88 protein-coding genes and 2 pseudogenes (1 of these 90 only partly in view) are annotated in these 97,762 nt (G+C 58.8%); 48 read left to right on the top strand and 42 right to left on the bottom strand.

The window, feature by feature from the left end; translation table 11 throughout:
* Window positions 1–296: 296 nt before the first annotated feature.
* A complete protein-coding gene (locus tag KVG95_RS20600; RefSeq protein ID WP_217857717.1) occupies window positions 297–2,234 on the top strand; it encodes an alkaline phosphatase D family protein in 1,938 nt (645 codons plus the stop codon).
* Between the two features lie 16 nt (window positions 2,235–2,250).
* Window positions 2,251–2,775, top strand: a complete 525-nt coding sequence (locus KVG95_RS20595; protein WP_217857716.1) for a P-loop NTPase family protein — start codon at window positions 2,251–2,253, stop codon at window positions 2,773–2,775.
* An 88-nt stretch (window positions 2,776–2,863) separates the two neighbouring features.
* Here the strand turns inward: KVG95_RS20595 and KVG95_RS20590 are convergent, their stop codons facing one another.
* Window positions 2,864–4,039 (bottom strand): aspartate aminotransferase family protein, encoded by a 1,176-nt coding sequence (locus KVG95_RS20590; protein ID WP_217857715.1) that lies wholly within the window; start codon window positions 4,037–4,039, stop codon window positions 2,864–2,866.
* Window positions 4,040–4,141: 102 nt separating this feature from the next.
* Here KVG95_RS20590 and KVG95_RS20585 point away from each other — a divergent pair, with 102 nt between their 5' ends.
* From KVG95_RS20585 to KVG95_RS20575, 3 genes are all read left to right on the top strand, one after another.
* Window positions 4,142–5,047: a LysR family transcriptional regulator gene (locus KVG95_RS20585; RefSeq protein ID WP_052966631.1), complete on the top strand. Its 906-nt coding sequence runs from the start codon at window positions 4,142–4,144 to the stop codon at window positions 5,045–5,047.
* A gap of 342 nt (window positions 5,048–5,389) precedes the next feature.
* Window positions 5,390–6,403: a sensor domain-containing diguanylate cyclase gene (locus KVG95_RS20580; protein WP_217857714.1), complete on the top strand. Its 1,014-nt coding sequence runs from the start codon at window positions 5,390–5,392 to the stop codon at window positions 6,401–6,403.
* Window positions 6,400–6,804 carry a GNAT family N-acetyltransferase gene (locus tag KVG95_RS20575; RefSeq protein WP_217857713.1) on the top strand — a complete coding sequence of 135 codons (405 nt, stop codon included), beginning with the start codon at window positions 6,400–6,402 and terminating at the stop codon, window positions 6,802–6,804. Before KVG95_RS20580 ends, KVG95_RS20575 begins: the two co-directional genes overlap by 4 nt.
* An 8-nt stretch (window positions 6,805–6,812) precedes the next feature.
* Here KVG95_RS20575 and msrA read toward each other — a convergent pair whose 3' ends face one another.
* The 3 genes from msrA to msrB are packed head-to-tail and all read right to left on the bottom strand — an operon-like array spanning window position 6,813 to window position 9,894.
* Entirely contained in the window at window positions 6,813–7,520 is a 708-nt protein-coding gene (gene msrA, locus KVG95_RS20570; RefSeq protein WP_217857712.1) for a peptide-methionine (S)-S-oxide reductase MsrA, read from the bottom strand.
* Window positions 7,521–7,547: 27 nt separating this feature from the next.
* Entirely contained in the window at window positions 7,548–9,335 is a 1,788-nt protein-coding gene (locus KVG95_RS20565) for a cytochrome c biogenesis protein DipZ (protein WP_217857711.1), read from the bottom strand.
* Window positions 9,336–9,378: 43 nt separating this feature from the next.
* Window positions 9,379–9,894: a peptide-methionine (R)-S-oxide reductase MsrB gene (gene msrB / locus KVG95_RS20560; RefSeq protein ID WP_217857710.1), complete on the bottom strand. Its 516-nt coding sequence runs from the start codon at window positions 9,892–9,894 to the stop codon at window positions 9,379–9,381.
* A 153-nt stretch (window positions 9,895–10,047) separates the two neighbouring features.
* On the opposite strand from msrB, the gene KVG95_RS20555 reads away from it, so the two are divergent.
* From KVG95_RS20555 to KVG95_RS20545, 3 genes are all read left to right on the top strand, one after another.
* Entirely contained in the window at window positions 10,048–10,764 is a 717-nt protein-coding gene (locus tag KVG95_RS20555) for a response regulator transcription factor (protein WP_217857709.1), read from the top strand.
* The gene (locus KVG95_RS20550; protein WP_217857708.1) at window positions 10,761–12,293 is read left to right on the top strand and encodes a sensor histidine kinase; all 1,533 of its coding nucleotides are present in this window, start codon (window positions 10,761–10,763) and stop codon (window positions 12,291–12,293) included. The genes KVG95_RS20555 and KVG95_RS20550 overlap by 4 nt, the downstream gene beginning before the upstream one ends.
* 137 nt (window positions 12,294–12,430) lie before the next feature.
* The gene (locus tag KVG95_RS20545; RefSeq protein WP_217857707.1) at window positions 12,431–13,135 is read left to right on the top strand and encodes a hypothetical protein; all 705 of its coding nucleotides are present in this window, start codon (window positions 12,431–12,433) and stop codon (window positions 13,133–13,135) included.
* Window positions 13,136–13,409: 274 nt separating this feature from the next.
* Here KVG95_RS20545 and cyoE read toward each other — a convergent pair whose 3' ends face one another.
* The 12 genes and pseudogenes from cyoE to KVG95_RS20490 form a co-directional block, all read right to left on the bottom strand.
* Window positions 13,410–14,297 carry a heme o synthase gene (cyoE, locus tag KVG95_RS20540; protein ID WP_095055612.1) on the bottom strand — a complete coding sequence of 296 codons (888 nt, stop codon included), beginning with the start codon at window positions 14,295–14,297 and terminating at the stop codon, window positions 13,410–13,412.
* 11 nt (window positions 14,298–14,308) lie between these two features.
* Window positions 14,309–14,644, bottom strand: a complete 336-nt coding sequence (gene cyoD / locus KVG95_RS20535) for a cytochrome o ubiquinol oxidase subunit IV (protein WP_008025399.1) — start codon at window positions 14,642–14,644, stop codon at window positions 14,309–14,311.
* Window positions 14,645–15,271, bottom strand: coding sequence for a cytochrome o ubiquinol oxidase subunit III (locus tag KVG95_RS20530; RefSeq protein WP_217857706.1), 627 nt, complete (start codon window positions 15,269–15,271; stop codon window positions 14,645–14,647). It abuts the gene before it with no gap.
* A 3-nt stretch (window positions 15,272–15,274) separates the two neighbouring features.
* Window positions 15,275–17,305 carry a cytochrome o ubiquinol oxidase subunit I gene (gene cyoB, locus KVG95_RS20525; RefSeq protein ID WP_008010575.1) on the bottom strand — a complete coding sequence of 677 codons (2,031 nt, stop codon included), beginning with the start codon at window positions 17,303–17,305 and terminating at the stop codon, window positions 15,275–15,277.
* Window positions 17,306–17,308: 3 nt separating this feature from the next.
* Complete coding sequence (gene cyoA, locus KVG95_RS20520) at window positions 17,309–18,253, bottom strand: ubiquinol oxidase subunit II (protein ID WP_052966644.1); 945 nt, start codon at window positions 18,251–18,253, stop codon at window positions 17,309–17,311.
* 828 nt (window positions 18,254–19,081) lie between these two features.
* On the bottom strand, window positions 19,082–19,591 hold the full coding sequence (locus tag KVG95_RS20515; protein ID WP_052966645.1) for a disulfide bond formation protein B: 510 nt from the start codon (window positions 19,589–19,591) through the stop codon (window positions 19,082–19,084).
* 25 nt (window positions 19,592–19,616) lie between these two features.
* Window positions 19,617–19,781: pseudogene (locus KVG95_RS30185) on the bottom strand (ester cyclase); the annotation flags it as partial.
* 136 nt (window positions 19,782–19,917) lie between these two features.
* Window positions 19,918–20,370, bottom strand: a complete 453-nt coding sequence (gene moaE / locus KVG95_RS20510) for a molybdopterin synthase catalytic subunit MoaE (RefSeq protein WP_217857705.1) — start codon at window positions 20,368–20,370, stop codon at window positions 19,918–19,920.
* Between the two features lie 3 nt (window positions 20,371–20,373).
* Window positions 20,374–20,616, bottom strand: a complete 243-nt coding sequence (gene moaD / locus KVG95_RS20505; RefSeq protein ID WP_123719936.1) for a molybdopterin converting factor subunit 1 — start codon at window positions 20,614–20,616, stop codon at window positions 20,374–20,376.
* A complete protein-coding gene (gene moaC, locus KVG95_RS20500) occupies window positions 20,613–21,086 on the bottom strand; it encodes a cyclic pyranopterin monophosphate synthase MoaC (RefSeq protein WP_217857704.1) in 474 nt (157 codons plus the stop codon). The genes moaD and moaC overlap by 4 nt, the downstream gene beginning before the upstream one ends.
* Before the next feature lie 174 nt (window positions 21,087–21,260).
* The gene (locus KVG95_RS20495) at window positions 21,261–22,655 is read right to left on the bottom strand and encodes a PhoH family protein (RefSeq protein WP_217857703.1); all 1,395 of its coding nucleotides are present in this window, start codon (window positions 22,653–22,655) and stop codon (window positions 21,261–21,263) included.
* 337 nt (window positions 22,656–22,992) lie between these two features.
* Window positions 22,993–24,117, bottom strand: a complete 1,125-nt coding sequence (locus KVG95_RS20490; RefSeq protein ID WP_217857702.1) for a polysaccharide deacetylase family protein — start codon at window positions 24,115–24,117, stop codon at window positions 22,993–22,995.
* A 237-nt stretch (window positions 24,118–24,354) separates the two neighbouring features.
* Here KVG95_RS20490 and yaaA point away from each other — a divergent pair, with 237 nt between their 5' ends.
* The 16 genes from yaaA (at window position 24,355) to KVG95_RS20410 (ending at window position 44,839) form a co-directional block, all read left to right on the top strand.
* Complete coding sequence (yaaA, locus tag KVG95_RS20485; RefSeq protein ID WP_217857701.1) at window positions 24,355–25,134, top strand: peroxide stress protein YaaA; 780 nt, start codon at window positions 24,355–24,357, stop codon at window positions 25,132–25,134.
* Window positions 25,135–25,953: 819 nt separating this feature from the next.
* Entirely contained in the window at window positions 25,954–27,270 is a 1,317-nt protein-coding gene (locus KVG95_RS20480) for a nucleotide sugar dehydrogenase (protein WP_052966650.1), read from the top strand.
* A 203-nt stretch (window positions 27,271–27,473) separates the two neighbouring features.
* Window positions 27,474–28,955, top strand: coding sequence for a mannuronan synthase (gene alg8 / locus KVG95_RS20475; RefSeq protein ID WP_437180799.1), 1,482 nt, complete (start codon window positions 27,474–27,476; stop codon window positions 28,953–28,955).
* A gap of 35 nt (window positions 28,956–28,990) precedes the next feature.
* Window positions 28,991–30,160, top strand: coding sequence for an alginate biosynthesis protein Alg44 (locus tag KVG95_RS20470; RefSeq protein WP_217857700.1), 1,170 nt, complete (start codon window positions 28,991–28,993; stop codon window positions 30,158–30,160).
* Window positions 30,161–30,175: 15 nt separating this feature from the next.
* Window positions 30,176–31,678: an alginate biosynthesis TPR repeat lipoprotein AlgK gene (gene algK, locus KVG95_RS20465; RefSeq protein WP_367616780.1), complete on the top strand. Its 1,503-nt coding sequence runs from the start codon at window positions 30,176–30,178 to the stop codon at window positions 31,676–31,678.
* Complete coding sequence (locus KVG95_RS20460) at window positions 31,675–33,162, top strand: alginate export family protein (protein ID WP_217857698.1); 1,488 nt, start codon at window positions 31,675–31,677, stop codon at window positions 33,160–33,162. The genes algK and KVG95_RS20460 overlap by 4 nt, the downstream gene beginning before the upstream one ends.
* A gap of 26 nt (window positions 33,163–33,188) precedes the next feature.
* Complete coding sequence (algG, locus tag KVG95_RS20455; protein ID WP_201061881.1) at window positions 33,189–34,778, top strand: mannuronan 5-epimerase AlgG; 1,590 nt, start codon at window positions 33,189–33,191, stop codon at window positions 34,776–34,778.
* A gap of 10 nt (window positions 34,779–34,788) precedes the next feature.
* Window positions 34,789–36,240 (top strand): alginate O-acetyltransferase, encoded by a 1,452-nt coding sequence (locus tag KVG95_RS20450; RefSeq protein WP_217857697.1) that lies wholly within the window; start codon window positions 34,789–34,791, stop codon window positions 36,238–36,240.
* A gap of 11 nt (window positions 36,241–36,251) precedes the next feature.
* Window positions 36,252–37,382: a mannuronate-specific alginate lyase gene (locus tag KVG95_RS20445; protein WP_123719945.1), complete on the top strand. Its 1,131-nt coding sequence runs from the start codon at window positions 36,252–36,254 to the stop codon at window positions 37,380–37,382.
* Between the two features lie 212 nt (window positions 37,383–37,594).
* Window positions 37,595–39,160, top strand: a complete 1,566-nt coding sequence (locus KVG95_RS20440) for an MBOAT family O-acyltransferase (protein WP_217857696.1) — start codon at window positions 37,595–37,597, stop codon at window positions 39,158–39,160.
* Window positions 39,161–39,171: 11 nt separating this feature from the next.
* Window positions 39,172–40,347, top strand: a complete 1,176-nt coding sequence (locus KVG95_RS20435; protein ID WP_217857695.1) for an alginate O-acetyltransferase — start codon at window positions 39,172–39,174, stop codon at window positions 40,345–40,347.
* Between the two features lie 14 nt (window positions 40,348–40,361).
* Entirely contained in the window at window positions 40,362–41,015 is a 654-nt protein-coding gene (locus KVG95_RS20430) for an alginate O-acetyltransferase AlgF (RefSeq protein WP_123719948.1), read from the top strand.
* Between the two features lie 213 nt (window positions 41,016–41,228).
* Complete coding sequence (locus tag KVG95_RS20425) at window positions 41,229–42,680, top strand: mannose-1-phosphate guanylyltransferase/mannose-6-phosphate isomerase (RefSeq protein WP_123719949.1); 1,452 nt, start codon at window positions 41,229–41,231, stop codon at window positions 42,678–42,680.
* A gap of 280 nt (window positions 42,681–42,960) precedes the next feature.
* Entirely contained in the window at window positions 42,961–43,425 is a 465-nt protein-coding gene (locus tag KVG95_RS20420; RefSeq protein ID WP_008070465.1) for a hypothetical protein, read from the top strand.
* A gap of 30 nt (window positions 43,426–43,455) precedes the next feature.
* Window positions 43,456–44,280: an SDR family oxidoreductase gene (locus tag KVG95_RS20415; RefSeq protein ID WP_217857694.1), complete on the top strand. Its 825-nt coding sequence runs from the start codon at window positions 43,456–43,458 to the stop codon at window positions 44,278–44,280.
* A 160-nt stretch (window positions 44,281–44,440) separates the two neighbouring features.
* Window positions 44,441–44,839 carry a DUF4440 domain-containing protein gene (locus tag KVG95_RS20410; RefSeq protein WP_217857693.1) on the top strand — a complete coding sequence of 133 codons (399 nt, stop codon included), beginning with the start codon at window positions 44,441–44,443 and terminating at the stop codon, window positions 44,837–44,839.
* Between the two features lie 150 nt (window positions 44,840–44,989).
* Here the strand turns inward: KVG95_RS20410 and KVG95_RS20405 are convergent, their stop codons facing one another.
* The 4 genes from KVG95_RS20405 to KVG95_RS20390 all read right to left on the bottom strand — a co-directional run bounded on the left by KVG95_RS20405 (window position 44,990) and on the right by KVG95_RS20390 (window position 49,905).
* Window positions 44,990–45,853, bottom strand: a complete 864-nt coding sequence (locus KVG95_RS20405) for an efflux RND transporter periplasmic adaptor subunit (protein ID WP_217857692.1) — start codon at window positions 45,851–45,853, stop codon at window positions 44,990–44,992.
* A 10-nt stretch (window positions 45,854–45,863) separates the two neighbouring features.
* Window positions 45,864–46,064, bottom strand: a complete 201-nt coding sequence (locus KVG95_RS20400; RefSeq protein ID WP_007896379.1) for a DUF1656 domain-containing protein — start codon at window positions 46,062–46,064, stop codon at window positions 45,864–45,866.
* Entirely contained in the window at window positions 46,054–48,258 is a 2,205-nt protein-coding gene (locus KVG95_RS20395; RefSeq protein ID WP_217857691.1) for an FUSC family protein, read from the bottom strand. Before KVG95_RS20395 ends, KVG95_RS20400 begins: the two co-directional genes overlap by 11 nt.
* A 147-nt stretch (window positions 48,259–48,405) precedes the next feature.
* Complete coding sequence (locus tag KVG95_RS20390) at window positions 48,406–49,905, bottom strand: efflux transporter outer membrane subunit (protein ID WP_217857690.1); 1,500 nt, start codon at window positions 49,903–49,905, stop codon at window positions 48,406–48,408.
* Between the two features lie 285 nt (window positions 49,906–50,190).
* Here KVG95_RS20390 and KVG95_RS20385 point away from each other — a divergent pair, with 285 nt between their 5' ends.
* The gene (locus KVG95_RS20385) at window positions 50,191–51,159 is read left to right on the top strand and encodes a LysR family transcriptional regulator (RefSeq protein WP_123719955.1); all 969 of its coding nucleotides are present in this window, start codon (window positions 50,191–50,193) and stop codon (window positions 51,157–51,159) included.
* Window positions 51,160–51,176: 17 nt separating this feature from the next.
* Here KVG95_RS20385 and KVG95_RS20380 read toward each other — a convergent pair whose 3' ends face one another.
* Both KVG95_RS20380 and KVG95_RS20375 read right to left on the bottom strand, forming a co-directional pair.
* Window positions 51,177–51,965 (bottom strand): hypothetical protein, encoded by a 789-nt coding sequence (locus tag KVG95_RS20380; RefSeq protein ID WP_217857689.1) that lies wholly within the window; start codon window positions 51,963–51,965, stop codon window positions 51,177–51,179.
* Window positions 51,962–53,305, bottom strand: a complete 1,344-nt coding sequence (locus KVG95_RS20375; RefSeq protein WP_217857688.1) for a hypothetical protein — start codon at window positions 53,303–53,305, stop codon at window positions 51,962–51,964. The genes KVG95_RS20380 and KVG95_RS20375 overlap by 4 nt, the downstream gene beginning before the upstream one ends.
* Before the next feature lie 463 nt (window positions 53,306–53,768).
* On the opposite strand from KVG95_RS20375, the gene KVG95_RS20370 reads away from it, so the two are divergent.
* The 3 genes from KVG95_RS20370 to KVG95_RS20360 all read left to right on the top strand — a co-directional run bounded on the left by KVG95_RS20370 (window position 53,769) and on the right by KVG95_RS20360 (window position 56,013).
* Window positions 53,769–54,146, top strand: a complete 378-nt coding sequence (locus KVG95_RS20370; RefSeq protein WP_217857721.1) for a DUF6124 family protein — start codon at window positions 53,769–53,771, stop codon at window positions 54,144–54,146.
* A gap of 240 nt (window positions 54,147–54,386) precedes the next feature.
* Window positions 54,387–55,361, top strand: coding sequence for a 2-hydroxyacid dehydrogenase (locus KVG95_RS20365; protein ID WP_217857687.1), 975 nt, complete (start codon window positions 54,387–54,389; stop codon window positions 55,359–55,361).
* 142 nt (window positions 55,362–55,503) lie between these two features.
* Window positions 55,504–56,013 (top strand): DUF2165 family protein, encoded by a 510-nt coding sequence (locus KVG95_RS20360; protein ID WP_217857686.1) that lies wholly within the window; start codon window positions 55,504–55,506, stop codon window positions 56,011–56,013.
* 29 nt (window positions 56,014–56,042) lie between these two features.
* On the opposite strand, the gene KVG95_RS20355 is transcribed toward KVG95_RS20360, so the two are convergent.
* Window positions 56,043–56,945, bottom strand: coding sequence for a DMT family transporter (locus KVG95_RS20355; protein ID WP_217857685.1), 903 nt, complete (start codon window positions 56,943–56,945; stop codon window positions 56,043–56,045).
* 138 nt (window positions 56,946–57,083) lie between these two features.
* Here KVG95_RS20355 and KVG95_RS20350 point away from each other — a divergent pair, with 138 nt between their 5' ends.
* From KVG95_RS20350 to fecA, 4 genes are all read left to right on the top strand, one after another.
* The gene (locus tag KVG95_RS20350) at window positions 57,084–57,959 is read left to right on the top strand and encodes a helix-turn-helix domain-containing protein (RefSeq protein ID WP_217857684.1); all 876 of its coding nucleotides are present in this window, start codon (window positions 57,084–57,086) and stop codon (window positions 57,957–57,959) included.
* Between the two features lie 254 nt (window positions 57,960–58,213).
* Complete coding sequence (locus KVG95_RS20345) at window positions 58,214–58,702, top strand: sigma-70 family RNA polymerase sigma factor (protein WP_217857683.1); 489 nt, start codon at window positions 58,214–58,216, stop codon at window positions 58,700–58,702.
* Window positions 58,699–59,637: a FecR domain-containing protein gene (locus KVG95_RS20340; protein WP_217857682.1), complete on the top strand. Its 939-nt coding sequence runs from the start codon at window positions 58,699–58,701 to the stop codon at window positions 59,635–59,637. The genes KVG95_RS20345 and KVG95_RS20340 overlap by 4 nt, the downstream gene beginning before the upstream one ends.
* Window positions 59,638–59,752: 115 nt before the next feature.
* Window positions 59,753–62,086 (top strand): TonB-dependent Fe(3+) dicitrate receptor FecA, encoded by a 2,334-nt coding sequence (gene fecA / locus KVG95_RS20335; protein WP_217857681.1) that lies wholly within the window; start codon window positions 59,753–59,755, stop codon window positions 62,084–62,086.
* A 166-nt stretch (window positions 62,087–62,252) separates the two neighbouring features.
* Here fecA and KVG95_RS20330 read toward each other — a convergent pair whose 3' ends face one another.
* Window positions 62,253–62,660, bottom strand: coding sequence for an HPF/RaiA family ribosome-associated protein (locus KVG95_RS20330; RefSeq protein WP_008070486.1), 408 nt, complete (start codon window positions 62,658–62,660; stop codon window positions 62,253–62,255).
* Window positions 62,661–62,875: 215 nt separating this feature from the next.
* Entirely contained in the window at window positions 62,876–63,823 is a 948-nt protein-coding gene (locus tag KVG95_RS20325) for a LysR substrate-binding domain-containing protein (protein ID WP_052966675.1), read from the bottom strand.
* Between the two features lie 135 nt (window positions 63,824–63,958).
* On the opposite strand from KVG95_RS20325, the gene KVG95_RS20320 reads away from it, so the two are divergent.
* The 3 genes from KVG95_RS20320 (at window position 63,959) to KVG95_RS20310 (ending at window position 67,226) form a co-directional block, all read left to right on the top strand.
* Window positions 63,959–65,335 carry an L-serine ammonia-lyase gene (locus KVG95_RS20320; RefSeq protein WP_063341512.1) on the top strand — a complete coding sequence of 459 codons (1,377 nt, stop codon included), beginning with the start codon at window positions 63,959–63,961 and terminating at the stop codon, window positions 65,333–65,335.
* Between the two features lie 63 nt (window positions 65,336–65,398).
* Complete coding sequence (locus KVG95_RS20315; protein WP_217857680.1) at window positions 65,399–66,700, top strand: serine/threonine transporter; 1,302 nt, start codon at window positions 65,399–65,401, stop codon at window positions 66,698–66,700.
* Window positions 66,701–66,908: 208 nt separating this feature from the next.
* On the top strand, window positions 66,909–67,226 hold the full coding sequence (locus tag KVG95_RS20310) for a DUF3509 domain-containing protein (RefSeq protein WP_052966678.1): 318 nt from the start codon (window positions 66,909–66,911) through the stop codon (window positions 67,224–67,226).
* Here the strand turns inward: KVG95_RS20310 and KVG95_RS20305 are convergent.
* Window positions 67,223–67,723 carry a phosphate-starvation-inducible protein PsiE gene (locus KVG95_RS20305; protein ID WP_007903272.1) on the bottom strand — a complete coding sequence of 167 codons (501 nt, stop codon included), beginning with the start codon at window positions 67,721–67,723 and terminating at the stop codon, window positions 67,223–67,225. The genes KVG95_RS20310 and KVG95_RS20305 overlap by 4 nt on opposite strands.
* Before the next feature lie 348 nt (window positions 67,724–68,071).
* Here KVG95_RS20305 and KVG95_RS20300 point away from each other — a divergent pair.
* Window positions 68,072–68,326: pseudogene (locus KVG95_RS20300) on the top strand (YebG family protein); the annotation flags it as partial.
* Between the two features lie 177 nt (window positions 68,327–68,503).
* Here the strand turns inward: KVG95_RS20300 and KVG95_RS20295 are convergent.
* The 4 genes from KVG95_RS20295 to KVG95_RS20280 form a co-directional block, all read right to left on the bottom strand.
* On the bottom strand, window positions 68,504–69,613 hold the full coding sequence (locus tag KVG95_RS20295) for a dihydrolipoamide acetyltransferase family protein (protein WP_217857679.1): 1,110 nt from the start codon (window positions 69,611–69,613) through the stop codon (window positions 68,504–68,506).
* Window positions 69,614–69,641: 28 nt separating this feature from the next.
* The gene (locus KVG95_RS20290; RefSeq protein WP_217857678.1) at window positions 69,642–70,631 is read right to left on the bottom strand and encodes an alpha-ketoacid dehydrogenase subunit beta; all 990 of its coding nucleotides are present in this window, start codon (window positions 70,629–70,631) and stop codon (window positions 69,642–69,644) included.
* Window positions 70,624–71,718 (bottom strand): pyruvate dehydrogenase (acetyl-transferring) E1 component subunit alpha, encoded by a 1,095-nt coding sequence (pdhA, locus tag KVG95_RS20285; protein WP_217857677.1) that lies wholly within the window; start codon window positions 71,716–71,718, stop codon window positions 70,624–70,626. The genes KVG95_RS20290 and pdhA overlap by 8 nt, the downstream gene beginning before the upstream one ends.
* A gap of 123 nt (window positions 71,719–71,841) precedes the next feature.
* Window positions 71,842–72,861 carry a Glu/Leu/Phe/Val dehydrogenase family protein gene (locus KVG95_RS20280; RefSeq protein ID WP_217857676.1) on the bottom strand — a complete coding sequence of 340 codons (1,020 nt, stop codon included), beginning with the start codon at window positions 72,859–72,861 and terminating at the stop codon, window positions 71,842–71,844.
* 183 nt (window positions 72,862–73,044) lie between these two features.
* On the opposite strand from KVG95_RS20280, the gene KVG95_RS20275 reads away from it, so the two are divergent.
* The gene (locus KVG95_RS20275) at window positions 73,045–73,848 is read left to right on the top strand and encodes a SirB1 family protein (RefSeq protein ID WP_052966684.1); all 804 of its coding nucleotides are present in this window, start codon (window positions 73,045–73,047) and stop codon (window positions 73,846–73,848) included.
* Window positions 73,849–73,960: 112 nt separating this feature from the next.
* Here the strand turns inward: KVG95_RS20275 and maiA are convergent, their stop codons facing one another.
* Genes maiA through hmgA form a run of 3 tightly spaced genes read right to left on the bottom strand, consistent with a single transcriptional unit; the run spans window position 73,961 to window position 77,221 of the window.
* Window positions 73,961–74,596 carry a maleylacetoacetate isomerase gene (maiA, locus tag KVG95_RS20270; RefSeq protein ID WP_217857675.1) on the bottom strand — a complete coding sequence of 212 codons (636 nt, stop codon included), beginning with the start codon at window positions 74,594–74,596 and terminating at the stop codon, window positions 73,961–73,963.
* A gap of 12 nt (window positions 74,597–74,608) precedes the next feature.
* On the bottom strand, window positions 74,609–75,913 hold the full coding sequence (gene fahA / locus KVG95_RS20265; RefSeq protein ID WP_217857674.1) for a fumarylacetoacetase: 1,305 nt from the start codon (window positions 75,911–75,913) through the stop codon (window positions 74,609–74,611).
* Window positions 75,914–75,916: 3 nt separating this feature from the next.
* Window positions 75,917–77,221: a homogentisate 1,2-dioxygenase gene (gene hmgA / locus KVG95_RS20260; protein ID WP_217857673.1), complete on the bottom strand. Its 1,305-nt coding sequence runs from the start codon at window positions 77,219–77,221 to the stop codon at window positions 75,917–75,919.
* A 162-nt stretch (window positions 77,222–77,383) separates the two neighbouring features.
* Between hmgA and KVG95_RS20255 the strand changes: the two genes are divergently transcribed.
* Window positions 77,384–78,175 (top strand): IclR family transcriptional regulator, encoded by a 792-nt coding sequence (locus KVG95_RS20255; RefSeq protein WP_217857672.1) that lies wholly within the window; start codon window positions 77,384–77,386, stop codon window positions 78,173–78,175.
* Between the two features lie 33 nt (window positions 78,176–78,208).
* On the opposite strand, the gene KVG95_RS20250 is transcribed toward KVG95_RS20255, so the two are convergent.
* The 8 genes from KVG95_RS20250 to KVG95_RS20215 form a co-directional block, all read right to left on the bottom strand.
* Entirely contained in the window at window positions 78,209–80,602 is a 2,394-nt protein-coding gene (locus KVG95_RS20250) for a dermonecrotic toxin domain-containing protein (RefSeq protein WP_217857671.1), read from the bottom strand.
* 194 nt (window positions 80,603–80,796) lie between these two features.
* Window positions 80,797–83,352, bottom strand: coding sequence for a LuxR C-terminal-related transcriptional regulator (locus tag KVG95_RS20245; RefSeq protein WP_217857670.1), 2,556 nt, complete (start codon window positions 83,350–83,352; stop codon window positions 80,797–80,799).
* 140 nt (window positions 83,353–83,492) lie between these two features.
* On the bottom strand, window positions 83,493–84,860 hold the full coding sequence (locus tag KVG95_RS20240; protein ID WP_052965537.1) for a DUF1329 domain-containing protein: 1,368 nt from the start codon (window positions 84,858–84,860) through the stop codon (window positions 83,493–83,495).
* A 23-nt stretch (window positions 84,861–84,883) separates the two neighbouring features.
* Complete coding sequence (locus KVG95_RS20235) at window positions 84,884–86,677, bottom strand: DUF1302 domain-containing protein (RefSeq protein WP_217857669.1); 1,794 nt, start codon at window positions 86,675–86,677, stop codon at window positions 84,884–84,886.
* 573 nt (window positions 86,678–87,250) lie between these two features.
* The gene (locus tag KVG95_RS20230) at window positions 87,251–88,162 is read right to left on the bottom strand and encodes an SDR family oxidoreductase (RefSeq protein WP_217857668.1); all 912 of its coding nucleotides are present in this window, start codon (window positions 88,160–88,162) and stop codon (window positions 87,251–87,253) included.
* Between the two features lie 110 nt (window positions 88,163–88,272).
* Window positions 88,273–89,175 (bottom strand): alpha/beta fold hydrolase, encoded by a 903-nt coding sequence (locus KVG95_RS20225; protein ID WP_217857667.1) that lies wholly within the window; start codon window positions 89,173–89,175, stop codon window positions 88,273–88,275.
* Complete coding sequence (locus KVG95_RS20220) at window positions 89,176–89,958, bottom strand: class II aldolase/adducin family protein (protein WP_217857666.1); 783 nt, start codon at window positions 89,956–89,958, stop codon at window positions 89,176–89,178.
* A gap of 185 nt (window positions 89,959–90,143) precedes the next feature.
* Window positions 90,144–90,599: a flavodoxin gene (locus KVG95_RS20215; RefSeq protein WP_217857665.1), complete on the bottom strand. Its 456-nt coding sequence runs from the start codon at window positions 90,597–90,599 to the stop codon at window positions 90,144–90,146.
* Between the two features lie 103 nt (window positions 90,600–90,702).
* On the opposite strand from KVG95_RS20215, the gene KVG95_RS20210 reads away from it, so the two are divergent.
* Both KVG95_RS20210 and KVG95_RS20205 read left to right on the top strand, forming a co-directional pair.
* A complete protein-coding gene (locus KVG95_RS20210; RefSeq protein WP_217857720.1) occupies window positions 90,703–91,179 on the top strand; it encodes a PAS domain-containing protein in 477 nt (158 codons plus the stop codon).
* Window positions 91,180–91,233: 54 nt separating this feature from the next.
* Window positions 91,234–91,839 (top strand): hypothetical protein, encoded by a 606-nt coding sequence (locus KVG95_RS20205; RefSeq protein WP_052965544.1) that lies wholly within the window; start codon window positions 91,234–91,236, stop codon window positions 91,837–91,839.
* Window positions 91,840–91,842: 3 nt separating this feature from the next.
* Here the strand turns inward: KVG95_RS20205 and KVG95_RS20200 are convergent, their stop codons facing one another.
* Window positions 91,843–92,802, bottom strand: coding sequence for a MerR family transcriptional regulator (locus KVG95_RS20200; RefSeq protein ID WP_496197650.1), 960 nt, complete (start codon window positions 92,800–92,802; stop codon window positions 91,843–91,845).
* 210 nt (window positions 92,803–93,012) lie between these two features.
* Here KVG95_RS20200 and KVG95_RS20195 point away from each other — a divergent pair, with 210 nt between their 5' ends.
* The 8 genes from KVG95_RS20195 to KVG95_RS20160 all read left to right on the top strand — a co-directional run.
* Window positions 93,013–93,582, top strand: a complete 570-nt coding sequence (locus KVG95_RS20195; protein WP_052965545.1) for an antibiotic biosynthesis monooxygenase — start codon at window positions 93,013–93,015, stop codon at window positions 93,580–93,582.
* Between the two features lie 71 nt (window positions 93,583–93,653).
* Window positions 93,654–94,364 carry a dihydromonapterin reductase gene (gene folM, locus KVG95_RS20190; protein WP_217857663.1) on the top strand — a complete coding sequence of 237 codons (711 nt, stop codon included), beginning with the start codon at window positions 93,654–93,656 and terminating at the stop codon, window positions 94,362–94,364.
* Between the two features lie 22 nt (window positions 94,365–94,386).
* Window positions 94,387–94,962 (top strand): GTP cyclohydrolase I FolE, encoded by a 576-nt coding sequence (gene folE, locus KVG95_RS20185; RefSeq protein WP_095055672.1) that lies wholly within the window; start codon window positions 94,387–94,389, stop codon window positions 94,960–94,962.
* A gap of 2 nt (window positions 94,963–94,964) precedes the next feature.
* Window positions 94,965–95,336 carry a dihydroneopterin triphosphate 2'-epimerase gene (gene folX, locus KVG95_RS20180; protein ID WP_007901645.1) on the top strand — a complete coding sequence of 124 codons (372 nt, stop codon included), beginning with the start codon at window positions 94,965–94,967 and terminating at the stop codon, window positions 95,334–95,336.
* A gap of 68 nt (window positions 95,337–95,404) precedes the next feature.
* Complete coding sequence (locus KVG95_RS20175; RefSeq protein ID WP_018927179.1) at window positions 95,405–95,701, top strand: DUF1244 domain-containing protein; 297 nt, start codon at window positions 95,405–95,407, stop codon at window positions 95,699–95,701.
* Entirely contained in the window at window positions 95,694–96,032 is a 339-nt protein-coding gene (locus KVG95_RS20170) for a HopJ type III effector protein (protein WP_217857662.1), read from the top strand. Before KVG95_RS20175 ends, KVG95_RS20170 begins: the two co-directional genes overlap by 8 nt.
* A 226-nt stretch (window positions 96,033–96,258) precedes the next feature.
* Window positions 96,259–97,509, top strand: a complete 1,251-nt coding sequence (locus KVG95_RS20165; RefSeq protein WP_217857661.1) for a 2-aminoadipate transaminase — start codon at window positions 96,259–96,261, stop codon at window positions 97,507–97,509.
* 132 nt (window positions 97,510–97,641) lie between these two features.
* Window positions 97,642–97,762, top strand: partial view of an amino acid ABC transporter permease gene (locus KVG95_RS20160; RefSeq protein ID WP_038978993.1) — the start only. The gene runs 854 nt beyond the window's last position; the window shows 121 of its 975 coding nt (coding positions 1–121); the start codon lies at window positions 97,642–97,644; the stop codon falls past the right edge of the window.

The following is a 97,762-nucleotide window of genomic DNA, read 5'->3' as shown; positions in this document are numbered from 1 at the left end:
AGTACAGCATTTTATTTCTTGGTCAACCACCTGTTGCGATTAATTTTTCACTTAGCAATGCGCCTCAAGACGGGTACTGATTTCTGCTTCTATATGCAGCCCTTGCGTTACTCATCGACACCCCCAGATCTGCACAGGCTGAAACCAGCATGCGTCACCGTTCCCCTGGCAAATGTACTGTGCGAGCGATCATCGCTTGTTACAGATTCAGGCATAAGCCATTGGCCATCAGACAATCCTCGCCATTAGCTGCGCTATCATCGCCCGCCTCTCTGCACCAAGAGTCTTGAACCCGGATGTCCGTATCTTTGCCATTGCCCGCCGATCACTCCCCTTTGCCACCGATCCTCGTCGGCCCGCTATTACGGCGACTGGAACCCAAACGGCTGGTGCTGTGGCTGGTGGGGTCACGTGCGCTGACGCTGACGCTACGCTTGCAAGGAGTCGACATCCGTCTCGATGCGGATCAATGCACGATCATCCCGGTCGGAACTCATGCCTTTATTCATTTGATAGATGTGCCACTGGATGCCGCCCTGCCCTGCGATACGCTGATCGAGTACGACCTGCTGATTACCGAAGCGGATGGCACGCCGTCGGGCATCGCCGAGTGGGCGCCGCATCTGCTATATGGCGAAGCGCATTGCCCGAATTTCGTGCTGCGCTCGCGCATCGATCAGTTGCTGCATGGCTCCTGCCGTAAACCTCACCATCCGGCTACCGATGGTTTGCTGTGCGTCGATCGGTTGCTGGAGTCCGAACCGGACGCTTGCAAGCGTCCTGCACTATTAATGATGAGCGGCGATCAGGTGTATGCCGATGATGTCGCGGGGCCGATGTTGCGGGCTATTCATGCCTTGATCGAGCGTCTGGGACTGTTCGACGAACACCTCGACGGTGCGGTGGTCAGCGATAGCGCCAAGCTCTATGAACACCCGGCCAGTTACTACCATCGTGCGGATTTGTTACCGGCGCTTGAGAGCAACGAAACCCTGCGCGAACGATTTTTCGGTGGAGCGCGTAAGCCGATTTTTACCAGTAGCAGCGCCGACAATCATTTGGTGACCTTCGCCGAGGTCATAGCCATGTACCTATTAGTATGGTCGCCAACGTCCTGGACACTGATCGCGCCGCAACCACCGGCACTGACGCCCGAACGACGCAAGCGCTATGCCCTGGAGCAGACGTGCATCGATGCGTTCAAGACGGGGCTGGGTGGTGTGGGGCGAGCGATGGCGCATCTGCCGTGCCTGATGATCTTCGACGACCACGATATAACCGATGACTGGAATCTTTCCGCGCAATGGGAGGAAACGGCCTACGGCCATCCGTTCTCCAAGCGCATCATCGGTAACGCGCTGCTCGCTTATATGTTGTGTCAGGGCTGGGGCAACAACCCGGATGCATTTGGCAGCATGCTGGAAAAAACCCGTCTATTGAGTGCCACGGGGCAAGACCATTACCTCGACAGCGACGTCCAGGATAGCTTGATCGATGAGCTGCTGAGCTTTCAGAAGTGGCATTACGTGCTGCCCACCCACCCGGCGCTGGTGGTGCTCGACACCCGCACCCGGCGCTGGCGCAGCGAGATGAACCTCAAGCAACCGTCGGGTCTGCTGGACTGGGAAGCACTCAGTGAGCTGCAACAGGAATTGCTCGATCATCCCTCGGCGATCATCGTTTCGCCGGCGCCGATTTTCGGCGTCAAACTGATCGAAACCGTGCAACGGGTGTTTAGCTGGTGCGGTTATCCACTGTTGGTGGACGCCGAAAACTGGATGGCCCATCGCGGCGCGGCCCAGGTGATCCTGAACATTTTCCGACACTCCCGCACACCCGGTAACTACGTGGTGCTGTCCGGTGATGTGCATTATTCCTTCGTCTACGAAGTATTGATCCGACACCGGAAGGCCGGCCCACGAATCTGGCAGATCACCAGCAGCGGGATCAAAAACGAGTTTCCGCCCGCCCTGCTCGAATGGTTCGACCGCCTCAACCGCTGGCTCTACTCGCCCCGCTCGCCGCTGAACTGGCTGACCAAGCGTCGGCGCATGCACATTGTTCCGCACATTCCCGAACACGCCGAAGCCGGGGAACGCCTGTGGAACTCGGCAGGGATCGGCCAAGTGTTCTTCAATGAAAAGGGCCAGCCGCAGGATATTTATCAATTCAATGCGGATGGATCGCCGAAGACGCGGATGATTGCGCCTGAAATTTCCGAAGCGATTGAATGACTTTGCCCGAGTTGCCATGAGCAATTATTACCTTCACAGCATGAACCTCACCCGAACCCTGATCATCGGCAACTCCGGCTCGGGCAAGAGTTGGCTGGCCAAACGACTGGCCGAGCACCTACAAGCGCCCTGGATCGATCTCGACCTGATTCACTGGATATCCGATGAACACAGCATCGCTCGTCCCCGCGCCGAGGCATTGGGAATGGCGCGTGTGGCGGCGAGCAAAAATCGTTGGGTTATCGAGGGTGTGTATGGGTGGATGGTCAGTGAACTTGTGGAACAGGCGACGGCGCTGATCTGGCTGTGTCTGGAGGACGAAGACTGCGTCAGTTATATTCGCCAGCGAGAGGCAAAGCGCGAGCATGACGAGTTACTGATAGCGTTACTGGAATGGGCCAGCAGCTATCGTACTCGTGAAGAGTCCAGTGGATTTGCCGCGCATCAGCGTTTGTTCCAAGGGTTTAGCGGTTCGAAACTTCAACTGATGAATCGGGATGAAGTCACGGCTTTCGTCAGTACGATGCAACAAATCGACTGATCGTTCCTGACTCCACTGATGCAGACACCGATTCTGTAGGAGCTGCCGAAGGCTGCTCCTACAGGGCAATGCGTTCATCCAAGAAAGGTCAGGCTGCGCTCACCGCCCGACCAACGCCTCTGACAATCATCTCCACTTCCCGCTCATCAATCGTCAACGGTGGCAGCAGGCGAATGGTTTTGCCCCGTGTCACGTTGATCAGCAGTCCATGATCCCGAGCAGCTATCAGCGTCAGGTCGCGAATCGGTTGTTTGAGTTCGATGCCGATCATCAAGCCTTGGCCACGAATCGCCAGGACGTTGGGGTCATCGGCCAATTCGATGCGCAATCTCGCGAGTAGGCGTTCACCCTGCAGTTTGGCGTTCTCCAGCAGGCCTTGTTCCTCAATGATCTCCAGCACGGTGCACCCCACTCTGCACGCCAATGGATTTCCGCCGAACGTGCTGCCGTGGCTGCCGGGGGTGAACAGGTCGGCTGCTTTGCCCCGGGCCAGGCAGGCGCCGATGGGGATGCCGTTGCCCAGGCCTTTGGCCAGGGTCATGACGTCCGGGATGATGCCTTCGTGCTGGAACGCAAACCACTGGCCGGTGCGGCCGATGCCAGTCTGGATTTCGTCGAGCATCAGCAGCCAGGCGCGCCGGTTGCAAAGTTCGCGCACAGCTTTGAGATAACCGGGCGGCGCCATTTGCACACCGCTTTCGCCCTGAATCGGCTCCATCAGAATCGCCACGATGCGCGGGCCGTGGGCTTGTTGCAGCGCCTCCAGCGCCGCGAGGTCGCCGAATGGCACTTTAATGAAATTCCCTGGCAATTCATTAAACCCCAGGCGAACCGCCGGGCCATCACTGGCGGACAAGGTGCCAAGAGTACGACCGTGAAAGGCGTTTTCCATGACCACCACCAGCGGCTGCTCGATGCCTTTATGCCAGCCGTAAAGCCGCGCGAGTTTCAGCGCGGTTTCATTGGCTTCGGCGCCAGAGTTGTTGAAGAACGCCCGGTCCATGCCAGACAACCGAACCAGTTTCTGTGCCAGCTGCTGCTGCCAGTCGATGCTGTACAGGTTAGAGGTGTGCAACAACAGCCCGGCCTGTTCGCTGATGGCCGACACAATTCGCGGATGGGAATGGCCGACGTTGGTCACCGCCACGCCCGCCACCGCGTCCAGATATTCGCGACCGGCCTGATCCCATAAGCGCGTGCCCAGGCCTTTACTGAAACTCAGGGCCAAGGGTTGGTAGGTGCTCATCAGGCAGGCGGCGGTCATGACATCAAACTCCATTAATAGTCGGTGTTTTTGCAGTATGGTTAGCCACCTGAGTTGGATAAACACTGCAACACTTCAATCATTTTAAAGCTGGGCTTGATAATGGATTTGTTCCAGGCAATGACCGTTTACGTAAGAGTGGTGGAAGCCGGCAGCATGACCGCCGCCGCTTTGCAGTGCGAAATGTCGACGACCATGGTCGGTAATCATCTTCGAGCCCTGGAGCAACGTCTGGGTGTGCGCCTGCTCAACCGTACGACACGACGCCAGCGGCTGACGGAATTCGGCACGGCGTACTATCAACGTTGTCTCGAGGTATTGGGGCTGGTGGCCGATTCAGAACGCCTGGCCGAACAGACCCTCGACGAGCCGAGCGGCACCCTGCGAATCACCGCACCGCTGACCTTCGGCACCGAACGGCTGGCGCCGGCCTTGAGTGAATTCGCCCTGCGTTGTCCGCAAGTCAAACTCGACGTCGTTTTGACCAACCAGCGCCTGGATCTGCTCGACAACGGTTTCGATGTGGCGATTCGCTTGGGCACTACCGAGATGTCCAACATGATCGCCCGCCCACTCATCGACTACACGATGACCCTGTGCGCTTCGAAGGACTACCTGGCGCGCCGAGGCACTCCGGAAAAACCTACCGACCTGCAACACCATGACTGCCTGGCCTTCGCCTACCCGGCCGGAGATGACTGGCACTCGGTAGCCAAACAATGGCGCCTGAGAGGACCCGAAGGCGAAGTCATGGTGGAGGTCAGCGGACCGATGCTGATCAACAGCTCGGCGGGGCTGCATCAAGCGGCGCGAACCGGGATGGGCATCGTGATGGTGCCCGATGCCTTGGTGGAGCAGGACCTTCAGGACGGAAAATTGGTGGCTTTGATGCAGGACTACCAATTGCCGAGTCGGCCGATGAATCTGGTGTACGCCCAGGACCGCTACCGTTTGCCGAAATTGCGCAGCTTCGTCGACTTTGCGCTGCAGAGGTGGGGCAAGCATTAGGGGGCGTTCTCAATTAGTTTCCCCACCGCGCCGGGTCTGCTGTTGTGCAGGGCAAGGCGCGAGAAGCGTGGTTTGGCATTCCAAATAAGCTTCGAGCAACGCAGCCCCGCACAACAGCAGGCCCGGCCCTTCGGGTTGTGCCTTAAAACGGGCCAGGCTGCGTTGCAGGCCTTGGAAAGGGAACAACCATTCCCAGCGGCCTGCGCCTTGCCTGTCCCGCTTTAAGGCGACAACGCGGCGGGGAAACTAATTGAGAACGCCCCCTAGCAGGGGCAATACCCCATGAACTAATCTCCTCGACTGGCGAGTCACGTTGATATCAGTTCGGCAGGGAGACCGATGATGGGTGAGGCATCGAATATCGAGCCGTTGAAGTTCAATCTGTCAGATTTTAACGAAGACATGCTGCACACCATTCTGGAACTGGTCAGCGATGGCATCTGGGACTGGAACGCCAACACCGGGTTCGTCTATCGCAACCCTGGGTGGTACGAGATGCTCGGCTATCCGCCTCATTCCCTGGATAACAACGTGCTGACCTGGGAAAACGTTATCCATCCCGACGATTATTCACGAGTCATGGCGCTGTTTGATGACTACCTGAATCAGCGCGCACCCGGCTATCAAGCCGAGTATCGCTGCCGCATGCGAGATGGCACTTACACCTGGATCGAAGATCGCGGCTATGTGCTGGCACGTAATGCCGACGGCTCGGTGGCACGAATGGTCGGCGCGCACCGCAGTATCGAAGACAAGAAACGCCTGTTCGAAGAAATGGAGCGGCGCAATCAATCCCTGGAAGCCATCGTCGAAGAACGCACCCGGGAGTTGTCTCGGGTCAATCAGCAGTTACAGATTCAACTCGAAGAGAATCGAAAACTGGCGGAAACCGATGTGCTGACTTCCATCGCCAATCGCTATCGGCTGGAAAAGGCCCTGCCCCAGGAATGCGACCGCGCCCAACGCTTTCGCCACCCCCTGTCGCTGATTGCGATGGACATCGATGACTTCAAAAACATCAACGATCACTACGGCCACGCTTTGGGTGATGCGGCGTTGGTGCAGGTGATCGAGAGCGTGAAGCACCACGTGCGCGAGGGTGATCTGTTGGCGCGTTGGGGCGGCGACGAGTTCATCATGATCCTGCCCAATACTTCGTTGGCCGACGCCAGGTCACTTGCTGAAAAAATCCGTCATGGCCTGTCGAGCCTGCTGCCGGTCGGGGATTTCCAAGTGACCATGAGTTTTGGCGTGGTGCAACGTTTTGAAGAAGAGCAACAGACCGGGTTGCTAGCCAGGGCCGATCAGGCGCTGTATCGGTCGAAGATTGCGGGAAAGAATGTGATTTCAGGGTGAATACTGTCCTGCTTATCCGTGATGTGCTGCCATCGGATGTCGAGTCGGTGCGACTTTTTCTTGGGGCTAATGGGTGGGCTCACCGCACCGGCTCCGCTGAGCATTTCGCTCAGTTGATCGCAAATTCCCAACGTACAGCTCTGGCGATAAAGGATTCCCACATCGTCGGGTTTGCCCGAGGTATCACCGATGGTTTATCCAACGGTTATCTGTCGATGGTTGTCGTGTGTGGGCAGCATCGACGTGAAGGCGTCGGTCGCGCACTGGTTGAGCATGTCATGGGCGACAACACCGCCATTACCTGGGTTCTGCGAGCAGGCCGTGAAGGCGCTTCGGATTTCTTTTCAAAGCTGGGCTTTGAAACGTCGACCATTGCCATGGAACGCTCACGCTTGAAGTAGCCAATGCACTATTGACCAGCCTTCACCAACACCGGCTTCTCCTGATACCGATCCGGATACAGCTGCTTCAACTGCGCCACTTTCGGCAGGTCATTGATCACGATGTAAGGGTACGTCGGGTGCTCGGTCAGGAAGTCCTGATGTTCCTCCTCCGCCGGGTAGAAGCCGTTGTAGGTCTCCAGTTTGGTGACGATGGGTTTGTTAAACGAATGGGCGGCGTCGAGTTGTGCGATGTAGGCCTGGGCGACGCGTTGCTGTTCAGCGTTTTTCAGGAAAAGGGCCGATCTATACTGGGTGCCGCTGTCCGGGCCTTGGCGGTTGAGTTCGGTGGGGTTGTGGGCCACCGAGAAATAGATCTGCAACAGGCTGCCATAGCTGACTTGAGCGGGATCGTAGGTGACTTCGACGGCCTCCGCATGACCGGTATCGCCATTGCTGACCCGCTCATACTGAGCGGTGTTGGCTGAGCCGCCCGCGTAACCGGAGACAGCGTTCTTCACCCCTTTGACGTGTTGAAACACCCCTTGGACACCCCAGAAGCAACCGCCGGCAAAAATTGCCGTTTCACTGCGCACTTGAGTGTTCTCGTCGAGAGTTGGTGGCGGAATGATGACCGCCTCTTCGGCGCCTCCGAACGAGAACGCTGCGCACTGACCGATAACACTGGCGGTGGCCAATCCCAGCAAGGTGCCACGCCAGTTGAATGAGGTTTTCATGGGATGTCTCCTGAGTGAATGAGGCTATCAACCGAACGTAAACGCGTACGCCGACACACCGGGATCGAGAAACTCAATGCTGAATGTCCGGTCCTTTACGCCTGCGGTCTGGCGTACCAGTTGATACAACCGCTGCTCGGTGACGCTGCCGCTGCCATCGGGCGCCACGTCAACACCGTGGGCATCACCTGGGGGCTTGCCGTCAATCAACACTTTGAAACGCACCGGTTTGCCATCAGCATCGGGGCCCAATACCAGATGCAGATCGCGAGCGTGGAAGCGGTAGACGATACGACTGGCCGGTGCGTTTGAAACGGCCCGCTCCGGACCTACAGTCCATTGACCCTCCAGGCTCCAGTTATTAAGGGCCAGTTGTGACGGAGGGCTATAGGCCGTCACCTTGTCTGGCGCCAGATCGGTTTCAGCAACGAAATGCTCCGCCCGTCGGTAGCCGACATAGGTCTCCGGCGATCGCACTTCATTCATGTTCGGGGCGAGCTGGACACCCTCGGCACGAGCATTGATCAGCCCATCCGCGACTTTCGCGGCCCCCGCTTCGCGCAACAGTTGCTGAATCACTCGCTCCGATTCGGCGTATTTGCCTTCACCAAAGTGGTGATAACGAATGCGCCCCTGAGCATCGGCAAAATAGTGGGCTGGCCAGTATTGATTGTTGAAAGCACGCCAGACCTTGTAGTCGTTATCGATTGCCACCGGATAAGTGATGCCCAGGTCTTTCATGGCTTTGGTGACGTTGCCTACATCACGTTCGAAAGCAAACTCGGGCGTATGAACGCCAATCACCACCAAGCCCTGATCGCGATACTTCTCGGCCCAGGCCTTCACATACGGCAGGGTTCGCAGGCAGTTGATGCAGGAGTAAGTCCAGAAATCCACCAGCACAACCTTGCCCTTCAAGGCCTGGGCGGTGAGAGGGGGTGAATTGAGCCATTGCACAGCGCCCTCCAGCGATGGAAGGTTGCCTTCAATCGGTAGTTCGCCCGGTATCTTGGCGGTCATTTTCATACTGCCGGCGGGTTGATCGCCGCCCCGTGGAATCTGCGACATCATCGCCCCACTGTCGGTCGGCAACTTACCGGCGAATCGGCTTACCAACGCCTGCTCGATGCCGCCGGTGGAGGCTGTCGAGACCCGCGCCAGAATCCCGGTGTCCAGCCCCAGGGCGATCGCCACTACACCGACCAGCATCGCAACTCCCAAGCCTCGACGCAGCCACTCGCCTGCGCCTATCGAGCGCTTCATCGCGGCGAAGACTTTACCGCCCAGCAGCAGCGCCACGGCGAGAGAGGTGGCGGCGCCGGCCGCGTAAGCCAGTAGCAACAAGGTGGTGGCGATGTTTGCCCCTTGCAGCGCCGCGCCAGTCAACAACAGGCCCAGAATCGGCCCGGCGCAAGGCGCCCAGAGCAAGCCCGTGGCGACGCCGATCAGCAACGACGCGCCGGGACGCGGCCGGGAATCGGCGCCCACGATTTCCGACAGCCGACCGCCGGCCGCCACCAGTGGACGCGTCAGGCGCTCGGCCAACCGGGGCAGCAACAGCGTCAGCCCGAACAGTGCAACGAACAGCAACGCGAGCCAGCGACCGTACTGATTGACTTGCACCACCCAACCGCCGCCCACCGCCGCCAACGAGGCGACGAGCGCGAAGGTCAGCGCCATCCCCGCCAGCAGCGGCAAGCCACTCTTCATAAACGGCTGCCCGGTGCGAGCGAAGACAAAGGGCAATACCGGCAGAATGCACGGGCTGACGATCGTCAGCACACCACCGAGATAAGCGAGGACCAGAAGCCACATAACGTCGACCTGCGTGAAGTGAGTGAAAGGAAGTGCCCATGGATTACGCCTGTGGCTTGAAAGTCAGCGCCAGGCCATTCATGCAGTAGCGCAGACCGGTGGGCTTGGGCCCGTCCTCGAAAACATGGCCCAAGTGACCGCCGCAACGACGGCAGTGAACCTCTTCACGCAGCACGCCGAAGGAGCGGTCCTGACGGGTGGCCACCGCCTTGTCCAGTGGCGCCCAGAAGCTCGGCCATCCAGTGCGACTGTCGAACTTGGTGTCGGAAGAAAACAACGGCAGATCACAACCGGCGCAGGCAAAAACGCCCTGCCGATGCTCGTTGTTCAACGGGCTGCTGTAGGCCCGTTCGGTGCCCTCTTCACGCAGGATCTCGTACTGCTCGGCGCTGAGCATGGCGCGCCATTCGCTGTCACTGTGAGTCACCTCGAAAACCTCTGCCGCGTAGGCCTCATCGATCAGCGCGACGCTTGCGGAAAATTTTGGCAATACACCGATCACCAGGCCTGCAGCCCCCAGCCCGCCGCTTGCTACGAGAAACTGTCGCCGTGAGAACATGGGCCTTCTCCAAAATTCCAGATGCCTTGCATGGAACACAGCCTAGGCTTGAGTTGATCGCCAAATCCTCACGAGGAGTTAAACAATTCGTGATAACTCAGCCTCAGGAAAACCCGCACAATGTGTTCATTGCGTCACAAAGGATTGAGCTCCATGGAACAAACCAAACGCGTCCTGGTGGTCGAGGACGACCTGCATATCGCCGACCTTATCTGCCTGCATCTTCGCGATGAGCAGTTCGAGGTAGTGCACTGCGCCGATGGCGATGAGGGCATGCGACTGCTGCAGCAAGGAAGCTGGGACGCACTGATCCTCGACCTGATGCTGCCCGGCATCGATGGCCTGGAAATCTGCCGTCGCGCCCGGGCCATGGCCCGCTATACACCGATCATCATCACCAGCGCGCGCTCCAGCGAAGTCCATCGAATTCTGGGGCTGGAACTCGGTGCCGACGACTACCTGGCCAAACCCTTTTCCATTCTGGAACTGGTGGCACGGGTCAAGGCATTGCTGCGACGGGTCGATGCCATGGCCCGCAACCTGAAAATGGACGCTGGCAGTCTGATCAGCGATGGCCTGTCCATCGACCCGATCACCCGTGAAGTCTCCCTCGATGGTCGGCGTCTTGACCTCACGCCGCGGGAGTTCGACCTGCTGTACTTTTTCGTCCGCCAGCCCGGCAAGGTCTTCTCGCGCATGGATTTGCTCAACGCGGTGTGGGGCTACAGCCATGAAGGCTACGAACACACGGTCAACACCCACATCAACCGCCTACGGGCCAAGATCGAAGCCGATCCGGCGCAACCGGCGCGCATCCTCACGGTGTGGGGGCGTGGTTACAAATTCGCGACGAGCGGAGAGCAGTCATGAGGTTGACCCTGACCCAACGCCTGTCCCTGGTGTTCGCCGTGCTGTTGCTGGTGTGCTACGGCACCTCGGCATGGATGCAGGTGCGCTCCAGCCACATGCATGAACTGGAAGTGGTGCAGGGTTTGTCGCGGGATCTGGCGCAACACATCGCCCACGACACCGTGCTGATGGACCGCAATGGCCCGATGCCCAATGCCGTGCGCGAATTGTTCAGCCAGCTGATGCTGGTCAACCCCAGTGTCGAGGTCTATCTGCTGGACACCGAAGGCCGAATTGTCGGCAGCGCCGCGCCCGAAGGCCGAATACGCCGGGAGCGGGTCGATCTGGCGCCGATCCAGCGTTTGCTCAAAGGCGAGGCCCTGCCGATTCTCGGCGACGATCCGCGCAGCGTCGATGGCAGCAAGGTGTTCAGCGCTGCGCCATTGCGGGTCAACGGTCAACCGGCCGGTTATCTCTATGTGGTGTTGCTCAGCGAAGAGCATGACCGCTTCGCCGAACGCGGCGCCACCAGCGCAGCACTCAATACCGCGTTGTTGTCCATTGGGCTGGTGGCGTTGCTGTGCCTGATTGCCGGCCTCACCGCATTTGCCCTGATCATCCGGCCATTGCGCCGCCTGACCGAAAAAGTCCGTCAGTTCGATATCAATGGCGTTCCGTCGGCGCCGCCCGCCTCGCCCGAGCCCGAGCCAGAGCCGGTAGAAAAAACCGCCAGCCACGATGAAATTGCCGTACTCGACGCCGCCTTCCGGCAGATGCAAGCGCGCCTCGGTGAACAATGGCGCTCGCTGACCCGTCAGGATCAGGAGCGTCGCGAACTGGTGGCGAACATCTCCCACGACCTGCGCACACCACTGGCCTCGCTGCACGGTTACCTGGAAACCCTGTCACTCAAGGACGCCACGTTGTCCCCCGCCGACCGCCGCCGTTATCTGGGGATCGCTCTGGATCAAAGCCGCAAGGTCGGCGGTTTGGCGCAATCATTGCTGGAACTGGTGCGGCTGGAGCACGGTTTCGTACAACCAGTGCTGGAGCGCTTCTCCCTGACCGATCTGGTGCAGGACATTTTTCAGAAATTCGAACTCAGCGCCGAAGCGCGCCAGATCGAACTCAAAGCCACCTTCTCCCCCAACGTCGCGGTGGCCTGCGCCGACCTGGGGCTGATCGAGCGGGTGCTGACCAACCTGTTCGACAACGCCCTGCGCCATACCCCTCAGGGCGGAGAAGTCGAACTCAGCCTCCGCCCTCAGGGGGCTTTTATCGAAGTGACCGTCAGCGATACCGGCCCCGGCATCACCCCCGAGTTGCGCGAAGGCCTGTTCCTGCGTCCGTTCAACATTGGTGGCGCCAGGCGCGATGGCGGACTTGGGCTGCGGATCGTGCACCGGATCCTGCAATTGCACGGTCGCGAGATCGAACTGATCGATGTGCCCGGACGCGGCGCGACCTTTCGCTTCTCCTTGCCGGTGGATGAGCAAACAGCAGAACAATGGGTGGTTCGCTCGATGAATATAAATTCGATGGGGAAATAGTCGACAGCGCTGGCAAAAATGCTGACCAGCCGCCTGTTCATCCGTGACAACGCAGCCTCGGTCCAATAGATTAGGCGGCCTGAAAAGGCCCCGTGCTTTCTCGCCTCAATCCAAGTTAAAGAAGTAGTGAAATTTCAATGTCCGATTCCAATACCGCTGAATCCGTAGTCACCTTGTCGTCCAAAGCGGAATACGAAAACTCCATCAATCTTTCACAGCATGTGCCACAGGCCAAGACCATCAGCGAGATGGTTCTGGACGCTTTTCAATCCACCCGGGAAAGCGATCAGATTCGCGAGCTGCGCGCCGCGATTCGCCAAGCTCATGACAGCTTCGACGACGACAAAGCCTACGAACTGATGGGCGAACTCAAGCAGCTGAAAGACGCCGAAGCGGCCGACATCGCCGCCCTGGAAGACCTGAGCAGCAAATTCCCGATCAGCCGCATTCTGTCCAGCTTCAAGGATGACCCGGCGTTTCAGGAGATCGTCTATGGCCTGGCGCTGAAGGTACTGAACCAGACCCACCAAGCCATCAGCAACCCGAGCAGTGGCAAGAGCAAAGCGGCTCGCGCCAAGAAAGAAGTCGAAGTGTTTACCATCAGCAAGGACGGCATCAGCGTCACCCTGCCCCTGCGCACCCCGCGCTCACGCCTGAACGTTGACCGTGAAGCGCTGGAGTTCCTGGGCTTCACGTTCATCGGCGAAGGCGATGAAGCCGAACTGGAAAGCGAAACGTTCCTGGACAATGCCGGGACCGAACAAGCGGTCAACCGCAAGAACATCATCACCGCGCTTCAGCAGCAAACCGCGTTCGACGGCTACAGCATCGCCGCGCAGTAACGCTAAACGCCGCACATAAAAATCCCCGCCATCAGAGCGGGGATTTTTATTGCCTGTTCGCCTATTAACTTTTTCCTGTTACACCGCAGCGCTCCTTTCGCGAGCAAGCCCGCTCCCACATTGACTCGGCATCGATCACAAAAAATGTGGCAACACCAATCCAGTGTGGGAGCGGGCTTGCTCGCGAAGGCCGCGCCGCGATATTTCAGGATAAGCCAATAAAAAGCCCCGCCATTCTCTCGAAGGCGGGGCTTTTCTTTACAACATTCGAAGCTTAAGGCGCGTAAGTCAGCAACAGCTCACTCGGCACTTTAAAATCCAGCGACATCATCACGCTCAACGCAGTAATGGTGAAGATCGAGAACACGAAGAGCTTGCGTGCCCAGACCGTGTCATCCACTGCCTTGTAACCGGTCCAGGCCATGTACAACCAGTACATGCCCATGGCCGCGGCGACGGCGAGGTAGCTCATGCCGGCGTAGCCGCTGAAGGTCAGCATCAAGGTCGCTACGAGGAACGCCAGGATGTAGAGCAGGATGTGCTTCTTGGCCACTTGAATCCCGCGCTTCACCGGCAACACCGGAATCGATGCGGCCAGGTAATCGTTGAAGCGGAAGATTGCGATGGCGTAGGAATGCGGCATCTGCCACAGGCTGAACATCACCAGCAGCGTCAGTGCGGCCATGTCGAAGCTGTTAGTCACAGCCACGTAGCCAATCACCGGCGGCATCGCCCCCGACAGGCTGCCCACCAGCGTGCCGTGAACCGACTTGCGCTTGAGGTACAGGCTGTAGAAGCCGACGTAGATGACAAAACCGATCACCGCGAACAGGGCAGCCAACGGGTTGGCCACCTTGTACAACAGTGCAACGCCGAAAACACCAAGGATGGTCGCAAAAGCCAGGGCCAGTTTCAGGGAGATCAAGCCCTGGACCAGCACTCGGTTCTTGGTGCGTTCCATCTTCAGGTCGATGTCGCGGTCGATGCAGTTGTTGAACACGCAACCGGAAGCCACCACCAGGGACGTGCCGATCATGGCGGCCAGGAAGATGGCCAGATCGACATGCCCTTTGGAGGCCAGGAAAAATCCGCCTGCCACTGAAAGCACGTTACCGAAAATGATCCCCGGTTTGGTGATTTGGATAAAGTGCTTCAAGGACATCCGGACTTACCTCAGTGCGCCATCATGTTGGTGTGGATGCTGAACATGATCCACAGCGACAGCCCTACCAACAGGACGATTACGATCGCGGCGAAAACAAACGCAATGACGTTGTTACGCTGCGCCGCCGAACGGTCCAGGTGGAGGAAGTACACCAGGTGCACCAGCACCTGGATGACTGCGAAGGCCAGTACGATCCACAGGGTCAGGGCTTTCGGCAGCGACGGGTACATCACCAGGCCGAAAGGAATGACGGTCAGGATCACCGACAGAATGAAACCGATAGCGTAGGACTTGACGCTGCCGTGGCCGGCGTCGTGGCTATCGTGGGAATGAGCGTTAGCCATTTACATAGTCCCCATCAGATAAACAACGGTGAATACGCAGATCCACACCACGTCCAGGAAGTGCCAGAACAGGCTCAGGCAGCTCAGACGGGTCTTGTTGGTCGCCGTCAGGCCGTTTTTCTGCACCTGATACATCATGATCGCCATCCAGATCAGACCGCTGGTCACGTGCAGACCGTGGGTGCCGACCAGGGTGAAGAACCCGGACAGGAAGCCGCTGCGGCTAGGGCCGAAGCCTTCGGCGATCAGTACGTGGAACTCGTTGATCTCCATGCCGATGAAGCCGGCACCGAACAGGAAGGTCATGCCCAGCCAGCCCAGGACCTGGTTCTTCTTGCCCTTGAACAACGCCAGCATGGCGAAGCCGTAGGTGATCGAACTGAACAGCAGCAGAGCGGTTTCGCCCAGTACGTATGGCAGTTCGAAGATGTCGGCGCCCGACGGGCCACCCGCTACGTTGTTAACCAGTACCGCGTACGCCGCGAAGATCGATGCAAACAGAATGCAGTCGGTCATCAGGTAGAGCCAGAAACCGAATACGGTCATCTCGCCCGAGTCGTGGTGATGGTCATCATGCCCATGTCCATCGACATGGGTGTGTCCAGCATTGGTCACTAAGTTCGACATGGTTTAAGCCTGTTCCAACGAGGTTTCAACACGGGTGGCGGTGGCTGGAACTTTCCCGGCCGCTACCAGACGCTTGTGCTGCTCGGCTTCGATGCGCTCGATCACGTCGACCGGCACCATATAGCCCTGATCATCACGTGCAGCATGGATCACGAAGTACCCCACGGTGCCGACCAGGCTAACGATGGCCAACCACCAGATGTGCCAGATCATCGCGAAACCGAACACGGTCAACAGAGCACCCATGACCACACCGGTGGCGGTGTTGTTGGGCATGTGGATCGGCTCGTACTTGGCCGGAGCCTTGTACGCGGTGCCGTTTTCCTTGGCTTCGGTGAACGGGTCGATGGTTTCCGCTTTTGGCAGCACGGCAAAGTTATAGAACGGTGGTGGCGACGAGGTCGACCATTCCAGCGTGTGGGCATTCCACGGGTCGCCGTGTTCGCACATGTTCTCTGGCTTGTTGCGATCACGCACGCTGACGTACAGCTGGATCAGCTGGCAAGCGATACCGAAGGCAATCATCACCGCACCGAACATGGCAACGTACAGGTACGGCACCCACTCAGGGTTGGTGGTGGCGTTCAGACGACGGGTCATGCCCATGAAGCCCAGTACATAGAGCGGCATGAATGCGACGAAGAAGCCGGTGATCCAGAACCAGAACGCTGCCTTGCCCCAGCCTTCGTGCAGCTTGAAGCCGAACGCTTTAGGGAAGTAGAAGGCGAAACCTGCGATGTAACCGAATACCGCGCCGCCGATGATCACGTTATGGAAGTGCGCGATTACGAACAGGCTGTTGTGCAGAACGAAGTCAGCACCCGGGATGGCCAGCAGTACGCCGGTCATGCCGCCGATGGCGAAGGTCACCATGAAGCCCAGGGTCCACAGCACTTGGCTGGTGAAACGCAGACGGCCCTGGTAGATGGTGAACAGCCAGTTGAATAGCTTCACCCCCGTCGGGATCGAAATCAGCATCGTCGCCAGACCGAAGAAGGCGTTGACGCTGGCACCCGAGCCCATGGTGAAGAAGTGGTGCAGCCAAACCATGAAGCCCAGGATCGAGATCGCGCCCGATGCGTAGACCATCGAGTGGTGGCCGAACAGACGCTTGCCGGTGAAGGTCGAGATGACTTCGGAGAAGATCCCGAACGCCGGCAGAATCAGGATATAAACCTCGGGGTGACCCCAGGCCCAGAACAGGTTGACGTACATCATCGGATTGCCACCAAGTTCATTGGTGAAAATGTGGAAATCCATGTAACGGTCAAGCGTCAGCAGCGCCAGGGTAGCGGTCAGGATCGGGAACGAAGCCACGATCAGGACGTTGGCCCAGGTGCAGGTCCAGGTGAAGATCGGCATGTCCATCAGCTTCATGCCAGGGGTACGCATTTTCAGCACGGTGGCCAGGAAGTTGACCCCCGTCAGCGTCGTACCTAGCCCGGATAGCTGTAGCGCCCAGATGTAGTAATCCATCCCCACGCCCGGACTGTATTGCAGGCCCGACAGCGGCGGATAGGCAACCCAGCCGGTCTTGGCGAATTCGCCGACGCCCAGGGACAGGTTGATCAGCACTACGCCGGAAACCAGCAGCCAGAAGCTCAGGGAGTTCAGGAACGGGTAGGCAACGTCACGCGCGCCGATCTGCAGCGGCACTGCAAGGTTCATCAGGCCGGTGAAGAATGGCATCGCCATGAAGATGATCATGATCACACCGTGAGCGGTGAAGATCTGGTCATAGTGTTCAGGCGGCAGGTAGCCAGGCGAACCCTCGGTGGCCATGGCCAACTGGGTACGCATCATGATGGCGTCGGCAAAGCCGCGCAGCAGCATGACCATGGCGACGATGATGTACATCACGCCGATTTTCTTGTGGTCGACCGAGGTCAACCACTCGGTCCACAAATAAGTCCACTTCTTGAAGTAGGTGATTGCAGCGAACAGCGCCAGACCACCGAGCGCGATCATGGCGATGGTTATCATCACGATCGGTTCGTGGAACGGGACCGCTTCCCAACTTAATTTACCAAACATCGTTTACTCCTCTGCCCCGGCAGCTGAATGCGAACTCATGTCCATCCCTTCCATATGGGCCACTTCTTTGTCTTTCTTCTCGTGATGCATCGGCTTGCCTGGTTTCATGCCTTCGTACTTGTCGACGATGGTCTGGAACAGGTTCGGCGTGAACGAGGAGTAGAGCTCGACTGGGTTGTTCTGGCTTTGCTTGGCAAGGGCTTCGTATTCAGCTTTTTCAAGCTGTTTAGGTGCCTTTTTGACTTCGCTTACCCAGGCATCGAAATCTTCCTGAGAGGTGGCGATAGCTTTGAACTTCATACCGGTGAAACCCGCGCCGCTGTAGTTGGCGGAGATACCGTCCATTTCAGCGTTCTGGTTGGCGATCAGGTGCAGTTTGGTCTGCATGCCCGCCATCGCGTAGATCTGGCCGCCCAGAGCAGGGATGAAGAACGAGTTCATCACGGCGTCGGAGGTGATCTTGAAGTTGATCGGTGTGTGCGCCGGGAACACGATCTTGTTAACCGTGGCAATGCCTTGTTCCGGGTAGATGAACAGCCACTTCCAGTCCAGCGCGACCACTTCAATGGTGATTGGCTTGACGTCGGATTCCAGCGGCTTGTAAGGGTCAAGCGCGTGGGTCGACTCGTAGGTGATGTAACCCAGGGCGATGATGATCAGTACCGGAATAGTCCACACCGCGATTTCGATCTTGGTGGAGTGGGACCATTTTGGCGTATAGACGGCGTCCTTGTTGGAAGCGCGGTATTTCCAGGCGAACGCGAAGGTCATGAAAATGACCGGCACGACGACCAACAGCATCAGCAGCGTTGCGGTGATGATCAGGTTTCGCTCATCCAGGCCGACCTGGCCCTTGGGGTCGAGCAAGGTCATGTTGCAGCCTCCCAGCAACAACGTGCCGAGCAGCGGCAATAAGCCTAGTAGTCTGGGGTACCTGTTTTTACTCATCTCACGACCTCTAAAGCAGCTTGCGCAATGCAGTTGGGTTTTGATCGCCAACACTTCACCCTGCCAAGGGTTGGCATTTTTCTTGGATTGAATAAGGGCCTGCCCGTCGCGCGTCAGACGCTATTCGACAATTGCTGGGCCTGCGGTGAGTTCTTATTCGAATTCGTGGTCAAGGGCCTTGTTACAGACCAATTCCATTTGGTGCGGATAGTCGGAAGGCACCGACACCTGGGAGTCGCATGAAGCCATCAGGCCTCTCGACGCCCTGGTTCTGCTCATGCACCTGAGTAAGGGTGAGCAGTGCCGGGAATTCAGTGCGGGCGATTGTAGATATGTAACGATTCATAAACCATGTCTCATCCCGAAATAATTTTTATCCGATCCAGCAACAATCATTAACGGCTTTTGCAAAAGTGCGCCATGGTATCGAAATACATTCTCAACAAAAACACCAAAAAATGTAGGTCTACCATGCGAAGTTCAGACAGCTTCCAAGGCTCTGCGCTCGCCTTCGACCCTGCTCTACCCCCTATATGACAAGGACTTCGGCAATTCGCCAGGCCCTGTTAAAACTGCCTGTTTCGACTGATGAACGATGAAACCGACAGAGCCTGGGAAAGCCGGTTTTTGGTGCGAAGCGATGCCCTGAATCAGCGATTTGAAATGCCTTGCGACACTCAAGCTGTGACAACGTGTCGCACGCGTGTCGCACCCTTCCTTGTCGAGCATCAAGGTCTTTTTACCTGACCTGCGAATATGCAAAACGCCCCGGCCTCTCAACGAGAACCGGGGCGTTTTTTGTTTCCTGCAACGGTACGGCGTACAGCCTCAGCGCAGCGCTTTGCGGTTACGCGAAGTGAGCAGCGGCACCAGCACCACGATCAGCACGAACGCCAGCAGCGCCCACTGCGCCAGGGACAAGCCGAGGATCGGCGGGTACGGCGTAGAGCAGAAGCCATCGACCTGGAAGCCCAGCGGGAAGACCTTCGCCAGCGGCAGACCGTCGACAATCGGTTGCAGCACATCGATGCCACAGCTGACCGCAGGATAAAACTGGGTATAAACGTGATGCCCGGCCACTCCGGCGCCCGCAATTGCGCCGATCACCACCAACGCCTCAAACAGTGTGATGCTGCGTCGGGTGCGCATCGCAGCGCCGATAAAGGCGAACAGCGCAATCAGCAGCAACGCGTAGCGCTGCAGGATGCACAGCGGGCACGGTGCCTCGCCCAGAGCCACTTGCATGTACAGCGCGCCACCGATCAACGCCAGGCAGATAATGCCCAGCAACACCAGATAGCGCCGCTCACGCCCCAACCGCATCGTTTCCTCGCTCATCGCGTTTCCCTTTTGTGTCCGTGGATCAGCTCGCTGGCGGCTGCGCTTGCAGCTGCGGCATCAGGCTGATGTTGTCTTTGATATGCCAACTGGCGGCAATGCGATCTTGTCGATCTGATTTCGGTTGCCCGGAAGTCTACACGCTGACCCGACATTTGAGAGCCTTGAACGGCCCCTGATCCCGGCCTCGGGCAAGGGATCTTGTCGATGAACACTTCGACAAGGCCGCTTTGGCCAATGTCGGGGAATAAACGATAAACCGGTTAAGAACGGATTAACTTTCAATTGTTTTTCAAGCATCAAGCCCGTGAAGACGGATCGATTGCTTACTGCTTCCACCGATCTGCCGCCGCATGATCGCTGTCACGCCCTTCCACCCAACGCGGCCCATCACCGGTGTTTTCTTTCTTCCAGAACGGCGCGCGGGTTTTCAGGTAGTCCATGACAAAGGCACAGGCATCGAACGCCGCCTGACGGTGAGCGCTGGCGGCACCGACGAAGACGATCGGCTCGCCCGGTTCCAGCGCGCCGATGCGGTGCAACACTTCCAGCTTCAACAGCGGCCAGCGCTGCTCGGCCTCCACGGCAATCTTGTCCAGGGCTTTTTCGGTCATGCCCGGGTAGTGTTCAAGGAACATCCCGGCGACGTCGAGGCCGTCATTGAAGTCGCGCACGTAGCCGACAAAACTCACCACCGCACCGACGCCCACATTGGCCGCGTGCATGGCGTTGACTTCAGCACCCGGGTCGAACGGCGTGGGCTGCACACGAATCGCCATGGTTCAGCCCCCGGTCACGGTCGGAAAAAACGCTACTTCATCGCCATCGCTCACCGGTTCGTCGAGCTGGCAGAGGTCTTCGTTGCGGGCGCACATCAGGTTCTGCTCGCTCAGCACTTCGGCGCCGTCACGTTGAGCGAGCAGCGCGCGCACATCGTCGACCGTGGAAAAATCACCTTCGACCTTCACCGAGTCCACGCCGAGCGCTTCACGGTAACGGGCGAAAAACTTCACAGTAACGTTCATGGCTGATCCGCCTGGAAATGGCCGCTCTTGCCGCCGAGTTTCTCCAGCAGCCGCACGCTCTCGATGGTCATGCCACGATCCACGGCCTTGCACATGTCATAGATGGTCAGCGCGGCGACGCTGGCGGCGGTCAGCGCTTCCATTTCGACGCCGGTCTGCCCGGACAACTTGCAGCACGCCACGATGCGCACGGTGTTGTCGCCTTCGGCACTGAGTTCAACCTTGACGCCGGTGAGCATCAACGGGTGGCACAGAGGAATCAGATCGCTGGTTTTCTTCGCCGCCTGAATGCCGGCGATCCGCGCCACGGCAAACACGTCACCCTTGGGATGGCCGCCAGTGACGATCATCTGCAGGGTTTCGGGCAGCATGCGCACCAGCGCTTGGGCCGTCGCTTCGCGGAACGTCACGGTTTTTTCAGTGACGTCGACCATATTGGCGCGACCTTGGGAATCGAGATGAGTCAGCACAGGGATACTCCTGATCAGGAGCATCGATTGTAAACCTGTGGGTCAATTTTCCGCACGTTTGATTATCGGGTCACTACATATCCCTGTGGGAGCGAGCCTGCTCGCTCCCACAGGGGTAAAAGAGTTGCCCATAAAAAACCGGGCGACCGTTAGGCCGCCCGGTTCTGGTGAGGGTTACAGATGCGATTCGGCGTATTCGGCCAGAATCGAACGTGGCACCCCTTGCAGGGTGATGTGCACACCGTTGGGGAAGTCCTTGAAGCGCTCGGTCAAGTACGTCAGCCCGGAGCTGGTCGCGGACAGGTAAGGGGTATCGATCTGCGCCAGGTTACCCAGGCACACCACTTTGGAACCGGCGCCGGCACGGGTGATGATGGTTTTCATCTGGTGCGGCGTGAGGTTCTGGCATTCATCAATCAGGATCAGACTCTGCTGGAAGCTGCGGCCTCGTATGTAGTTGAGGGATTTGAACTGCAACGGCACTTTGCTGAGGATGTAGTCGACGCTGCCATGGGTGTTTTCGTCGTCCATGTGCAGCGCTTCGAGGTTGTCGGTGATGGCGCCGAGCCAAGGCTCCATTTTTTCCGCTTCGGTGCCAGGCAGGAAGCCGATTTCCTGGTCCAGCCCCTGCACGCTGCGGGTGGCGATGATGCGCCGGTAGCGTTTGCTGACCATGGTCTGCTCGATGGCCGCCGCCAGGGCCAGGATGGTTTTACCCGAACCGGCCGCGCCGGACAGGTTGACCAGGTGAATGTCCGGATCAAGCAAGGCGTACAGCGCCAGGCTCTGATAGATGTCACGCGGTTTCAGGCCCCAGGCTTCCTGGTGCAACAGAGGCTCTTGATGCAGATCGAGGATTAGCAACTTGTCGACCTGGATTTCCTTGATCCAGCCGACAAAGCCCTGTTCGTCGATGATGAACTCGTTGACGTGTACCGCGGGCAGGTTGTCGATCAACTGCACCTGGTGCCAGGTACGGCCATGATCCTGCCGGGTTTCGACTTTGCTCACCCGATCCCAGAACGAACCGGTCATGTTGTGATAACCGTTGGGCAGCAACGAAACATCGTCCACCAGTTGGTCGGTGCTGTAGTCCTCGGCCGCAATCCCGCAAGCCCGGGCCTTGAGGCGCATGTTGATATCTTTTGTGACCAGCACCACGGGCAGTGTTGCATCCCGCGCGCGCAGGTCGATCAACTGGTTGATGATGATGTTGTCGTTCAGATGCTCGGGCAGAATGATGTTCGGCTCAGTGCGCTTGCTCATCAGAATTGACAGCAAACCCTTGGGCCCACTCTTGCCGCGCTGGATCGGTACGCCGAGTTCAACGTCTTCGGGGCTGGCATCGCCCAAAGTCTTGTCGATCAGGCGAATCGCCTGGCGGCATTCCGCGGCCACGCTGTGATGCCCGCTCTTGAGCTTGTCCAGCTCTTCAAGCACGGTCATCGGGATGGCGACGTGGTGTTCTTCGAAATTAAGCAGGGCGTTTGGATCGTGAATCAATACGTTGGTATCGAGTACATAAAGGATTGGCTGGTTGGAAGAAGGGCTACGTCCGTGATCATCCATACTCGGTCACCTTTGTGGGAGCCAGTCGACGCAGTACCATGACAGTGCTGCGCCTCGAAGTGGCCACCGAATTCACCTGCGAGGAGTCAAGTGAACTGCACACAAACTGGGGTCTTGGGAGACGCCACCTGTGTTGCAGGTTTCGGCGGTCTGTCTTCGTAATACTCCAAAACATGTGACAGAAAAAAGCACTTTGACGTTTTTTTGAAGTTTATTTTTCAGAGTGACGAATAGCCCTTGGCGTGCAGGCATTGTGCCGTTAAAGTCGGAAGTCCGCCTGCACCGATTTCTCTGCAAAAATCGCCCTTCACCCAATGTTTACGGCCTTTTGCCGTTTTCAGCGAAACGCGCCCTGACAGTCTGCCCAACCGATGCCGCTTGGCGCCGTTTGCATAATGAGCCAGGGCATCGCCGTTTTCAGCGCATCCTGCTTCACATTGAAATTGATCACCCCGTGCCGCCATAGCAGCATCAGGGTTAACACTCTTTGTGCGCTCTGGCTGCCCTTGAGCTTGCCGGCGCCGTCCTGGGCATCGATGTCCCACAGCGCCACCTGCAAGCCCTGAGACGTGAAGAAGCCTTCAGCATCGGACCTGCGCTGACCATCGGGCGGGCGAAACAGCGGCACGTAATTCTCCGGCAGCTTGCCTTTGACCAGCTCGACGCTGCGTCGCACCGAGTCCTGCCAGTCTTGCCAGTGGCTGTGGGAGCGGAACTCCCAGCCTTGCACGCCAACGCATTGCTGCGAATAAGTCCCTTGCAGGCTGGCCACCGAACGTTCGGCCAGACGGGCCTGGATGTCCTTGCCGAGGACGAAGAACGTAGCGCTCATGTTGGATTTGCGCAGGTACTCGGTGACCCAAGCGGTGTTATCTGGGGTGGCATTGGCGGCGCTGTCGAAAGTCAGCAGGAACAGGCGGTCATTCATGGCCTCGCCATTGCGCTCATAGTCGCCAAAACGATCGACTTCGCTGCTGGCCTGCGGAAACAGCGCGGCCTTGCGCAACTGCTCGTCCAGATATTGGGCGTGGAACAGCCGGCTCGGCTCGGCCCACTTGATGTAATAGCTGTCGTCGCTCACCTGAAACTTGGCCGCTTGCTCACGCAAGGTGGCCATGTCCTCGACCAGAAAGCAGAAGGAAGCATCCTGATCGCAACTCTGCTGGGCGAAGTTGTAATTGGTCAGCAGACGCTGCCACAGGCGTTGGCGCAGCTGGTTGACCGACTCGAGATTGAGGGTGCGCAGGCCCAGGCGTTGAGCCAGGCTCGCCTCATCCAGCGACTCACTGGCCAGCAGAACGCGGGCGAACATGAGGATTTCGGCCCGTGAGGCGACGTCAAACAGCGTCGGGCTACTGAGCTGCTCAGGCCAGGTGCTGCGATCCAGCGTCGCCACATCGCCCGGCGCCGCCATGGCGCCGAAGCTCAAGAGCCAGGCCGAGAATAGAAAAACGATACGCAATGGGATGTCTCCATAACAAAACCCGCGCGGCACTATATCGCGGGAAGATCAAAAGATCGCAGCGTCGCTTCGCTCGACAGCTCCTACAGGTTGGAATGCGTTCCCTTGTAGGAGCTGTCGAGCGAAGCGACGCTGCGATCTTGTTCCATGACACCACCGATCACCTATGACACCCATAGCTGGAGTCAACAAGGACAACCCCCTAGAATCGCCGCCACGATTAAAGGAGACGACTTCATGCTGATGGTGATTTCCCCCGCCAAGACCCTCGATTACGAAACACCGCCGGCGACCCAGCGCTTCACTCAGCCGCAATACCTCGACCATTCCCAGGAGCTGATCGTGCAACTGCGCGACCTGACGCCGGCGCAGATCAGCGAGCTGATGCACGTCTCCGACAAGATCGGCGGTCTCAATGCCGCTCGCTTCGGCAGCTGGACTCCGGCCTTCACCCCGGCCAACGCCAAGCAGGCGTTGCTGGCATTCAAGGGCGATGTGTACACCGGCCTGAACGCACAAACCTTCAGCGAAGCCGACTTCGATTACGCCCAACAGCACTTGCGCATGCTCTCCGGCCTGTATGGCCTGCTGCGCCCTCTGGACCTGATGCAGCCCTATCGACTGGAGATGGGCACCAAACTGGCCAATGCCCGAGGCAAGGACTTGTACGCCTTCTGGGGAACGCGAATCAGCGAATGGCTGAACGAAGCCTTGGCCGATCAAGGCGATGACGTGCTGCTGAACCTGGCCTCCAACGAGTACTTCTCGGCGGTCAAACGCAGTGCCTTGAACGCACGCATCATCAATACCGAGTTCAAGGATCTGAAGAACGGTCAGTACAAAATCATCAGCTTCTACGCAAAAAAGGCTCGCGGGATGATGAGTCGCTTCGTCATTGAAGAACGCATCAATGACCCGGTCGCCCTCAAGCAGTTCGACGTTCAGGGTTATCGCTACAGTGCCGAACAGTCTAAACCGGACAATCTGGTGTTCTTGCGCGATCACGCACCGGAGTAATGGAGCCTGCACTAAGTCAGCGCACGACACCCATTACTTCGTCGTGCGCGCCCCCTTGAATCGTCGAACAATCCCTTCCTTTTCGCCGCTTTATTGGCGCCAATATTCAAGCACTCCATTTTCTAACTTTAGTTTCACTCGACATTGATCATTTTTTTCAGTAGTGGCACTGAAAATTTTTACTCGTAGTGGCAAAAACATATCCAGAGCAACAATCGCCCCGTATATAAAGGGCCAAACGGCAAGTGCTATCAATATGAAAGCAGTGCCATCTTTTTCAATATTTCAAGAAATTTCAGAATTCACGATGGGCGGACAGGAACTATGTCCAAATGCGCCGCTCATACCACCGGTAACGATTCTCTCGGTGATTGTGCGAGATAACTTACACAGACAAGAGATCCATGTAGCGAAGTTGTCACACTTACTTTGGCTTACTGATCACTTATTTGGGCAACACATGAAGGACAGGAGATAACGCACCATTACTATCCCCTACAAGGCCACGGCTGCGCCCCTATAAACGTGCTCACCTGAGCACCCAACCGCTTGATTTACGGGCTTTCGGGCCTGGCATTGAGCGCGCAAGACCTTTGCACGGAAATCTTCTGAAAAGAGGATCGGCTGCATAACAGGGCAAGTCATAACAATAAGGCCTGGTTGCGCACATCTTGAGTGCACTTATTTAGACACTCGGAACTTAGTATGCCTGCACACGGCATTGTGGCGCCTTTAAGTCGCACTTGCGAGTGCACTATGACCGCTGAACACCATTAACTCCGGCCATGTAATGGCTTGATAAATACAGAGGTAATTGCGATGCGCATCAGCATATTTGGTTTGGGTTACGTCGGCGCAGTATGTGCCGGTTGCCTGTCTGCACGGGGCCATGACGTCGTTGGCGTCGATGTTGCCAAAGACAAAATCGATATGATCAACGCCGGCAAATCGCCGATCGTTGAACCGGGTTTGGGCGAACTTCTGCAGAAGGGTATCGAGACGGGCAAATTGCGCGGCACGACCAACTTCGCCGAGGCGATTCGCGACACCGACCTGTCGATGATCTGCGTCGGTACGCCGAGCAAGAAGAACGGCGATCTGGAACTGAACTACATCGAAGCCGTGTGCCGCGAGATCGGTTTTGTCCTGCGTGACAAGACCACCCGCCACACCATCGTGGTTCGCAGCACCGTCCTGCCGGGCACCGTGGCAAACGTGGTGATCCCGATCCTCGAAGACTGCTCCGGCAAAAAAGCCGGCGTCGACTTCGGCGTAGCGGTCAACCCTGAGTTCCTGCGTGAAAGCACCGCGATCGCCGATTACGATCTGCCGCCAATGACCGTTATCGGCGAGTTCGACAAGGCTTCGGGTGACGTTCTGCAATCGCTGTACGAAGAACTCGACGCACCGATCATCCGCAAGGACATCGCCGTTGCCGAGATGATCAAGTACACCTGCAACGTGTGGCACGCCACCAAGGTGACCTTCGCCAACGAGATCGGCAACATCGCCAAGGCCGTCGGTGTTGACGGTCGTGAAGTGATGGAAGTGGTCTGCCAGGACAAGACGCTGAACCTGTCCCAGTACTACATGCGCCCAGGCTTTGCGTTCGGCGGCTCTTGCCTGCCTAAAGACGTCCGCGCCCTGACCTACCGCGCCGGTTCCCTGGACGTGGAAGCACCGCTGCTCAACTCGCTGATGCGCAGTAACGAGTCCCAGGTGCAGAACGCGTTCGACATCGTCTCCAGCCATGACAAACGCAAAGTCGCGCTGCTGGGTCTGAGCTTCAAGGCCGGCACCGACGACCTGCGCGAAAGCCCGCTGGTTGATCTGGCGGAAATGCTGATCGGCAAGGGTTACGACCTGAGCATCTACGACAGCAACGTCGAATACGCCCGCGTTCACGGTGCGAACAAGGATTACATCGAGTCGAAGATCCCTCACGTCTCGTCCTTGCTCAACTCCGACTTCGACGATGTGATCGCAAACTCCGACGTGATCATCCTCGGCAACCGTGACGAGAAATTCCGCGCCCTGGCGCTGGAAGCTCCACACGGCAAGCAAGTGGTCGACCTGGTTGGCTTCATGTCCAAAGCCACCAGCGTGAGTGGCCGGACTGAAGGCATCTGCTGGTAACGCTGCATCTGTGTAGGAGCTGACGAAGCCTGCGATCTTTTGATTTTCAGCGATCTCACTGACGCCAAAAGATCGCAGCCTGCGGCAGCTCCTACCAGGATTTCTGGCGTCATCCAGAGCGGGTGACGTCAGTTTTCACAGGCCTGCCTTAACCCCATCGGGCCACCCCACAGGCTCGCCCGAGATCGAGACGGATGCAGATTATGCACAGGCTAAAGCACGGCCTACTTCAGGCCGCCGGTTGGCTGTTTTACCTAAGTTTACTGATGGGCATCGCCATGGCGCTGCCTGCGTCCACGTTCGACTCCGAGTCGAAGGACTTCATCTTCCTGATCGGTATCGTCGGTATCTGGCGCTACTCGATGGGTGCCACGCACTTTCTGCGCGGCATGCTGTTTCTGTACGTGGTCTACCCGCACCTGCGGCGCAAAGTGCGCAAGCTGGGCAAAGCGGCAGACCCGTCCCATGTATTTCTGATGGTCACGAGCTTTCGTATCGACGCGCTGACCACCGCTCAGGTCTACAGCTCGGTAATCCGCGAGGCCATCGACTGCGGCCTGCCGACCACCGTGGTGTGCTCCATCGTGGAAATGTCCGATGAGCTGCTGGTCAAGAGCCTCTGGAAACGCATGAACCCACCGCCACGGGTCAAGCTCGACTTCGTGCGCATTCCCGGCACCGGCAAACGCGATGGCCTTGCCTACGGTTTCCGCGCCATCTCACGCCACCTGCCGGACGACCGCGCCGTGGTTGCCGTGATCGATGGCGACACCGTATTGGCCGAAGGCGTCGTGCTCAAGACCGTGCCGTGGTTCCAGATGTTCGGCAATGTCGGCGGCCTGACCACCAACGAGTTCTGCGAAGTGCGCGGCGGCTACATCATGAGCGAATGGCACAAACTGCGATTCGCCCAGCGCCACATCAACATGTGCTCCATGGCCCTGTCCAAGCGCGTGTTGACCATGACCGGCCGGATGTCGGTATTCCGCGCCACCGTGGTCACCAACCCGGACTTCATCGCCGATGTGGAAAGCGACTCGCTGCAACACTGGCGCCTGGGCCGCTTCAAGTTCCTGACCGGTGACGACAAGTCGAGCTGGTTCAGCTTGATGCGCTTGGGCTATGACACTTTCTACGTGCCGGACGCCGCTATCCACACCGTGGAGCACCCGCCCGAGAAGAGCTTCATCAAGGCCAGCCGAAAACTGATGTTCCGCTGGTACGGCAACAACCTGCGGCAGAATTCCCGAGCCCTGGGCTTGGGGATGAAACGTCTCGGCCTGTTCACTTCGGTGGTGCTGTTCGATCAACGCGTGTCGATGTGGACGTCCTTGCTGGGCCTGACCGTGGCAATCCTCGCCACCTTCAAGTACGGCAGCGCGTTCATCCTGGTTTACCTGCTGTGGATCGGCATCACCCGTCTGATCCTGACCGTGCTGCTGTCCTGCTCCGGTCACCGGATCGGCCCGGCTTACCCGGCGATTCTCTATTACAACCAGATCGTCGGTGCGCTGGTGAAGATCTACGTGTTCTTCCGCCTCGATCAACAGTCCTGGACTCGCCAGCCCACTTCTCTGACCCGTGATCTCGCCAGCTTTCAACGTTGGTTCAACACTTGGTCGTCTCGGACCATGACCTTCTCCGCCGGCAGCATTTTTGTCGCCGTGCTGCTGCTGATGGTCTGACCGAACTCGCCTGAATTAACTAGGAAATCGCCCATATGAATACCGCCGTCAACTCCAACGTAGTGCACGAATCCGAAGCCCAGCGCCAACACGCTCGCGTGAAAATCCCGGCCAAGCTGCGTTTCTTCGGTCCAGACCGGACTCCGGTTGAAGCCCGGGTCATCGACCTTTCCGCTGGCGGCCTGGCGTTCAACGCCGGTCAGCTGCCGCTGAAGGTCGGCGATGTGCACAAGGCCCGTCTGCAATTCGTGATCGATAACCTCGGCCTGGCCATGGACGTGGAATTGCAAATCCGCTCCGTCGATCGCCAAACCGGTCGTATCGGTTGCCAGTTCCAGAACCTGGAACCCCGTGACATTTCCACCCTGCGCCACCTGATCACCTCGCACTTGGCTGGCGACATCGTCAGCGTAGGTGAAATGCTGGCGACCCTGCAGCGCGACAACTTCACCAAGGCGCGCAAGGTCAAGGACGGCGGCCACGGCATGACCCCGCTCGGCCGTCTGAAAGCGGTGACCTTCAGCGCCGGTATCTTCGTGATCGGCCTGGTGGCGTTCGGTTTCATCTTCAAATCCGTGTACGGCATGTACTTCGTCAGCCACGCCCAGGCAGGTCTGGTCAGCGTGCAGGGTATGAACATCACCATGCCGCGCGACGGCACCGTGCAGAGCTTGATCAAAGCCGACGGCGTTGCTGCCAAAGGCGCCCCACTGGCGACCTTCAGCACCAGCATGCTCGACGTACTCAAGGGCCATCTGGACGAAGGTCAACTGCAACCGTCCAAGGTTGAAGAACTGTTCGGCAAGCAAATGACCGGCACCCTGACGTCGCCGTGCGATTGCACCGTGGCTCAGCAATTGGTGGCTAACGGTCAGTACGCCAGCAAAGGCGATGTGATCTTCCAACTGGTGCCGCGCAACACCGAAGCCAACGTTGAAGCACGCTTCTCCTATCGCCAGTTCGGCGACGTGCGTCCAGGCACCACGGTCAGCTTCCAGATCGCCGGTGAAGACCAAACCCGTACCGGCAAGATTGTCAGCAGCACCAGCCTGAAAAGCGCCGACCTGTCGTCCGACATCCGCGTGCAGATCAAACCTGACGAGCCACTGGACAGCGCCTTCGCTGGTCGCCCAGTGGAAGTGAACAGCACTCGTGGCCCGAACCTGAACTGGCTGATCAACAAAGCCATGGCCGCCGGTCTTTAAGTCGAGGACATGCCTGTGACCATTACAAAAATCCTGAACACACCGCACACCTTGTGGGAGCGGGCTTGCTCGCGAAGGGATCAACACGGTCTACCTGATGCACCGCAGCGCCTGCTTCGCGAGCAAGCCCGCTCCCACATAGGATCACTGTGTGCCGTTGCATTGGCCGTGAGCCTGGCCGGTTGCGCCGGTCTGCCCGACCAGCGCCTGGCCAATGAAGCCCTCAAGCGCGGCGACACCACGCTGGCGGCGCAGAACTATCAGCAACTGGCAGACCTGGGTTACAGCGAAGCTCAGGTCGGCCTGGCCGATCTGCAGGTCGACAGCCGTGACCCGGCGCAAATCAAAAAGGCCGAGGCGACTTACCGCGCCGCGGCCAGCGTCTCGCCGCGGGCTCAGGCTCGCCTGGGTCGTCTGCTGGTGGCCAAACCCGGCGCCACCGAAGCCGAACATCACGAAGCCGAAGCGCTGTTGAAGAAAGCCTCGGCCAATGGCGAAGGCAACACCCTGATCCCGCTGGCGATGCTGTACCTGCAATACCCGCACAGTTTCCCGAACGTCAACGCGCAGCAGCAGATCAGCCAATGGCGCACCGAAGGCAAACCGGAAGCCGGTCTGGCGCAAGTGCTGCTCTATCGCACCCAGGGCACTTACGACCAACACCTGGATGACGTGGAAAAAGTCTGCAAAGCGGCGTTGAACACCACTGACATCTGCTATGTCGAACTGGCCACGGTCTATCAGAAACGCGGCCAGCCAGAGCAACAGGCCGAACTGATCAAGCAGATGCAGGCTGGTCACAGCCGTGGCGTCGTTTCTGCGCAACGTGTGGACAGCGTGGCCCGCGTGCTGGGCGATGCAAGCCTGGGCAAGACCGACGAGAAAACCGCTCAGTCGCTGCTCGAAGGCATCGCACCTGGCTACCCGGCATCCTGGGTCAGCCTGGCGCAACTGCTATACGACTTCCCTGAACTGGGTGATGTCGACGCCATGATGAAATACCTGGACAACGGCCGCGCTGCCGACCAACCACGTGCCGAACTGTTGCTGGGCAAGCTCTATTTCGAAGGAAAAATGGTACCGGCCGACGCCAAGGTCGCCGAAGAGCACTTCAAGAAAGCCGTCGGCCGGGAAGTCGCCGCCGATTACTACCTCGGCCAGATTTACCGTCGTGGTTACCTGGGCAAGGTCTATCCGCAGAAAGCCCTGGATCACCTGCTGACCGCTGCGCGCAACGGCCAGAACAGCGCCGATTTCGCCATTGCCCAACTGTTCTCCCAAGGCAAGGGCACCCGGCCCGACCCGGTCAACGCTTATGTCTTCAGCCAATTGGCGAAGGCTCAAAACACCCCACAAGCCAATGAGCTTGCGCAAACAATCGAAACGCAACTGCCGCCTGACCGGCTGGCCGAGGCCCAACGCCTGCTGAAACAAGAGCAGGCCATTCGTAGCGCCGTGAGTTCGGACACGCTGGAACTGCACGCCCTGCAAGAAGAAGACGGCGAGGAATCCCTATGAAGCTTAATCCATTCGTTAAGGCCGGTATTGGCCTGACATTCGCCCTGCTGTGGTCGTGCCCGACCCTGGCAGCCCTGACCGAAGACAAGAACTTCGGCCTCGAAGTCAAAGTTACCGGCCAGTCCGAAGACGACCGTGACTTGGGCACTGCCAGCGGCGGCGACGTTTCCGGCGTCGGCCTCGACCTGCGTCCATGGGTATACGGTGAAAGCGGCGCGTGGAGCGCCTACGCCATGGGCCAGGCCGTGACGTCCACCGACATCATCGAAACGGACACCCTGCAACAGTCCGATACCGAGGGTACCCAGACCACCGACAACGGTGATCGCAAAACCAAGAAGAACTACTTGGCGATGCGCGAGTTCTGGGTCGGCTACAGCGGCCTCACGCCCTACCCTGGCGAGATCCTCAAACTCGGTCGCCAACGCCTGCGCAACGACGACGGCCAATGGCGCGACACCAACATCGAAGCCCTGAACTGGACCTTCGACACCACCCTGTTGCGCGCCAACGTCGGTGTCGCCGAACGTTTCAGCGAATACCGCACCGACTTGAAAGAGCTGGCGCCCAAGGACAAGGATCGCCTGCACGTTTTCGGCGACGTTGCCACTCAATGGTCGCCGGGTAACTGGGTCGGCATTCGCGGTCATCACACCCATGATGACGGCAAGCTCGACTACCCGGAGCCGGGTGTGGCCGGCGATTCGCTGGATAAAAAACAGAACGGTGACATCAGCTGGCTCGGCCTCACCGCCGACAGCGACGCCTACAACTGGCGCAACACCAACACCGTCAATTACTGGGGCAGCATCACCGGCATGAGCGGCGACACCGACACGGTCAACCCGCTGAACGCCGATGGCACGCGTCCGACCGAAGCCAAACGTGGTGAAGACCTCAATGGCTGGGCCACTGATATCGGCCTGCGTTTGCGCCTTGATCCGCAGTGGCAAGTCGGTGCGGCGTATGCCCGTGCCAGCGCCGAGTACGAACAGACCGGTCTGGAAAGCAATCGCTCGAACTACACCGGTACACGCTCGCGGGTTCACCGTTTCGGCGAAGCCTTCCGTGGCGAAATGAACAACATGCAGACCGCTACCTTGTTCGGCTCGTGGATGCTCAACGACGAATACGACGCCAGTCTGATCTACCACAAGTTCTGGCGCGTCGACGGCAACAAGCCGGTGGGCAGCAACGGCATCAACGCCGTCGAAAACAACACCGACGACGTAACCGGTGCGATCCTCTCCAGCACCTCCCTGCCGCTGGAAGATGGCAACAAAGACCTCGGTCAGGAAATGGACCTGGTGGTCACCAAGTACTTCAAGCAAGGCCTGCTGCCAGCAGCGTTGAGCCAGTCGATCGATGAGCCTTCGGCACTGGTACGGTTCCGTGGCGGTGTGTTCAAGCCAGGCGATGCCTATGGCAAAGAAGTTGACTCGTACATGCACCGCGCGTTTGTCGACGTGGTCTGGCGCTTCTGATGCAAACCGCGAAGGGAGTGCCCGACATGAACAGTGCCAAGAAAGGCTCGATCAGCCTGCTGGCCGGCGCGCTACTGCTCGCCAGCGCAGCCGCCTTCGCCACCGTCGAACCGGCCAAGCCTGTGCAACAGGGCAAATCGACGACCATGGCCAAGGGGCTGCAACAGGCCAAGACCTACACCGTCAGCAGCGCGCCAACCGCGCCGCTGGACCTGGCCAAGCCTAAACTGCCGGACACTTCTGGCTACACCGCCGAAGCCATCGCGGCGAAAATCGTGCGTACCAAACCCGGCAAGATCAGCGTGCGCCGGATGATGCAGGAAAACGCCCTGAAGGACTTCATCGGCGGTGACAACAAGATGGCAGAGTGGGTGGTGCGTCAGCATGGCATCCCGCAAGCGATCTTCATCGACGACGGCTACATGAACCTCAAGGACCTGGCGAAGAAGCTGCCCAAGCAGTACTTCAGCGAAACTTCGCCGGGGGTGTTCCTGGCGAAGTTGCCGATCGTGGTGGGTAACAAGGGCATTCTGGAAATCGACAAGCAGACCCAGGAATTGCGCCTGTCCCAAGAGGCCGGTTCGTTCCTGGTCAACGACGGCCAGCTGTTCGTGCGTGATACCAAAATCACTGGCTGGAGCGAGAAGGCAAACGGCCCGGCGGCCTTCAAGTCGCCCAAGGAGTTCCGTCCGTTCCTGCTGTCCTGGGGTGGCACCGAGACCTATATCGCCAACAGCAAGATCGCCAGTTTCGGTTACGCCAACAGTAAGTCTTACGGCGTGAGTATTTCCCAATACACGCCGAACATGGCCAAGGTGCTCAAGCGCCCTGAACCGTCCGGCTGGATCGTCGGCTCCGAGTTCTCGGACATGTGGTACGGCTTCTACTGCTACGAAACCCGCGACTTCGTGGTCAAGGGCAACACCTACAAAGACAACATCGTCTACGGCATCGACCCCCATGACCGTTCCCACGGTCTGATCATCGCCGACAACACGGTGTACGGGACCAAGAAGAAGCACGGGATCATTATTTCCCGTGAGGTCAACGACAGCTTCATCTTCAACAACCGCAGCTACGACAACAAATTGTCGGGCCTGGTGATCGACCGTAACAGTGTGAACAACCTGATCGCCTACAACGAGATCTACAAGAACCACACCGATGGCATCACCCTCTATGAGAGTGCTGACAACCTGTTGTGGGGCAACAAGGTGATCAGCAACCGACGCCACGGCATCCGTATTCGTAACAGCGTGAACATTCGCCTGTACGAAAACGTCTCGATGGCCAACGGCCTGACCGGTGTCTACGGGCACATCAAAGATTTGAGCGACACCGACCGGGACATCAAGCTCGATCCGTTCGACGCCCAGGTGTCCCTGATTGTGGTCGGTGGTGAACTGGCCGCCAATGGCAGCGGACCACTGTCGATCGACTCGCCGCTGAGCGTGGAGTTGTATCGCGTGTCGATGCTCGCACCGACCAAATCCAGCGGCATCAGCTTCTCGGGGATTCTCGGCGAACGCCAGGATGAAATTCTCGACCTGCTGGTGCGCCAGCAGAAAGCCGTGCTGATCGACCCTGTCGAACGCCAGACCGAAATGCGGGACTGAGGATAATTTTATGCACCCACACCTGATCAAATTACTCAGCCTGTCGGCCCTGACCGCGGGCATTCTCGCGGCCAGCACTGGCGTACGTGCCGAAGATGCCAAAGCACCCAGCTTCAAGGCCGAGGATTGCTGCAGCCTGTGCCCCGCCGCCCATGACGCGAAGAACTACACCACCCGCTATCAGCAGAACTTCACCACGCTGGTGCAGGCGCAGGGCGATTGGCTGTTCCGTACGCAAGAAGACTTGCGCACCGAGTTCGACACCACACCCGCTGGCTACAAACGCATGAAACAACTGCACGATGCGTTCAAGAGCAAAGGCGTGGAACTGGTCATCGTTTACCAGCCGACTCGTGGCCTGGTGAACCGCAACAAGCTGAACCCGGCAGAGAAAGCGAGCTACGATTTCGACAAGGCGCTGAAGAACTACAAAACCATGCTCGGGCGCTTCGCGCAGATGGGCTACGTAGTTCCGGACCTGTCCCCGCTGACCAACGAATCGCTGCCCGATACCCTGCCGGCTCACGACTTCTACTTCCGCGGCGACCAACACTGGACGCCGTATGGCGCCCAGCGCACAGCGAAAATTGTCGCCGAGAAGGTCAAGCAATTGCCGGCCTTCGCCGACGTTCCCAAGCGTGAATTCGAGACCCATAAGTCGGGTCGCATGGGCAAGACCGGAACGTTACACAACATGGCTGGTCAACTCTGTGGCACTAGCTACGCGATCCAGTACATGGATCAGTTCACCACCGAGCCAAAAGGCGAAGCGGGCGATGGCGATCTGTTCAGTGATTCCGGTAATCCGGAAATCACCCTGGTCGGCACCAGCCACAGTGGCAAGAACTACAACTTCGCCGGTTTCCTCGAAGAGGCCATCGGCGCCGACATTCTCAACGTCGCGTTCCCCGGTGGTGGCTTCGAAGGTTCGATGCTGCAGTACCTGGGCAGCGAAGAGTTCCAGACCAAACCACCGAAAATCCTCATCTGGGAATTCTCGCCGCTTTATCGCCTCGATCAGGAAACCATCTACCGCCAAATGATGGCGCTGCTGGACAACGGTTGCGAAGGCAAAGATGCACAGATGAGTGCCAGTGCCACGCTCAAACCGGGCAAAAACGAATTGATGGTCAACAGCAAGAACCTGGACCTGCGCAACAGCAGTCACCAGGTCGATATCCGCTTCGCCGACACCTCGGTGAAAACCTTGCAAGCCACCCTCTGGTACATGAACGGGCGCCACGAGGACATCAAGATCGACAAACCGGAAACCTCCGATACCGACGGGCGTTTCGCCTTCGAGTTGCGCACGGACGAAGACTGGGCCTCGCAGAATCTGCTGGCCGTCGAAGTCCAGGGACCTGAAAAACCAGGTACCACGCCTCAGAAAGTCGAAGCGAAAATCTGCAAACGCAACGTGTTCTCCGGCGCCGAGCAGCGTACCGCTCAAGCCGGGCAATGAGGCTACCTCTTATGAACTGCATGCAAACCCGAACGCTGAAAAAGTTACTCGCGCCCTCCCTGCTGACGCTGGCGATGTTCGCCGGCGCCACCCAGGCCGCCGCGCCACTGCGCCCGCCCCAGGGTTACTTCGCGCCAATTGAAAAAGTCAAAACCGGCGGCAAGAGTGAAGGCTGCGACGCGATGCCGACGCCCTACACCGGCGCCCTGCAATTTCGCAGCAAATACGAAGGCTCCGACAAGGCCCGTTCGACCCTGAACGAGGCATCGGAAAAAGCCTTCCGCGATACCACCGCCGACATCACCAAGATCGAGCGCGCCACCAGCAAGCAGGTGATGCAGTTCATGCGTGACGGTCGTCCGGAACAACTGGAGTGCACGCTCAACTGGCTAACGGCCTGGGCCAAGGCCGATGCGTTGATGTCCAAGGACTTCAACCACACCGGCAAGTCCATGCGCAAATGGGCGTTGGGCAGCATGGCTTCGTCCTATGTCCGCCTGAAATTCTCTGACTCGCATCCGCTGGCTACCCACCAGGAAGAAGCGCAAGTGATTGAAGCCTGGTTCAGCAAAATGGCTGATCAGGTAGTCAGCGATTGGGACAACCTGCCGCTCGAGCAAACCAACAACCACTCGTACTGGGCAGCCTGGTCGGTGATGGCCACGTCGGTCGCCACCAACCGCCGCGACCTGTTCGATTGGGCCGTCAAGGAATACAAGGTCGGCGTCAATCAGGTCGACGCCCAAGGCTTCCTGCCTAACGAGCTCAAGCGCCAGCAACGCGCCCTCGCCTATCACAACTATGCCCTGCCGCCACTGGCGATGATCGCCAGTTTCGCTCAGGTCAACGGTGTGGATCTGCGCCAGGAAAACAACGGCGCCTTGAAACGCCTGGGTGATCGCGTGCTGGCAGGCGTGGAAGACCCGGATGAATTCGAGGAGAAGAACGGTAAAGAGCAGGACATGACCGACCTCAAGGTCGATTCGAAATTCGCCTGGCTCGAACCGTTCTGCTCGCTCTACACCTGCACGCCGGATGTGCTGGCGCAGAAACACAAAATGCAGCCGTTCAAGACCTTCCGCCTCGGCGGGGATTTGACCAAGGTCTACGACCCGGCCAGCGAGAAAGGCAAAGGTTCCTAGGAACAATACAAAACCCTGTGGGAGCGGGCTTGCCCGCGATTGCAATCTGACATTCAGCATTGATGTCGACTGACCCACCGCTATCGCGGGCAAGCCCGCTCCCACAGGGTCGGTGTCGAGTTTGAGTTTTGTGAGTTAGCCCTCCGGTTTTCGGTGGGGGGTTTGGGGGGGCCGTTGGCCCTTGACTGTTGGTTAAACATGGAGAGATCGGGATGGTATTTTCATCCAACGTGTTCCTGTTTCTGTTCTTGCCGATCTTTCTCGGCATGTACTACTTGAGCGGAATACGCTATCGCAACTTGCTGCTGCTGATCGCCAGCTACGTGTTCTACGCCTGGTGGCGTGTGGACTTCCTTGCGCTGTTCGCAGCCGTCACGCTGTGGAACTACTGGATCGGCCTGAAAGTCGGTGCGGCAGGCGTTCGGACCAAACCGGCCCAACGCTGGTTGCTCCTGGGCGTGGGCGTCGACCTGTGCATCCTCGGCTACTTCAAGTACGCCAACTTCGGCGTGGACAGCATCAACGCGATGATGACCTCGGTCGGTCTTTCGCCGTTCATCCTGACCCATGTGCTGTTGCCGATCGGGATCTCGTTCTACATCTTCGAGTCCATCAGCTACATCATCGACGTCTACCGCGGTGATACCCCGGCGACCCGCAACCTGATCGACTTTGCCGCATTCGTGGCAATCTTCCCGCACTTGATCGCGGGCCCTGTGTTGCGTTTCCGTGACCTGGCCGACCAGTTCAACAACCGCACCCACACCCTCGACAAGTTCTCCGAAGGTGCCACGCGGTTCATGCAGGGCTTCATCAAGAAGGTCTTCATCGCCGACACCCTGGCGGTGGTGGCCGACCATTGCTTCGCCTTGCAGGACCCGACCACGGGCGATGCCTGGCTTGGCGCCCTGGCCTACACCGCGCAGCTGTACTTCGACTTCTCCGGCTACAGCGACATGGCGATTGGTCTGGGCTTGATGATGGGTTTCCGCTTCATGGAAAACTTCAAACAGCCGTACATCAGCCAGTCGATTACCGAGTTCTGGCGTCGCTGGCACATCAGCCTGTCGACCTGGTTGCGTGACTATCTGTACATCACCCTCGGCGGTAACCGTAAAGGCACGCTGATGACTTATCGCAACCTGTTCCTGACCATGCTGCTCGGTGGTCTGTGGCACGGCGCGAACATCACTTACATCATCTGGGGTGCCTGGCACGGCATGTGGCTGGCGATCGAAAAAGCCCTCGGCCTGAACACCTCGCCGCGCAGCATCAACCCGATCCGTTGGGCGCTGACCTTCCTGCTTGTTGTCATGGGCTGGGTGATCTTCCGTTCGGAAAACCTGCACGTCGCCGGTCGCATGTACGGTGCGATGTTCAGCTTCGGCGAATGGTCGCTGTCGGAACTTAACCAGGCCAGCCTCACCGGTCTGCAAGTGGCAACACTGGTGGTGGCCTACGTCACCCTGGCGTTCTTCGGCATCCGTGATTTCTACACCAACCGGCCACCGGTCAAGACCAAGCCTGCCGTCAACGTCGAGGCCGATGGCCCTGCTGCGGCTACGCCTGGAATGATCAAAGCCGTACCGGGTGAAAACCCGGCCAGCATCCACGAACCGGGTTACACCGTCGGCGTTGAAGCGACTGTGCAACCGGCCTACTGGACCGCTGACTGGTCCCGTTACGTGATGCGCGCTCTGGTTCTACTGCTGTTCATCGCCTCGATTCTCAAACTCTCGGCGCAAAGCTTTTCGCCGTTCCTTTACTTCCAGTTCTGAGGGATCTGACTATGACCCGCTCATTACGCATCTTCTACATCGCCCTGTTCCTGGTGACCTTGCTGGTCCTGGGCGTGTGGTCGGTACGCAGCTTCTTCGGTTTCAGTACCAACGCCGAAGCGACCGTGCTCAACGGTCGCTGGACCAAAGCCGTCGAGACGCACTACGACGAAGAGTTCCCGATCAAGCGCCTGGGCACCAATCTTTGGGCCGCGCTGGATTTCAAACTGTTCAACGAAGGTCGTCCGGGCGTGGTGCTCGGTCGCGATCAGTGGCTCTACAGCGATGAAGAGTTCCACCCGATCGTCAACGAAGAGTTGAACCTGCAGGGCAACTACGCGTTGGTCGAAGGCGTGCGCCAGACCCTGAAAAAGCAAGGCGTGCAATTGGTGATGGCGATCGTGCCGGCCAAGACGCGTCTGTACCCGGAACATCTGGGTGAAGTGAAGCCGGCGAGTATCCACGCCAATCTGTACAAGGACTTCCACGCTCGTGTCGCGGCCAACAAGATCATCGCCCCTGACCTGCTCGGCCCGCTGCAAAAGGGCAAGCAAGACGGTCAGCAAGTGTTCCTGCGCACCGACACCCACTGGACCCCGGAAGGCGCGCAAATCGCTGCCCAGACCCTGGCCAAAACCATCGCCGACAAGGCACCGCTCAGCGGCGAACCGCAAAACTTCGTCACCGAACCTGCGGAGAAGGTGACGCACAAGGGCGACCTGCGGTTGTTCCTGCCGCTGGACCCGCTGTTCGAAAACCTGATGCCGGCGCAAGAGCCTTTGCAGAAGCGCAACACCGTGGCTGCCCAAGATCAGCCTGCCGGTGACGACGCCCTGTTCGCCAACACTGAAGTGCCGGTGGCCCTGATCGGCACCAGCTACAGCGCCAACCCGAACTGGAACTTCATCGGTGCGCTGAAAGAGGCACTGCACAGCGACGTGGTCAGCTACGCCGAAGACGGCCATGGCCCGATTCTGCCGATGCTCAGCTACCTGAAAAGCGACGCCTTCAAGAACAGCCCGCCACAAGTGCTGATCTGGGAGTTCCCTGAACGATATCTGCCTGTGAACAACGAAATCGGTGACGCCGACCCGCAGTGGGTCGCAGAGCTTAAACAAGCCGGCGCACGCCAACAAAACGTAGCTGCAAACACTAAATCCGAGACGCCCGACCGGGCGCAAAACTGAAAGAGAGGTACACCATGACTTTCACTACTACTCCTCGCCGTCTCGCTAAGACCTTTGCTCTCGTCGCCGGCATGAGCGTATTGTCCTTGCAAGCCTTCGCCGGTGACGGCGCGCTCTACGGCCCGACCGCACCAAAAGGCTCCAGTTTCGTGCGGGTCTTCAACGCCGGTAACGCTGAAGTCAGCGCCACTGTTGGCACCACCAACCTGAGCGAAGTCGCGCCGCTGTCCAGCACCGACTTCAGCTTCATGCCGGGCGGCGATTACAGCGCCAAGGTCGGCAGCCAGACCCTGCCGGTGAAATTGGCCGGTGACCACTATTACACCCTGGTCAACAACGCCAGCGGCGCGCCACAACTGATCGAAGAGCCGCCGTTCAAGAACAAGCAGAAATCCCTGGTGCGCGTACAGAACCTCAGTGACAAGGCCCTGACCCTGAAAACCGCCGATGGCAAGACCGAAGTGGTCCCGTCCGTGGCGGCCAAGGGCCGTGGCGAGCGTGAAATCAACCCGGTGAAAGTCAGCCTGGCACTGTACGACGGCGCCACCAAAGTCGGTGACGTGAAACCGGTTGCCCTGGAACGTGGTGAAGCCGCGGTGCTGTACGTCACCGGCAAAGGCAGCAGCCTGTCGCCAGTGTGGGTCAAGCGCCCGGTTTCGACGCGCTAACACATTTGCCCGGTTGACCCATATCCCTGTGGGAGCCGGGCCTTGCCCGCGAATACGGTTTCACATTCAACGATGATGTTGGCTGACCCACCGCTTTCGCGAGCAAGCCCGCTCCCACAAGGGACCGAGGCGTCAATTCGGACACGGAACAAGAACAAGAGTGAAACGACAGAACGCAGTAGCTCTAACCAAATCGATTTAAGGAGTAACAACATGATTCCGGTGATCTTGTCAGGTGGTAGCGGCTCACGTCTTTGGCCGCTTTCGCGTAAGCAATTCCCCAAGCAATTCCTCGCCCTGACCGGCGAACACACGCTGTTCCAGCAAACCCTGGAACGCCTGGTGTTCGAAGGCATGGACACTCCGATCGTGGTCTGTAACAAGGAACACCGCTTCATCGTCAACGAGCAACTGAGTGCCCGCAATCTGGACACCCAGCGCATCCTGATGGAGCCCTTCGGTCGCAACACAGCGCCGGCAGTGGCCCTGACCGCGATGATGCTGGTCAATGAAGGTCGCGACGAGTTGATGCTGGTGCTGCCGGCCGACCACGTGCTGGAAGACCAGAAAGCCCTGCAACGCGCACTGGCCCTGGCCACTGTGGCGGCCGAGCGTGGCGAGATGGTGCTGTTCGGCGTGCCGGCGACCAAACCGGAAACCGGTTACGGCTACATCAAGTCCACCAACGATGCCCTGCTGCCGGAAGGCGTCAGCCGTGTCTCGCACTTCGTCGAAAAACCCGACGTCAAACGCGCCACCGAATTCGTCCAGTCCGGTGGTTACTTCTGGAACAGCGGTATGTTCCTGTTCCGTGCCAGCCGCTTCCTCGAAGAGCTGAAAAAACACGATCCGGACATCTACGACACCTGCGTACTGACGCTGGAACGTAGCGCACAGGATGTCGACACCGTTGACATCGACGCCGCCACCTTCGCTTGCTGCCCGGACAATTCCATCGACTATTCGGTGATGGAAAAAACCCAGCGCGCCTGCGTAGTGCCGCTGACCGCAGGCTGGAGCGATGTCGGTTGCTGGTCGTCGCTGTGGGAAGTCAATGAAAAAGACGCCAACGGTAACGTCACCAAAGGCGACGTGGTCATCCAGGACAGCAAAAACTGCATGATCCACGGCAACGGCAAGCTGGTGTCGGTGATCGGCCTGGAAAACATCGTGGTCGTCGAAACCAAGGACGCCATGATGATCGTCCACAAGGACAAGGTCCAAGGCGTCAAACAGATGGTCAACACCCTCAACGAGCAGGGCCGCAGCGAAACCCAGAACCACTGCGAAGTCTATCGTCCGTGGGGCTCCTACGACTCGGTCGACATGGGCGGCCGTTTCCAGGTCAAGCGCATCTCGGTCAAGCCGGGCGCGTGCCTGTCGCTGCAAATGCACCACCACCGCGCCGAACACTGGATCGTGGTCAGCGGCACCGCTGAAGTGACCTGCGACGAAAACGTGTTCCTGCTGACTGAAAACCAGTCGACCTACATCCCGATCGCCTCGGTTCACCGTCTGCGCAACCCGGGCAAGATTCCACTCGAGATCATCGAAGTGCAATCGGGCAGCTACCTGGGTGAAGACGATATCGAGCGCTTTGAAGATATCTACGGTCGCTCTACCCCGATCGAACGCGGCGTGTCGGTGAAAACCATCGCGCAGTGATTTGACCGGTAAAAAATAAAAAGCCCCCGTCCAGCCCGCTGCGTCCCTATCCGCAGTGGGTTGGTCGGGGGCTTTTTTTAGGTTTTGCAGCGATTCAGAGGGCCCCTTCGCGAGCAAGCCCGCTCCCACATTTAATCGCATTCCCATAAGACAACTCGGTCGAATGTGGGAGCGGGCTTGCTCGCGAAGGGGCCATAACGTCCAACGCCGGAATCATGCCCATCGCCAATTCCACCTACGCTTAGGTAGGATGCTCTTTCCCTTCCCGAGGTTTCGCGTCATGTTCATCGGCGTCCTGCTGGTCATCACCTGGCTGATCCTGCTGCTGCGCTACCCGTCCAAGGCCGTGCCGGTTTCCATGGCCGCCGCTGTCGGATTGGGCCTGGTGGCGGTGTGGGTATTCTGGCTGGACACCCGCGAGGTCAAGCAACTGGCGCGCCTTGAGCTGCGTATCACCTACGCGCCCGAGCACTGCCCGGCGGATCGCCCCTTGAAGCTGACGATGAACAACGGCAACGACGTGCCGCTGACCGAACTTCGCTGGCGCATCGCCGCTTATGCACCGGGCGATACGGTCAATCTGGCTGACAATCAATACGCCGCACCGCGCTATCGCGGCCCCGGCGAATTGCAGGCCGGCGGCAACTGGGAAGACTGCTTGCCAATGCCGCCCCTGCGCCCCGGTTATCGCCCGCAAACCCTGGAGTTTCGCGCCGAGCGTTTGCAGGGTAGTTTCTCCGACTGATCCCTTTCTTCTTTGCACAAGGACCGCGCCATGCCCGTTGCGTTGATTACCGGTTGTTCCAGCGGCATTGGCCGCGCCCTCGCTGACGCCTTCAAAAGTGCCGGTTACGAAGTCTGGGCCAGCGCCCGCAAGGCTGAAGACGTAGCCGCTCTAACCGCTGCCGGTTTCACCGCCGTGCAATTGGACGTGAACGATGGCCCGGCCCTCGAACAACTGAGCGAGCGGATCAATCAGCAACGTGGCGGCCTTGATGTGCTGATCAACAACGCCGGCTATGGCGCCATGGGCCCCCTGCTCGATGGCGGTGTGCCGGCCATGCAGCGGCAATTCGAAACCAACGTGTTTGCGATCGTCGGCGTCACTCGCGCGATGTTCCCGGTACTGCGTCGCGCCAGGGGCCTGGTGGTGAACATCGGCAGCGTGTCCGGGGTTCTGGTCACGCCGTTTGCAGGTGCTTACTGTGCTTCGAAAGCCGCGGTGCATGCTTTGAGCGATGCGTTGCGCATGGAACTGGCGCCGTTCGGCGTGCGGGTCATGGAAGTTCAGCCTGGGGCTATCGCGTCCAGCTTCGCGAAAAATGCCGGCAACGAAGCTGAGCAACTGATCACCGAGCAATCGCCATGGTGGCCGCTGCGTGAAGGTATTCGTGCACGAGCCCAGGCGTCTCAGGACAAACCCACGCCGGCCAGTGAATTTGCCGCCGGTTTATTGAAGGCCGTGCAACAGAATAAGCCGCCGCGTCTGGTGCGTTTGGGTAATGGCAGCCGGGCGTTGCCGTTGATGGCAGGGTTGTTGCCCAAGGGGCTGTTGGAGTCGGGGTTGATGAAGCGGTTCGGGTTGAAGGGGCAACTCTAAGACTGAGTCGACATCATCGCGGGCAAGTCGAATCGTCGCACCGCCGCTCCCACAAGATTCTACTGGGTAGCACAGATAGCATTCACACCAAAGATCACTGTGGGAGCGGGCTTGCCCGCGAAGACTTCAGGACAGACGCTGCAAAATTTCAGGAAACAACATGACCGAATACACCGAATACTTTGACGAAGTGATCCAGGCCCACATAGCCATCGAGCAATGGTTGGCCGAGGAGCGAGACGAGTCCGAGCTTGAGCAATTGCTGACGCGTTTTTCCCCGCAGTTTTCCATGATCTCGCCGTTGGGTCGGGTGCTGGATTTCGAGGCGTTGAATGAATTGTTTCTGCTGGCGGGCGGGAAGAAGCTCGGGTTCAGGATTGAGCTCAGCGAGTTGCGAGGTGTCGCGCTGTACGACGGTGGCGCGGTAGTGAGTTACCGCGAGCAGCAGACCGATGCGACAGGGCTGCATTCTGATCGGCGATCCTCGGTGGTGTTTGAGAAACAGACCGATGGCAAGGTGGTTTGGCGGCATTTGCATGAGACGTTTTGCAAGGAGTGAACTGTCGCCATCTGCCTGAGGGACCGAGTCGCTCCATTCGCGAGCAAGCCCGCTCCCACATTCGATCTTCAGTGAACACAACATATGTGCACAAAGTAGATCAAGTGTGGGAGCGGGCTTGCTCGCGAAGCAGGCGACTCGGTCTGTCAGTTACTCCTCGACAGCCTGTTTCACCACAACGGTGCACGTAATCCCCGCCGCCAACAGCACGCCCTCTGGCACTTCATCAATGTGAATCCGCACCGGCACCCGTTGCGCCAGGCGCACCCAGTTGAAGGTCGGGTTCACGTCGGCGATCAGCTCGCGGCTTTGCGGATTATCGCGGTCATAGATGCCGCGAGAAATGCTTTCCACATAGCCCTTGAGCACTTCGCCGCTCATCAATTGCATGTCGGCTTTATCGCCCACGCGCACATGGGGCAGTTTGGTTTCTTCGAAGAAGCCATAAACCCAGAACGAGTTCATATCGACCACGGCCATTTTCGCTTCGCCGATGCGTGCGTAGTCGCCGCGATGGACGTTGAGGTTAGTGACATAGCCGTCCACCGCCGCGCGCACTTCCGTGCGTTTGAGGTTCAGTTCGGCGGCTTCCAGTTGCGCCTGGGCGTGCTGGTAATCGGCTAGGGCCGAGTCGGCGATGTTGGTGGCGTCGTCGCGGTTTTCCCTGGAGATCACCAGGTTGTCGAGGTCGGCGCGGCGATGGGCGTTGACCTTGCGCATCTCCCACGTGGCTTTGCGCGAGGCCACCAGCGACTGTGCCTGTTTCACTGCGATGCGGTAATGCTCGGGGTCGATGCGCATCAGCAAATCGCCCTTCTTCACCAACTGGTTGTCGCGCACCGGCACGTCCACCACTTCACCGGTAACGTCGGCGGCGACGTTGATGATGTCGGCGCGCACCCGGCCGTCGCGGGTCCAGGGTGTGTTCATGTAATGCACCCACAGGGTCCGGCCGATCCACAGGGCGAGGGCCAACACCAGCAAGGTCGCGAGCAGGCTGAAAAGCTTTTTCATCACGGTGTTCTCAACGGTAAACAGTCAGCGCAAGGGCGCCAAACAGACAGGTAAACAGACTCAAGCGCAGCAGCGCCGGGTGCCAGAAAAAGCGGTACAGGTCGAATCCGGAAAGGAATCGATCCAGCGCCCAGGCCAGCGCCGCCGCAATGAAAAACATCAGGGTCATGGTCGGCATGTACACGCCGTGGAAGGCGATTTCACGAGGCATGTTCAAGTCCTTGAGGCTTGGCAGTGGCGATGGCATTTATGTAGTCCGCGAGCGGCGATTGCGGGTCGAGCAGCGAGGTGCGGATGAAGTGCAGGTAGCTCTTCACCCGGCGCAAGGCAGAGGTATCGAAGTGCGGCGCGAAGGGTTCGTCGGTGGCCTGCACGCAGCTGATCGCGTGGTCGACCGCAACCAGAGCACGTTCCAGATTGCTCTGGCTGGGTTGCAGAAACAGTCGCACCAGCGAACGCCCCATCACCCGGATTGACTGGCGCCACGGCTGGGATTCGGCGTACGCCGGATGCACCGGCAAAATCGCCTGTTCCTTGCGCAACTCGATGATCGCGTGGCCGACTTCCAGCACCACGAACATCCAGCGCAGCAAGTCCCTTTGCACCTGCGGCTGTCCCGCTGCGAGGCCATAGGCCTGATGTAAAAGATCGCGAGTGCGGCTTTCGAAGCTCGACGCCAAACCTTTGAGTTTGCCGCTGATGGAGTACACCACTTGCCCGCGCAAATCCTGCTCCAACCGCCGCCATAACCAGCGGCTGTTGGGCGGCAAAATGATCGCCCCGGCCGCCGCGCACACCAGCATGCCCATGATCATCGCAATGTAGTCATTGATGAAGGCGTAAGGGTTGTAAACCGTGAGGTTATCCGGCACCGAACCGGTGCTGAAGAAGATCAGCAACCCCAGGCCAACCCCGGCGTATTGCGGCCGTGAAGTCAGGAACGCACCGACCACGATCACCGGCGCGAGCATCACGCACAGCAATGGAAAACCGTCGATCAAGGGGAAGATGAAAAACATCTCGACGAAGCCGATCAGTGCCCCGAGCAACGTCCCGCAGGCCATCTGAAACGCCATGCGTTTGGGGTTCGGTGTCGCCGCTGAAAGGCCGACCGTGGCGGCAGCGATCAGGGTCATGGTCGCGCCACTCGGCCACGCGGTGGCCACCCAATAACTGCCGAGCACCACGAGGATGAATGCTGCGCGAATGCCCGATGCCGCCGAGGCTAGCCAGTTGGTTTGCGGGGTGAAGGGCTCGTCCCAACGTTCCCGCTCATGGCTGTGATCGGCCAGCGACGCGTGGGTCTGTGCATAACTGTGCAGGTCGTCGACGAAGCGATAAAGCAGCTCGTAGGCGGTGTGAAAATCCATCTGCTCGGCGTCGCTCGGATCACTCTCCTGAAAGGTCGCCCGCAGGCTGCGGACGCGCGCCGGCAAGTGTTGCTTATAGGTCGCCAATGCGGTGGCCAGGCGTGCAGCGTCGGGGCTGGTCAAGGCGCGACCGCTGAAGCCGTCGAGCACTTCGGCCAGATCCTGTAACCCCGGTTTGATCGCCGCGACAACATGGTCGGTGCCGCTGCTGCGCAGGCGTTCGAGCAACTGATGCAGCGCATTGAAGCGCGTGGTAATGCCCATGAATTCGCTGTTCAAACGACTGAGCCGCCCGTTGCGCCGACGCATGTGCGGGTCTTCGAACACCGTGACGCTGCGCAGCCCTTCCAGGCCCACCGCCTCGGCGATAAACCGCACGTTGTTCGCTTCAAATGCCTCGCGCCGGCTGCGACCGCGCAAGCCATCGGTGACGAACACGGCAAACACGCCGAAGCGCTGATACAAGGCATTGCGCATCGCAGCACTGGCGGTTTGCGGCAGGATCGCGGCGCTCACCAGCGTCGAGCAGAGAATCCCCAGGGAGATTTCCAGCACACGCCATACTGCCGCCATGAACGCGCCATCGGGGTGAGCCAATGCAGGCAGCCCGACCATCGCCGCCGTATAACCGGCGAGCACAAATCCATAAGCGCGGAAGTTGCGATAACGCGCCGCGCCGGCCGAGCAGAGGCCGACCCAGATCGCCAGCGAGCCGAGGAACAGTTCGGTGTTCTGCGCAAACAAGGCAATCAACGCGACCATCACCGCCGACCCGGCCAACGTGCCGAGGAAGCGATAGAAACTCTTGGCGAACACTTGGCCGCTTTGCGGTTGCATGACGATGAACACGGTGATCATCGCGGTGCGCGGTTGCGGCAACTCCAGACGCATGGCCAGCCACAGGGTCAGGAACGCGGCGAACAACACCTTGAAAATGTACACCCAGGTCACGCCATCGCTGCGTGCCCAGTCGAAGAACCCCCGGCGCCATTCAAGGGAATACAGCCAGCGCAAAGGTGCAGGCAAGGGCGTCATGGAATTTTGCTCAATGGTCTAGGGTTGTGCGGCGAGAACTCGGTCCCTGTGGGAGCGGGCTTGCTCGCGAAGACGGAGTGTCAGTCAATGCGGATTTCGCCTGACACACCGCTTTCGCGAGCAAGCCCGCTCCCACAGGTTTTGTGTTCAACGCAAAAGAACCGGGGTTTTCGGGGGCTGGGTTTTCTCGGCATTCGGCACGTCGTTGCCAGCGCCAAGGCCTCCGCCCAAAGCAGTCACCAATTCCGCATGAGCACTCAAGCGCGCGGCCTGAACCTGCTGCTGCACCTGTTGCTGCTTGAACAACAAGGTCTGCGCATTGAGCACGTTGAGGTAATCGGTGAGCCCGCGCTGATACGCGATCATCGCGATGTCGTAGGTCTTCTGCGCCGTGGCCACCGACTCGGTGGCGAAGGCCTGTTGCTTGTCCATCGACTCGCGTCGGATCAACTGATCAGAGAGGTTCTTCAGCGCGTTGACCAGCGTCTGGTTGTACCTGGCCACGGCGATGTCATAACCCGCCGAGGCCTCGCCCAGCTCCGCACGCAAGCGGCCACCGTCGAAGATCGGTAACGAGATCGCCGGGCCGACGCTGTAGTTGAGCTTCTTGCCGGTCAAAAACTCCAGCGCCCCACCGCCGGTGGCCATGTAGCCGAGGCTGCCGACCAGATCGACGTTGGGGTAGAAGCCGGCGTGGGCAACATCGATACCCCGCGCCTGCGCCGCCACTTGCCAGCGACTGGCGACCACGTCCGGGCGTTGACCGAGCAGTTGCGCCGGCAAAGACGACGGCAACTTCAGCGCCGCGCCCAACGACAGCGTCGGCCGTTGCAACTGCGCACCCTCCCCCGGCCCCTTACCGGCCAGCGCGGCGAGTTGGTTGCGGCTTAGAGCAATTTCTTCGTCCAGCGCATCGATTTGCCGATGGGTTTCCGGCAATGGTGTTTCGGCTTGGCTGACGTCGAAATGCGTGCCGATGCCGCCATCCAGACGTTTCTGTGCCAGATCGAGAATTTGCTGTTGTTGCTTCAAGGTCGCGGCGACGATGTCCCGTTGTGCGTAATGCAACGAGAGTTCGATGTAGGCGCGCACGATGTTGTTCTGCAATTCGAGCTGGGCCTGCCGTGCTTCGGCGGCGCTCATATGGGCCATGTCCACGGCGCGTTCGGTGGCGTTGCTTTCGCGCCCCCAAAGGTCGAGGGCATAGCTGAATCCCAGCGCGGCGTTGTTGTCCCAAGTAGTGGTGTTGGCCAACTCGCCGGGGCCGTAGAACTGATCGGAGGGCCAGTTGTGGCGCTTGAGGGTAGATTGGCCATTGATCTGCAACGACTCGGCGGACTCGGCAATGCCAGCCATGGACCGCGCCTGACGCACTCGCGCCGCGGCCATGGCCATGCTCGGGCTATCCTGCAGTGCGAGGTCTATCCAGCGGTTCAGTTGCGGGTCGCCGTAGGCTTGCCACCATTGGGTGGTGGGCCAATGAGCGTCTTGCGCGGCGCTCTGAATGGCTTCATCGGTGGCCAGTGAATCAGCCTCCAGTGCCTTGCCCTGTGGGACAATACCTGCGGTTCCGATGCAGCCGCTGATTGCCAGGGTTAAAGCCAAAACACTGAGCGTCTTGAGCGCTCTGTTGATGCGACGCGGCACTGCTGAAAATTCCTGAAATAGGGGGAGATCCTGTAGGAGCGAGGCTTGCCCGCGAAGGCGTCTTATCAAGCGACAGCCATGGTGCCTGTGAGGACGCCTTCGCGGGCAGCCTCGCTCCTACATGGGACCGGCGCAATTCTAGGGGTGGGCCTTGTTGGCGATAAGCCGGGATTCTTGTGAATCTTTGTTACCGTTAACGCGATAATCCCTTGGTCGCCTCTTTAGTCTCCTGTAAAGAATCAGCAACTTCGTGTCACAATTTGCCATTCGCCAAGAGAGCACCCCATGGACACTTTGCAAAACATGCGCGCCTTCAGTTACGTGGCCGAGGCCGGCAGCTTCACCGCCGCCGCCGTGCAACTCGACACCACCACGGCCAACGTCTCGCGCGCGGTCTCCAACCTGGAAGCCCACCTGCAAACCCGTCTGCTCAACCGCACCACCCGCCGCATCGCTCTGACCGAGGCCGGCAAGCGCTACTTATTGCGTTGCGAGCAGATCCTGGCCTACGTCGAAGAAGCCGAAGCCGAGGCCAGCGACGCCCATGCGCGCCCGGCCGGGCAACTCAAGGTGCACACCATGACCGGCATCGGTCAGCACTTCGTGATCGACGCTATCGCCCGCTACCGCAAAACCCACCCGGACGTGACCTTCGACCTGACCATGGCCAACCGCGTGCCGGATCTGCTCGACGAGGGCTACGACGTGTCCATCGTGCTCGCCAGCGAACTGCCGGACTCGGGCTTCGTCTCCCAACGTTTGGGCATCACCTACAGCATCGTTTGCGCATCGCCCGCCTATGTAAAAGCCAACGGTTGCGCACACAAACCCAGCGATTTGCTCAACCACGCCTGCCTGCGCCTGGTGAGCCCGGTCATCCCGCTGGAAAAATGGACCTTCGACGGCCCCGACGGCCAGGAAATGGTCACCATTAATAGTTCGCCGTTTTTGGTGAACTCCGCTGATGCAATGAAGACTGCAATCACCAGTGGCATGGGAGTTGGCGTTTTACCGGTGTATGCGGCGATTGAAGGGCTGCGTAACGGCACGCTGGTGCGGGTGATGCCGAACTACCGTTCGCAGGAACTGAATCTGTATGCGATCTACCCGTCGCGGCAGTACCTGGATGCGAAGATCAAGACCTGGGTCGAGTACTTGCGCGGGTCGTTGCCGGAGATATTGGCGGCGCATCAGGCGGAATTGGCGGCGTATGAATTGAGTGGGAGTTTGGGTGGGGTTCGGTTGGCGAATTGAGGTGTGTGGACTGCGGGTTAGGTCAGCAGTCCAGCGTACTTTCCGCAGAGCCAATACGCACAAAGGCCAACGATTGAATAGGCAAACATCAGGTTGGGAATGACGACCCAGCGTCGTAGGTGTAAAGGGAAATGTTTTATCTCATCAATACAATGCGGGTCGCTTCTCAGCAGGAATGCATCATCCTCACGAAGCATGGTCGAGAGATGAGCCAAGCGGTAATGACGCCCGTACAGACCATCACCCATGACCCGACGGTTGCGACCAACGAAGTAAGAGTCGTTGAGGTGAGATTCGAGTTCTTCGAGTTTAAAAAAACTGATGTACACCCGCATAAGTGAAACGATAATAACCAGGGTAATAAAGGCGATCAGGATAGCTGTGTAGAGTAGTTTCAGGTCGCTCATCGGGTTTGAAATTGTTGCACGCAAAGATACAAAACCACTCCAAAGCAACAGTAGTCCAGCGCTGACGAGCGCAATCCGCATAAGTTTTTTTGGAGTTTCAGCCCATTTCTTCAGGCGCTCCGGCAAGATTTCAGCCTCCATAAACGCATACGAATCCAACATCTGATGTTGATAGAAACTGCCCGTCAAAGCGCCAATCAACCTAAGTCTGTTCATTCGTCCAAACGGGCCGTTACCCGCCGTGTTTCGATTGATACTCACCAGATGAGACGCGTTGAAGTGATCTTCAATTTGGTCGAGTTTGAAATAGGCGCCAAATAATAAGAGGGTCTGGCTGAGCAAAACCATCAGAAAAATAAGTACCCAACCAATCAAATGCACATTCTCAGCGCCACTCATGGTTGCGTGAACTCATATATTTTTTCACCTATTTCTCCACCAATTTCTGAGCCTTTGGTTCCCGTCGCGCTGGCGACAGCACCCGACACCAGCAGCGCACACACGATTCCACCAACACCCAATGTCTCCACACCTATTGCCGCGCACACTCCATATTTCAGTGCGCTACTCGCTACGTATCCGGCGGCAACACCTCCGCTAATACTTCCTGCCAACTTGCCTCCTTCCACGAATCTTGCTTGGGAGCATTCATCCTCGCTTCCACTGCGACATGCTTCATCAACTCTCATCGCCGCTGCCCCCATCGCCAATCCAATGCCAACATAGCCTCCTGCCTTCAAGTACTTCACAGCTCTGGATACGCCCTGAATATTTGTCGCATAGCCCGGCAGTTGAGTAGGGGCGCCAGCCTTGTTCCAATGGTGAATTGTTCTGCGAGTAGAGAGACCTAATGCTCGTTTAAGCCTGGGATGATCAGGAATGCCTGTGCCTTTACGTACCAGCGGGCCAAGGCTGGCATTGATCTTTGCCATCATCCGTTTGCGATGGATAAAGAAATCCCTCGATCGCAAGTGGCCGTGCTGACGGTATTGTTGCTGATGCAGTTTCTCTAACTCGATGAGCGTGCCTTTGAGGTTTTCCAGGTGTTGGCCGACCATGAAGGACGCCACACCCAACGACCCGGCCGACACCTCCAAAAACGGCTCAATCACTTCATGATTTTCGACCATGAACGAAGCCTCTTCTTCGCTCAGGTCCTTAAGCGCTTCGTTGACCTTCTCCGCTGCGATCATCATTTGCGTCTCTTCGCGACGGCACATGTAATGCCGTGAATCGCTGAAGATCACCATTTGCCCCGGTTTCACCCGCTCACCGAGGTGGCGATTGAGCAAGCGGAATTCTCGGCGCAGTGCATCGCTTGGCCGGTTTTCGTACAGCGAGCGCTCAAGGGCTTCGAGGGTCATGGGCTGCTGAATGATGTAGAAGCCCGACTCCACGGGTTTGGGCAGAGCGAAGGCGTGTTCTTCGACCAGATGTTGCGCCGGTGGTGGTTCGGGTTTGGCTTTGAAGGCATTCCATGAAGCACCGCCGTTATCGGGATCGATGCGAGGCGTCACCATGACCCAATCACCGTTGCTAACGGCGTTGATGAGTTTCTGCTGGTTGGCGGCCTGCATGTAGTTGGAGCGGTTGGCGCCGATCGCACTAAGCAGATCGTCGAAGCCCTGCAGGTCGTAGGGATAGCTCAGGGCCTGACGCAAGTCGGCGACGGCTTGATGGCTGTCTAGCACCTGCCCGTGTTGGCCGGCGAGTTGGTTTTGGGGAATGAGTCTGGTCACGCTCGTGTCCCGTTCCATGGAAATGGGACACTTTGGCAAGTGGGCTCAAAGGGGGATGCCGGGCGAATCGTTTTTGCGTGTAGGGGAAGTCCGAGTTTTTTTGATGGCGACATTGTGGGGGCAGCCTTCGGCAGCTCCTACAGACGGGATGATTTTTGAGGACGTTTCCGACAAGTTTTGACGGTTGTTGGGTCAGACGGGAAATGGGTAGGCTTTGTGGGTCGCTGCCAAATCAGCGATCAGGTCTGGAAAACCTGGCGAACACTTACCACGCCCCATGGCATACTGCGGCGCTTTTTTCTGCACGCAAATCCTTGTTATGGCGGCTGTGCGCGGGAGACCTTCGGGTCTGCCGGTTTTTGGTGGGTGTACCGGTTTTTCCAGTCCGCGCATGGCTGCCACCCTTTCGTCTGGAAAACGAAAGATGGCAGTTCCACTTCATCTGCCAATGAGTAACTTCCGCATGATCAAAGAAACACCGAATCCCCCGGAAACCGACGACGTTTCCCCCTACGAATCCCCCAATTCCAAAAAACTCAACGAAGCCGCCGAGCGCGCGCTGAATCACTACCTCAACCCCGCTGCCCTCAAATCACCGACCATCCGCAAACCCAGTACGATGTATATGCTCGCACCGGCGATCAAAGACGAAGACCTGTTGGCCCACACCTGTGAATCGTTGGCCCAGGCCAGTGTGATGGCCAGCAATTTTGCGACCTATCTGGAAGGCCCGCATCGGAATACGGCCATGGCGATTCAGCAAATCGTCATGTTGGCCGAGCTGGCGGTGAACCGGATGCTGGATAACCTCAACGTACCAAAACCTGCGCCACACAGCTGATCCCCTGTAGGAGCGAGGCTTGCCCGCGAAGGCGTTGTGACATTCACCATTTGATGTCGCCTGACACACCGCCATCGCGAGCGATCCGCAAGAGATTGGTTGGCTGTCAGGCCGTCTTCGCGGGCAAGCCTCGCTCCTACCGGGTTGGATGGCGTACACCCGGCAATCCGAGCGCTCGCATAATGTCCGGGAAGAATGTTAGCGTGCTTGGCATTCTCCAAGCCCGACGAGCCGCCTCCAATGAAAAAAACCGTCCTCGCCTTCAGCCGTATCACCCCACCGATGATCGAACGTCTGCAACAAGACTTCGACGTGATCGTGCCGAACCCGAAAAACGGCGACATCAACGCCCAGTTCAATGAAGCCCTGCCCCACGCCCACGGCCTGATCGGCGTCGGCCGCAAACTCGGTCGCACGCAACTGGAAAATGCCGCCAAATTGGAAGTGGTCTCCAGCGTCTCGGTCGGCTACGACAACTACGACCTCGCCTACTTCAACGAACGCGGGATCATGCTCACCAACACCCCCGACGTCCTCACCGAAAGCACCGCCGACCTGGCCTTTGCCTTGCTCATGAGCAGCGCCCGCCGCGTCGCCGAGCTGGACGCATGGACCAAGGCCGGTCAATGGCAAGCCACCGTCGGCGCGCCGTTGTTCGGCAGCGATGTGCATGGCAAAACCTTAGGGATTGTCGGCATGGGCAACATTGGCGCGGCCATCGCTCGTCGCGGTCGGCTGGGCTTCAACATGCCGATTATCTACAGCGGCAACAGCCGCAAGACCCAGCTGGAACAGGAGCTCGGTGCGCAGTTCCGCAGCCTCGACCAGTTGCTGGCCGAAGCCGATTTCGTCTGCCTGGTGGTGCCGCTCAGCGAAAAAACCAAACACCTGATCAGCCACCGTGAACTGTCGTTGATGAAACCGAGCGCCATTCTGGTGAACATCGCCCGCGGCCCCGTAGTGGACGAACCGGCGCTGATCGAAGCGCTGCAAAACAACCGGATTCGCGGCGCCGGCCTGGACGTCTATGAGAAAGAACCGCTGGCCGAATCACCATTGTTCCAACTGAAAAACGCCGTGACCTTGCCGCATATCGGCTCGGCCACTCACGAAACCCGTGAAGCCATGGCCAACCGTGCCTTGGCCAACTTGCGCAGTGCCTTGTTGGGTGAGCGGCCGCAAGATCTGGTGAACCTACAAGTGTGGAAAGGCTGACTGAATAAGGGCAGGCGTTTCAAACGCCTGCCTGCTCACTACATACTTTGCAATTCAGTCCACCGTCGTAAAGCAGACACACACGATAGACTCTCCATTACTTACCCGCCCTTACGGGACTTAGCTATGGAGAGCATAAATTTTGAACCCGCCAACAACCGATCAACTTATCAGGTACAGCAAAGTCATATTAATGGCTTATATCAGCTTCTTTGGCCTGCTGGTGATGTACAGCAACTTTACCGACTATGCGACCAATTATGAGTATGTCGGCCACGTTCTAAGCATGGACACCACCCGTGAGAATTTAAACCTGAACTACCGGGCAATTACCTCACCCATGCTCCATCACCGGATCTACTGGATCATTATTACCCTGGAAGTTATTTATACCGCTTTCTGCCTACTTGGCACGTATCATCTTTACCGAAACCTCCATGCGTCTCCCGAAGATTTTCACGAAGCAAAAAAGTTTGCGATTATCGGACTATTGGTTGCCATGTTTGTTTATTACATCGGCCTCCAAGTCATCGGCGTCGAATGGTTTAACATGGATGAGTCACAAACCTGGAACGCCAAGGACTGGGCCCGCCACATTGTCGACTTTATATTACCGTTATTGATTTATGTGGCCGTCAGGATCGAGCGCTGAGCTGTTTAGCGCTCGATCCACAGGGAACCTCACGCCAATTTGCCGTTTCCTTGCACCATCGACGCCTTGGGTTTACGGAACACCAGCACATTCCCCAGCATCACCAGCACCAGCCCCACCAGTGCCGGCGCCGTCCATTGATAGCCTTCGACAAACGCCGACACGTTCAGCGCCACCACTGGAAAGAGTACGGTGCAATACGCCGCCCGTTCCGGCCCCATGCGTCCGACCAACGTCAGGTAGGCGGTGAAGCCGATCACCGAGCCGGGAATCACCAGGTACAGCAACGAGCCGATGTAGCGGGCATTCCATTCCATGTCGAACGGGATGCCTTTGACCAGACACCACACCGTCAACATCGCCGCGCCGTAAGCCATGCCCCAGGCGTTGGTGGTCAGGGGTTTCAGGCCGGCTTTCTGTTGCAGACTCGACAGCATATTGCCGGCCGAGAAACACAAGGTGCCGAGCAACGCCAGACCCAAACCGAGCAAGGTTTCAGGGCTGGCGGTATGACCGGCGAGCTCTGGCCAGAACAACAGGCCCAATCCGAGCAACCCCAGTGCACCGCCCATCAATACATTGCGAGCAATTTTCTGGCCGAAGAACACCCGCGCATTGAAGGCGTTCCACAGGGTGGCGGTGGAAAACACCACGGCGACCAGACCGCTGGGAATCCATTGGCTGGCGGTGAGGAAGCACATGAAATTGATGCAGAACAGGCACAGGCCCTGAGCCAGGCAAATCAGATGCCCGCGACGGTTCATCGGTTGCAGACGACGGCTGAGTAGCAACATCACGAACAGCACCAGCGCAGCGAGGCCGAAGCGATAAACAATCGACACCGGAATCGCTACCACGCCCAGTTGCCATTTCAAGGCAATCCAGGTGGTGCCCCAGATCAGCACGGTCAGTAGATACAACGAAAGGTTCATGGTGAAGACTCCTGAATAGGCCTTCAGTGTCCGGCGCAAAACCTTTTTGCACTTGCATAAACTTGCGCTTTTGTCGGCCGGCGGGCTGGCAGGTCAACGTCTACGGAGTAGGATGCAAGGCGTTGGAGAGAACCGATCATGGCCGCACTGGAAACCTTACAAGTCTTTCAAGCCCTCAACCGCTCGCCCAATGCTCGCCTGGAGCACAGCGCCGAGCTCGGTGACGGCATGGCTGCGGCTTTGTGGAACAACCACCATGACGCCCAGGACTACGAAGCGCCGAGCCATCACACCTTGTCCTGCTACATCGCCGGCGGCACCGGCACCTTTCGCCGCGACCAGCCAGGTAACAAGGGCGGCCCGGACAAGCTGTGCATTCTGCCGGCCGACCATCAGTCAGGCTGGGTGATCAATGGCGATATTCGCCTGGCCCACCTGTATTTCAGCCCCGAACAATTTGCCTTTGGCTGCGTCACGCTGCTGGATCGCGAACCGCGGGAATTGCAGTTGCGCGAACACACGTTCCTGGAAGACCCGCAGCAAGCCCGGCGCTTTCGGCAGTTGATCGCCCTCAACTGGGATGAACCCGGCGAACGCCTGCTCACCAGCAGCCTGGCCCATGAAATGCTTAACCATGCCCTGCTCAGCCAGGTCGGCGTGCGCCAGGGCCTGCGCCTCAAAGGTGGATTGGCGGCGCATCAACGACGGCAGTTGGTGGAATTCATCGACCATCAAATGGCCGAAGCAATCAGCCTCGGGCAGTTGGCGGCATTGTGTGCGCTGTCGGAATACCACTTTGCGCGGATGTTTCGTGTGAGCTTCGGTCTGCCGCCGCATCAGTATGTGCTGGCTCGGCGACTGAGCCGCGCGCAAGAGTTACTGCGCGGGACGTCGCAGCCGTTGGGGGATATTGCGTTGGCCTGTGGGTTTGCCAGTGCAAGCCATTTCACCAACCGGTTTCGCCAGGCGTTGGGTGGCACGCCCGGGGAGTATCGGCAGGCGTTTTTGCGATAGCGCTGCAATCCAGTGGATTTTCGGTGCCTGTTCGGCCGCCTTCGCGAGCAAGCCCGCTCCCACAGGTGACCGCGTTATCTCAGAGGCATGCGGTCGAATGTGTGCGGGCTTGCTCGCGAAGAACGATGACGCGGTCTCCAGATCATCGGATCAGAGAAACCGGCCAGGAGCCGATTGCCGGATGCAGCCTCCGCCCCTACAATGCGAACAATTCTTGTTCTCTAACGTATCGAAATACGTCCGGAGCGGTTCCGTTGTCGTCAGTCACTACTGTCGAAGTCCTTTATCACGCCCATCACAACTGGCTCACCGGTTGGCTGCGGCGCAAACTCGGCTGCCCTGACAGCGCCGCGGATCTGGCTCAGGACACGTTCATTCGAGTGCTGACGGCACGAGAAACGCCCCAAATCATCGAACCGCGGGCGTTCCTCACCACCATCGCCAAGCGTGTGCTGTTCAATCATTACCGCCGTCAGGATCTGGAGCGCGCCTACCTCGATGCGCTGGCGCAGATGCCGGAAATCGTCGCGCCGTCGGAGGAAGATCGGGCGATCATCCTGCAGACGCTGATGGAGCTCGACCAGTTGCTCGACGGTTTGCCGCGTCTGGTCAAACGCGCTTTTTTGCTGGCTCAGCTCGATGGTTTGACTTATCCACAGATCGCCGCCGAACTGGGTATTTCCATTGCCACCGTCAAAAGGCACCTGAACAAAGCGGCGATGCGCTGCTACTTCGCACGATGAACAGTCCTGGGGATTTTTCATCTCAAGTGGCCGAACAGGCCGTGCACTGGTGGATGGAAGTCCAGCAAGGACCGTTAAACCCGCGCCAGCAAATTGCCTGGCAGCAATGGCTCGATGCTCATGGCGAACATCGACGGGCCTGGGAACACATTCAACGGGTCAATCAACGCTTGCGCGGTGTGTCTTCGCCGCTGGCCCATGCCGCCCTCAACGCACCGAAATCCGCCGGCCGTCGTCAGGCATTGAAGCTGCTGCTGATTCTCGGCGCGGGTTCGGCGCTCACCTGGGGCATGCGCGAGCACAGTCCGTTGACGCCGTTGCTGGCCGACTACCGCAGCCCGATCGGCCAGCGACGTAAAGTGCCGCTCGGCGATGGCAGCCAATTGCAGCTCAATACCGCCAGTTCGGTCGATGTGCGGGTCGAAGGTCAGCAGCGGCTGATCCGCTTGCTTGAAGGCGAGATGCTGCTGACCGCCGCCCAAGCGTTTCAAGTACAGACCGCACAAGGCCTGTTGAAAACCCAAGGTGGGCGGCTGAACGTGCGGCAGTTTTCCGATCACACTCACGTGGCGGTGCTCGAAGGCAGCGTCGAATTGACGCCCGATGGCGGGTCGCCACGGATGCTGCAAACCGCCCGGCAGTTGAGCTTCGGCTCACGCGACATCGGCGCTCCCCTGCCACTGGACGCCAACAGCGGCGCCTGGGCCGACGGCATGCTAGTGGCTGCGCACATGCGCCTGGGGGATTTCCTTGATGAACTCAGTCGCTATCGCCGGGGGCAGCTCAATTGCGCGGCGAATGTTGCCAATCTGCTGATCTCCGGGACTTATCCACTGGACGACAGCGAGCGGATTCTTGATCTGCTGGAAATCAGTTTGCCAGTGAAGGTGAGGCGTTTTACCCGGTATTGGGTGACGGTCGAGGCATGGGCCTAGTTATCATTCCCACGCAGAGCGTGGGAACGATCTTCAAAAAAATGAGCCGTTTTTCAGATCTGGCGTGACAGAGAAGGAAAGCCCCCTTGATTCAACCTTCTCAGGATCGCCCTCCATGCAACCCACCCGTCTCACACCTATGGCTCGCACCTTGCGCCAACTCTTGCTGGGCGCCAGCCTGAGCTTCGGCGTTCTGCCACTGGTGCATGCCGCTGATGCCAAGTCGTACCACATCGCACCGTCCTCGCTGGAGAGCGCACTCAACCAGTTCGGTCGTGAAGCCGGCGTACTGATCTCCTTTGGCTCGCAAGTCACCAGCGGTGTGCAAAGTCGCGGCCTGGAAGGCAACTACACCCCTTCGCAGGGCTTGAACGCGTTGCTCGAAGGCACCGGCCTGCAAGCCCGCGCCGAGGGCGACAATGCCTTCAGCCTGCAACTGGCGGGTGATGCGGCACTGGAGCTGGACACCTCGAAAGTGGTCGGCGACTGGCTCGGCGATGCGGCGCAAACCAACGTCTTCGAACACCCAGGCGCTCGAGACGTGATCCGCCGCGAAGAATTCGAACGCCAGGGCGCAACTCAGGCCAGGGACGTGCTCAACCGCATCCCGGGAGTCAATGCGCCGGACAACAACGGCACCGGCAGCCATGATATGGCACTGAACTTCGGCATTCGCGGGCTCAACCCACGACTGGCCTCGCGCTCCACGGTATTGATGGACGGCATTCCGGTGCCCTTCGCACCTTATGGTCAGCCGCAGTTGTCGTTTGCGCCGATCAGCATGGGCAACATGGACGCGGTCGACGTGGTGCGCGGCGGCGGTGCGGTGCGCTACGGGCCGCAGAACGTCGGCGGTGTGGTCAACTTCGTGACCCGCGCCATTCCAGATGAGCCGACGGTCAAGGGCGGTTTCCAGACTGAAACCAGTCCATCGTCCAGCCATGACGGCTTCAAAACCACCGGCAACCTGCTGGCCGGCGGCACGGCCGATAACGGTCTGGGCGGCGCGATTCTGTACTCGGGCACCCGTGGTGGCGACTGGCGCGAACACAGCGACACCGAAATCGACGACCTGATCCTCAAGGGCAAATACCAGCTCGATGATGCCAACAGTTTCAACGCCATGGCCCAGTACTACGAAGGCAAAGCCGACATGCCCGGCGGCCTGAACGTCGCCGATTACGATGCTGACCCGTACCAGTCGACCCGCCCGAAAGACCAGTTCTGGGGCCGCCGCACGATGTTCAACTTCGGCTATCGCTATCAGGAAGATCGCCGCGAGTTCACCGCCAATACCTTCTTCACCAAGACCCTGCGCAGCGGTTATCTGGATCAGGGCACGTTCCTCTCGCTGTCGCCACGCGAGTATTGGGTACGTGGCCTGGAAACCCGTTTCGCCCAAGGCTTCGATCTCGGCCAGACCAGCCATGAAGTCGGCGTCGGCTATCGCTACATCAACGAAGCCGGCCACGAACTGCGCTACCGCACGCCGATCGCCAGCAACGAATACCCGACCACCAACAGTCGCAACGACCGCGATACCCGGGGCGGCACCGAGGCCAACGCGTTCTTCGTCGACGATCGGATCGACATCGGCAAGTGGACGATTACGCCGGGCATCCGCTACGAAATGATCGAGTCGCAGCAGACCAACAACCTGACCAACGTGAAATACAAGGGCGACTACAACACTGCCCTGCCGGCGTTGAACGTGCTCTATCATCTGACCGATAGCTGGAACCTCTACGCCAATACCGAAGGATCGTTCGGCAGCGTGCAGTACAGCCAGATGCCTAACCGGGTGACCAGCGGCGAAGTCAAACCGGAGAAGGCGCGCACCTGGGAGCTGGGTACCCGTTACGACAACGGCGCGTTGCGGGCAGAGATTGGTGCGTTCCTGATCAACTTCGACAACCAATATGAAAGCAATCAAACCAACGACTCGGTGATCGCCCGAGGCGAAACACGTCATCAAGGCATCGAAACCAGCATCAACTACGCGCTCGACGATTTGAGCCCGGCGCTGGCCGGTTTCGATGTGTACGCGACTTACGCCTATGTGGACGCGATCATCCGCGAAGACGGGGCGAACAAGGGCAATCGTGTACCGTTCTCCTCGAAACACAAAGGCACGCTCGGCGTCGGTTATACCGAAGGCGCGTGGAAACTGAACCTGGACAGCAGCTATCAGAGTGATCAGTTCGCTGACAACGCCAACACCTCGGCCGAAAGCGCCGATGGCAGCACCGGCAAGATTCCGGGGTACATGTTGTTCAGCAGTCGCGCGGCGTATGACTTCGGGCCGAAGTTGTCGGACCTGAACGTGGCGGTGGGGGTGAAGAACATCTTTAACCACCAGTACTTCACCCGCTCGTTCGATGACAACAACAAGGGCAAGTACGTGGGAGAACCGCGGACGGTGTATGTGCAGACTTCAATCGCGTTTTGATTCAATGGCGGCTAGCGCACACCCTTGTGGCGAGGGGGCTTGCCCCCTCGCCACAGCAAGCTCCCTCGCGACAGGGACCGGTGGATGCTGAAACAAGAACGGGCCTGCAATGCAGGCCCGCTTTTTAGGTGGAGATAAAGTGGGAAGGTAAAAAGTTAATCAGGCCTCAGCCGTTTTGTGCAGCCTGTTCGTTCTCGAGAAACTCGTCTTCCAGCAGCGCATCGGCCGTAGGCCTTTCGAACGGCACCACAGCGGCACGTGGTTTGCCCCGCAGTTTGCCGAACAGATGCTCAAGCGCATGTTCGAGTTTTTCGGCCGCACCGTCGATCGCCAGTTCCAGGTTAGCGGCTTTATGAGTGACAGAAATCGGTTGGTGGCCTTTTGGCCGCGCTTCCAGCTGACAGCGCATATCGTGGGGACCGGGCTTGTCGCCGTTCTCGTCCCGCAGATGGACCTCGACGCGGGTCAGGTCCTCCTCATAACGTTCGAGCGTGCTCTCAATGGTAGTACGTACCCACTCCTCCAGTCGGATGCTGCTTTGAATATGGTTATCGCTATTGACTTGGATTTGCATAGTTCATCCCTTATTTCAGCTAGCTCGCGAGAGGCCCTTCGGCTGGCCCTTGGGCTTCATCACCGTGACCTCTTGGTTACAAGATCGGTGTGCGCGCAGAACATTTCAACCCCTAAAAAAAGATAAATATTCATTCGCAAAAAAAGCCGGACAACAGGCAAAAGCGCTGTTAATGTCGGGAGTTGGGTCGCCCCTGTCAGATGCCCCCAAGCTGCTCACATCTGCCGCTCCGCCAGCGGGTGCAGACTACGAAATACCCCCGCTTCCTCCACCAGCCAGTCATGCACCGCGCGTACGCCCGGATGACTCAGCGCGCCCGGCGCATAGAGCAGCACGTAACGCTTGTGATTAGGCACCGCCAGGCCAAATGGCACGATCAACGTCCCGCGCTCCAGTTCATCGTTGAGCAGCGTTCGCCGCGCAATCGCCACCCCCATCCCGGCAATCGCCGCTTCGATGGTCAGGTGGTTGCGATTGAAGGTATGCCCGCGCCGCACATCCGCGCCTTCGAAGCCGATAGCGTTGAGGTAAAACTCCCACTCCGCGTACTCGTAACTGCCGCGCCAGGCGGTGATGTCGTGCAGCAACGGAAAATGCACCAGGTCTGCCGGGCCGTGCAGTGGCGGCCTTGCGCGCAACAGGCTCGGGGCACACACCGGAAAAATCTGCTCATCCAACAAGGCTGTGGATAACAATCCGGGATAACTGCCGTCGTTCAGGTCAATCGCCAGATCGAAATCGCCTTCATGCAACGGAACACTGCTGTCCTCGGCCACCAGCCGCAGCTGAATATCCGGAAAGCGCTGTTGCAAACGCGGCAGGCGCGGGGTCAGCCACTTGCTCAGGAACGAGGGAATCGAGCGCAACCGCAAAATCCCGCTGATCATTCCCGCATCCAGTCGTCGCAATTCTGCATCGATGCTGCCGTAGGCCTCGTTGACGGTGATGGCCAGTCGCTGGCCTTCGGCGCTCAATTCCACACCCCGGGCGCGACGATGAAACAGGCGAAAACCCAGCCGCTCTTCCAGTTGGCGAATTTGCTGACTGACCGCCCCCGGCGTGATGTGCAGTTCTTCGGCGCAACGGGTGAAGGACAAGTGCCGCGCGGCACACGAAAACACGTGCAGCCAGACGTAAGTCTGGGCGTGCAATTGGCGACTCATTGTTTAGTCCTGCTAAAGGCTGTCTTAGGAAGTTTCGTTGGTCACGTAGGACCGAGGTTGGCAGTATCGCCGACATTGCGCTTGTCCTACAGAAATGGCGGCGATTTCTCTTCCATTGCTTGTATAGGCTTTAGCATGGCTATCAGTGTTTTCGATCTCTTCAAAGTCGGCATCGGTCCGTCCAGTTCCCATACCGTCGGCCCGATGCGCGCCGCCGCAACCTTCGCCCAAGCCCTGATTGACCAACATTTACTGGCCGACGTACGGCGGGTAGAAATTCGCCTCTACGGCTCCCTTTCGGCCACCGGCGTCGGCCACGCGACTGACCGTGCCTGCGTCATGGGCCTGATGGGCGAATGGCCGGACAGCATTGATCCGAATTCAATCGACAGCCGAATCCAGACCTTGCGTGAAACCGGCGAACTGAGTCTGGCCGGCAAATCGACCATTGCCTTCAACTGGCAGCGCGATCTCCTGCTGCTCGACGAGAGTCTGCCCTACCACCCCAACGCCATGTCTCTGACAGCCTTCGGCGAAACCGGTGAGCTGTTCGAGCAGACGTACTACTCGGTGGGCGGTGGTTTCATCATCGAAGCAGCCGAAGCCGAGTCCGGCATTGCGCCGGCCAGCGATGTGGTGCTGCCCTACGATTTCTCCAGTGCCGCCGAATTGCTCAAGCTCTGCAACCAGCACGGTCTGCGAGTTTCCGAGTTGATGATGGCAAATGAACGGGCCTGGCGCAGCGACGCCGAGATCCGCCAGGGGTTGCTGCATATCTGGTCGGTAATGCGTGAATGCGTCGAGCAAGGCTTGCGCCACGAAGGCATCCTGCCCGGCGGTCTGAATGTTCCGCGCCGCGCCGCGAAATTGCACCGCAGCCTGTTGGAAATCGGCAAACCGAATGTCATCAGCTCCACCCTGTCAGCCATGGAGTGGGTCAACCTGTTCGCCCTTGCCGTGAACGAAGAAAACGCGGCCGGCGGACGTATGGTGACCGCGCCTACAAACGGGGCGGCGGGGATCATTCCCGCAGTGCTGCACTACTACATGAAATTCAACCCGGACGCGTCGGACGATGACGTCGTGGCGTTCTTTTTGGGCGCTGCGGCCGTAGGCATTCTCTGCAAGAAAAACGCTTCGATCTCTGGCGCCGAAGTCGGCTGCCAGGGCGAAGTCGGTTCCGCCTGCGCCATGGCCGCCGCCGGCTTGGCCGATATACTCGGCGCCACCCCGGAGCAACTGGAAAACGCCGCCGAAATCGGCCTGGAACACAACCTCGGCCTGACCTGCGACCCCGTTGGCGGTCTGGTGCAGGTGCCGTGCATCGAGCGCAACGCAATCGCTGCCGTGAAGGCGATCAACGCCACGCAAATGGCCCTGCGCGGCGACGGCAAGCACTTCATTTCCCTGGACCGGGTGATCCGCACCATGCGCGATACCGGCGCCGACATGCACGACAAATACAAAGAAACTTCACGGGGCGGCCTGGCTGTTAGCTGGGTGGAATGTTGAAGAACATTTCCTGACAGCCCGCAATACGTGAGCCCGAGCAAGAATAATAACGAGGCAAAAACGATGACCGATGTACGTACACCTGCTGCCGATAATCCCGCTGTAGACCTGACACGCAATAGCGAAATAACCCACAAAGGCTGGAGCAAACACGACACCACCTGGATGCTTGGCCTCTATGGCACGGCGATTGGCGCCGGCACGTTGTTCCTGCCGATCAACGCCGGTGTCGGTGGTTTCTGGCCGCTGCTGATACTGGCGGTGCTTGCGTTTCCGATGACCTTCTTCGCCCACCGTGGCTTGACGCGTTTCGTGTTATCCGGGCGTTCCGGGGACATCACCGAAGTGGTGGAAGAACACTTCGGCATCGGTGCCGGCAAGCTGATCACGCTCCTGTATTTCTTCGCGATCTTCCCGATTTTGCTGGTGTACAGCGTGGCGCTGACCAACACCCTGAGCAGCCTCATGGAGCACCAGTTGCACATGACCCCGCCTCCTCGGGCGATTCTGTCGCTGGGGCTGATTCTCGGCTTGATGGCGATCGTCCGTTGCGGTCAGGGCGTCATCGTCAAATGCATGAGCGTGCTGGTTTATCCGTTCGTCGCAGCGTTGCTGCTGCTCGGCGTCAGCCTGATCCCGAACTGGAACGGCGCGTTCTTCGCCACCGCCAGCGAAGGCATGCCCTTGCCGCTGTTCTTCCAGACCTTGTGGCTGGCGATTCCGGTGATGGTGTTCTCGTTCAACCATTCGCCGATCATCTCCGCTTTCGCCGTCGATCAGAAACAGCGTTATGGCGATCAAGCCGAACGCAAAAGCAGCGGCATTCTCGCAATCGCTCACGCCATGATGGTCGTCACGGTGATGTTCTTCTGCTTCAGCTGCGTGCTGGCGTTGTCCCCGGCTGATTTAGCCGCGGCGAAGGCGCAGAACATCTCGATCCTGTCGTATCTGGCCAACCACTTCCAGACTCCGGTCATCGCTTACGCCGCGCCGTTGATTGCGCTGGTGGCAATCACCAAATCCTTCCTCGGTCATTACATCGGCGCCAGCGAAGGCTTTCAGGGCCTGATCGTGAAAAGCCTGCGTGGCCGTGGTCGCGTCATGTCCGCCAGTTGGTTGAACCGCATCACTGCGCTGTTCATGATCCTCAGCTGCTGGGCCGTGGCGACCTTCAACCCGAGCATCCTGGGCATGATCGAAACCCTCGGCGGGCCGATCATCGCGTGTCTGTTGTTCCTGATGCCGATGTACGCCATCCGCCGCGTGCCGGCCTTGCGCCAGTACTCGAATCAGGCCTCGAACGTGTTCGTGGTGTTGATCGGTTTGATTGCACTGTCTGCGATCATCTACTCGTTCATGCCCTGAAACGGGCAGGCAAAAAGAAGGCGGGCCAGGTGCCCGCCATTTTTTTGCCGTGTTCATTGTTCGACAATTTTTCCGGCATGCACCTTGCTATATCCCCTACGCAACACGGATGAAGCGCATGAACATGGAAGGCCGGTGGTCTGGTGTTGCGAACTAATCCCGATCACGGCCGTCAACAACTGCACGTTCAATCAGGCGGTGACGCATTATGGACAACCCTTTTCAGCTCATTACCGATGCCTTTGCACCGGATTATCAAGTTAACCTGAGCATTCAGGGGCTGGACGGCAGCATCATGCTGACCCTCTCCAAAAGTGGCCGCGTAGTGGCCAAACGGATGATCAGTGCCGAACAGCGCAATGACCCCAAGCGCCTCAAACGCCTGGTGCAAAGCATTCAATTCGGCATCGCCATCGAACAGGGCCACAGCGCCGTGGCCATACTTGAAGCCATGACCGACGGCGACAGTCGCAACCCGCCGCCTCCCTTGGTCAAATCCCGGCCCCGACCTTCAATGGGGCTTTAAATCTCGCCCTTCTCCACCTCGGGATGCTCACCGGAACCCGCACCGATCTTGCGTTGCGGGTGTTCGATCTTCACCGAAGGAAATTGCGACGAGGCGTAACGCACCACCAGAATCGCAAACGCCAGCAGCAAAATCCCGCCGCACAGGTAGATGATCCCCAGGTCCGGAGGATTGTGGTGCGAGACGTTGGAGATCAGCAGCCGCGTCAGTGCGGTGATCGCCACGTAGATCAGGAAGCGCACCGGCATGTGGTTGGTCTTGAAGTAAATCCCGACCATCGCCCCCAGTTCCAGGTAGATGAACAGCAGCAAGATGTCATCGATCTTGATGTGCCCCTGTTCGAGCATCCCGAGGAATTCCATCACTGCCGCCCACGCGGTCACCGCACCGATGGCGAACAGCGCCAGGTAGTGGAAGGTCTCGACGAACAGGTTGCCCAGGGACTCGGCCAGTTGGTGCACGTTCTGCCGCAGGTTCTCGGCCCAGTTGATTTTCACTTTGAATGTTCCTTAGCTCGGTTCGAGCGGATGATGCGGGTTGGACGTGACGGTTGTTCTGCATGCAGAAAAAAGGCCAGATACTGTTGGGTGAGATGGCGATGCGCTGCTACTGGACACTTTTTGTGGTGTCTGGACGGACCCCATCGCGAGCAGGCTCGCTCCCACAATGGTTTTGTGTACGCCGCAGATCTCTTGTGGGAGCGACACGGTTCACCTGACAAACACCGATTACGGTCTACATTAAAAAGCCGCTACCCAAAGCGCAGGGATTCGCTTATCCTTTTAGCTGTATATAAATACAGTAGTCGAAACAGACAACTAATGTGAAGGCATGTGAGGTGGTGAATGGCCGTCGAAGTGGTATACCGCAGCAGCCGAGATCTGGAGCGCTTGTTCATGGATAAAGCCGAAGCTGACCGTCATGACAAAATGCTCGAACTGGCCGAATTGCTGGCTGAAGTGTTGCAAAAAGCCGTTCCGTCCCTGACCGAACAGCAAGTGGAAGAAGCCGGGATTTACATGGCGAAGAACCGTGATGTATTCGCCAAGGCATTCAAGAGCCAGCCGGACGCACTGTCCGAACTGCTGAATGCACCCGCCGAAGCCATTGAACCTGTTAAAGCCACTGAACCTGTTGAAGTAGCTGCACCCGTTGAAGTAGCGGGCGCTGAGCCGACCAAGCCAGCCAAAGCCGCCAAGACGCCAAAGTAAGCAATGCCCGAATTGAATAGGCCCTGAGTCAAATGGCTCAGGGCCTTTTTCATGTCTGCAAGAAACCTAGGCCTCGGGTTGTTCCAGCGCCTCGACCAACGCTTTGAAGAACCGCGCCGCCTCGCCACCGGTGACCACCCGATGATCAAAGGTCAGGGACAACGGCAGGATCGGATGCACCACCACTGCCCCCTCGACCGCCACCGGTTCATCGCGGATCGCCCCGGCGGCGAGGATCGCCACTTGCGGCGGCACCACCACCGGATTGGCGTAGCGGCCGAACAAAGTGCCGAAGTTCGACAGAGTCAGGGTCGCTCCCATCATTTCCTGAGGCGGGATCGAGCGCGCCTGCACGTCGGCCCGCAGACGCGTCACACCTTCCTTCAAATCCGCCGCCGAGCGCTGACCGACATCGCGCAGCACCGGCACGAACAAGCCGTCCGGCGTATCCACGGCAATGCCCAAATCGAGTCGTTCGTGTTGCTTGAGCGCCAGGGTTTTGCCATCGAAGGCGCTGTTGAGCACCGGCTCTACGGCGCAGGCGGCCGCCATCGCCTTGGCCAGACGAATCAGCGGCTCTCGTGCCTGGCCCCAACGATACAAATCGGCATCACCGAAAATCGTCACCGGCACCACTTCGGCATGGGACCTGGCCATGTTCAGTGCCATGCTGCGTCGCACACCACGCAGCTTCTCGCCGCCGAAGCGTTCGCGTTCCGTCTGGGCCGCGTTTTCTACGTCGTTGCGGGTGATCTGGCCGTCCTGGCCGGAGCCCGTCAAGCCGCTCAGTTCAACACCGAGTTGCCGAGCCAGTTGACGCACCGCCGGCGTGGCACGGTTCGCCAGGTGCTCACGAGTCGAAGGCGCAGCGCCGATAAAAAATGCATCCTCCTGATTCGTGCCGCCGCCCTCGAGCCGCCCGACCACAGTGCCCGCATCTGCTTCGCCTTCGTAACCGAGCAGAGGTTCGCCAACGTGAAGGATGTCGCCCTCGCCACCGAATGTTTTCGCCACTACGCCGTCGTAGGGCGCGGGAATGTCCACCAGCGCCTTGGCGGTTTCCACCGACACCAATAGTTGGTCGGCCTTGACGGTATCGCCGACCTTGACGTGCCAACGAACGATTTCCGCTTCCTGCAAGCCTTCGCCCAGATCCGGCAGTTTGAAATATTTCATCGCAACCTCCTCGGCCTCAGGCGTCTCTTCAAGGGTAGTGCTGCATGACGATGTCGCAGGCATGAAGAATGTCTTCGACGCCGGGCATGTACAGCGATTCCAGTCGATACAGCGGCGGCGGGATGTCTGGCGCTGTGACTCGCTGGATCGGTGCCTGCAACTCCAGAAATACCCGTTCGTAGAGACTGGCGGCGATTTCCGCGCCGACCCCGCAGGAACGTGGTGCCTCATGCACGATCACGCAGCGACCGGTCTTGCGCACCGAGGCTTCCATCGTGTCGAGGTCCAGCGGTTTGATACTGGCGACATCGATCACTTCCGCCGAGACGCCCTGCTCGGCCAGTTGCGTGGCGGCTTGCAGGGTTTCCATCACGCTGGCGCCCCAACTGATCAAGGTAAGGTCGCTGCCTTCACGCAGGGTGAAACAGCTGTCCAGCGGCAGGCGCTTGCCGTCATCCAGCAGTGGTTGCGGGTTCATTCGATAGAGTCGGGTGGGTTCGAGAAATATCACTGGATCCGGGTCGTCGATGGCCGCGAGCAGCAAGCCATAGGCCCGGGCTGGCGAGGATGGGATCACCACCCGCAGCCCCGGAATGTGCGCGAACAGGGCTTCAGTGCTTTCGCTGTGATGTTCCGGCGCGCGAATCCCTGCGCCCATCGGCGTACGCATCACCATCGGGCAGGTGATCCGCCCGCGCGTGCGGTTGCGCATGCGGCTGGCGTGGGACACCAGGTGCTCCATGGTGGCGTAGATGAAACCCATGAACTGGATTTCCACCACCGGTTTCAGGCCTTGGGCCGCCATGCCCACCACCAGCCCGCCGAGCATGGTTTCGGCCAGCGGCGAGTCGATCACCCGCTTGAAACCAAAGCTGTCGCGCAGGCCCAGCGTTGCGCGGAACACGCCCCCATTCACCCCGACGTCTTCACCGAGGACGATGACGTTTTCGTCTTCACTCATGGCCCGATGCAACGCCAGATTCACCGCTTCCAGCAGCGTCACCTTACCGTTACTCATGGCCCGAACCTCCCGTCCGGCGCGCCACCCGTTCGAGAAATTCTTCGCGCTGCTCGGCCAGGGCTTGCGGCCACTGGGCGTAGACATGATCAATCACCGATTCCGGTGCCTGCAGGCCAGCCGCTTCGAAGTTATCCACAGCCCCCTGCACCAAACCTTGGCATTCGCTGATCAGTGCCTGTTCGCGGCCTTCGTCCCATACGCCTTGCCCGGCCATGAAGCGTTGCAGGCGTTTGATCGGCTCTTCGAGCCAAGCCTGCTTGACCTCGTCCGCCGATCGGTAGCGCGTGGCATCGTCGGCCGTGGTGTGATCGCCGAGGCGATAGCTCAGGCATTCGAGTAACACCGGGCCTTTACCGTGGCGCGCCCGTTCGAGGGCCGCTTGCATGCGGTCGTAAACGGCGAGCATGTCATTGCCGTCGACTTGTTCACCGTGGAAGCCGGCCCCTATGGCTTTCTGCGCCAAGGTCGGAGCGCCGCACTGGATTCGTCGCGGCACCGAGATCGCCCATTGGTTGTTGTTGATCACAAACACCACCGGCAACTGCCAGGCGCCAGCAACATTGAGGGCCTCGAGGAAATCACCTTTGCTGGTTCCGCCGTCGCCGCAGGTGGTGACCGCGACTCGATGCTCGCCGCGGATCTTGAAGGCGCTGGCGACGCCGCAGGCATGCAGGGCCTGGGTGGCGATCGGCACACAGATCGGGAAATCCTGAGCGACCGCCGGGTCGGCAAAGTCGCTGCCACGCTCATCGCCGCCCCAATACAGCAGGATTTCTTCCATGCCCACACCGCGCATCAACTGCACGGCGGTGTCTCGGTAATACGGGATCAGTACGTCTTCGGCGTGCATCAGGCTGCCGACCGCGACACCAATGGCTTCCTGGCCCAAGGTCGGCGCATAAGTGCCGATGCGCCCGGTGCGTTGCAGGGCGACAGCTTTCTGATCGAAAAGGCGGGTCAGGACCATCTGCCGATACAGGCGCGTCAGCAGATTGAAATCGTCGGCCCAAGAGGGAAGATTGCCGAGCAACTGGCCGTCAGGGGATAAAAATCGGGTGTACGGCAACTCCACCTTGTGAAGCATCACAGGGCTCCTGGCACGCGTGAGTCGGCGTGCATTTGTCAGGCCCGACGTTTGTGGCGCAGGGCTTGGGGAGCAATGGCCGGATAGGCTCTCACTCCTTTCAAACTTTTCACCGGTACAGCGTCACCGGTACAACACTTTCTCCGCCAACTCATCCGCCACCCGGGCCGGAGAACGCTTTTCCGCCTGGGCATGGGCGAATACTTCGGTCAGCCGTGAACTGATTTTCGACAGGTGCGCGGTAATGGTCGTCAGCTCTTCCCCACGGTGTTTGAGCGACACGTAGATCAGCCCGCCGGCATTGATCACGTAATCGGGCGCATACAAAATGCCCCGGCGCTCCAGCTGATCGGCGATTTCCAGATGGATCAACTGGTTGTTTGCCGAACCGGCGACCGCCGCGCAGCGCAGTTGCGACACACTGTTGCTGTTAAGCACACCGCCCAGGCCGCAGGGCGCGAGTATGTCGCACGGTGTGCTGAGCAGCGCATCGTTGGCGATCGGATGAGCGCCCAACTGCTCCATGGCCAACTGCACTTTGCCATGATCGATGTCGCTGACCAGCAGCTCCGCACCGGCCGCGTGTAGCTGTTCGGCCAAGGCATAACCGACATTGCCCAAGCCTTGAATGGCTATGCGCAAGCCTTCGAGATTATCGCTGCCCAGGCGGGCCATGGCGGTGCTGCGAATACCGGCGAATACGCCCATGGCGGCATGCGGTGCAGGGTCGCCTGCGGCGGTGGTGCTGGTGACGAACTGCGTCTGTTGGGCGATGCAATCCATGTCCGCCACTGAGGTGCCGGCGTCGATGGCCGTGATGTAGCGACCGTCGAGTTCGTTGATGCAGCGCCCGAAGGCTTCAAATAGCGCTGCGCGGTTTTCCACATGGGCCGGGCGAAGAATCACCGCGACGCCACCGCCCTGAGCCAGGCCGGCCAGGGCCGCCTTGTAACTCATGCCTTGGGCAAGGCGCACAGCATCCTCGATCGCAGATTCATCGCTGGGGTAAGCAAGGTAACGACACCCGCCCAGGGCAGGTCCCAGACGGCTGTTGTGGATGGCAATCACCGCCTTCAACCCGGTGGCCGGATCAACGCTCAGGTGCAGCGATTCAAGGCGAGTGCTTTGCATGAGAGCGAACATCGTAGGGCTCCCGAATCACTTCTTGTAGTCGCCAGTATAGGCTTGCGCACAAAAATTGCAGAAGCGCACCGGAATAAGCGAGTCCGCTTTGAACGCTTTCAGACATAACCTGTTACTACCTATGTGCAGGACTGGACGAAAGCGCGCGACGGGGCTAAAACGAGGCATTCCTCGGAGATTTTGATGACCCCGCGCCAACGTTTTTTCGACTGTCTGCAACGATCACCGCCCGCGCTGTTCGAGGCGGCGCTGTGGATTGCTGTGGAACACGATAAAGAGCTGGATCCCGAGGCGGTGCTGGCGGACTTCAAGGACCTGCAACAGCGGGTCAGCTACGGGTTGCCGATGCTGCCGGTGAGTGAATTGGCCCAACCGTTGTTGCGGCGAATGAATGACCTGGGGTTCGCTCAGGACGACTCCACGCCCTTGCGCCCGCAAGTGGCGTTACTCAATAAAGTACTGGAACGTCGGCGGGGCCAGCCGCTGGTGCTGGGCCTGATTGCGCTGGAACTGGCCAGAAGGCTGGAGATTCCCATGGTCGGGGTCAACTTTCCCGGGCATTTCCTGCTGCGGGTGCAAGGCGCCGATCATCTGCTCGACCCTTGCGGCGGGCGACGGCTATACCCCAACGACTGCCGGGAGTTACTGCAACGCCAGTACGGCCCGAACATGCAGCTCGGCGCCGAGCATTTACTGACTGCCGAACCGGTGCAGATGCTGCAGCGACTGTCGCGCAACCTGCGCCAGTTGTACCTCACGAACGATGACTACATCGACGCCCTGATCGACGCCGAGCGCGTGCTTGAATTGGGCAACGCCAGCGCCTCCGACTATCTGGCTCGGGCCAGCCTGTATCAACGCCTGGACTGTCCGAATGCCGAGCGCTTTGACCTGGAACATGCGCTGCTGCTCAGTGACGATCCGATCCAGCGAATTCGCCTGACTGAACGGCTCGGGCATTTGCCGCCCAACTCAGTGGTTCACTGATCCCATGTGGGAGCGGGCTTGCTCGCGAAGAAGGCACCGCGGTATTTCTGACGCACCGCGTTATCGTTCTTCGCGAGCAAGCCCGCTCCCACATTGGGTCTATGTGAAGCCATTAAGGGGTATCGGGCTGATTCGCCGGATGGGCCAGGAAGAAGGCTGGGTGTGTCGCCGCCAGCGCCGCCACTCGACGAATTCGCGGGTAGGCTTCCAATGAAATATTGAAGCGCTCGGCTGCATACAACTGCGGGATCAAATAGACGTCCGCCAGCCCCGGTTGATCGCCAAAGCAATAACCGGTGTCACCGATCAATTGCTCCACCGTCGCCAAGCCTTGGCTGATCCAGTGACCGATCCACTCCACCACCTGCGGCTCATCGTGTCCCAACTGCCGAAGCTTATTGAGCACGCTGACGTTGTGCAGCGGATGCACATCGCACCCGATCACCGCCGCCACGCCACGCTCATAAGCGCGGGCGGCGAGGTCTTTGGACAGCAATGGCACCTGTGGATAACGTTCCTCCAGGTACTCGATGATCGCCGGTGACTGGATCAGCAACTCGCCTTCATCGGTACGCAAGGCTGGCACCCGGCCTTGCGGGTTGATGCCCAGATACGCCGGCTGCCGATGTTCGCCACCTTGCGGCGCGATCAGGTTGATCGGCAGCGCCTGGTAATCCAGCCCCTTGAGCGCCAGTGCGATACGCACCCGGTAAGACGAGGTCGAACGGTAGTAGGTATAGAGTTCCATGTCCCGATCCTCTTAACGCGCTGGCAGCACTTTGCCGCGGCATTCGCCGAAACCGATCGAAGCAAAACCCTCGCGGCTGCAACGTGCGCGCAGGATGATTTCGTCGCCGTCCTCGAGGAACTTACGCACCTCGCCCGACGCCAGTTCGATCGGCTTTTTACCGCCCTCGGTGATTTCCAGCAGGCTCCCGAATTGACCGTTTTCAGGACCGGACAGCGTGCCCGAACCGAACAGATCACCGGCCTGCAACTGACAGCCGTTGACGCTGTGGTGCGCAACCAGTTGTGCAACGGTCCAGTACATGTGTTGGGTGTTGCTGAGGGTCAGGCGATGGGCTGGCAGATTTTGCTCGCGCATCGATTCGGTCAGTAGCAGCACTTCGAGTTCGATGTCGAAGGCACCGGCGGCCTGATCACGTTTGTCGAACAGGTACGGCAGCGGCTGCGGATCGCCTTCCGGGCGCGCAGGCTGGGCACGACGGAACGGCTCCAGCGCTTCGGCCGTCACCACCCACGGCGAAATGCTGGTGATGAAACTCTTCGACAGGAACGGACCCAGCGGCTGGTACTCCCAAGCCTGGATGTCCCGCGCCGACCAGTCGTTGAGCAGGCAGAAACCGGCGATGTGATCGGCGGCTTCACCGATGGCGATGGAGTCGCCCATCGCGTTGCCCTGACCGATCCAGATACCCAGTTCCAGTTCGTAGTCCAGACGTGCGCACGGACCAAATGTCGGCTCGGTCTGACCGGCCGGCAGGGTCTGGCCTTTCGGACGGCGAACGTCAGTGCCGGACGGGCGAATGGTCGAGGCACGGCCGTGGTAACCAATCGGCACGTACTTGTAGTTCGGCAGTAATGGGTTGTCCGGGCGGAACAGTTTGCCGACATTCTGCGCATGCTCGATGCCGACATAGAAGTCGGTGTAGTCGTTGATCTTCGCCGGCAGGTGCATTTCGCAATCCGCCGCCAGCGGCAGCAGTTTGGCGCCTTGAGCCTCAATCTTGCCGTGCAGGGTGCTGCCTTCAGCAAACAGTTCCAGCAGACGTTCGCGCAAAGCGACACGAGCCTCGCGGCCCAATTCGAAGAACGCATTCAACTGGCCGCCACGGGTGGCTTCGACTGCTTTCTTCGCAATGCCATCGAACAGGCCGGCATCCAGTGCCGCTTCCAGGTCAAAAATGTGATCGCCGATCGCCACGCCACTGCGCGGAGCGGAGCCCTTCACGCTGAACACGCCCAACGGCAGATTCTGCAGCGGAAAATCCGTATGGCCGTTGGCGGAGGCAACCCAGCTACGAGTAATGGAAGTCTGAGTCATGGGTTATCTCCGGGTCGGGTCGAAAGTGGCGGGCAGCGTGGCCCAGCAAGCGTCGTAATTGTTTTGCAGTTGCGGGCAATCCAGGGCGAATCGACTCGGACGCAACACTTGGCTGGTCTCGAACATGAAGGCCATGGTGTTATCGATTTTAGCCGGCGCCAGTTCAGCGTTGATCGCCTTGGTGCAGGTCTCGCCGTCGGGGCCGTGAGCGCTCATGCAGCTGTGCAACGAGGCACCGCCAGGCACGAAACCTTCGGCCTTGGCATCGTATTCGCCCTGGATCAGGCCCATGAATTCGTTCATCAGGTTGCGGTGGAACCACGGCGGACGGAATGTCTTCTCGGCGACCATCCAGCGTGGCGGGAAGATCACGAAGTCGAGGTTGGCCAAACCATGCACGCTGGTTGGCGAGGTCAGGACGGTGAAAATCGACGGATCCGGATGATCGAAACTGACCGTGCCAATGGTGTTGAAACGGCGCAGGTCATATTTGTACGGCACGTTATTGCCGTGCCAAGCGACCACGTTCAGCGGCGAATGATCGAGCTCGCAACCCCACAGCTGGCCGAGGAATTTCTGCACCAGGGTGGTCGGTTGCTTGAGGTTTTCGTAATGGGCCACTGGCGTCAGGAAGTCGCGGGGATTAGCCAGGCCATTACTGCCGATCGGCCCCAGATCCGGCAGGCGCAGAGGGGCGCCATGGTTTTCCGCGATGTAGCCGCGAGCTTGCGGGTCGAGCAGTTCGACGCGAAATTTCAGCCCGCGCGGCAGGACGGCGATTTCCAGAGGCGCAAGCTCCAGCACGCCCAGTTCAGTGGCGATGCGCAAGCGGCCCAGTTCCGGCACCAGCAACAGTTCGCCGTCGGCGTTGAAGAACACGCGTTCCATGGAACGGTTGGCGCGGTAGTTATAAATGCTGATCCCGGCCGGTTTTTCCGCGCCCGAGTTGGCGGCCATGCTCACCAGCCCGTCGATGAAATCGGTCGGTTCGGTCGGAATGTCCAACGGATTCCAGCGCAGGCGATTGGGGGTTACTTCACCCAATGGGCCGCCGGCCAGTTGCCGATCCAGTTTGACGAATGCCGGGTGATTGGCCGACGGCTGAATGCGGTACATCCAGGTCCGTCGTGCTTCGCTGCGAGCCATGGTAAAGGCCGTACCGGAGAACAGTTCGGTGTACAGGCCGTAAGGGGCTTTTTGCGGGGAGTTCTGGCCGACGGGCAGTGCGCCGGGCAATGCTTCGCTGCTGAATTCGTTGCCAAAGCCTGACTGATAAGCCAGCGCTGGCGCCGTTGAATCGAGGTTCATGGAGCCTCCTGAACGGGAGTAGGCATGGCCTGTCACTCTGCTGAAGAGGTCTTGGCACGCCTGGGTTATTTTTATCGTAATTAGATTACGCATAACGTAATTTGATTGGTATTGACCGTCAAGCTATAAAGACGCCCATTCGTCCCGGGATCACACCGCCTCATGACCAGCGAAAGCAACGGCAAACAGAAAGTCCGCTCGGCCGAGGTCGGTACCGACATCCTCAAGGCGCTTGCCGAGTTGTCGCCGTCGACCTCGCTGTCGCGCCTGGCCGAACACGTGCAGATGCCGGCGAGCAAGGTTCACCGCTATTTGCAGGCGCTGATCGCCAGCGGTTTTGCCGAGCAGAACCCCGCCACCAACCACTACGGCCTCGGCCGTGAAGCGCTTCGAGTCGGTCTGGCTGCTTTGAACAGTATGGACGTGCTGAAAGTCGCCGCCCTGCCCTTGGCTGAGTTGCGTGATGAGCTGAATGAGACCTGCTTTATAGCGGTGTGGGGCAACCAAGGCGCGACGGTGGTGCACATTGAACCTGCGGTGCGCGCGGTGACAGTGGTCACGCAATTGGGCTCGGTTTTACCGTTGCTCAGCTCGTCGACAGGGCTGGTGTTCAGTGCCTTCTTGCCCCACCGCGAAACCGATGAGTTGCGCGATCTCGAAGTCCGCGCCGTCGACGTTCATCCGTTGGCCGATGAGCAGGCTTACAGCACATTATGCGAACAGATCCGTGAACGCGGCTTGCACCATGTTCACGGCTTGCTGATGCCGGGCGTGGATGCGTTGTCGGCGCCGGTGTTCAATGCGGTCGGAAAGGTGGCGGCGGTGATGACCATCGTCGGCCCGACCTCGTTGTTCCATGCCGATGAAAACGGCCCGGCGGCGCAGCGCTTGCTGGCGGCGACCCGGGCCGTGAGTTGGCGGATGGGGTATCAATCTGAAGACTTCAACCGCTGAGCGGGATCTGGAAGCAACGGCCAGCCTTGGCTATTACACAAGGGTGGTTTTGCTGACAGAGCTTCCAGGATCGGCCAGGATCTCTTTGATCGCCTCGAGCGCCCGCTCCTCCAAGCCTTGTTGGCCTGTGGCCGCGCTGTACAATTTTTCGACCTCTCGCGCATCACCCAGCAAGTCAATGAGATTTTTCTGCACCTGACTGGCTCCCGCTCCACCTATCCCGGCCTTGCCCAGCGACGCCAGTTCAATCAACGCTTCCTTGAAATGCCCCATGGCTTTTGCCCGGTCACCCTCGGAGTAGGCCGCGACCCCCTGCACCAAATTCTGGGTCAGCAACGCGGCACTCAATGCAATACCCACAGGCGCAAAGACGATGCTGATCACGCTGACTGCCGTCACGACAGCGTCGTACACCAGGCCGCCAATGATTTCGCCGAGGCTTTGGGTGGCCTCATCGACATCAGAAATGATCTTGTACACCACGTCGTTGTAGCAGTCGTTCAGATCGGTGACGCGACTGTTGCGCACCAGAGCTGGCGCTTCTGTGAAGTTGGCCAACTGCTCAAGATCTGTCAGATAGGTACCAACCTGCGGCTGGTACTTCGCGAACACTCGATCATACAGATAGTCACCAATGCCCCGGGTTTTCACGGCGGGTACAAAATCCTTGAAGGGACGCAGTTCGCAGCCATCCGGTGCATTCGGGGTATACAGGTATTCTTCGACTTTCCCGGCCACAAGCAGCCTGAACACGAATACCCCCACCACCAGACGATCCCGGAGAAAGAGCTTGAACAAGGCACTGTGGCGCACATCGCCAGGCGCTTCACCGACGGGACTGGTCGGCTGCATCGAATCGAACGCCACGATAACCTTCTCGAGTTCGATGACATGCTGTGGTGGTATGCGCCCTGTGAAAGCCGCTTGCATGAGTGACACGGTCATCTGGCGACGCATTGCACCTATGCAAATCCCTCGCTTTAACAGTCCTTCGGGATTGGAGCGGTTGAGATAAACCGAACGCAACATGTCGATGTACTTCTCACCGGGGCGCAATGTTTTCGACCAACTGGAAATATCGCGGATATCAAGCGTTGTGATATCCGGATGGTCGGTCGCCCACGTGAAGCGTGGATAAAGAGGCTGACCGATGCCGCTGGCTTCAAAATGCACTTCACGAACGATCAGTTCAGTCAGTGTCATCTGTTGTTCCTGACTGATTTGCACATAAATCCGGTCAGGGTTGACCGCTAAACTTTCACCTCGTTGCAGTAATACTTGTTCGACTCGTTGCTTGATCAGGTCGAAGCAAAACCGCTCGTAGGAAATGAACCCGCCCTGGCGCACCTCAAGGGTTTTCAGAGCCTTGAGTTCGCAATTGAGTCGCGTAAAGCGCTGACGCTGTTCATCGGAGGCAATGCGATAACCATAGGGTGTCAGACTTTCTTCTTGCGCAACCAGCCATGCCCGATGATTGAAAACAATACTCTTCAGCACTTCCTCTCCTTGATAGAAAGAAGGTGCCAGCCTGGCGCCGCGCCAATTGTTGGGTCGTGGCGGGATTGTTTTCAGGTAACCACCAATCTCTTCCCGTTCCAGCGCGTGAGTCTGCCATACCAGATAATCCCGACCTTGTTCCGTCGCCGTCCAGGCGCTGAGAGATAGATCCAGCACCCTGAAGGTTGCAAAGCGGTGCCAGTCCTGACCACCGGGCGCTCCCGGCGCGTACAAAAACCAATCGTCCGAATACCCATCAAGAGGGCCGACGACGACCACATCACAAAGTGGACGGGTGTCTTCACGCAACTGCAAAGGCGCCAGCGACAGGCTCGTGTCTCCGGCTACAGCACGTCGAATAAGTTGCAGGTTATCGTCGTTGAGATGTCCCTGGAGCTTCGCGGCAAATGCACTCAGTAAAAGCCGGTCACGAGTGACATTGTTCATGGCCGCCAGCACACCTGCTCGCAGGTAGACACTCCGGATTTCAGCCCCAAAAGCTGCGCGTACGTCAGTGGTAAGTACTTCTTCCAGCCATTGCTGGTTTAGGCCCGATGGCAAAAATCCATCGCTCTTGAAAGTGATCTGGCCACGCTGACCATTCTCATGCAGCCCATGCAGCAGCAAGTCGGTCAGAGATCGCTTGTCCTCCTGAATGTAGGTTCGACCGTTCTGCTGGAACACATAACGGCAGTGGGTCGTGATGTTGTCGGGGTTAAGGGTTGCGCCAAACTCCATTAGCAGCGCCTGACTCATCAGGCTCTGGGCATAAACTTGTAGACTGGTGAAGCGCCCGAGTTGTTTTTCCAGATCGTTACGACTATCGATCAACTGTTTTTCCAGTTCGCCGTAATGTAATTGATCGGCGGCACTCGCGTACTCAAACCATTGCGGACGGCTGTCGCTTACTGCGGAGTAAATTGTATTCATGATATTAACTTCTGTCCTTTGTATAGTTTAAAAAAACCAACTTTACCGCTGGCTCCTTTAAAACTATTCCAGAACAAACAAACAACAAACTGCCTATCCAATACCAAATATTCGCATTCAATACCACATGTAAAACAACACCCTCTCAAAACACAAAATTCAAAAAAACCAATACAGCCTAAAAAGCCCTGAAATCATCCGCACAACCCAAGTAACTTTGCCTTTGCCACGGCTTGCGTCCTGCGCTCCACTCCTAACTTTCCGTGAATACGCCGGGCATGGGTTTTAACAGTATGCAAAGAAATGAACAGGGCATCTGCAATCTGTTGATTGGAATGACCGAGTGCTATTAACTCCAGTACTTGTCGTTCACGCTGGCTCAATGCACCTGTTTCACCTGAACGCAGGATAAGTTCGTCTGGCAAAACAGAAGACCGGACTTCAAACAATGCACCCTGACGCTGTCTCAACTCTTTCAACACCTGTTGTCCCTGGTATCGCTCCACACTGCAAACGCCCTCTTGCAACATACCGATGGATTGTTCCGTATGGCCGGCGAGCCACAACGCTTCGGCTACCGCCAGTTGCAACTCAGTGGCGAGCGCCCACATACCGCGCGCCTGTGCGTGTGTCATCAACAACTCAAGCTGTGCCGTGGCATCAGACATCTGCGGCGCTAACCGGACTCGGGCGAGGATCAGCAGGTATTCGATCCGTGGAATCAACTCCAGAGTGGCCGGCGGCGCCTGTCGTGCCTGGGGCCCGCGATAGTGTTTGAGTACCCGGCTCAACGCCTCGCGCGCCAGCTCGGGACGTCCCTGTTGTAACCAGAAATGACTACTGACCTGCAACAGCACTCCTCGGTAGACCGTGTCCGGAATCTGCCGCTGCTGCATCAAGCGCTCGGCATCGCGCAAGCGAACAAAGGCCTGGGCGTAATCGCCTTGATTGGCCGCCAATTGCGCCTGACCGAGAAAACCGTAGAGCACACGTTTGTCGTGGCTGCGCAGACAATCGTCGAGACCGTGCTGAAAGAACTCGGTGGCCCGTTCCTCCTGCCCCATGCATAACGCCAGTCGTCCACGTCGCAGGGCGATGCGCCCGAGCAGAGGCGTGGGCCGATCCCCTTGCTGGCAGAGCAGTTCGTGCACGTTGAGCAACAGGCTCTCGGCGCGGGCCGGAGCTCCCCGCTGCTCCAGCAATTGTGCATGATCGAGCTCCATCAAGCCCTCGAACACCAGCGAACCTTGCGCCCGCGCCAGGCACAACGCCTCGCGGTTATGGGCTTGCGCCACGTCGAGTTCGCCCCTTAGCAAGGCCTGTTGCGTCAGACCGGACAAACACATCAGGCGCGCGGTCCAGCATTCGGGATCGAGCGCCTTCAACGCGTCAAGGAAGTGCGCGCGCGAAGTCTCCATTCGTCCCTGTAAATGCAGCAACCACCCCTGCAGGGCCTGCCAGCGTGCAATCAATTGACGCTGAAGCACCGCCGAGGGTTGAGGCGTGAAATGCGCCAAATGAGCAATGCAGGCAGTCGCCTGTTCGAAACGTCCGGCGAATAACAGCGCAGCTGTAATCAATCCGACCAACTGCGGGCTGCCCAGCGTCAGTTCCTCGCCTTGCTGCTCATGTAAACGCAGCAACAGCACCACCGTCTGCTCCTCGAACAAATGCTCGAAACTGAAGTGCTGCAACAGGCTGACCGCCACTTCGTATTCCTCGGCGAGCAATGCCTGTTCAAAGGCCGACTTCCAGTCCTGTTCGGCACAGAACCACTGGCAGGCACGCCGATGCCAGGAGCGTCCCGCCGGCCATTGCTCATCGCGCAACAATTGGGTGAACGGGGTGAAAATCTGTAGCCAGTCGGTGGAGTCCCGCCAGGGTTCGATAAAACAGCCCAGCGCTTGCAAGGTCCGCAAGTACTGAGCGCCCTCCCCAGCCCCGAACAGGTGATCGCACAGCCGGGCATTAAAGCGGGGTAAGTGGGCCAGCACCCTCCAGGCTTCGCTTAACTCAGGCGTCAGCGAACTGAATAACTCATGCTCCAGATAATCGAGCAAGGTGTCCGCCCGTCCCAGGGGTTTGTCCTGACGTGACCAGTCGCACTTCTGCAGCAATGCAATCCGCACTCCGGCACACCAGCCGCCGGTGCGCTGGATGATCCGACTGGCCACCTTGCTGGCTTGCTCCGGTACCCAGGGCTGCAATATCTGCTCGACTTCACCCGAGGTAAAAGCCAGCGAAGCGCTCTCGCACTCGTACAACTCATCGTCGAGCAGCAACCTTGGCCAGTTGCAGGGCGGCCGGCGGCGGGCACCCAGCCACCAGGTCAGCATCGGGCTGCTGATCGCCAGCATACGATCCAGTAGCAGATCCAGCTCCGGGTTTGGCAGGCGGCAGTAGTCATCGAGAAACAGCCAGGTCGGCGTCTGCAATCGCGCCAGACAGCTCAGCAACCCGGCTTCATCCGATGAGGCCAACCCCAGCGTCTCTGCCAGACGATAACGAAAATCCGCCGCACTCCACGCTTCGCCAGACATTGGCAACCAATGCACCCAGCACTGGGTTGGTGCCTGCAACAGGCATTCGGCGAGCAGCGCGCTCTTGCCACTGCCGGCGGGTGCGCAGAGCAATTTCACCCGGGCCGTCGAAGCCAATAACGGCTCGCTCAAACGGGCCCGCGACAGGTGATGAGAGGACAGGCGGGGCAGGAATCCAGAACGGTCCAGACACGGAGTCATGGCGGTCATTGCGGCGTGCCTTTTTATAATTGTCCGGCCACCCTAGCCCTCTATAACCCGCTTGTTGAGAAGTATTCAGGACGCTGATCGGCGCCCATAAAAAAGGCGACCCGCAGGTCGCCTCTGGTGATGCCAATGTATCAAAACCGTTACCGAACACCTTCGGCGCGCAGAGCCGACGGGGTGTAGTCCGCAGACTTGGCGTTGAAGCCGAATTCGAAGCTGTGCTTCTCTTCGTTCTTCATTCCCAGGGCAATGTATCGGCCGGCAATGATGTCGTAGAGCGCCTCCAGGGTGTAGGCCGGAGTCTGGTGATCGTAGTAATACTGGGCGTGACCTTCGGCCACTCGCCACAGTTGGCCGCGACCGTCGTAGTGATCCGCCAACGCCACTTGCCAGCTGTCTTCGTCGAGGTACATGTGGCGCTTGGCGTAGATGTGCCGCTCGCTCGGTTTGACCGTGCCGACCACTTCCCAGACCCGGTGCAATTCGTAGCGGGTCAGGTCCTGGTTGATGTGCCCGGCTTTCACCACGTCGTCGTACTTGAGGCTCGGCGAGTCGAGTTTGTAGCTGTTGTAGGGAATGTACATTTCCTTTTTGCCGATCAGTTTCCAGTCGTAGCGATCCGGCGCACCGGAGAACATGTCGAAGTTATCCGACGTGCGCAGACCATCGGCGGCGGTGCCCGGCCCGTCGTAGGCCACTTGCGGTGCGCGTCGGACTCGACGTTGACCGGCATTGTAGATCCACGCCAGACGCGGCTCTTTCACCTGATCGAGGGTTTCATGCACCAGCAGCACGTTACCCGCCAAGCGCGCCGGCGCGGTCACCGATTGTTTGAAGAAGGTCAGTACGTTGGCGCCTTTTTCCGGGTCCAGATCCTTCATCAGTTGCGGAACGGCAATCTCTTCCTCGAAACGGATCGGCGTGTAGCTGCCGTTGGTCTGTGGGGTCACCTGGGTGATGATGCGTCGCAGGTTGCCGCCGTGATAACGGGTGATGTGGTTCCACAGGACCTCGACGCCGTTCTTCGGAATCGGGAATGCGTAATAGCGATTGCCGGTGAAATTGGCCAGGCCGTTACCGTCGTTGATGCTGTTCACATTCAGCGCGCTGCGTTTGGCCGACTCGTAGATTTCCGGCGGCAGGCCCACGGTGCGATGGGTCGGATAGACCGGGATCTTGTAGGTTTCCGGGTAGCGCTTGAACATCGCCACCTGGCCATCCGAGAGCTTGTCCTTGTACTTATCAACAGTCGCGGCGGTGATGGTGAACAACGGTTTTTCGCTGGCGAACGGGTCAGCCAGGAAGCCTTTGCTGTCGACCGCGCCAGCGTTTTTCGGGATGCCACCGGTCCAGGCCGGGATCGAGCCGTCGGCGTTGCCGGCTTTCTCGGCGCCCAGTGGCGTGAGTGTGGTGCCGAGCTTGTTGGCTTCTTCCGGCGAGACCGCCGCCATCACGTTGGCGGCCAACAGGCTCAGGGCCAGGGCGCCGCATTGCAGAATCATCTTGCGCATTAACATCATCCTTCTCAGCCAGATCAGAAGTTCACACCGAAGCTCAGCGCCAGGAAGTCACGGTCTTCCAGGACGTTGTAGTCACCGCCGAAGAAGTCGGTGTAACTGAGGCTCGCGGTATAGGTGTTGCGGTAATCGGCATCGACACCGACGCTGACCGCCTTGGCGCCTTCGTTGAACAGCCCGTTGGGACCGTAGCCGGCGACGTCATGGGACCAGGACAGGTTGGGTTTGAGGTTGATCCCGCCGATCACGTTGGCGTAGTCGAGAATCGCCCGGGCGCGGTAGCCCCAGGAAGTAGAGGTGACGAAGCCGTCGGTATCGCCACCGAAACCGTACTGGCCGTAGACCGAATCACGGCCGTAACGCAGCTTGCTCCGCGACTCCAGACCACCGACCCGCACCACCGCGGCTTCACCGACCAGGGTCAGGCGTTGGGCGCCCAATATCTGGTCGAAGAAGTGCGTCAGGGTGCTTTGGACCTGGGTCACTTCCTTGCGGCGATAACCAGTGTTGTCGGCACCCGGCCGGGTCGCGACAGGCGATGCGGCGCCGCCGGCGATCGGGTTAAGCAACGCCAGGGTCAGGTCGTTGGTGTTGACCTGCACCGGAGCGTTGGGCCGGTAGCTGATTTCGCCGGTCCAGGCAGTGCCGGTGGGCAACGTGGTGGAGAAGCTCGCACCGTACAGACGAATGTCTTCCGGGTATTCGAGGTAATACTGGCCGCGCCCGAGCATCACGCTTTGGGCCAGGCCCGAGCCGCTGCCCGGGGCCAGACGGTTGGCGGCGCTGATCATGCCCGGCAGCCTGGCCAGTGTCGACAGCCCGGCGGTGGTGGTGCCGACGGTCGGTGTGCGACTGTGGTAATTCATGAAGTAGAGGCCGTATTCGGTGTCGTCACCGAGCCAGCGCAAGGCTGTGCCCCACTGCCCCGAATCCCGGGCATCGCGGTCGCCGCCACGGGGCACGATCACGCCCTCACGGGTGACCTGGATAGGTTGGCCAAAGGCTGCCGCCAACGGCGCCAACGGCGCAATCGCCGGGCTGCCGACGGTGTAACCGTTGTTGCAGCCGTCTGCCGCCACGTCGACGCCAAAGAAGGTGCCGCAGTTGTCGAGAACGGTCTGATCCCACTCCAGTTGGTAGAAGCCTTCCACCGTGAGCTGATCGGTCAGGCCCTGGGAGGCGAACAACATGTTCACCGGAATCAGGCCTTCCTTGATCTCGGCGCCAGGACGACGGAACGCGGAAACGTCGACCGGGTTGATGCTGTTGATCGAGTTGCCGATGAAGGTGCTTTCACCCCAGCTGACCACCTGCTTGCCGGCGCGCACGGTGCCCGGCAGATCGGCAATCGAATAATTGTGATAGACGAATGCATCGAGGATCTGCGCGCCCGAAGACTTGGCACCCTCTTTGCGGCCGTTGTCACTGATCTGCTTGAACTCGCGGTCTTCATCCTTCAGCTCGAAGTCGTACCAGTACTTGCCACGAACGAACACGCCCGTGTCGCCGTACTTCAACTCGAGGTCGTGGATACCTTTGAAGATCTTGGAGAAGGTCTCGCCTTTCTTGAAGTTCAGGCGTCCGTCATCACCGGTCGAAGACTGGCCAGTGCCGCCGTTGACGGTGCCCACCAGTGACTTGTCGGCATCGCGCATGCCCCAGCTCGCGCCGACCGACAACGAGGAATCGAACTGCCCCTCGATTTCGCCGATGTTGAATGAAACAGCCTGCGCCTGAGCACAGCAGCCCAAGGCCACCGCAGCGGCCAGCGCTTGCGGTTTGAAGATGGCGCGCATTGTTGTTTTTGTCATGCGTCTTCCCCGGTGAGTGACAGAAGGCCTCACCCTACTGCCGCACGCCGGGAGCGATAAGCGCACCAAGGAGGTATTCACGCTGTACCTCCAAAGGATGAATGCCCGCATGGGACGCGGGTTTGCGCGGGGTATGGATGGGCTGGATGGAGGGTTATCAGCGCAACGCATGGGAGGCGGGTTGAATCGGGCATGTGGCAGATGCCGAAGGCTGCTACAGGGTTCAGCCAAAGACTGTTGCTCAGACTGCAACAGTGCATGTCTGGAATCGCTATTTTTCCTTTGCGCTCAAGCCCTTATTCTTGCCGGGCTTTCACGGCAAACGGCCTGAAAGCACGAAGCGACGGGGATTGATAGACCACCCCGTTGGCGACAGAATCCAGATGATTTGAAGCATATTTTTTCGACTCATCGCCCCGTGTTCACTGACGTTGATTTGTTGCTCCTTGATCCAACGTCTTACTTTGGCCGCTGCGTTTGCAGCGGCCTTTTTTATGGGCGAAAGGTTTTCAGGCAGTGAGTCATCGAGAGGAGATGGCAGAGCTCAGGCAAGCCCCGCCAGATGTGGCGCAATCAGATGGAATACCTCTGCAAGTTCTCCATCATTTCCTTCAACGCTTCAATATTGTCCTTCGGATGCGCTGCCCCCTCAAAATCACAAATCTGCTCCCAATGCGCCGCCACATCCTCCGGCGAAAACCCCACCCGCGGGTCAAACCCGGCGCCCAGGCTGCGCTCCCAGCGCACCTTGCCCATCCAGCCGCCACCCACTTCGAATAACCCCGACGTTTCCTGGCAATGCTCGCTGGCCAGGTACACCACCAGCGGGCTGACCAGTTCCGGTTTGAGTTGTTCGAACACTTGTGGCGGGATCAGGCCTTCGGTCATGCGGGTGCCGCCGGTGGGGGCGATGGCGTTGACCAGGATGTTGTGCTTGCGGCCTTCGATGGCCAGTGTGCGGGTCAGGCCGTAGAGGCCGAGTTTGGCCATGCCGTAGTTGGACTGACCAAAATTGCCGTAGATGCCCGAAGTCGACGCGGTGAAGATCACGCGACCGTAGTTTTGCTCACGCATGTGCGGCCAGGCAGCGCGGGTGACCTTGTAGGCGCCCTCGACGTGGACGCGGTAAACCAGGTCCCAGTCGCTGTCGTCCATTTTGTGAAAGGTCTTGTCCCGCAGAATACCGGCATTGTTCACCACAACATCGACACGACCGAATGTGTCGAGGGCATTCTGGACGATTTTGTCACCGTCGGTGACGGAGTCATGGTTCGCCTCGGCGGTACCGCCCGCTTCACGAATCTCCGCTACCACACGATCGGCAGCCGATGCATTGGCGCCTTCGCCTTGAGCCGAACCGCCGAGATCATTGACCAGCACTTTGGCGCCCTGCTTTGCGAACAGCAGCGCGTGCGCCCGCCCCAAGCCACCGCCCGCACCGGTGACGATCACCACTTTATCTTCGAAGCGCACAGACTCATTCATGGGGAACTCCAGCAGGCCAAGGGACAATGAGTGCGAGTGTCAGCCACGAGGCTGCCGGTCACAATAAACACGGGGGCGGCTGAATGGTGCGCGATAAGGCAGCGGGATAATCAGGAACACGCCACCTTGAGCGGCGTTAAAACCAGACGGTCGCGAAACTCCAGATAGTGCTTGAGCACCTGCGCCGGCGCTTCAATCTGCGGATAATGGCCAATCTCTGGCAGCAAGACCGTGTCCGGGTCGGGAATCAGTTGCCGATAGCGCGCCACCATATGTGCGCCGGACACCGGATCGACCTCGCCATCGATGACCCGTAGCGGCACCTCGCCGCGCTGCATGGCGCTGACCCAACGCTCACGCTGGACACGGCGCTGCGGGATGTAACTGATCAATTTGTGCATGATCCGTTGCCCGCGATTGTTGTCGACCAAGCTCCAGAAATCATCCAGTTCACTTTCGGTGGGCCGGGTCTGCGGACCGAACACCTGCTGGAAACTCTTCACCAGAGCGTCTCGGGTAAAGGCTCGCCCGATCATCCAGCCCAAGGGGCTGAGCAGGAGTTTTTGCATCAACACCGGGCGATGGGTTTCGGGAAACAGCCCGCCATTGAGAAACACGCAACTGGCAATATCAGCGCGCGTTTCATAGTGCCGGGCCAGCAGTTCCTGGGCCACGCTGTCGCCATAATCGTGTGCCAACACGTGAACGGGTTGTTCAACGTTCAAATGCGCCAGTAAGGCCTGTTGCAGATCGGCCTGTTCCAGCAGGCTGTAGCCGTGGTTCACCGGTTTGGCCGAATCGCCGAAGCCGAGCATGTCGCAGGCAATCACCCGATAGCGCTGCGCCAGCGGCTGCCACAGGTAATGCCAGTCCCAGCTGGCGGTCGGAAAGCCATGGATCAGCAACAGCGGCTCGCCCTGCCCAGCGGTCCAATAGCGCAGGGTCTGACCGCGGAATACGAACGTCTGGCCGCGTTTGCGCCAGACACACAGTGGAATCTCGGCGAGGGCCATTTAGAGTTTATAACCCGGGTCTTGTTTATCGAGTTTGCGCAGCAGCGCCGGCCAGGCCAGCGCGCCGCCCATCCCTTGAGCACTTTTGGTGACACCGGCGATCATCGCCTTGGCGCCCGCCAGAATCTGCGGTTCGATGGCGATCAGCTCAGCGCCACCGTTCTGCGCCAGCACTTGAATCTCGCAGGCGCGCTGAAAGGTAAACATCATCAGGAACGTGTCGGCGATGGTGCCGCCACAGGTCAGCAGACCGTGGTTGTGCAGCATCAGGAAATTGTTTTCTCCAAGGTCGGCTTGCAGTCGCGCCTTTTCTTCATGGTTCAGCGCAACACCTTCATAGGCGTGATAAGCCAGGCTGGAAAGGACGAACAAGGACTGCTGACTGATCGGCAAGATGCCCTGCGTCTGTGCCGATACCGCCACCCCCGCCGCGGTGTGGGTGTGCAGTACACACGCGACGTCATGACGGACTTCATGCACGGCGCTGTGGATGGTGTATCCCGCCGGGTTGATCTCGTAAGGGCTGTCCATCAACTTGTTGCCGGCCTGATCGACCTTGACCAGGCTCGACGCAGTCATTTCATGGAACATCAGCCCAAACGGATTGATCAGAAAGTCTTCAGTGCCCGGCACCTTGGCGGAAATATGCGTGAAAATGAGATCGTCCCAGCCGTGCAAGGCGACCAGGCGATAACAGGCGGCCAGATCGATGCGGGTCTGCCATTCGGCGGCACTGACTTTGTCTTTGATGCTGTGTGGCGATTGGACGGGGGCTACGCTCACGGCAAGGATTCTCTTTTTTATTTTTCTGGGTTTTTATTGTTTTTTGCTGCGTTACAGCAGTCTAGTCAGCCCCCGGACTTCGTGTAGTTGCATTGGCAGCCAGCTTGATGGCCGAGCGAGTCAGTGCGCGGGTGAGTCTGGATCCATGTCAAAGCATCGCCGCCAATAAAGGCGCGAGCGGCCGGTCAGCTCCGCAAAACGTTGACCAGTTCCGCCAGCCAAGGCTCGGCGTCGGTTTCCGGCGTCACGGTTTCGCTGGCGTCCAGGCGCAGCATCGGCAGGACTTCGTGCACGCCCAGTTCGCCAAACAATTCACGCATTTGCTCACCGCCGCCGCAGAACGTATCGCCATAACTGGAGTCGCCCAAACCGATCACCGCACCCGGCAAGCCACGCCAGGCGGCGGGCAATTGATCGCGGATGGCGAAATACAACGGCTGCAGATTGTCCGGCAACTCGCCCATGCCGGTGGTCGAGGTCACCGCCAGAAATGCTTCGGGGCCAAACGCCTGAACATCGGCGAGTGTCGCGCGCGGGTTGTGCCAGGTTTCAAAACCGGCGGCGTTCAAAATGCTTGCTGCGTGGCGGGCGACTTCTTCAGCCGTGCCGTACACCGAGCCGGAAAGGATGGCGACTTTCATCAATCTGATCCTGAATCTAAATAAAAGTAGGAGATATTAACAGCACCGCCCTCATTGATCTTTTAGAATGCAGCGTATCAATCAATACGCAAAGGACTCTGCGATGATCAACGCCTCTCTGCTGCAAATGGCGATCGACGCTTCCAACGACGGCATTGTGATTGCCGAAAAGGAAGGCGAGCAGGACAACATCCTGATTTACGTAAACCCGGCATTCGAACGCCTGACGGGTTATACCAGCGAAGAAATCCTCTATCAGGATTGCCGTTTTTTGCAGGCAGGAGACCGGGATCAGGCAGCCCTTGCCTTGATTCGGCAGGCGTTGGACAGCGGCGGCTCCTGCCGGGAAATCCTCAGGAATTACCGCAAGGACGGCACCCCGTTCTGGAACGAACTGTCGCTTTCCACGGTAAAAAACCCGCACGACGGACAGACCTATTTCGTCGGGGTACAGAAAGACGTCACGGTTCAGGTCAAGGCGCAGCAGCGAGTCGCGCAGCTGGAAGCGCAGTTGGCCGAGGCACAAGCGGAAATTGCCGCACTCAAAACGACGAACGGCTCAAACCAATCTGCGAATTAGTGGTCATTTACTACAATCACCGATGACTTTGTAATTATTTCTTTCGAGCAAATCATGCAGCGCGACGCACTCCTGACCCAGGATGAGCTGGATTTTATCCAGAACATGCAACACAACCCGCAACTCAATGTGCGGGATGCGACGTCGAGTCTGCTCGTCAACGGAGGTTCGCAGATTCGTGACTTGCTCACACGCTTGGCCGCTCATGAGCAAGTCACCATCCAGGCCAATTTCGAAAATCAGCAAATAACCTTCCCGCTGCACCTGGTGGAAGATGAGTTTCACGCAATGCATCTACGCCTCGGCGTCCCCAGTATCTATGAAGACGGGCCGATGATTCGGCCATGGCGCCTGGCGCTCGAAGAACCGGTGGCGCTGGAAAATGCCAAGGGGCAACCCGGCACGATGTGGGTGCACGAAATATCGTTCAAAGGGGTATTGCTGGAGGTTCGCAACAAGACCAAGGCGCCAAAACACTTCGCGTTGTGGTTCAGCCCGTCAGGTTATGAGCGGATTGCGTTGCGCGGCACCTTCGAGCGTGAAACCGAGCAGGGTTTCTACGCCTATGAGTTGAGCCAGAGCGACACGGACGAAACCGAACGTCTGCGTCAGTACATCCTTCAGCAACATCGTCTGACTCATCCTGCACTGCATATCTGAATCTCAGGTATCCAGGTTTCCCGCCAGGAACTGCTTCAGACGCTGGCGCATCACCCCTCCCTCGTTTCCCAGACAACCGATCGATGATCCGGCCAGTCTCTCCTGTGCCAGGTCCGATGCATCCCCGGCCAGCAACACCTGACAATCCAGGCTCATGGCCAAGCGTTTCAAACGTCGAGGCAATTCGCCGGCCGGCGCGTGACTGGAAACCAGCACCAGTGCCTTGGGCTTGATTTTCTCACAGATCAGGATCAGCTCGTCGAAGGGCTGACCGATCGCCAACAACTGAATAGTCGAATCGACACTGCTCAGATACAGCGCAGTGAGCAGCACTTCGAGTTCACGACATTGGTCGGCCAAGGCACAGACAATCACTCGTCGCGGTTGCATGACACGCACCAGCAGCAGCCGCTGCAACACTCGAGCTCGCAGAAAACCATCCAGGAAAAGCCACTCGCTGGTCTGACCGAACGCTTCATGGCGTTGTAGCAATAGCTTCCAGACCGGAATCAGAATCTCCTGAAACACCACGGTCAGTGGGTAACTGGAAAAAATCTGACCGTAGACTTGCTCCAGTTGAACTTCGTCAAAAGCACTCACCGCTGCCTTGACCCGCTGCTGCCATTGGCCGTAGTCGGCTTGAACGAGTTCGTTGGGAATGACCTGCGCCAGCACCTTGAGCGGTTCAGTCTTGGCCAGTATCTTGCCGACCTTGCTGACCGCGACACCGCGTTCTATCCAGCCGAGGATGCTGCGAACATGCTCGATATCGCTCATCGAATACAAACGGTGCCCGCTTTCGGTGCGCGTAGGTTGTATCAAACCATACCGCCGCTCCCATGCTCGTAGCGTGACGGGATTGACCCCGGTCAGGCGCGCGACCTCACGAATAGGAAACAGCTCTTCTCGCATCAGCGAGGTATTGGGGGGCAAGCCAGGTGCAATGTCGGTCAGCACAGCCATCTTGGGATTTACGTCCATGTACAAAATCTGGATACATTTAACGCTCCTACGCCGCTAGCATTCAAGGCGTTGATATCCGACGAGGTCACTAACGTTATCCGCAGAATCAGGAATAATCCTTGCTTGTTCCCGGATGCAGCCCACTACCCCGGCGTTGTGTCCAGCGAAGCTCCTATCCGGAGCGACGCGTTTGTAATACGGAGATACAAAATGTCTACCTCCCCCGTCACGCTGATGGTGGCGCGTCGCGTCGCCGATGGGCGTTATCAGGACCTGATGGCCTGGCTGCGCGAAGGCGAACAACTGGCCACCGACTTCCCCGGTTACCTCGGCTCTGGCGTGCTCGCTCCGCCGCCCGACGATGACGAATTCCAGATTATCTTCCGCTTCGCCGACGAGCAGACCATGCACGCCTGGGAGCATTCCGCGTCGCGCACTGCCTGGCTGGGACGTGGCAGTGATCTGTTTGCCCACCCTTCGGAGCATCGGGTCAGTGGCATCGATGGCTGGTTCGGTGCGGTCGGTCAACGCCCCCCACGCTGGAAACAGGCCGTGGCTATCTGGCTGGCGTTCTTTCCGGTGTCCCTGCTGTTCAACTTTGTCATCGGGCCGCTATTGGTTGAAACGAGTTTGCTGACCCGCGTGTTTGTCAGCACCCTGTGCCTGACGCCATTGATGGTGTATTTCTTCATTCCGCTGTCGACGCGTCTGCTGACCGGGTGGTTGCACACCCCATCTGCGCGTCCGTTGCCCGCCGAACACAACCCCCAAAATCAGTAACCCTTGCAGGACGTAGGTGAACAACTCCCGTCGCTGGTATAGTTTTGCTCTTACCGCGACGCGAGCCGTTCATGACCTCTACCGCAGCCCCAATCCTCATCACCGGTGCCGGCCAGCGTGTCGGCCTGCACTGTGCGCAGCGTTTGCTCGAAGACGGCCATCCGGTCATTTTCAGCTACCGCAGCGAACGCCCGGGGGTGCAAACCCTGCTTGATCTGGGGGCGACCGCGGTGTTTGCGGACTTTTCCAGCGAGGCCAGTATCCTTGCGTTCATCGGCGAACTGAAAAACCACACCGACAGTTTGCGGGCGATCGTCCATAACGCTTCTGAATGGCAGGTAGAAACCCCAGGCTCCGAAGCCGCGGCCTTCACCCGCATGTTCAACGTGCACATGCTGGCGCCTTACCTGATCAACCTGCACTGTGCCGATTTGCTCAAACGCTCGAGCCCCGCCGACATAGTGCACATCAGCGATGATGTGACCCGCAGGGGCAGCAGCAAGCACATCGGTTACTGCGCCAGCAAAGCCGGGCTCGACAGCCTGACCCTGTCCTTTGCCGCGAAATACGCGCCCGGCATCAAGGTCAACGGTATCGCGCCAGCCCTGCTACTGTTCAATCCCGACGACGACGCGGCGTACCGCGCCAGGGTTCTGGCCAAATCGGCACTGGGCATTGAGCCCGGCAGCGAAGTGATCTACCAGAGCCTGCGCTATTTGCTCGACAACCCTTATGTCACCGGCACGACCCTGACCGTCAACGGCGGACGGCACGTCAAATAAGCCGCTCCCGCGAGGATGTCCCATGACGTTATTCCTGCCTCAGAACACCCTGTCACAGAGCTATCGCGAGATCCTGATCGGCCTCGGTGAAAATCCCGACCGCGAAGGACTGCAAGACACCCCGGTTCGCGCCGCCAAGGCGATGCAATACCTGTGTCATGGTTACGAACAAAGTGTCGAAGAAATCGTCAACGGCGCGCTGTTTGCCTCAGACAACGATGAAATGATCATCGTCGACAACATCGAGCTGTACTCGCTCTGTGAACATCACATGCTGCCCTTCATCGGCAAGGCTCATGTGGCTTATATTCCAACGGGCAAGGTGCTGGGCCTGTCGAAGATTGCGCGGCTTGTGGATATGTTCGCCCGCCGACTGCAAATCCAGGAAAACCTCACCCGGCAAATCGCCGACGCAGTGCAGCAAGTGACCGACGCCGCCGGTGTCGCGGTGGTCATCGAAGCCCAGCACATGTGCATGATGATGCGCGGCGTCGAAAAACAGAATTCGACCATGAACACCTCGGTGATGCTCGGCGCCTTCCGCGAGTCGAGTAATACCCGCCAGGAGTTCCTGCAATTGATTGGACGGAGCAAGTAGCAATGCCACAACTTCAACCAGGAATGGCACGCATCCGGGTCAAGGACCTGTGTTTGCGAACTTTCATCGGCATCAACGAGGACGAGATCCTCAACAAGCAGGATGTGCTGATCAACCTGACCATTCTGTACGCCGCCCAGGATGCAGTGCGTGACAACGATATCGATCACGCGTTGAATTATCGCACCATCACCAAGGCGATCATCGCCCACGTGGAGGGCAATCGCTTTGCCTTGCTCGAGCGCCTGACTCAGGAATTGCTGGACCTGATCATGGTCAACGAGTCGGTACTGTACGCCGAAGTCGAAGTCGACAAGCCCCATGCCTTGCGCTTCGCCGAGTCGGTATCGATTACCCTGGCCGCGAGCCGTTGACCGCGTCTGGCGCATCGGTCGCCAGGCTTTTATCATCCGCGCCACGATTTGATTGCACAGAGCCCATCATGAACGATCAACAACGCCTGGAACTTGAAGCCGCCGCCTTTCGCCGGCTGGTTGCCCACCTGGACAGCCGCAAGGATGTGCAGAACATCGACCTGATGAACCTCTCGGGTTTCTGCCGCAACTGCCTGTCCAAGTGGTACAAGGCCGCTGCCGACGAACGCCAGATCGACGTCAGCCTCGACGAAGCCCGCGAAGTGGTTTACGGCATGCCGTACGCCGAGTGGAAAGCCCAATACCAGAAAGAAGCCAGCGCCGACCAGCAAGCGGCGTTCGCCAAAGGAAAACCCAATGAGTGATTTGAACACCCTGCGCGCCAGCCTCAAGAGCGGCGAACACGCTTTCGCCGATACCTTGGCGTTCATCGCCGCCGGTTACGACTATCAGCCCCAGGCTTTCAATAACGGCGGTGTGGAAAACGCCGCCGGGCAGAACGAAGGTTCGTGCAAGACCCTGGGTCTGGCATTGCTGGAAGGTCTGAGCGATGAGGAAGCGCTGTTGGCGTTTGGCGAGCATTACCGCTCGGTGGTGGCCACGCCTGAAGGCAGCGATCACGGCAATATCCGCGCGTTGATTGCCCATGGTCTGGCCGGTGTGAAGTTCACTCAGCCGCCGCTGACTCGCCGCTGACTAGCGAAGATCAAAATCAAAAGATCGCAGCCTGCGGCAGCTCCTACGTCGATCGCATTCTTCAGTAGGAGCTGGCGAAGCCTGCGATCTTTTGATCTTTGATATTTCAATCCCGAAACCACATCCCGACTTTTAATATTGACCCGGCAACTTTATTTCGTTTGCCGGGCACCGCTGCTCGCGGCTTAGATAAAAAGAAGCATCCCTTCTTCTGAGTCCGGTATCCATGAGCAGCGAAAACATCAGTCGGTCAATCAACATCGTTCACCCCGTCACGCTCAGCCACGGTAAAAACGCCGAGGTCTGGGACTCCGACGGCAAACGCTACATCGATTTTGTCGGTGGTATCGGCGTGCTGAACCTCGGCCATTGCCATCCACGCATCGTCGAGGCCATTCGCGAACAAGCCACCCGGCTGACTCACTACGCGTTCAACGCCGCACCGCATGTGCCTTACCTCGAACTGATGGATCGCCTGACAGCGTTTATCCCGGTGGATTACCCGGTCAGCGGCATGCTCACCAACAGCGGTGCGGAAGCGGCGGAAAACGCCCTGAAGATCGTCCGTGGCGCCACCGGGCGCACGGCAGTCATCGCCTTCGACGGCGCCTTCCACGGTCGCACACTCGCCACCCTGAACCTCAACGGCAAAGTCGCGCCGTACAAGCAGAAAGTCGGTGTGCTACCGGGGCCGGTGTTCCATCTGCCCTTCCCCAGCAAAGACAATGACGTGACCTGCGCCGAGGCCCTGAAGGCCATGGAGCGGCTGTTCAGCGTTGAGATCGACGTTGATGACGTGGCCTGTTTTATCGTCGAGCCGGTGCAGGGCGAAGCGGGCTTCCTGGCGATGGACGTGGAGTTCGCCCAGACGCTGCGACGTTTCTGTGATGACAAAGGCATCCTGCTGATCGCCGATGAAATCCAGTCCGGCTTCGGCCGTACCGGCCAGCGGTTTGCGTTCTCGCGATTGGGCATTGAACCGGACCTGATCCTGCTGGGCAAAAGCATTGCCGGCGGTGTACCGCTGGGGGCGGTTGTCGGGCGCAAGTCACTGCTCGATAACTTGCCCAAGGGCGGATTGGGCGGCACCTATTCGGGCAACCCCATCGCCTGCGCCGCCGCGTTGGCGACCCTGGACGAAATGACTGACGCGCATCTGCACGGCTGGGGTGCGCAACAGGAAGAAGCGATTGTCAGCCGCTACGAATCCTGGCGCGCCCGCGAACTGTCACCGTATCTGGGCCGCTTGACCGGCGTAGGTGCCATGCGCGGCATCGAGCTGATCAATGCCGACGGCACACCGGCCTCGGCGCAACTGACACAGCTGCTGGCACTGGCGCGCGACTCGGGCTTGCTGCTGATGCCCAGCGGCAAGTCGCGCCACATCATTCGGCTGCTGGCGCCATTGACCACGGAGACCGCCGTGCTGGAGGAAGGGCTGGATATCCTTGAGGCATGCCTGGCAAAGCTTTCCTGAACAGCAAACTGCGATCCGGGACTGACGTAGCGAATTATGTTCGCTTGCAGTCCCCGATTTTGCGCCGCAATACTGACCAAAGACCCCTTTTACCAAGCGAGATCACCACCACCTACAAGCCCTGAGGCAGTCATGTATCACGACAATATAATTTATAAGAAAAAGTCCAATGATCCTCAATTCCTGCTTGGCGTAGCCGTAGTCCTGTTCCTCGGTTCCTACCTGATGAACCTGGGTAACAGCGCCCTCAGTC

The sequence above is a fragment of the Pseudomonas farris genome (assembly GCF_019145235.1).
GTDB classification, from domain to species: Bacteria; Pseudomonadota; Gammaproteobacteria; order Pseudomonadales; family Pseudomonadaceae; genus Aquipseudomonas; species Aquipseudomonas farris.
Note: the sequence above shows the minus strand (reverse complement) of the source record. Positions and strands in the feature narration are given on the sequence as shown.

What these genes read in the sequence shown, in the direction of transcription:
- KVG95_RS20600 (WP_217857717.1), top strand. Translation starts at nt 297, where the DNA reads ATGTCCGTATCTTTGCCATTGCCCGCCGATCACTCCCCTTTGCCACCG.
- KVG95_RS20595 (WP_217857716.1), top strand. Translation starts at nt 2,251, where the DNA reads ATGAGCAATTATTACCTTCACAGCATGAACCTCACCCGAACCCTGATC.
- KVG95_RS20590 (WP_217857715.1), bottom strand. Translation starts at nt 4,039, where the DNA reads ATGACCGCCGCCTGCCTGATGAGCACCTACCAACCCTTGGCCCTGAGT.
- KVG95_RS20585 (WP_052966631.1), top strand. Translation starts at nt 4,142, where the DNA reads ATGGATTTGTTCCAGGCAATGACCGTTTACGTAAGAGTGGTGGAAGCC.
- KVG95_RS20580 (WP_217857714.1), top strand. Translation starts at nt 5,390, where the DNA reads ATGGGTGAGGCATCGAATATCGAGCCGTTGAAGTTCAATCTGTCAGAT.
- msrA (WP_217857712.1), bottom strand. Translation starts at nt 7,520, where the DNA reads ATGAAAACCTCATTCAACTGGCGTGGCACCTTGCTGGGATTGGCCACC.
- KVG95_RS20565 (WP_217857711.1), bottom strand. Translation starts at nt 9,335, where the DNA reads ATGTGGCTTCTGGTCCTCGCTTATCTCGGTGGTGTGCTGACGATCGTC.
- msrB (WP_217857710.1), bottom strand. Translation starts at nt 9,894, where the DNA reads ATGTTCTCACGGCGACAGTTTCTCGTAGCAAGCGGCGGGCTGGGGGCT.
- KVG95_RS20555 (WP_217857709.1), top strand. Translation starts at nt 10,048, where the DNA reads ATGGAACAAACCAAACGCGTCCTGGTGGTCGAGGACGACCTGCATATC.
- KVG95_RS20550 (WP_217857708.1), top strand. Translation starts at nt 10,761, where the DNA reads ATGAGGTTGACCCTGACCCAACGCCTGTCCCTGGTGTTCGCCGTGCTG.
- KVG95_RS20545 (WP_217857707.1), top strand. Translation starts at nt 12,431, where the DNA reads ATGTCCGATTCCAATACCGCTGAATCCGTAGTCACCTTGTCGTCCAAA.
- cyoE (WP_095055612.1), bottom strand. Translation starts at nt 14,297, where the DNA reads ATGTCCTTGAAGCACTTTATCCAAATCACCAAACCGGGGATCATTTTC.
- cyoD (WP_008025399.1), bottom strand. Translation starts at nt 14,644, where the DNA reads ATGGCTAACGCTCATTCCCACGATAGCCACGACGCCGGCCACGGCAGC.
- KVG95_RS20530 (WP_217857706.1), bottom strand. Translation starts at nt 15,271, where the DNA reads ATGTCGAACTTAGTGACCAATGCTGGACACACCCATGTCGATGGACAT.
- cyoB (WP_008010575.1), bottom strand. Translation starts at nt 17,305, where the DNA reads ATGTTTGGTAAATTAAGTTGGGAAGCGGTCCCGTTCCACGAACCGATC.
- cyoA (WP_052966644.1), bottom strand. Translation starts at nt 18,253, where the DNA reads ATGAGTAAAAACAGGTACCCCAGACTACTAGGCTTATTGCCGCTGCTC.
- KVG95_RS20515 (WP_052966645.1), bottom strand. Translation starts at nt 19,591, where the DNA reads ATGAGCGAGGAAACGATGCGGTTGGGGCGTGAGCGGCGCTATCTGGTG.
- moaE (WP_217857705.1), bottom strand. Translation starts at nt 20,370, where the DNA reads ATGGCGATTCGTGTGCAGCCCACGCCGTTCGACCCGGGTGCTGAAGTC.
- moaD (WP_123719936.1), bottom strand. Translation starts at nt 20,616, where the DNA reads ATGAACGTTACTGTGAAGTTTTTCGCCCGTTACCGTGAAGCGCTCGGC.
- KVG95_RS20495 (WP_217857703.1), bottom strand. Translation starts at nt 22,655, where the DNA reads ATGGATGATCACGGACGTAGCCCTTCTTCCAACCAGCCAATCCTTTAT.
- yaaA (WP_217857701.1), top strand. Translation starts at nt 24,355, where the DNA reads ATGCTGATGGTGATTTCCCCCGCCAAGACCCTCGATTACGAAACACCG.
- KVG95_RS20480 (WP_052966650.1), top strand. Translation starts at nt 25,954, where the DNA reads ATGCGCATCAGCATATTTGGTTTGGGTTACGTCGGCGCAGTATGTGCC.
- alg8 (WP_437180799.1), top strand. Translation starts at nt 27,474, where the DNA reads ATGCACAGGCTAAAGCACGGCCTACTTCAGGCCGCCGGTTGGCTGTTT.
- KVG95_RS20470 (WP_217857700.1), top strand. Translation starts at nt 28,991, where the DNA reads ATGAATACCGCCGTCAACTCCAACGTAGTGCACGAATCCGAAGCCCAG.
- KVG95_RS20460 (WP_217857698.1), top strand. Translation starts at nt 31,675, where the DNA reads ATGAAGCTTAATCCATTCGTTAAGGCCGGTATTGGCCTGACATTCGCC.
- algG (WP_201061881.1), top strand. Translation starts at nt 33,189, where the DNA reads ATGAACAGTGCCAAGAAAGGCTCGATCAGCCTGCTGGCCGGCGCGCTA.
- KVG95_RS20450 (WP_217857697.1), top strand. Translation starts at nt 34,789, where the DNA reads ATGCACCCACACCTGATCAAATTACTCAGCCTGTCGGCCCTGACCGCG.
- KVG95_RS20445 (WP_123719945.1), top strand. Translation starts at nt 36,252, where the DNA reads ATGAACTGCATGCAAACCCGAACGCTGAAAAAGTTACTCGCGCCCTCC.
- KVG95_RS20440 (WP_217857696.1), top strand. Translation starts at nt 37,595, where the DNA reads ATGGTATTTTCATCCAACGTGTTCCTGTTTCTGTTCTTGCCGATCTTT.
- KVG95_RS20435 (WP_217857695.1), top strand. Translation starts at nt 39,172, where the DNA reads ATGACCCGCTCATTACGCATCTTCTACATCGCCCTGTTCCTGGTGACC.
- KVG95_RS20430 (WP_123719948.1), top strand. Translation starts at nt 40,362, where the DNA reads ATGACTTTCACTACTACTCCTCGCCGTCTCGCTAAGACCTTTGCTCTC.
- KVG95_RS20425 (WP_123719949.1), top strand. Translation starts at nt 41,229, where the DNA reads ATGATTCCGGTGATCTTGTCAGGTGGTAGCGGCTCACGTCTTTGGCCG.
- KVG95_RS20420 (WP_008070465.1), top strand. Translation starts at nt 42,961, where the DNA reads ATGTTCATCGGCGTCCTGCTGGTCATCACCTGGCTGATCCTGCTGCTG.
- KVG95_RS20415 (WP_217857694.1), top strand. Translation starts at nt 43,456, where the DNA reads ATGCCCGTTGCGTTGATTACCGGTTGTTCCAGCGGCATTGGCCGCGCC.
- KVG95_RS20410 (WP_217857693.1), top strand. Translation starts at nt 44,441, where the DNA reads ATGACCGAATACACCGAATACTTTGACGAAGTGATCCAGGCCCACATA.
- KVG95_RS20405 (WP_217857692.1), bottom strand. Translation starts at nt 45,853, where the DNA reads ATGAAAAAGCTTTTCAGCCTGCTCGCGACCTTGCTGGTGTTGGCCCTC.
- KVG95_RS20400 (WP_007896379.1), bottom strand. Translation starts at nt 46,064, where the DNA reads ATGCCTCGTGAAATCGCCTTCCACGGCGTGTACATGCCGACCATGACC.
- KVG95_RS20395 (WP_217857691.1), bottom strand. Translation starts at nt 48,258, where the DNA reads ATGACGCCCTTGCCTGCACCTTTGCGCTGGCTGTATTCCCTTGAATGG.
- KVG95_RS20385 (WP_123719955.1), top strand. Translation starts at nt 50,191, where the DNA reads ATGGACACTTTGCAAAACATGCGCGCCTTCAGTTACGTGGCCGAGGCC.
- KVG95_RS20380 (WP_217857689.1), bottom strand. Translation starts at nt 51,965, where the DNA reads ATGAGTGGCGCTGAGAATGTGCATTTGATTGGTTGGGTACTTATTTTT.
- KVG95_RS20370 (WP_217857721.1), top strand. Translation starts at nt 53,769, where the DNA reads ATGATCAAAGAAACACCGAATCCCCCGGAAACCGACGACGTTTCCCCC.
- KVG95_RS20365 (WP_217857687.1), top strand. Translation starts at nt 54,387, where the DNA reads ATGAAAAAAACCGTCCTCGCCTTCAGCCGTATCACCCCACCGATGATC.
- KVG95_RS20355 (WP_217857685.1), bottom strand. Translation starts at nt 56,945, where the DNA reads ATGAACCTTTCGTTGTATCTACTGACCGTGCTGATCTGGGGCACCACC.
- KVG95_RS20350 (WP_217857684.1), top strand. Translation starts at nt 57,084, where the DNA reads ATGGCCGCACTGGAAACCTTACAAGTCTTTCAAGCCCTCAACCGCTCG.
- KVG95_RS20340 (WP_217857682.1), top strand. Translation starts at nt 58,699, where the DNA reads ATGAACAGTCCTGGGGATTTTTCATCTCAAGTGGCCGAACAGGCCGTG.
- fecA (WP_217857681.1), top strand. Translation starts at nt 59,753, where the DNA reads ATGCAACCCACCCGTCTCACACCTATGGCTCGCACCTTGCGCCAACTC.
- KVG95_RS20330 (WP_008070486.1), bottom strand. Translation starts at nt 62,660, where the DNA reads ATGCAAATCCAAGTCAATAGCGATAACCATATTCAAAGCAGCATCCGA.
- KVG95_RS20325 (WP_052966675.1), bottom strand. Translation starts at nt 63,823, where the DNA reads ATGAGTCGCCAATTGCACGCCCAGACTTACGTCTGGCTGCACGTGTTT.
- KVG95_RS20320 (WP_063341512.1), top strand. Translation starts at nt 63,959, where the DNA reads ATGGCTATCAGTGTTTTCGATCTCTTCAAAGTCGGCATCGGTCCGTCC.
- KVG95_RS20315 (WP_217857680.1), top strand. Translation starts at nt 65,399, where the DNA reads ATGACCGATGTACGTACACCTGCTGCCGATAATCCCGCTGTAGACCTG.
- KVG95_RS20310 (WP_052966678.1), top strand. Translation starts at nt 66,909, where the DNA reads ATGGACAACCCTTTTCAGCTCATTACCGATGCCTTTGCACCGGATTAT.
- KVG95_RS20295 (WP_217857679.1), bottom strand. Translation starts at nt 69,613, where the DNA reads ATGAAATATTTCAAACTGCCGGATCTGGGCGAAGGCTTGCAGGAAGCG.
- KVG95_RS20290 (WP_217857678.1), bottom strand. Translation starts at nt 70,631, where the DNA reads ATGAGTAACGGTAAGGTGACGCTGCTGGAAGCGGTGAATCTGGCGTTG.
- pdhA (WP_217857677.1), bottom strand. Translation starts at nt 71,718, where the DNA reads ATGCTTCACAAGGTGGAGTTGCCGTACACCCGATTTTTATCCCCTGAC.
- KVG95_RS20280 (WP_217857676.1), bottom strand. Translation starts at nt 72,861, where the DNA reads ATGTTCGCTCTCATGCAAAGCACTCGCCTTGAATCGCTGCACCTGAGC.
- KVG95_RS20275 (WP_052966684.1), top strand. Translation starts at nt 73,045, where the DNA reads ATGACCCCGCGCCAACGTTTTTTCGACTGTCTGCAACGATCACCGCCC.
- maiA (WP_217857675.1), bottom strand. Translation starts at nt 74,596, where the DNA reads ATGGAACTCTATACCTACTACCGTTCGACCTCGTCTTACCGGGTGCGT.
- fahA (WP_217857674.1), bottom strand. Translation starts at nt 75,913, where the DNA reads ATGACTCAGACTTCCATTACTCGTAGCTGGGTTGCCTCCGCCAACGGC.
- hmgA (WP_217857673.1), bottom strand. Translation starts at nt 77,221, where the DNA reads ATGAACCTCGATTCAACGGCGCCAGCGCTGGCTTATCAGTCAGGCTTT.
- KVG95_RS20255 (WP_217857672.1), top strand. Translation starts at nt 77,384, where the DNA reads ATGACCAGCGAAAGCAACGGCAAACAGAAAGTCCGCTCGGCCGAGGTC.
- KVG95_RS20250 (WP_217857671.1), bottom strand. Translation starts at nt 80,602, where the DNA reads ATGAATACAATTTACTCCGCAGTAAGCGACAGCCGTCCGCAATGGTTT.
- KVG95_RS20245 (WP_217857670.1), bottom strand. Translation starts at nt 83,352, where the DNA reads ATGACCGCCATGACTCCGTGTCTGGACCGTTCTGGATTCCTGCCCCGC.
- KVG95_RS20240 (WP_052965537.1), bottom strand. Translation starts at nt 84,860, where the DNA reads ATGCGCAAGATGATTCTGCAATGCGGCGCCCTGGCCCTGAGCCTGTTG.
- KVG95_RS20235 (WP_217857669.1), bottom strand. Translation starts at nt 86,677, where the DNA reads ATGACAAAAACAACAATGCGCGCCATCTTCAAACCGCAAGCGCTGGCC.
- KVG95_RS20230 (WP_217857668.1), bottom strand. Translation starts at nt 88,162, where the DNA reads ATGAATGAGTCTGTGCGCTTCGAAGATAAAGTGGTGATCGTCACCGGT.
- KVG95_RS20225 (WP_217857667.1), bottom strand. Translation starts at nt 89,175, where the DNA reads ATGGCCCTCGCCGAGATTCCACTGTGTGTCTGGCGCAAACGCGGCCAG.
- KVG95_RS20215 (WP_217857665.1), bottom strand. Translation starts at nt 90,599, where the DNA reads ATGAAAGTCGCCATCCTTTCCGGCTCGGTGTACGGCACGGCTGAAGAA.
- KVG95_RS20210 (WP_217857720.1), top strand. Translation starts at nt 90,703, where the DNA reads ATGATCAACGCCTCTCTGCTGCAAATGGCGATCGACGCTTCCAACGAC.
- KVG95_RS20205 (WP_052965544.1), top strand. Translation starts at nt 91,234, where the DNA reads ATGCAGCGCGACGCACTCCTGACCCAGGATGAGCTGGATTTTATCCAG.
- KVG95_RS20200 (WP_496197650.1), bottom strand. Translation starts at nt 92,802, where the DNA reads ATGGCTGTGCTGACCGACATTGCACCTGGCTTGCCCCCCAATACCTCG.
- KVG95_RS20195 (WP_052965545.1), top strand. Translation starts at nt 93,013, where the DNA reads ATGTCTACCTCCCCCGTCACGCTGATGGTGGCGCGTCGCGTCGCCGAT.
- folM (WP_217857663.1), top strand. Translation starts at nt 93,654, where the DNA reads ATGACCTCTACCGCAGCCCCAATCCTCATCACCGGTGCCGGCCAGCGT.
- folE (WP_095055672.1), top strand. Translation starts at nt 94,387, where the DNA reads ATGACGTTATTCCTGCCTCAGAACACCCTGTCACAGAGCTATCGCGAG.
- folX (WP_007901645.1), top strand. Translation starts at nt 94,965, where the DNA reads ATGCCACAACTTCAACCAGGAATGGCACGCATCCGGGTCAAGGACCTG.
- KVG95_RS20175 (WP_018927179.1), top strand. Translation starts at nt 95,405, where the DNA reads ATGAACGATCAACAACGCCTGGAACTTGAAGCCGCCGCCTTTCGCCGG.
- KVG95_RS20170 (WP_217857662.1), top strand. Translation starts at nt 95,694, where the DNA reads ATGAGTGATTTGAACACCCTGCGCGCCAGCCTCAAGAGCGGCGAACAC.
- KVG95_RS20165 (WP_217857661.1), top strand. Translation starts at nt 96,259, where the DNA reads ATGAGCAGCGAAAACATCAGTCGGTCAATCAACATCGTTCACCCCGTC.